Below are 115,343 nucleotides of genomic sequence, written 5' to 3'. Positions count from 1 at the left end.
CGAGGCGCCGGTGCGCAGCGACACCCGTGCGCGCCTGGTGCCGGCGGGCATCACCGGCATCTCGATCATCCGCCTCACCAGCGGCGACGAGCCGACGAGCACCAAGCTGCAGGGCAGCGACGACGTCGTGCCGCAGATCATCGCGACGCCCTCGCCGATGAGCCGCCTGCTCGCCGATGGCGAGGACGCCGTCTTCAACATCAACGAGCTGCTCATGCAGGCGCGCGCACTGTTGTCCGCTGACAACGTCGCGCTCATCGGCCGCATGCTGCAGCACATGGAGACCACGACCGCCAGCCTGGCCGAGCAGCGCGGCGATGTGGGCGAGGCGCTGCGCCAGCTCACCCTCGCCAGCCAGCAGGCCAATGCCGCGCTGGCCGAGGCGACGCGGGCGATGGGCGCCGCCAACCGCCTGATCGACGTGCAGGGCGCGCGCACCCTGGAGAGCGCCGAGCGCTCGATGATCGCCTTCGAACGCGCCATGGGTACGCTCGACAGCCTCGTCGCCGATAACCGTGATGCACTCGACGGCGGCGTGCGTGCGCTGGCCGAGCTTGGCCCGGCGATCGGCGAACTGCGCACCACGCTCGCTTCGCTGCGTGCGATTACCCGCCAGCTCGAGGACCGCCCTGCCGACTATCTGCTCGGGCTCGAACCGACCAAGGAATTCACGCCATGAAGCTCACCATGAAGCACACCGACCGCGCCCGGCGGGCGTTCGTGCGCCTGCGTGGGGCAACGGCTTCGGCCGCCGCCCTGGCGCTGCTCTCGGCCTGCACCATCCTGCCCAAGGCCGAGCCGCTCGACGTCTACTTGCTGCCTGCGGAGCAGGCGTCTGCACAAGGCACGGGTGCGCGCGCCGATGCCGCCTCCATGCCGGTGTCGCTGCGCATTGCGCGCCCTGCAGCGGGTGTGCATCTGGCCGGCCAGCGCATCGTCGTCCTGCCCGAGGACAACCGCGTCAGCATTTACAAGGGCGCGGGGTGGAGCGACCCCGCGCCCATCCTGGTGCGCAACCGCCTGCTCGACGCCTTCCGCGCCGACGGGCGCATCGCCGCACTGAGCACAGACGAGCGCCGCCTGCACGCCGACTTCGAGATCGACAGCGATCTGCGCGCCTTCCAGAGCGAATACCGCGACGGCAGGCCCGAGGTGGTCGTGCGCCTCGATGTGCGCCTGTATCGCCCGGACACCCAGCGCATCGTCGCCAGCCAGCGCTTCGAGTTCCGCCAGGCCGCGACCGACACCGCGGTGCCGGCTGTGGTGCAGGCCTTCGGCCAGGCGTCCGACGCCCTGGCGCTGGCCGTGGTCGAGTGGGCGGTCGCAGCGATGCGCTGACGGCAGCGGCGGCTGCCGTCTAGCGCGCGCCGCCTACCAGGGCCTTGATCCAGGCGCCGATATCGGCCACTTCTTGCAGGCACACCGAGTGGGGCATGTCGTAGGTGTGCCACTCGGGCTCGAGGCCAAGCGTCTGCAGCAGACCGAGGGCCTGGGTACCCAGTTCGAGCGCGACGACCTCATCCTGCGTCCCGTGCGCGGCGAAGACGGGGATCTGCCGGTTTGCCTCGGTCAGCTCATCGACGAGCAGGCGGGCGCTCGGGATGTAGGTCGATAGCGCGACGATGCCCGCCAGTGGCACCGGGTGGGTGAGCGCGCTCAGATAGGCGACCGCGCCGCCCTGCGAGAAGCCTGCGAGGATGATGCGGTCGCTCGTGATGCCGCGCCCGTTCTCGTGTTCGATGAGCTGGCGGACGTAGGCGCGCGATTCGAGCAGGCCGCCTTCGTCGATCTGCCGGCTGGCCGGCGCGAGCGAGATGATGTCGTACCAGGCGCGCATCACGTAGCCGCCATTGCAGGTCACCGGGCGCAAGGGCGCGTGCGGAAAGATGAAGCGCAGGGCCGGTGCGTCGGCAAGGCCGAGCTCGGGCACGACGGGTTCGAAGTCGCTGTCATCGGCGCCCAGGCCGTGCAGCCAGATCACCGACCACTGCGGGTTGGGGCCGGTCTCGACTTCGAGGGGTGTGGTGTCCGGGGTGAAGCGCATGGTTCGATACTCCGGGTGGTGGGGGGGCGGCAACACGGGCGCGCGCCTGTTGCCGGGGTGTGTTCTCGACCATCGGCCGCCTGAGGTTCCGGTGGCGACGATTGGCTGCCAGCAAGCGGTGGAAGACGAGATAGCCCGCGAACTGGGGTAACTGCGCGGCTACGATAAGGCCTTCGCGCAGCTGGATCCAGAGTTCGATCGGCAGAGCAAGGCGCTGTAAGGAGCTGTCGGCTTTGATCTGCATGGCGCAGTCGAGCCAGGGGCGGCGCTCTGCGAGGCGGCGAGAGCCGTTTTCGATCTGACTGGCGAGATGCTGGACCTTGCTGAGGAAGGGGCGCGCGAGTCGTTTGGCCTCATCGCGGGGGAGGGGGCGGAGGCAGGGTAGGTTTGCGTGCTTGTCGACTCGAATGCTGCGAAAGCTCGATGCTGTGAGGACAGTTCGAGCGTTGGAGTGATTTTTTGAGTTCGGTGGGGGCGGCGTGTGGTGGGATACGAAGATCGGGTTGTCGGCCAATGCCACCGGCCAGCCCTCGCTAAATGAGCGGCCGCAGTATTGTGGAAAGCCGCCGCACGGCGCTCAAGACCGTCGAACTTTAGGTCTCCGGTTCATCGAATGGGTGGTACCGACCTTCAGCTGACCTTCAGCTCACTGAACTCGCGAGCGGAAAGTAGCCGTTCAACGTTCGAGATGAAGTTTACCCAACGGCATGCGGCTCCCCCATCGGTACGCGCTGCGTTCATCACTCACTTCTCATTGTTAACTTCGGCGGCAACATCGCGAAGCGCTAATTCGTCACCTGGGTCATCGTTGTCGTCGATTGCCATGTTCCAAGTGAATGAGTTGTATACGTAAAATTCTGGCAGCCAGCTTTTTATTTGCCCATCCAGGAACCAATGGTGAGCGATACCGGGAAACATATCGGGATCAACCGGATGCTTCGCATTGGGGTTGTGGAACATGGAGAGACCTTCGGCCCAGGTCTCGGTCACGACGCCCTGCTTTACTTCGTGAAAGAAGGGGACGGGCATCGCGGCGTTTGGATCGTGACGATGCTTTACGCCGGACCGAAAAATTCGCTGATTAGGGAGGCCAAAGCCTGCAAGGTGTCCCATGCGATTGAACTTCGAGATCGTCCCGGACGACGAGAACAACACTGCGCTCACGTTCTCCGCTCCCGGCTGCAGGAAGTAGCCCGATGGAATTACCTTGCCCTGGTACTCATGCGTTTCGATCTTCCGTGGCGTGATTATCAACTGGCCTGCATCGTCGAAGATAAACTCGTGAGTGACACCGTAGAGGTACTCAAGAAGCGCTGGCGAAGTCCAAGTCATGGACTGGTCCTCGTGGAAGTCAGCGACAGCAAAAACCAGCGGAAACCCCTTAACGTGCTCCAGATCCCAATACTTGGTCTTCCGGTTGAGCTTGGAGTACAGCGCGCTGCCGAACCGAATGGGCGCACGGGTCTTCAGTAGTTCCTTGATCTCTTCTGGCATGCGCCTCATGGGCATGCCGTTGCTTGGCGGATCGAGCGGGGGGTCATTCGGGGATGGACCGACGATGACAGCTTCGACGAACACCTTGCTTCGCCCATCGTTAACCTCGAAGTCAGGCGCCTCGTGCTCCTTTTTCACGAAGAGGCCAAGTTCCAGCAGCGCCGCATAGAGATACAATTCCCAAATCCGAGAGTCGAATGCGGTGGTCTGAAACTGCTCTACGAAGTTGCCGTCAACGTCAACGTAGTGGCGCATCATTTCAGACATGATCGCCCGCGCCGGCACCCAATGAGGGCGCTCGCACAGCATGTGGAAGGCGGGGTGCTGTTTGTTGACTGGTAGCTTCGTATTGAACAGATCGACACCTGCTTTGTCGGTCGTCTCGTCGCCTTGAGAGAAGACCGTTTCCCCGCTCGCGATGTGCCTCCTGAACGCTGCGAACAGCGCGTGACGCGCGTTCGTTCTGGTCATGCTGCAACTCACGTCGATGCAACGGAATCGACCCTTGAGGTCTCGACCAAGCATCACAAAGCCAAAGTCCCGATCGAATCGATCCTTTATCAGTACACCGATCAGCGTCTCAGCTTTGTCGGAGAAGAACTCTAGTGCAATGCCCACGGCATCAGCAATCGGCGAGCGTGTCCACGCGATGTACGCGTTGTATCGCTCGGCCGTCATCTGGACTACGCCGCTCTCATCTAATAGAGCGACTATCCGTTGTGCTTTCGTGCCCCTGCGTTTTGCCTCACCCATACGTCCCCTGCTTGTCGTTCGCGAGCGCGCTCAGCGCCGACTAGTTCAAGTGCTTTGATAGAGCTTTGTCGGTGCGCTGATCGATAATAATTAGTCCCCCTGATCAGTCTTGTCAGTACCTGTAGGCGCGGAACCGCAGGTCAAACTAACTATCCGAGAGGACGGGCAACGCGATTCTCACTTAGCGACGTAAATAGAACTGGTAATGGAAAACTTCTCGGTAGTTCCATCCGGACGATTCACCCAGAAACACCGACTACCAAAGTCAGCGGATCGAACGCTAAAGTGGGTGATGCCGCACCCAATTTTTTCTTTGGCATTCGGGTGATGCTCCAAGGCCGCTTGCAAAATCACTGTATCGGCGGCGCTCACTCTGTCGCCTACGTCGTAGCGATTGAGCATGTCCTTCAAATATGCAACGGCGTCCCCCCTCTTAGCAAAGTTCATGGGGCCTAGGCTAATGGGCTTGGCTGGCATGTATAACCTCCATTTCCGTAGTGATATTACGTGGCTACGTCGTTAGGCAGCGTGAGACATTCGCGTACCTCACGGACGATGATTGCGGGAATATCCATTGCTTGGAACTGACCTACACGCTCGGCGATCCACGCTGCGCATCCCTCTTTGCTGAGATCGTCCCGGGCAATCTTCTCGTACAAAGCGACAGCACTCATGCGGGAGAGGCCCAGTTCCATGAGCGAGAGAAGGGTCGTGGACGAAACGCCGAATTCTAGTTGCGTGCCGATATCCAACCCGTGGTCGATCAAATCCTCACGGCCTATCTCGCGAAGATGCAGGTTCAGCACATCCATATATGCGGAAAGGTACTTTGGGGCCTTGAACCGGGCGACCTGCTCCACCAACTCCATCGTGTCTCGGATCAGTTCTGGAAGGCTGAAGGGCCTGTCGGCGTCCTTGTGCCATTCGATGCTATCGCGGATGATCTTGGCCAGCGAATAGCCCTTTAGCCATTTGACGACGATCAACGCATATAGCCTGATGCGACTGTCGGGGGCGAAAGCGAGAATCAAGTGCTTGTTGATTCTCCCCATGATGGTAATAAAACGGTCGTAGCTGTCGTTGCTCGCCACTTCGGCCGGCAGCAGGTTTTCAACATCTCCAGCGTAAGTACGGAATGCTTCAAGAAGACGCTGAAGGCCGATCGCGCTAACCCCTGGATGTCGAGCGGCCAAATCGACGTCAATTTCGATCTGCTCTACCAGCGCGCCGAGGGCCTGGTCAAGCTTAGCAATCGATGACGCGTCATGGCGCTTCGCGAGGCCAGCTGCTGATATGGAGCCGAGCCGCATAAAGGTGGCTAGCAGATATGCGCCAACCTGCTCGAATTTCTCCGTATTCTCAAGGCTGGACAGGTCTGATAGGCCCCGCTTGGAGAGATAGTCCGCCATCCCGTCACCAAGCTCGAGAACAGCGTCGCTTTCGCGCTTAATAGGATAGCGTGCACGGCTTGGAACACCGGTGGGCCAAGCCCTCGTATCCTCGGGGTCTATGCATATGATATTCCCTTGGAACTCGTCACCCCATCGACCTGCCCGGCCTGCCAAGTTCCAGAAGTCATGGGGTTCCATGGGGTGGCCGATTCCTTTACGTGGCCCGCGCACCACGATCGTACGGCATGACAGGTTTACCCCCTCAACCAGAGTTGAAGTGCATACCAGGAAGCGAATCTTGCCCGACCGGAAGAGCCGCTCAATCTCGAGCCGGATCAGCGATGGCATATTGCCGTAGTGGAACGCCACTCCGCGCTCGACTATGGGTGCAAGTCGGAAATCCTGGTGGACGCCCTTCCGAGCAAGCTCGGCGAGCTGTGAGAGTTCGGGATCGATGGACTCAAACTTTGGCAAGAGCTGGCTGATCAGATCGGCGACCTCCTCCGACTCTCCAGCGCCGTTCGTGTAAACAAGCGTTCCGCCTCTCTCGCCGACAGCCGCGGCGATGAATGCGAGACGCTTCCTGAGTCCGGCCGGCGTGCTCGCGAGCTGAAGAATCCCTACGGGAAGCGTCGAACCATGCTGTCGAAGCGTAAGGTCCCAGAGTCTTGATTTTCGTGGTACCTGAGTCGCGACGATTAGATTCTGAAGGACGGTGGAGGCGTCGCTATCGACGGCGATGGTCTGCACACCGTCGGGTGCGTCCGTCAGTAGCTCTTCCGGATTTTGGGTAGCGGGGCTGATAAACACAGCCTTAAGCATCGGGTTAGTGCGAGTGACTCGCTCTATTGCATCCTGCAAGATCACGCCGCGCTGGTTGTCACCGATCTTGTGTGCCTCGTCCACGATGAGCAGGTCGATCGACAGCGCGTCGCCGAGCACGTTGGCGAGAAGATGTAGCCGCTCCTGCGTGAAGACGAGAATCACTCGCGCGCCGCCAGCGAGAGCAGCTTGGTACTTGTCCGGGAGAGGGAGGGATGACACCTCGACCAACTCGGTCTTACCGAGAAGGCCCTTGAGGTTGCTCTCGATCTCCGAAACCAGCGCACGGGTAGGGGCAAGATAGACTGCCACCCGAGTCTTACCCGCAAGCACTTGGTCGATCAGCCACTGAAGTACAAGAAACGTCTTACCAGACGCCGTAGGCGCGGATGCCGAGAGCCAGCGTTCCCCGGCCGCATTCGTCCAGAAGCGTTGCTGGAAATCATTTACTTGCAGCCACACGCCGCTCGATTGCACCAGGATGGAACGATCCATCTCGCGACGCTGACCCTCAAGGCGCAACGCGACACCCAGTCGCTCGTCGAGGTCAGCTGCCAGCAGGTCGCGATCGGTGGCCAATGCGATGGCCCGGAAATTCGATAGCTTCCCAAAAAGGACGGCACCAGCATCTTTGAGCGCTTGATCGTCCGTCAGGGAAATGGCAGCAGTTGCGATTCGGAGCGCAGCCTCTTGATCGGTCCGTTGTTCGGATCGTGCCAGAATGCTACCGGCGAGTAGCAATCTTGGCCAATCAATCGCCACTGAGGACTGGACGGAGGGTTCATCCGCCAAGTTATCGAGTTCCATTCGCACTGTGAGTCGGGTAATCGCAGCGAGGTCGTCCCGAATGCCCTCCTGGAGAAGCCACGATTGGAGTTCCGCAAGGCTCATTATTCCTTGATCCCCATCGCTTTGAGAAATGCGGCCCGGAAGCCTTCGGCTGACGGCAGCGGGATACAAAGCAACTCGATTTCCATCTGATCCAGCTTCTCCAGTTTGAGCCGCTCGCCGATGCTATTGCTCCACCCAGAGAGTTCTGTGCGGGACGCCTCGACGATCTCGTCAGCAATCGCCTTCGCATTGCCTTTGGGGTAAAACGCAGCGTCAAAGCCTACAAGGCCGACTCCGCAGTATTGGACTCGCGTAGACATTACGGACGACTTGTCAAAATACTTCTTGAGGGCGTTGGTTAGTGCTGGGTCGCTCAGATCGGCCTTGTCACTCAAGAGCACCAAGTCGCGTTCCCGCTCTGCCTCCTCGTGTTCGGCTTCGATCAGGAAGGGGGCAAGGGAATTAAGGCAGGCGCGAATCGCAGAACTAGCATCTCCGTAGATTTTTGATTCACCCCAATAGAGCTTAAGGATGCCTTCCGGTGTCACACCCGCATACACCCCATCCGCGCCGTGATAGTGCATGCGCGTATCGGTCTTGAGATCCATCTTGCAAAGGATCTGTGGCAGTTTGAGGAAACGCTCCGCCAGTAGGAACAACAGCATCTCTCCACCCTCACCGGATTTGGCAAGATCGGTAAACGAGCGCTTGGCTCGTTCAACGAGTTCCGCTACTGCCTCGGTACTGTTGAACATATTGTCGCGTGCCTTCGCTTCGGCGAGCTTCGAGCGGGGAATCGCATAGTCAACCGCGGCGTTCCGTATGAATTCCGCTAGCCGACGTGGTTGAACGCGACCATTTCCGTCAACCGTAAGACAGTGGCAGTGAATCTTCACCGACTGCCCTTCAATGAGCAGATCTCGCTCTACGAGTGTAAGGTGGACCTCCAGCGCGTCAGGATCTCCTGTCAGAGCAGACGCGAGATCGGTGGCAGTGATAGTCGTCAGACAGCCTCCACTTATCATTACCCATCTGTCCTCAGACAGGTCAACGGAAGTAAATGTAACCGCCTGCGCCTCAATAGTTCAAGGTGGTCAGCTCGCAAGATTCTCCACGCCGGCGCTGCGACCGTTCGAACTCCTGCGTAATTTCGCTGACGGTCGGGTTTGCCCCCTCACGAATGCTTGAGGAGTATCCGTGGACTCTTGCTAGTGCTCCGCCAGAGCACTTGACCGCAGGGTCAATCGCGGACGCTGAGCCAACTTCCAGCCCTGCGGCAGCTGACCGATGCATTGCAGTCGTTGGTAATGCGGCACCCCCAATGACCGCTCAGGCCGACAACCCGTCGCCCACCCCTTGTGGAATCTACTGCACGCTCCAGCTACAGTCTGGCGGCAGATGCGTCGAGGACGTGTTGCTATCGAACGGTAAAGGCTCGATGAAACCTGAGTTGCTTGAACTGCTACTTACCCGTGAGATGCCCTTTGGCAAGTACAAGGGCCGGATCATCGCTGACCTGCCCGGGGCCTATCTGGCGTGGTTCGCAAGGCAGGGCTTTCCGTCAGGGGAGCTTGGGCAGTTGCTGGCCTTGATGCATGAGCTCGACCATAACAATCTGGTCGGCCTGCTGGAGCCGCTGCGCAGGCGCGGTAAGGGCGCGAGTGACTAGGTGGGCTGCGCCGCCTGTGTGTTGTCCCCAGCAGTCGGGGATAGAGGTGTGGGCAGGCTTGTGGATAAGTGTCGCGATCCGGTGCCAGCCAAGGGAATGCGAACGCTGCCTATTGATGAGGCGGTGGGGCTTTGAGGGGGCAGTCTGGGGGCAATGAGATTGTCCCGACCCCGTCGCGTGGGCCTGTAGCCGTGCTTGGGAGAGGCCGCTTTGGAATGCAAAAAATCCCTGCAAGTCTATGATTTGCAGGGCTTTTTCTGTGTTCTGGCGGACAGGGCGGGATTCGAACCCGCGTTGGGATATTATCCCAAACACGCTTTCCAGGCGTGCGACTTAAACCACTCATCCACCTGTCCAGGAAGTCGGCCATTATAGCTGCAAGCTTGGCTCAGGGAAAGGGGTTTTGGCGGGGGCTTGTGCTGGCGCGTGTTGTCGCGCCGCTACAGCTCAGGTCTTGTGGTGCTCGACATAGGCCTCGATTTCGCTCTTGAGGGCTTCCAGTTCGATGATGAGCGCGTCGATCAATTCGGCGGTGCGTGCGGCGCCGGCCGGGTTGTCGCGGCAGTGCGATTCCAGCGCTCGACCGAGGGCGACGGCCTGGCGGGCATGGAATTGGGACAGTGCGCCACAGATGGTGTGGGCCAGGCGCCGGGTGGCATCGCTGTCCGTGCCGGCTGCGCTTGCCCGCAGGCGGCTGACGGTGTCCGCGTGCCATGGGCCATAGACCGCGAGGATGCTGGCGAGCACGCCGGCGTTGCCGCGCAGGTCGTCCAGCAGCGGTTCGGGGTCGAAGTGCGCGGGTTTGTCGTATGCCATTGCTCAGCTGTCGGTGCGGGTCGTGGGCGGGCCGATGCGGGCCTCGATGGCGGCGAGGCTGACTGGCTTGATCAGGATGTCGTTGAAGCCGCCCTCCAGATAGCGCTGGTGATCCCCCTCGAGGGCGTGCGCGGTGTAGGCGACGATGCGCGTGTCCTTGAACTCGGCACGCTGGCGGATGATCCTGCAGGCGTCTTCGCCGCCCATGTCGGGCATCGAGATGTCGAGCAGGATGATGCCCGGCTGCGCCGATTCGAGTCGGGCAAGCATGTCGATCGCGCTGGAGAATTCTTCGGTTTTCCATCCCAGCCGCTTGAGGAGCACACTGGCGATGGTGACGTTGACCGGGCTGTCATCGACGATGAAGGCGAGTGTTGTGCTCATGGCTGTTCGCCCTTTTCCATTTGTGGCTGGGCGCGCGGAATGTGGATCGAGAAGGTGGAGCCTGCGCCGGGGCTGGAGTCGAAGCTGATCCGCCCGCCCATGAGGTCGAGCAGCCGCTTTACCAGCGTGAGCCCGAGGCCTGTGCCGCCGTGGTTGCGGTTGAGGAAGGTCTGCCCCTGGTAGAAGGGCTCGAAGATGCGTTCGAGTTCTTCGTTGGTCATGCCGCAGCCGGTATCGGCAACGGTGACGGTAACCTCGCCGGGCTGCTGGGTGAGGCAGAGCTCGATCTGCCCGGACTGGGTGAACTTTACCGCGTTGGACAGCAGGTTTTCGATGAGCTGGCGGACACGCACTGGATCGGCATCGATGTAGCAGGGATGCACGGGCACCTCGGTGAGCAGGGCGACGCCCTTTGCTTCTGCGTTTACGCGGTGCAGCGCGCCGACCGAGGTGACGAGGGCGCCGAGTTCGAAGGTGCGGGGCGACAGGGTGAGGCGGTTCGCCTCCACCTTGGCGAGATCGAGGACGTCGTTGAGCACGGCGAGCAGGTGTTCGCTGCTGTGGTGAATGGTCTTGGCGTAGCTGCGGTGCGCCTCGTCCTCGACCTCGAGGCTGAGCAGTTCCGAGAAGCCGATGATGCCGTTGAGTGGTGTGCGCAGTTCGTGCGACATGTTGGCGAGGAACTCGCTCTTCATCCGGTTCGCTTGCTCGGCGGTGATCCGGGCCTCCTCGATACGCCGGATCGAGGCCTGCATGGCGTCAGCCAGGCTGTTGAAGGAGCGGCCGAGTTCAGCCATCTCGTCCTTGCCCTCGGCCTTGAGGCGATGGTCGAGGTCGCCTTGCTGGAAGCGGTGGATGCCACCGATGATGTCGGTGATGCGGCGCGAGAGCAGGTTTGCCATCCACACCGCGATCATCACCACGGCCAGCACCATGAGCAGGGTGGACACGGTAAGGCCGGTGGCGGTCTGGCGCAGGCTCTGGCGGATGCTGTTCACCAGCCCTTCGCGTTCGCGCACGTTCTGCAGGTCGGCCGTTGCGATGATCTCGCCGATCCGGCGCTCGGATTCGGTGGCGGCGCGGTGGAAGTCGTCGACGTTCGCGCCGATCGTCACGTAGCCGAAGCCGCGCGGGCTCAGGGCATACTGCCCGGTGTAGTAGGGGATGGCGGCGACCGTGGTGAGCTTCTTGATGCCGCTGAAGTGGATGGCGAAGGAGCCCGAGCCGCCGTGCTCGGTCATGTCGTGCCAGCCTTGGCACTGAGGCGAGAAGTTCAGGTAGCGGCAGTCGAGGCCGACGAGGCCCGAGGCGGTCGATTGCGGGTGGGGCTTGCGGGTCAGGCGCTGATCCCGGTGGCTGGGCACGGTGGCCGAGAACGCAGGCCAGGGCATGCCGCTGGACTGCCATTCGTCGTATAGCTCGGTGTCGATCCAGGGCGTGGCGGGGTTGCCGGTCGCGGGATCGTAGCCATGAATGAAATAGTCGCGTGCGTGCGAGATGTTGCGCCCTTCGAGGTCCCACATGAAGGCGTAGTTGCCCGAGCCGGGGTCCGCGATCGGCGCGTGGCGCTCGGGCGTGGGGCGCGGTGTGTCGGTGAAGGCCATGATGTGGGCATGGTCCAGCGCCAGCGTGACGTAGCCGATGACGCGGCCGTCACGCACGACGGGCGTGGCCCAGCGCACCAGGCCCTGGAAGCGCTTGCCGACCGGGTTCTCGAGACCTGCATAGCCCGATTCGGCCGGTGAGAAGGGCAGGCCGCGCTTGAGTGCCTCCGCGGGCGTGTATTCGCCGATCCAGTGTGTTGCGACCTGGGCGCCGATCACGCGCGAGACGTAGATCTCGCCGGGCTTGAGCGCTTGCAGGGCAGGCCAGTAGTCCTCTGCGCGCACGAAGGTGTTCTCGCGCCGGCTGATGTCGCGCAGGGCTGGATCGAGCAGCGTGGCGCCGGTGTCGCTGAGGACCTTGATGCGCTCCTGGCCGTTGGTGTCGACGAAGCTCGCTTCGAGGAAGAGCGGCCGTAGCGGGTAGCGGCTGTCCGAGTCCGGTGCGCGGTAGTGGAAGTTGGCGGCGTTGTCGGGCAGCGGTTCGCGCACGCGTGCCGTGTTGCGCGGCTGCGGTGCGCTCTCGACCCAGCGCATGCCGTCGGCGCTGGGTTCGTAAGGGCCATGCTCTTCGAGCCTGCGCAGGTGCGATTCGAGGAAATCGCGGTAGCCGTCGACCGTGGGCTCGAGTCGTGCCGCACGCAGCAGGTCCTGGTCGCGCTCGTAGAGGAAGTCGGCCACGGCGCGCGCCGTGCCGGTGGTGAGGGCTTCGATGGCTTCGCGCGAGCGGTCGTCGAGCGCGTCGATGGCGTCGTCGATTGCAGTGCGGCCGGTGCGCTGCTGGGTTTCGCGCATGACGTCGGACATGCTGACGGCGCGCGTGGTGACGATGTGGCCGAGTTCGTTGGCGGCGTTCCAGGCGAACAGCGCGAGCAGCACCAGGGGAATGACCTTGATCGCGACGAAGATGGCGATCAGCTTCGCGCGCAGGTTCATGTCGCGAAACCAGGTCGGCGTGGCCATGGGAGGCTCCCTCACGGTCGCATCGTGCGCTTCAGGGGCTGTTGCGGCTACGCCGGCGCTGGGCGATCAGGGCCTGCATGTAGCCATGCAGTTCGTGGAAGGGGATGGGTTTCCGATACACCGTGACGTCCTGCGGGAGGCCACCTTCGGCGGCGATCTCCTTGGCGTTGAGTGCGGACACCACGACGATGGCGACGTCGCTCGACAGCGGGTTCTCGCGCAGGCGGCGGATCATCTCGAAACCGTCGATGCCGGGAATGCGCAGGTCGGCAATCAGCAGATCGGGCGGCTCGCGGCCGACTTCGACAAGGGCGTCGAGGCCGTGGTCGATCACGTGCAGCTCGAGCGGCATCTCCCAGTTCGCGAAGGTCTCGCGGTAGATGCCCTGGAGCAGGCGGTCGTCCTCGACGACGAGGACGCGCAGCTTGTCGCTTGCTGCTCGCGCCACGGCCATGGGCGCTTTCGCGCGTGCGAGCAATGCGTCCACAGAGTCCTGGCGGATGCGGCGGTGGCCTCCGGCCGTCTTCCAGCCGGCAAGCGTGCCGCTTTCGACCATCTGCTGCACGGCGCCGAGAGAGAGACCCAGCTGGCGCGCCGCTTGGGCAGTGCTGATGAACTCTCGCCTGGACTCGGAATCATTCGGCATGGTTGTGCGCCAACGAATCGTTTAAAAGGCCAGAAAGTATCAGAAATGATCGCTTGTCGGTGAACTCCGTGATGGGAATGATTGCTCTTCTGTTCTTGGGCTGGAGGTGGCGGTGCGTCTGCTGAAGCCGGCCGCGAGGGCTACAATGTGAGTCCGGGGTTGTGACCAGGTCGGTATCGGCGCGAGCGTCCATTCGCCGCGCCGGATCCGGCCGCGCTGCTCCGTGGGTGATATATGGCAAGCACTCCACCTTGAAGGACCTGCATGAACGCTTCACGTAATGTTCTGGGCGGGCCGCTGCTCGCCTGCAGCTATGCGCCGCTGACGGGCTTTTATCGGACCGGTTGCTGCGAGACGGGGGCGGACGATCTCGGCCGCCACATCATCTGTGTACGCGTCACGGAAGCCTTCCTGGCGTTTTCGCGCAGGGTGGGCAACGACTTGTCGACGCCGCGCCCGGAGTATCGATTCGCCGGACTCAAGCCCGGCGACCGCTGGTGCCTGTGCGCCTTGCGCTGGAAGGAGGCGCTCGACGCCGGCATGGCGCCTCCGGTGGTACTGGAGGCGACCCACGAGGCGGCGCTGCGCATTGTCGACCTGGATACGCTCAAGGCGCATGCCTTTGGCACTGCCACCGGGCCGCAGGCCTGAGCACGCATGCACGCGACCACCCTCGACCGCGACGGGCTTGTCCGCTTGCTCGAAGTCCTCGAGGTCGGCCTCGTGGAGCGTACACGCGTACTGCGCCTGAGCCTGCTCGCCGCGCTGGCGGGCGAGCACACTTTGCTCATCGGCCCGCCGGGTACGGCCAAGAGCGCACTCGCACGTCGCATCCACCTGGCCTTTAGCGATGCGCGCTACTTCGAGCGCCTGCTCACGCGCTTCACCGTGCCCGAAGAGCTGTTCGGCCCGCTTTCCATCCGCGCGCTCGAAGAAGACCGCTACGAGCGCCACACCGCAGGCTTTCTGCCCGAGGCCGGGGTCGCATTCATCGACGAGGTGTTCAAGGCGAACAGCGCCATCCTCAACGCGCTGCTGACCCTGCTCAACGAGCGCGAGTTCGACAACGGTGCCGGGCGTGTGCGCTGCCCGCTGATCAGCGTGGTCGGCGCCACCAACCATGTGCCCGAAGACGAAGTGGGCGAAGCGTTTTTCGACCGCTTCCTGCTCCGCTTGGCGGTCGAGCCGGTGAGCGCGGAGGGCTTCGCGCGTCTGCTCGCCGGCAATGGCCGGAATGCGCTTGCGGCATGCGATGCCGGGGCACCGTCAGCGGTGCCCGAGGACTTGAGACTGCCGGCCGCCGTGTGCGATGCCCTGCGTGAGGCTGCCGCTGCGGTCCGCTTGCCCGCCGATGTGCTCGCCCGGCTTGCCGAACTGCGGGTCTGGCTGACCGGCCAGCAGTACTACGTGTCGGACCGGCGCTGGGTCAAGATCGCCCACCTGCTGCGCGTGGCGGCGGCGAGCGAGGGCAGGGCCGAAGTCGCGCCCTGGGACCTGGGCCTGCTGCCCAGCTGTATCGCCGCCGACGAGGCGGGACGGCAAGCGGTGGCCGACTGGCTTGCTTGCCGCCTTGGTGTGCGCGAGGCGCTGTCACCGCCGCGCCTGACAAGGGTGGTCGAGGCGTTCGAGGCTCAGCTCAAGGCCGAGCGCGAGGCCAACGACCTCGACTACGACGAGTCTGGGCGGTTGCGTTTTTCGGCCATTGCCCATGCCGAGACCCTGGCCGGAGCGTTCAGCAGTGGAATCGGTGGCGGCATGGGCAGCGAGCAGGCCAGCGCCCTTGCCGGGGAGATCGGCGATGCGAAGGGTGGGGCGGGCGCGTTGCGCATGACCTACGCGCGCAAGCGCCGCTACGGTGCATTGCACGTGACGGCGCGCACCACGCAGATCGACGCGCTGTTGCCGCGCATCGCCGCCTACCAGGGCGAGATCGACGCCCAGCGGGGCGCGCTGCGGGCGTGGGCTGCGCAGTCGTTGTGGGCCGACCCCGCTTTTGTCGACGCGGCACAGGTGCAGCTTGCGCACACGGCGGCGCAGATCGAGTCCCTGGCGTTGCGTGCGGGTATGGCGCGCGCAGGCTTCGAGGCCTTGCCGCGGCTCGATGAGGCCGGCGCGATGCCGGCGCCGGTCGAGCACGAGCCGCTGCCCGACTGAAGAGGCTTCGTGTCCGCGCCGGCAGCCGTTCCGCAGTTGTTCGAAGCGCTCGAGGCGCCGCTGGCAACGCTCGATCGCCTGCCGCGTGCGTTGTGGCTGGGCGGCATGACGCATGCGCAGGGTGAACTGGTCGGCCGCCTCGAGGCGCTCGAAGCCTGGCGGCAGGCGCTGTTGGCCGGCGATGTGCCGGCAGATGCGGGCGCGGCGGGCGGCTGGCCGGCCTCGGGCATGCGCGCCGCGTTGCTGGCGTGCGTGGACGGCCTCGGGCTGGCCGCTTACTGCCGGGCGCGCGAGGACGTCACCGATACGGTGTTGCAGAGCCTGTTGTTCCATCTCGACCTGGTTGTGGACTACCGCGACCGTGGCGCCAGCGCCGCGGACGCGCAGGCGATGGCGCTCGCGGCTTTCAGTGCGGACTGGGCCGAGCGCTGCGGCGACATGGACGAGCTCATCGCGGCATTCGGCGACCTGGGGGATCTGCTCAAGAACACGCGTTGGGACGCCTTGCGCGGCCTGCTGCGCAGCAGCGAGTGGCGCGAGGTGGTGCGCATCCGCCGGCTCATCGAGCGTTTGCCGGCGCTTGCACGCATCATCCGCAGCCTGGGCCGGGCGCGCCAGGTGGACGATGCGTTGGCCTCGAGCCGGGCTTTGCAGGAGGTGGTCGAGCCCGCCAGCGTGCTGTGCACCAGCGCGCGCCGGCTGCGCGTGCCCGAGCTGCCGGGCGAGACGCGCGGCGTGCATCGCGCGGGGCGCATCGCCCGCATGCTGCCGTCCGAGGCAATGCTGCTGGGCCACCCGCAGCTGCGCTTGATCTGGCATGCCCGCCATGCCGAGCGCAGCCTGCTGTGCTACGAGGATGACGACCACCTGCAGGAGGAATGCCAGCGCCCGGCGCCGGTGCTGCGCCCCAGCCTGCAGCCGGCGACAGCGCGCCGGCTGGAGATGGGGCCGATGCTGATCTGTGTCGATACCTCGGGTTCGATGCAGGGCGGTGCCGAGGCCGTCGCCAAGGCGGTGGTGCTGGAGGCGGTGCGCTGTGCCCATGCCCAGCGCCGCGCTTGCCATGTGTTTGCCTTCGGCGGCCCGGATGAGGTGGTGGAGATGGTGCTTGGCGTCGACGCCGCCGGTATTGCCAAGCTCGCGCGCTTCCTGGGCCAGAGCTTTGGCGGCGGGACAGACATCTGCGCGCCGCTCGAACGCGCGATTGCCCGCCTGGAGGAGGCCGAGTGGCAGCTTGCCGACCTGCTGATTGCATCCGATGGCGAATTCGGCGCCACGCCGGCGCTCGCCGACCGTCTGCATGCAGTGCGGCGCGACCAGGGCCTGCGCGTGCAAGGCATCCTCATCGGCGACCGCGAAACGATCGGCCTGCTCGAACTCGCCGACGACATCCACTGGGTGCGCGACTGGCGCCGCTACGGCCAGGCCGGTGAGGGCCAGCCGACGCGTGGCGAGGGTGCCGAGGCGGGTGGTTCGCCGGTGCACTCCAAGAGCCTGACCGCGAGCTACTTCCCAGGCGCCTTGCGCAACCCCGAGAACCGGAGCCGTACGGTCAGCCCGGAAGCCGCTGCGGCGGCCGTGCGCGCGGGGTGGTCGAGCGCTGCGGACGCGGCTGAGACCAACTCTGCACATCCAATGCCACCGACAAGGACCGACCCATGAGTTTCGCTGCCGACCTCATTGCCGATCTCGAACGCGCGACTGCCGGCAAGCCCGTGCCGCGGGTAAAGGCCCTGCATCTGCCGCCGGCGGCGGCCGCAGCGTCCAAGAATGGAGAGTTCTGCGCACTCGAACTCGACGACGGCGCGCTCGGCATCTCCTATGTGCTGCTCGATGGCGCCTTGACGCGGCTGGCTGCCGCTGACGATCCACACACCATCGTCGGCATGGATGCACTTGCGCTTGCGCGCGAGTACGCTGCTTCGGACGGTGCTGCCGGTCGCGCCGAGGCCGCACGCCGCCAGTTGCGCCGTACGCTGGGCTTTGCCGCGGCGAACGCGCTGTCGCGCACGGTGATGGCGCGGATGGGCTTTGCGCCGCCGCACGCAGCCGATTCGATCGGTGGCATTGCGCCGCAGCCAGGTGACCACGTCGGCATGGTCGGGCTGTTTTCGCCGCTGCTCAAGCAGGTCACCGCCGCCGGGGCACGGCTCACCGTCGTCGAACTCAACCCGGACTACGCCGGAAGCTACGACGCTTACCGCGTCACCCTGGATCCGGCCGCGCTCGCAAGCTGCAACAAGGTGCTGTCGACCAGTACCATCCTGCTCAACCACACGGTCGATGCCATGCTGGCCCACTGCCGCAAGGCCAGCCGCGTCGCCCTCATCGGGCCGAGCGCGGGCTGCCTGCCCGGCCCCTTGTTTGCGCGCGGGGTCGACGTGGTGGGTGGCAGCTGGGTGACCGACCGCGAGGGTTTCATCGACGCCTTGCGAAGGGGTGATTCCTGGAGCGCGTTCGCGTATAAGTTCGCCCTTGCATCGGCCGACTGGCCGGCCACGCCCGCATAGGGCAGGCAGGCAGGACGGCGGCAAGACCGTCCGCCCGCGCAGCGCACAACAATAATCGGACCTCTCCCCATGCAGCTCACCCCCAGACTCGTCGCCTTCCTGCTCCTGCCGCCCATCCTGTGGGCGACCAACGCCGTGGTCGGTCGCATTGCCATCGACAGCATCGCACCGCTGTGGCTCAACGCGCTGCGCTGGGTGGTGGCCTTCCTGATCCTGCTGCCACTGGGCTGGCGAGCGGTCGCCACCGCCGAGGCGCGCGCGCAGATCCGCGTCCGCTGGGCCCACCTCGCGGTGCTCGGGCTGATCGGGGTAGGGGCGTACAACGCGCTGCAGTACATGGCGCTACGGACCAGCACGCCGCTCAACGTCACGCTCATCGCCTCCAGCGCGCCGGTGTGGATGATGCTCATCGGCCTGGTGTTCTACCGTGTCGTCCCGCGCCCGGTGCAGGTGTTCGGCGCCATGATGTCGCTCGTCGGCGTCGCCCTGGTGCTGTCGCGCGGCGACCTTGGGGCGCTTGCGCGCATCGAGTTTGTCGAGGGCGACCTGCTGATGCTGCTCGCCATGATCGGGTGGACGGCCTACAGCTGGATGCTGGCCCGCCCGCCGGCGCACATGCGCGGCGACCAGCGCCCGGCCTGGAACTGGGCCGAATTTCTCGTCGCCCAATGCGTGTTCGGGGTGCTGTGGGCCGTTGCCGCGGCCGCCGCGGGCGATGTGCTGATCCCGGCCGGACCCACCCAGTGGTCCTGGGGCCTGGTGGCAGCCATCCTCTATGTCGCCATTGGCCCGTCCATCCTGGCCTATCGCTTTTGGGGTGCGGCGGTGGCAGAGGCCGGGCCGGCCACGGCTGCAATCTTCTACAACTTCACCCCACTCTTCGCCGCAATCCTGTCTGCTGCGGTCATTGGCGAATGGCCCAAGCTTTACCACGGCCTTGCTTTTGCGCTCATCCTGGGCGGCGTGCTGGTGTCGACCCGCGGCGGCAGGGGCTGATCGGTACGACGCATCCGACGCGACCCGCCATGGCTTCGCTCTTCGACATCCTCGCCGAGCAGCGCATCCTCGAAGCCGGGCGCAACGGCGCCTTCGACAACCTGCCCGGCGCGGGCAGGCCGCTGGTGTTCGACGACGAGCTCTTCGTCTCGCCCGAGCAGCGCATGGCCAACAAGGTGCTGCGCAATGCCGGCTTCGCCCCGCCTGAGCTTGCACTGCGCAAGGAGCTGGCCGACCTGCGTCGGCGTATCGCCGAACTGGACGAAGGCGCGGAGCGCAGCCGCCTGCGGCGCCGGCTGGCGGAGCTGATGGTGCAGTTGCAGGAGATGGGGCGCCGGTAAGCGCCCCGCGCCTGTGTGCCTCAGAAGCTCGACTCTAAGGTGCATCTCGATTCCAGCGGTCGGACCGCAACAGTCAAGCCACCGGCTCCGCGCTTCGCTTGCCGGCATTTGGGCTTGAGTGAACGGCGGTAGGCGCGGCGCGAGCTGTGGGGTGTGACTGCACGTGTGAGTCGCCTGGCCGCTCGCGTTGTTTGTGCGAAAGACGTGTGTCCAGGCGGCGCCGTCGGTGAACAGCATCAGCCGCGCGATAGGTGCTCGTCCGTGGGAGCGATTGTTCCGCGCGGAGGGGGCGGGAAAAGAACGTCGCTCAGTGAACGGTTACTGCAGGATGGTGTTGCTGTGTCATAATGCATATTCAAAAAACATATGCCGAAGACATTTTGCACGTCTCTGTTGCCGTTGGCGCCAACTTTTTTGGAAAGAAGATCATGCACCACGAAACCACCAACGCATCCTTCCATCCTCGCTCTGCCTTCCGCCTCAGGCCCCTCGCATTTGCCCTGGCCGCCCTGCCGCTGTTCTTTCCCGCTGTGGCGCAGGCACAGGGCGGTATCACCAACCTCGGCGCCCTGGGTGGGACGAATTCGGGCGCCACCAGCGTCAGTCTCGACGGCGCCGTGGTGGTGGGCGCAAGCACCATCATGGCCGGTGACCAGGCCGATCGGGCCTTCCTCTGGACGCAGGATAGCGGCATGATCAACCTCGGTACCTTGGGCGGGACGCATTCGGAAGCACACGGTGTCTCTGCCGACGGGGCGGTGGTTGTAGGCGGGTCGGATACGACCAACGATGAGGCTTGGCGCGCCTTCCGTTGGACACGGGGCTCGGGCATGGTGGATCTGGGCACCTTGGGTGGGCCGAATTCGTATGCCCATGCCATTAGTTCAGACGGAACGGTGGTGGTGGGTTGGGCCGATAAGAGCGACATGCAGTATCGCGCGTTTCGCTGGACGCAAGACGGTGGCATGGAAGATCTGGGCACACTGGGCGGGCTTTGGTCGGTTCCCGAAGGCGTCTCGGCCGACGGCGCGGTGGTGGTGGGTGCCTCCCTTACGGCCGGCAATGAGGCTTGGCACGCATTCCGCTGGACGCAGAACACGGGCATGGTAAATCTGGGGGGCATCACGGGCAGGACGAATTCGCAGGCCAACGGCGTCTCCGCCGATGGCGCTGTGGTCGTGGGTGGGGCCTTCGATGTAGGCAGAGTGATAGATGAGGGGGAGCTTGACTACGAGCTCGGCGTGAGAGAAAACGTGCATGCCTTCCGCTGGACGCAGGACATCGGGATGGTGGATCTCGGGACCCTGGGGGGAGCGGAGGCGAATGCCCATGGCGTCTCCGGCGACGGTGCCGTGGTGGTGGGCTGGGCCTTGACGCCCGGCGGGAGCCAGCGAGCCTTCCGCTGGACTCAGGACGCCAGCATGCAGTCGGTGGAAGACTGGCTGCGCGACGCCGGGGTGGCTGTGCCTGTGGATATCACTCGAGTGGCGAATGCGACGAACGTCGACGGCAGCGTGGTGGTCGGCACGCTTGCGAGCGGCCAAGCCTTCATCGCCCGCGTGGCCGACAGTGGCAGTGGTGGTAATGGTGGTAATGGTGGTAATGGTGGTAATGGTGGTAATGGCGGCAACGGTGGCGGCCTGATTACGCTGCAAGATCTGCAGCAAAGTCTCGCCGACACGTCGGTGGGCGGCGGGATGGCGCTTTCCGCCGCCGTCACGGTACTCAACGGTGCCCACAGCCGTCCGTTGTCGCGCCGCGTGGATGAGGGGCAGCGCGCCTTTTGGCTGGCTGGCGACTGGGGGCGGGACGGCCACGGCGCCCGTTCCGGAGATCTCGGCCTTGCTGAAGTCGGTTTCGGCAAGAATTTCGGCGCAGCGCAGGTCAATGTTTCGCTCGGCCAGACCTGGGCAAAGCAGGATCAGGCGCACAACGGCCGGACGAAGACCGCCGGTACCTATGTGCTGGCCCAGGCGCTGATCCCGGTCTCGGGCAATCTGTGGGGAGCCGTCGGCGCGTATGTGCATCGGGGTGAGGCGGACATGAGGCGCGGCTATCTCAACGCTGGGGCGCAGGATTACTCACGAGGCACGCCAAATGTGAACACCTGGGGCCTGCGCGCGCGCCTCGAATGGGACCAGGCCTGGCATGTCGCCAATGCCGATGTATTGCCCTACGTCGATCTGAGCCATGCCAAGGCAAGGCTCGCCGCCTACACCGAAACCAGCGGCGGCTTTCCAGCGCGCTTCGACAGCCGCAAGGAAAAGGCCACTGAACTGCGCCTCGGCGTGAATGCGGCCAAACTACTGGGGAACGGCTTGAATCTCATCGGGATGCTCGAAGCTGCGCACCGCTTCGAGAAAAGCGGCCCGCGCAGCTCGGGTCAGGTGATCGGTCTGTCGGACTTTGGCCTCGATGGACGGAGGAACGACCGGAACTGGCTGCGCCTTGGCGTGGGGGTGGAAGGTAAGCTGGCCGGTGGCCGCGCATCACTCATGCTCAACGCCACCACCAAGGGCGAAACGTCGAACGCATGGCTGGCGGCGAATTGGCAACACGCGTTCTGAGGAGCGTCGACGCTGATCGCGAAGCAGTTCATGCAGCCCGGGCGACCGAACCACCTGCGCCACCTAGGCCAGATTGCCGTCGGGGAAGCCGCCGCCGATGTCGCTGTGCGCGCCGATGAAGTCGCGCTCGATGCGTGTCTGTTCAGCAGTGATCGCGCTGCCCATGATGGACTCGAGCGGGAAGGCGACCAGATTGAAACGGTATTCGTTCAAGGCGATCGCCCGTGCGACGTAGGCGAACTCATCCGGGATGCCCAGGGCGTAGTTGCCGGTGTGGGTGCTCAGCACCGTGTCCCATAGGTGTAGGGAGCGCAGTCAAATGAACTCCCACGAGGGGTTGTACCAAGGGGCGTCTTTCAGGTAACCGGAAGTGCAACGAATCTTCTTGATCAGCCCGCCCGGGTCGTCGCACGAGAGGTCGCCGCCGTAGAGGCTGTAGACACGGCCGGTTCCTCCTGTCTTCGGGTCACGGACGGTTTCCTGCACGCTCCAGGACAGCAGCACTCCGTCGTCCTTGATGCGGAAGACGAGGTAGATTGCGCGGCCCCTGCCTCGGCTGGCGTAGCGTAAGACTTCAGCCGGAATGCGGCTGGCGATTTCAACCTTGTAGTCGCCGATGATTTCCCCAAAGTCCAATGTGTCGGTGACTCTGCCGGTGCTCGAGATTAGCTTCCCATAAATGGCTGTCCTCCACGTCACACGTACCCAGTTTGGGACGCTCGCTCCGGCAAAGGACAGGTTTCCCGAATTCCTCGAACTCAGGGTGGCGGAAGCAAAAAGCTGGCTCCCGGTGTCTGAAACTGCGAGCAGACCGGGTTTTTCCTCCGCGCCTTTTGCTAATTCATATCGTATAACCGCTCCGAAGCCGGGGCGAGCAAACGAGTTCGCGATGCTGCCGCAGGCGGCGCTCAAGCCGGATGCAAGCAGTGCGACAACGGCGGTTCGTCGTTTCATGCAAAATCTCCTCATTGCACGTTCAGGGTAACGCCATAGCCATTTTTATCGAGCCATTCCAGGTACCCGTGCATATCGACTGTTCCTGCGATGGAATCGAGTGTGTTCGGATCGGGCTTATAGGCGATGTATTCCAATGTGTCGCCCCAGTTCATTCCGAAGGTATTGGCCTGTCGCTGCTTCTCCGTGCTCCCGTCCAGATAGCGTACCGTGCGGTCTTCGCTCGTGGCGGTGGGGCCGCCTTGGAGCAGGTTGGTGCTTCGGTCATGGATGACGGGGTTGGCGATGATGGATTCCTGCTCTGCTGTGGGTGGTCTCATGTCAACTCCGGCCGCCTTGGCCTGCTCGACCATCCAGAGCAGAGCGACTTTCGCCAGATCGCCATCGGGGAAGCCGCCACCGATGTCGCTGTGCGCGCCGAGAAAGCCGCGCTCGATGCGCACCTGCCCAGGCGTGTAGCTGCTCGCGCCGATGGATTCCAGCGGGAAGCCGCCCTGGTGCATGCTGTGCGGCTTGGGGTTGCGCTGCCCGTATTCGTCGATGATCCCCGAACGGTGCTCGTTGAGCGCCACCGCTTGCGCGACGTAGGCGAACTCGCCTGGTATGCCGAGGTTGTAACCCGTGCCGCTGAAGTTGGTGGAGAGCACGGTGTCGAAGAGGCCCATGAAGCGGAAGTTGACTCGCTGGCAGAGCGCGACCGCCTCGCCGTTGACGACATCGCTGAATTGCCGAGCGATGACGCGAAGCGGTGCTTTTGGCGTAGCTGGCGGGACTGATGTCTTGAGTGTCCGCGCCAGGAGAAACGGCATCGGCATTGTTCAGTAGTCGGTCTCGATCTTCCTGCCGGTGCGCTTGTCGATGTACCAGCCTTTGTGATGGGTGCGGACGATCCGGCCGTCCACGATGTTGTCGGTATAGGTGGCCTCCCGGAAGTCACCGCCGATGAACGAGTACACGGGCCGTACATGCGGGTACGGCTTGAGCTCCATGACGGCCCGTTGGGCCGCTTTCGCGTCGTAGCCCGGCCTGCGCTCGATGTCCCAGCCGAGCAGCGTGCCCTGTTCGCTCATGCGGAACTTCAGGCGCAGGTTGCCGCGCGGGTCGCGCTTGAGGTCGTCGATCAGCGCCTGCGGGATGCGCGTTCCGACCTCGATGATCTCGTCGCCGATGATGTTGCCGGCGTAGAGCGCTCGACCGTCGGGTACGAACTTGCTGGAGTCGCGCCACACGACGCGCACCCGTTCGGGCACTGGCTGCGAGAGCACCATCTGGGTTTGTGTTTGTAACCGTTGCCCTCCCTTTTGGTAAAACGGGTACTTCGCATCCTCCGGAAAGAACTCGACGCCGAGAAACTCCTGCCCGTCCATTGCATCGACCACCAGTTCGAAGCCCGGGCGACCAAACCTCTTGAGCATGCGTTCGCGGCTCTCCAGGTAGCGCGCCTGCTCGGGGGTTGTCGGCTTGGGGGCCGGCGGTGGCGTGCTGCGGCAGCCGTTCAGCAGCACGTACGCTGCGGAAGTCAGCACAAGGCGTCGTCTCGTCAGGCTCATTTCGCTGTGTCTCCTTACAATCCATATCCGTTACTGGGATCACGCAGCCACTCCAGGTAGCCCTGCATGTCCACCGTGCCGGTGACGTTGCCGAGCTTGCGCGGGTCGAGCGCCGTGCCCTTGCCCAACTGTTCGACCTCGCGCGGCAGCCAGGTGATGTAACTCAGCGTGTCGGCATGGACCATGCCGCCGTTGTCGAAGCCCATGCTGCGCTGGCTGCCACCCGAGGTGGCACCACGGACCTCGCGGTCCTCAGCGAAGACGTAGTCGATCCAGGGGATGTCGCCGTGGGTTACCTCCTTGGGAACCAGGACCCGCGGGTCGCCCACACGGATGACGTTGCTTTGGTCGTGCAGCACGACGGCGTTCATCGGAATCGGTGGTACATCCTTCATGGTCACGCCTGCATTCTTTGCCTGCTGCACCATCCAGTTCAGCGCAACTCGCGACAGTCCCTGTTCGTCGTCCGGGTAGCCGCCGCCGATGTCCGCGTGCGCGCCGATGAAGCCCTTTTCGATGCGGATCTGTCCCGGAGTGCTGCGACTCGCCCCGATCGACTCCAGGGGAAAACCGCCCCAGTGCATGCTGTGCGGCTTGGGGTTGCGCTGCCCGTATTCGTCGATGATCCCCGAACGGTGCTCGTTGAGCGCCACCGCTTGCGCGACGTAGGCGAACTCGCCTGGTATGCCGAGGTTGTAACCTGTGCCGCTGAAGTTGGTGGAGAGCACGGTGTCGAAGAGGCCCATGAAGCGGAAGTTGACGCGCTGGCAGAGCGCGACCGCCTCGCCGTTTACGACATCGCTGTAATGAAAGTAGCCATTGCGCGTATTGGCTACGATGTAGTTCGCGAAATGTCGCGCCTGGGCCGCGCCACGACTGAAGCCTACGATATCGATGTCCATGATCTCGTCGGGATCGGTTATCAGATTGGCTTCGTCCTTGAGGTAGCGGATCATCCGATCGATGCGAGCCGGTCCCGAGTAGTTGCCGCCCATGTCGTTGACGTAGACGGGGTCCCCGGGCGTGAGCCACCAGAGCAGGGTGTGTGTCGCGTAATGTTCCGGTCGGATGTGGCCGTACTCGTCGTCTCGATGCACCGTGCCGACGCCGCTGACGTAGCGGGCTCTGCCGTTATCGTAGGCGTTCCGGAAATGGACCACATTCGTGAACCCGTCGCCCCCCATTGCCGGATCGTTGCGGTCGTCGCTGTTGCCCGTGCCATCGAACGCAAACAGGATCAGCCCGTCCGGATCGATGAACCTGAGCGGGTTGTACGCGACGTAGGCGTAGGGATTGGGGCCGTCCGGGGTGCCGAGCGGGTCGGGGCTGAGGTACTGGCCTTGTTCCGGGTCGTAGTAGCGTGCGCGGTTGTAGTGCAGCCCGGTCTCGGCATCAAGGTACTGGCCGGGTAGGCGCAGATTGAGGGTGAAGCCGCCCGAGTGGACGTTGGCCGCCCCGAAGGGCGCGTAGTGCGCACGCCACAGCACTTGGCCTTGAGTGTCGGTGGCGAGTTCCGGCGCGCCGAGGTGGTTGCCGTGCAGCCAGACGATGCCGTTGGAGCCGGCGAGCCAGCTTTGAGCGACGCGTATCAGGTCGCCGATGATGCGGGCGGCGGTGCCTTGCGCGGCCGGCGCCGGCGCGGCGCCTTGGGGCCGGTCGATGACGGCCACGGGCAGATCGGCCAGCCACACGTACTGGCGCAGGATGCGCCCGTGGGCGTCGAATTCGGCCAGCGGCTGGCGCGCTTCGTCGTAGAGGGTGTAGCGGGTCTGGCCGTTTGCATGCTTGACGTTGCGCAGGCCACGGTGGTCGTAACCGTAGCGTGCCAGCGTCTTGCCGTGCTCGCGTACCTCGACCAGGCGGCCGCGGGCGTCCCAGTCGTATTCGCGGCTGCCCAGTTGCTCGGGTTGGCCGCTGGCGCTGTAGCGGGCGGGGGGGCGGTCCGCATCGATGCGTCGGTGGCTGCCGAGATCGAAGGCGCTACGGCGCGTGCCTGCGCGCAGCTCGGCTTGCGAGCCGACGCCCTGCTGGCTGAGCACGCGGCGCTGGGCCGGGTCGTACGCATAGCGCCACACGGCCTGTTCGGCCAGCGCCTTGTCTTGCGCCTGCCATTCGACCGAGACCAACAGCTGGTTGTGCCGGTCGTAGGCGTGGCTATGCCAGGTGGGCTGCGCGCCGGCGTGGGCTGCCTGCTGGCGGCTATGCAGCAGGTTGCCGCGTGCGTCCCAGACGTAGCGGTGGTCCAGCAGTGCCGAGGGATCTTCGGGAAGGCCCAGGGCGCCCGGCAAGAGGGCCGCATCGGGGTTTGCCTTGGCGGAGGAGTTTGCCGCCATGGATGCGTGACTTTGCGTGCCGCTCGGGGATTGAGCGCGGGCGGGTGCAATGCCGAGCAGCCTTTCGATTACCTCCTGTCGGCTGAGCCCAAGCTGCACGGGATCTGACGGGTAACGGGCCAGGCGCACCCGCTCGGGTGTGCGGTGGCGATGCACCACCCGTGCCAGCACGCCTTCGCGGCTGCGCTGGTAGAGGGTCTGGATACCGTTGCCGGCGGTGTGAGCGCGCAGGCCCGCGAGGTCGCGCTCGAAGTCGCTCGCGATGAGTTGCTCGCGTTCGAGCTGGCGCAGCCACGGCGTCTGGACGCTGCCAAGCATGAGTGCGACGACCTGGCCCTGGCCGTTGCGCTCGTAGCGCAGGCGGCTGCCGTCGGGCAGGGTGGTGGCGACGAGCCGGCCGACCTCGTCGTGCTCGTAGCGGGTGACTGAGGTCAGCTCGCCCTGTTCGGTGGCGAGTCGCACGATCCGCGCGCTGTGCAGGCCGCGCGCGTCGTATTCGTAGCGTTCGCTCTGAGTGGGATGAACAAGCTCGATCAGACGCCTGCCGGCGTAGCGCCAGTGGGTCGTTTCCGCCTTGCTCGACGCCGCGTCGGTGATGACCTGGCGCAGGATGCGGCCTTGCGCGTCGTATTCGTAGCGGGCGAGGTTGCCGCGCGCATCACGCATCGCGGCGATGCGATCGGCGGCGTCGAGCTCGCGCAGCACGGTCCCGGTGTCGGGGCTGCGCCGCCATACCAGGCGGCCGAAGTCGTCGCGCAGCGCTTGCACCTGGGTGGCCTGGGCGAGCTCATGCGGAAGTGGGGATATGCGCGCCGGCACCGCGTGTTCGAACCCGAGGGCGTCGATCACGCGTTCGAGTTGTCCGTGCTCGTCGTAGCGCCATTTCAAGCTGCGCCCGGCGTTGTCCCAGGCGTGTGCGAGCCGGCCCCGGTCGTCGTAGCGACGGTGCCGTGACTGCGTGAGGCTCGCGCTCTGGAGCGTGTGCTCGGTCAGGCGGCTTTCGGTGTCGTAGGTGTAGCTGCTCAGCACTCCGAGGGCGCTGGCATGCCACAGCAGGCGGCCCTGGGTGTCCCACTGCCGGCGCCAGCTCGCGGCAGCTTGGCCGAGGTGCGCTTCCTCGGTCGGGTTGCCGAGTTCGTCGTAGTGGATTCGCTGCTCGAGGGGTATTGACCAGCCCGGCCCCCGGCTGCGTACGCTCGTGATTTGCTGGCGTGCGTTGTAGGTGAATGTGGTCTCGAAGCCCTCGTCATTGACCACACGTCGCAGCAATCCGGTCTGGGGGTGATGCTGCAGCGCGCTTTGCAGCCCGCCGGGCTGCGTGAGCCTGATCACGAAGCTACCGTGAGTATCCCAGTCGAAGCGTGTGACATCCGAATCACCTGGATCTCCATTGGGCCCATTGGGCAGCGGCCCGTCGATCTGGGCGAGCAGGCTGCGGCCGTTGATCGCGGTGTAGGCGTAGGTGGTGGTGCGGCTGATCGGCGTGGCCGCCTCGGCGGAGGCAGCGGGCTCGCCGGCGGCGTCCAGTGGGCTGAAGCCGGACTCGGTCACTTCGATCCGCTGGCCGCGATCGTTGTAGGAGAAGCGGATCTGGTGTTCCTTGCCAGGGATTACGCTGGGCCGGGCGACGAGGGCAGGGCGGGGGCTTGCGTCGGCGTACTCGTAGCGGGCGATGAGCCGTTCCGGCAGGGGGCGGCCATTGGCGTAATCGACGCGGCTCTCGCGCACCACGCGCCCTAGTGCATCGCGCTCGATCTTTGTGGCGGCAAGCGGGCGGGCGCCCGGATCGAGGCGGGTGATCTCGGTCAGGGCGCCGTAGCGGTCGTATGCGTAGCGTACGTTCGTCTCGCCACAGCGCGCGCAGCCTGGGCCGATGGCTTCGAGCAGGCGCGGTTCGCCGTTGATGCGCGTGTGGCGGTAGCGGGTGGTCTCGCCCAGGCTGTTGGTGAGCTCGGTGCGGTCCGGGGCGCTGAAGCGCAGGTCCACCTGTTCGATTCCGCTGCCACGCAGCAGTTGGCCTGATGCGTCGAACTGTCGCGGGGTACCGCGCACGCTCATTACCGCGCGGCCGGCGGCGTCGTAGGCATAGGTCGACAGGCGTTGGGCGTCGGCGGCGGTGCCATCGGGGCGCTTGCCGACGACGGTGATCCCCGTGAGATGGTGGGGCCACCCGAGTGCGGACTCGCCGATGTCGGCGCCGTAGTGATAGCGCCGGGTTGTGCCGTCGGGCAGCGTCGCGGCGACCAGATTGCTCAGGCCGGGCAGGGTGCGCTCGTTCTGGTGCGAATAGGTAAAGCGCCCGAGCGGGCTGGTGATGGCCACGACGCCACGGAAGCCGCGGCTCCTGCGTGGGGCGTACTCGAAGTTCAGGCTGCGTCCCTGCGGGTCGGTGACTTTCATCAGTTCGCCGTCGAGACCGCGTGTGAGACTGAGGAATTCGCCGCTTGGCAGACGGATCTGCACGAGCTTGCCGCGCGCATCGAAGTCGAGCTCGCGACCGTCTGGCCAGGTCCAGCGATGACCTCGCCTGCCCGGGGATTGGGGGGAGCGCAGGGCAATGACCGTCCCGCGCGCCGGGTCGGCGTGGGAGTACCGGCGCCCGCCCGCATCCGCTGCAGCAAAGCTCAGGTGCTTGCCGTCGGCCTGGATGATGAGCAACTGGTCGCCATTGGCGTGGAGGTCGGTCTCGTAAGACAGGCGCCAGCCGCGACCGAGCAGCCCGAGCTGCGAGTCTGTGCCGGCCTGAGCGCTGTTGTAGTGGCGCACGATCTCGAGACCGAGGGGGCCGGGTAGCGGGGGCAGGTCGGTCTCGTTCTGGTACTTGTTGCCGGTGATGACGTCGATCGGGTTGCCGGCAGCCCGTCCGACGCCGTCCGGTTCGTCCTGGCTGGCGGGGGCCGCTTCAGCGCATGCCTGCGCACCGCCTGGGTTTCCGCCATCGGAGGGGGCGCAGCTCGTATCGCTCGGGCGCGATTGGGGCAAGGACGAGCCACCACCGTCCGTAGACAGTTGCGCACCGCTGATCAGGGGCATCGCCAGCAGTAGCGCCAGCAGGGCACGGGCGACTGCGTTACGTACGGCGGCAGGGGAGGCGGGCTTGAGGGCGCGATTCATTCGTGTTGATGCGTCGTCATGGTGTCTGAGGGGATGCAGGCCTGCTTCGCAGCCAGTCCGAGGGGGCATCGCAAGAGGGAGGTGATCCACAGCCCGGGTCGGTCAGCGGGTTGCAGTCGTCCGGAAGCGGGTCCTCGTCGGGATCCTCATCCGGCTCGGCTTCAGGTGGCGGCACGCTGGTGCAGGCCGGGTCCGTCACCGGGCACAGGGGCAGCGTCGGTCCGTCTGGCGGTGGTCCGGGGTCGGAGGGTTTGCCGGCATTGCCCGGGCCGGGGATGGAGGCGTTGCCGGCCTCGATGGCGGGCGATTGCATGCGCATGACGGTGTGGGCAACGACCGGGATGCGGCCCTGGGCGAGGAGGCTGGTGCGGAAAGTGTCGCGGTCGGCGGGGTCGAGCAGTGCGCTGGCACGGGCCATGAACGGGCCGGCGAGCGGGATCTGCTTCTCGCGCGGGATGCCGTAGGTGATGCGCAGCTTGAGCAGGTTGGCGTCGTGCAGGCTCTGGCCGCTGGCGTTGGTGGCAGGGTTGCGGCTGCAACTGGGGCGGTCGGCCGGACACTCGAGGTGGGCGATGTAGGTGTTGGGGATGACGCGCGCGGACAGGCCCAGGCGCGTGGCCAGGGCGGGGCTGTGGTAGTCGTCGAAGCTCTCCTTGGTCGGCGAGAGGATCTCGATGCGGGCGAAGGGCGATTCGGCCAGCGCGCGGGCGCGCGACGCAGCGAGCTCGTCAGTAGTGGTGCCGCCGCCGTGGTAGCCCGTCATGGCACGATCGAAGGCGGTCCGTATGGCCGCGGGGCGGGCGCTGTCGACGGTGCCGGCGCGTGCGGCCTCGAAGGTGGCGTAGTTGAGCTGGCTCTTGGCATGAAAGAGCAGCGCGTATTGCATGAGCACGAGCAGGATGAAGAGCAGCAGCGGGCCGACGACGACGAACTCCACCAGGGTGGCGCCGCGTTCGCGCCTGCCGTGGGGCGCGGCGTGTCCAGGCCGTGCGCCAGCGGCGAGGTCGAGGCGCATGCCCGCGACGAGCCCCAGCCGGCGCGCCTCGCCCGCGCCCAGTTCGAGCGCGTGGCGGGCGCTGGCGCAGGCGGTGGCACGCCAAGGGGGGAGCGCCTCGACCACTTTGGCGATGCGCTCGTCGGCGTCGATGAAGACCACGTCGATCGGGTAGCGCATGAATGCGGTGTGGACCGCAGCGCAGGGGGTGATGAGCAAGGCATGGCCAGGCGCCAGGGCGGCGGTGCCGAGGAGGCCGCGCAGGCGCGAAAGGAAGTGCCCGGCGCGGCGGATGTTCAGCGGCTCGACGCTCAAAGCCCGGCCCCGATGAACTTCATCACGATCGGAAACATCAGGATCGCGAACACGCAGGGGAAGATGAAGAACAGCAGCGGGAAGAGCAGCTTCACGGGGGCCTGCATGGCCAATTTTTCGGCTTGCGCGAAGCGTTCGGTGCGGCGTTGTTCGGCCTGGGCGCGCAGGATGGGGCCCAGGCTCATGCCGGTGGCCTCGGCCTGGATCAAGGTGGTGACGAAGTTGGACACCGCGGGCAGGTCGAGGCGGCTGGCGAGCTCGCGCAAGGCTTCGCTGCGCGCCTTGCCGGCGCGCACGTCGCGCAGCAGGCGGGCAAACTCATCGCGCAGCGGCCCGGCAGGCCCCTTGGCGACGGCCTGAGCGATGGCACTATTGAGGTTGAGCCCGGACTCGACGCACAGCGTGATGAGATCGAGCATGAAGGGCAGACCCTTGAAGGTCTGCCGGCGGCGGCGCTGGATGCGGTCGCGCAGCCAGGCGAGTGGGAGGAAGGCGCCGAGCGCGAGCCCGGCCAGTGCCGGCCACTGCGGTGCGAGTGCAAAGCCGCCGGCGAGCCAGCCGCCGAACCCTGCGCACAGCAGCCCCCAGATGACGCGTCCGGCCATGAACTGCGCGGGGTCGAGCGCGTAGTCCAGGCCGGCCAGGCGCAGCTGGCCCAGGCAGGCCTGCTGCTGGCGCTCGGGCAGTAGCCCGCGCAGATAGTGCGCTACCCACTGGATCGGCCACCAGACGATGCGGTAGGCCGGCGGAGGCGCATCGAGCCACAGCCTGTCCTGGCGCGGCACGGCCGCGGCGGCGCGCGACAGCAGCCAGGCGACGAGCGCCACTGACAGGCCCATGGCGAATGCCAAGCCACCCACGACCCAGCGCGGCTCGAGCGCGGACAACAGGGGCGTTGCAGACGGACTCATATGTCGATGCTCACGATGCGACGGATGAGCAGCACGCCGGTGAGCTCCATGACCAGCACCACGGCCAGCACGGCCCAGCCCATGCGCGTTGTCCACAGCAAGGCCATGGCCTCCGGCTCCATGTGGGTGAGCACCCAGAGCAGGAACACCGGCAGCAGCCCCACGACCCAGGCCTGCAGCTTGCCCTGGGCCGTGAGGGCGCGGATCTTGAGCTCCATGGCATGCTGGCTGCGCAGCGTGGTGGCGGTACGTTCGAGTGTCTCGGCCAGGCCTCCGCCGGTCTCCGAGGCGATGCGCATGGCCGACACCATGAGCTTTACCGGCTGTGCAGGCACCCGCAGGGCGAGGTTCTCGAGTGCGTCGTCCAGGCTGACGCCCAAGCGTTGTTCGTGCTGCAGCAACAGCAGTTCCTGCTGCAGCGGTGGCGCCAGCTCGCTGCCGACCTGGCGGATCGCTGCCGGCAGCGACAGGCCCGCGCGTGCGGTGCCGGCCAGCATCTGCAGGGCATCGGGCAGTTGTTGCTCGATGCGTTCGAGACGGCGCGCGCGCAGCCAGCGAAAGATCGCGCCGGGCGAGATCGCGAGCAGCAGGGCGACGATGAAGGCCAGCGCGAGGCTGCCGCTGGCCAGCCAGGCCGCGCCTGCGGCGAGTACGGTGAGGGCCAGGTTGAGCGCATAGAGCCGGGCCGGATCGATGAACAGGAATAGCTCGCGCAGGTGAAAGCCGGTCTCGCGGGTGAAGCGGTTGCGCCAGGCATGCAGCAAGCGTGGGACCAGATCGGCCAGTGCCCACACGAGCAAGGCCACGGTAAGGGCGACAATGAGCAGGACGAGGTCGAGCTTCATGCGTCGCGCGGTCCGTCGAAGAGCGACAGGTCGAGTGCAGCCCCGGCGCCGGCCAGCGTCTCGTAGAAGGCCGGCACTGCATTGCAGGCGCAGAAGCGGCCCTGTACGCGCCCGTCGCCGTCGCGTCCAAGCTGGTCGTAGCGGAAGAGCTCCTGGATCTGGATGCGCCCCGATTCAGTGCCGGCGACTTCGACGATGCCGGTGACCACGCGCCGGCCGTCGGGCAGGCGCGCCTGCTGCACGACGATGTCGATCGCCGAGGCGATCTGTTCGCGGATGGCTGACAGCGGCAGATCCATGCCGGCCATCAGCACCAGGGTTTCGAGGCGGGCGAGGGCGTCGCGCGGGCTGTTGGCGTGCAGGGTGGTGAGCGAGCCGTCGTGCCCGGTGTTCATGGCTTGCAGCATGTCCAGCGCCTCGCCACCACGGCACTCGCCGACCACGATGCGGTCGGGACGCATGCGCAGCGCGTTCTTGACGAGGTCGCGGATGGCCACCTGGCCGCGGCCTTCGGCGTTGGGTGGGCGGGCCTCCAGGCTGATCAGGTTGGCGTGGGCGAGGCGCAACTCGGCGGCGTCCTCGATGGTGATGATGCGTTCGCCGTCGGGGATGAAGTTCGATAGCACGTTGAGCAGCGTGGTCTTGCCCGAGCCGGTGCCGCCCGAGATCAGCACGTTCCTGCGTTGTTGCACGCAGACGCGCAGGAACTCGGCCATCTGCGCGCTCATCGCACCGATCGCGACGAGGTCGGCGTGCGAGAAGAGCTTGCGGCCGAACTTGCGGATGGTGAGCGCCGGTCCCTTGATGGCAAGCGGCGGGATGATGGCGTTGACGCGCGAGCCGTCCTTGAGGCGGGCGTCGACCATCGGTGACGCCTCGTCGATGCGCCGGCCGATGGGGGTGACGATGCGCTCGATGATGCCCATTACCGCGCGCTCGCTGGTGAAGCTGCCGGGGTGGCGTTCGAGCCGGCCGTGGCGCTCGAGAAAGATCTCGTCGTGGCGGTTGACCATGATCTCGCTGATGGTTTCGTCGGCGAGCAGTTCATCCAGTGGTCCGAGGCCGACGGCCTCGTTGAGTACGTCGCGGCGCAGGCTGTCGCGGTCGATGCCGTCGGGCAGGGCGGTTTCCTTGTCGATCAGCTCGACGAGCAGGGACTCGGCTTCGGCGCGCAGTTCGTCGTCGCTCATGCGTACGAGGTCGCGGCGGCGCAGGTCGATGGCGTCGAGCAGGGCTTCGTGGATACGACGGCGCCAGTACTGTTCGGGCGTGGCGGCGGTACGTGTACCGGGGCCCGCGGCTGCGGCCATCGGCTGGGGCGCGTTTACTTGCGTTGTGTCCGCCGCATGCGCTGCGGGGGCGCCGGCGGGTGTGGGCTGTAGCTGGTCGGCGACGATGAGGGTGAAGGGGCCGACCACGATGCGGTCGTCGGCGGCGAGCGGGCCGTGCTGATGTACGCGCACGCCATTCACGCTGGTGCCGAAGAACTGGCCGAGATCCTGGATGAACAGCCCGGACTTGGTGCGGTATATGCGTGCATGCTCGCGCCCGACCTTCCAGCCGGGAAGCTGCAGCCGGCATTCGCGCCCCTTGCCGATGACCGCGGAGGTCTCGCTGATCGACTCGACGCGAGGGGCGCCTTCGGGCTGGAGAATGGTGACCTGGAACATGGCGTCGGCCCCGCTCAGTTGTGGAGCGGGTCGTGCGCGCCCGGAATCGGTCGGTCCTCGACCGGGGCGGCGGGCCACGGGGTGGCCGACAGGTCGGGTTCGGGTGCGCGCGGAGCGTCTTCCAGGCGCTGGCGCGCGCGCAGCATGCTCTCGGCCTGCTGCAGGGTGTGCCTATCCACGGCGTAGGGCGTGACGAAGACGACGAGCTCGGTCTCGTTGTTCTGGAAGCGGCGCGAACGGAACAGGGCGCCAAGCACCGGGATGTCGCCGAGCAGGGGCACCTTGTCGATGGAGGCATTGACGTCGCGGCTGAGCAGCCCGCTGAGCACGATGGTGCCGCCGTCCATGACGTTGAACTCGGTTTCGGTCTTGCGCGTGCGCAGCGCGGGGCCGGCAGCGCTCATGACGGAGGGGTCGAGGTCGCTGACCTCGCTCATGATGCGGGCGCGGATCACGCCGTTGTGATCGACGGTGGGCGAGATCTCGAGGCGGATGCCATAAGGCTTGAACTGGATGGTGGTGCCGTTGATGTTGCTGACGCTGTAGGGGAACTCGCCGCCAGCGAGGAAGCTCGCTTCGGCGCCGCTGCGGGTGGACAGGATGGGCTGGGCGAGGATGCTGGCCGAACCGTTCTGCTCCATGAGGCGCAACTGGGCGTTGAGTCCGGCATTGAGCGCGGACAGCACGTTGAGGCTCGAGCCCAGTGGCACCGGGTTGCCGCTGCCGTCGGGACTGACGATGGGCGGGGCGTTCTCGGCGCCGGTGCGAAGGTCGATCTGCAAGGGGGTGTTGCCGCGCCGGCCGGGCATCCAGATGCCGCCGATGGCTGCGCCGCCGGTGGCGGTCCAGGCCAGCCCGACCTCGCGCAGCATGTTGACCGGGAACTCGGCGATCTGCACTTCCATGACGATCATCTTTTCCCAGCCGACCGGGTTGGCGAAGTTGAGGATCTGCGGGTAGTGCTTGGCGAGCGCTTCGATGCGGGCCTGGTCGCGGTTGCTCAGGTTGTCGCCCTCGATGACGATCCGGTCGCCGATGACGGTGCTGCGTGCGTTTGGAATGTCGGCGAGGAAAGCCGCGATCTCGCGATTCACGCGTGGTGTCTCGGCGGCGACGACCGTGACCTTGAGCCGGCGGTTGCGCCCGTTGGCTGTCCAGATGTGCAGGGATGAGGTGCCGATCTCGTTGGCGATGAGCAGGATCTCGCGCTCGTCGAGCACCGCCGCCGACAAGGCCTTGCCGTTGCCTACGGCCAGGCGACCGACGTTGGGTTCGGTGATGACCCGCGTCTCGCCCTGGAAGAGGGTGAGCTCGGGCATTTCGGCGCTGCGGCTGGCCGATGCGTTAACCGGCGCGGCGCTTGCCGCCGCGGTGGTCAGGCAGCAGAGCGCGAACAGGCGAAGCAGGGTGTGGGTGAGGAAGTGCATCGGGTCGCTCGGCGCGTGGCGAAGGTGGAGGGGGATCGGTAGCGGACGGATCGCGGGGAGGCGTCAGTCGAGGGGGGCTTCCCGGTGTGGTGTGAGTTGCAGGCCGTTGGTGATCGGGCCGCCGCCATAGATGACGGGGACGCTGCTCACGCTCCGGCTGTCGCCCTTGGGGAGGCCAAGCAGGGCATGGGTGTCGGTGATGAGCGAGGACACCGGCGAGAGGTCGCCGGGCGCTCGCAGCAGCGCCGTGACACGGCCGATCTCGCGCGCAGCGATGACGCGTTTGGCGTCGTCGGGGTTGGTGTCGAGGGTGATTGTGGTATAGCCGCCGTGGCGTCCGTCGGTCCTGGCGCTCTCGGCGTCGGCCTGGCTGCCGGTGGCGAGCACCGCTACGCTCTGCAGCAGAGTGAAGGTGTAGTTGCGATGGGCGTCGCGTATCGAGACCACGATGTCGATACGGTCCCCCGGTTCGACCATGCCCGACAGTGAGCTGATCTCGTCGACCGGCACGGTGACCGCGCGTTGCCCGGTTTGCAGGCGGGCAGAGAAGCTGGGGGCACGGTTGCCCTCCAGTTGCGCCCACAGGATGGGTTCGCCGATCGCCGCGGGGTGGGCGAGTGCCGAGCCCTCTGCGCGACTGAACTGCTCGGGTGTGATCGCGCCGGAATGCGCCCAGGCGCGCGGGATCTCGCGCACGGCAACGGTTTCGGGCGTGATGAGCGCGCCGCCTGACAGGTTGGATTTGGCGACGATCAGGTGGACAGTGTCAGCGTCGCGATCGCGCGCTTCGATCTCGGCCATGCGGCTGGACAGGTAGTTGCTTGCGGCAAAGGCCGCGATACCGCCCAGTGCGAGGGCGAAGGCGAGCACCACCCAGTGCTTGCGGGCGCGCGGCGGCGTGTTGGTTGGCGTCATAGCGGCAGTGAGATGAAGGCGCTCAGGCGGTTGAAGGCGGTGTGGATGGCAGTGAGCAGGGTGTCGACCACCGAGCTGTCTCCCGCCCTGCCAAAGCCGATCAGCATCGCCAGTACGAGAAGCGCGACGAGGTACTCGGTAAGGGCCTGGCCGCGTGTGCAGGAAGCTGGGGGGCGAGTCATGGCTGGCGTGAGAGCAGGGTGAGGACGGCGTGGGTTTGGTTCTCGTGCCGCATCAGGACGAGCTGCGCCTGGCCGGAGGTGCCACCGAAGTGCTGCAGCAATGCGCCGTCCTTGCCCGTGACGGGCGGGCTCTCGGGATGGAGGCCGCGGCGGGCGAGTGTTGCGGACAGCCGATCGAGGTTGACCCGCAGGCTATGGGCATTGGCCAGCACGAACTGGCGCGAGGCGATCCCGCCGTCGGTTGATTCCATGTCCGAGAGCAGGGTCGTACCTGCCGGTATGTCGAGGCCGAGAGGCCTGCCCGCAGCCGCGCGTGCGCCGTGGCTGTCCGCCACGGCCACCAGCGCCTCGCTGCCGCCATCGGGCAACTGCTGCAACGTGACGGTGATGAAGAAGTTGCCGCGGCCTTGTGCCAGCACCTGGGCGCCACCAGCCTGCGATTCGGCATGCGGCTGGCCGAGCACCTGCCGGTAGTGGCTGGCGAGTGCGTCGACGGGGAGCGTGGCCTGTACGCGTACGATACGCATCGGCGTGCCATTGATGCGTATCTGCCCACCGACTTCGTCGATGCGTGACTCTCGCGGGTGTGCGAGCGTCGGCCAGGCTGCTGCCAGCTCGCCCGCCTGTGACGGGACTGGGCTGGCAAGGAAAAGGCAGACGGAAAGGAGGCAGGCGAGGAGCAGGCGTTTCACGCCCAGCGGCTGGATGCAGGCCCGGTCGGCCGGCATCTGCGCGGGTGATGCGACGGCAATGGACGTGACGGCTGCAGGCAGGGTGCGCAGGGTCTTCATCGGATGCGGTCTGCGGGGATGATGTCAGGGTTGATGCGGCCGATGTCGGGTAGCTGGCTACCCTCGAGCACGGCGGCGAAGGGACGAAGCGCCGAGACGAGCGTATCGAGTGGGCCGAACGGGAAGGGGCCGACGGGATTCCAGGGTTCCCGGCGCAGGGCGCTGCGCACGGCTGCCGGGCCAGCGGCCGACCATGGGTCGACCAGCACCGTGGCATGACGCTCGATCGACAGACCGAGTGCGTCGAAAGGCGCAAGGCCGGCAACGTTCGCGACACCCACCCGCAGCCTGGCTGTATGCAGGTTGCTCCTGTCCAGGCCCATGCCCGCCGCGAACACTGCACCCACCGGTTGTGAGAGTGCCTGGCGCCGGCTTTCTACGCCGACGTGGGTGGAGAACACAGGCAGCAGTGCGCCACCGCGGTGGTCGGACCACAGCGGATTGCGGTCGGCGCTGACGTCGCCAGCCACGTCGCCGGTCTTGATGGCAGCCGCACTGGTGCTGAAGAATCGCCGTCGCAGCTCGTCTGCCAGCACGGCGTCGGATTTCCATGGCTGGAGGCTGCCGCCGTGGCGGACCGTCCCCTCGAAGGCTGCATAGCGGGCGGCGGTCGCTGCCGCCTGTGCGATGTCGAGCTGTTTGCCGATCAAGGGCACGATCAGGAGCAGGGGCAGCAACACCAGCGCCAGTGCCAGGAACTCGACGCTGGACTGGCCGCGGATGCGGGTGCGATCAGCGGGTTTGGGCAGCATCGCCCGCATCCTCCTGTGGCTCGAACACGTTTACCGGCAGATCGAACGGTCCTTCGAAGCGCACCACCCGGACCTCCAGGACGCGCTCCGTGCCGTCGCTGCCGGTGCTGAGCACCTCGGTACTGAGGCTGTCGTCGATGGGCATGCCGATGCCCTCGGGGAGTACGCAGCTGCGCACCTCGACCGGCGGTGGGCTTTGCACCCAGCGGCACGATCGGCCGGCGATGCGATCCTCGCGCTGTCCGGCAGCGGGCTTCAGTGCCGCCTCGCCTGTGGTCGGCACGGCAGGTGCCAGGCTGTCGAGGGACAGGGCATCACGCAGCAGGGCGGCCGTGTCGTGCTCGAGATGCGGCATGGCTCTGCGGCGCCACGGCTGGGGTCCGCGTACGGGGTCGATCTCGCGGCTCAGCACCGTGCGCTGCCGGGGGCCGTAGTGGCTGATCCTGGTGGTTTCGCGCACGCGTACCTCGTAATGGCAGCGCGAGATTGCGACGAGTTCATGGTGGCGCTTGACGACCGAGGACTTGCGCATGCCCGGGTGGTGGTGCTCGATGACCTGATAGGTGCCGACCTTGTCGAGATCGCCGCCGAACCGGAACGCGGCACCTTCGCGTTCGCAGGCGGCGCGCAAGCCGGGGAGAACGGCCTGCGCGGCCTTGCGCGCAGGAGGAACGCTGGCCTCGCGATGAATCACGTAGCCCCCTGGAAGCGTGCCGATGGCCATGGCATTGCCTGCAAGAAGAATTGTCGCCGCGACGATGCTCGCCGCTGCGATCGGATGGTTCGGGACGGGAAGGCGGCAGGTTGCGGCCAGCAGCAGGTGGATCCAGGCCATCGAGGACAGTTGGGGCGAGAATGACATGGCGGTGGGGCTCACGGGAGCTGGACGCTGCCTTGGCGCAGTTGGGCCTGGGCGCGTTCGGCTGCGGACACGGGCGCAAGGCGAGCCTGCCAGTAGGGGTTGAACAGGCTGCCACGTTCGATGCGGCCGGGATGGCGGGGGTTGCCGGTGTCCGGACGCTCGAAGAAGACTTCCACGCTTGAGATTGCCGCGCTCGTGCCGGCAAGCATTGCGCCGTCGAAAAGCTGAAGCCGCCCAGCGGGCTTGACGCTGCTTGTGCCGCCGGAGAAGCGCTGGGTCGAGCCGGGCTTGGTGACGCGGATGCTGAGGCGGGTACGCGGACTGTCCGCAGCCAGGGCCCGGTCCGAGAGTTCGCGGAAGGTGGGGACGGCGCCGCCGCCCAAGGTGCTGGCGGGGAAGCCCCGGGCCACGCCTGAGGGTGAGTCGGCCTGCCTGCTCGCCCGGGGATTGGTGGGGCGCGACCCAGCATAGTCGTATGCGCGGTCTGCCAAGCTGTCGGCGGATGCGGCCGTGCCATAGCCGATCGGCTGTTCGCTGCGTCGGCAGCGCCAGCGGCGGATGCGATGGTGGTGAGCGGAGAAGGTGTCCATCGACTTCCAGCCGTCGACCAGGCCGATCAGTTCGGTGCTGCCGCGCTTGCGCAACTCGATGCCATGGCAGAGCACGACGACACCGAAGTTCCAGTTGCGAGTGCGCAGGAAGGCCTCCCGGTCGTCGTTGACCAGCCTGCCCATGCGCTGCCTTTCGGCGCGCGAGGCGTAGTTGCGGGTGAAGCCGAGAAAGTCGTCGGTGAGCGGGATCGGGTCGACGACGGCCTGCGGGTCGTTTTCCTGGGCGATGCGCCGCATCAGTACGAGGCGTCCGGCAAGGGCAAGGCTGTCGCCCGGGCCGTGCATGAGCTGCTGCGCCAGCGCCAGCGCCTGGATGGCTGCGTCATGGTTGGCGACGGTGACCGCAAGGGCGGGCGTCAGGGTGTCCATGATGTCCTCGAAACGCTCCATGGCGCGGGCGAGCGCAGTGCCGACGCCTGGGATGAGGTGCATGTAGGGGCCGATCGTGGCTGCTGATGTCCCCATGTACCTGGCCCACGACGCCACCGCGACGGCCTGCCCGACCGCGGCCTGGTTGGCGATGATGGCGCGGTTGGCGTAGGCGTCGTAGTTGAGCATGCGTGCCTCGAACACGCCGGCGCTGTAGGCAACCGCGTCGGCCGTATTGGTGAGGCGGAGCTTTTCCTGCACAAGCTGCCCGCTGTTGAAGAGGAAGAGTGCGGTGGCCGTGACGGCAAGGACCAGCAGCAGCCCGATCGGGAGTGCCTGTCCGCGCTGCCTGGGCGTCATGGGGGTATGCGGTTCTGTCCGTCTGCCCTTGTGCATGTCCGCTCGGCGTCCGCGCTGTGCGCCGGGTTACTTGCCGACCTGATTCACATACGTGTCCAGGGTGTGCTTCTGGTTGCCGACTGTCTGTGCCTGACCGGCCGCCGTCTGGGCCGCGCTCTTGGCGGTGCTGCCGTCCTTGCCGGACAGCTCCTGTGCGATGGCCGCCGTCTGGTTGCGCACCGTCTGGCCGAAGTACTGATACACGGCAATGGCGGCGATGGCGATCATGGCGACGATGATGATGTATTCGGTCATGCCCTGGCCGTGTTGAGCGGGTTTGCGCACGAGGCGGGGCGTGTTCTGGAGAGACTGATGCGCAGGTGCTGACATGAGTTTGCCGTCCGGTGATGATTCTGTAATGATGATGTCAAATGAGAAATGCATAGTCAATATGCAAATGCGATAAACATGGGGTTGCGCTGAAGTTCGTTGCCTTGTTCTGGACGGGTACGCAGGTCTTTGCAGCCTCAAAGCTCATTGACCTGACTAGCGGGGACAGGTAGAAGATGCCGAGAGACAACGGCGCTGATAGCATCCTGTCATGGCGTGCCGTGGGTGCCAGCCATGGGGGAGGAAAGATGAGTCAGGCGGTTCATTCGGTGGTGTTCCAGGATGCGGTGCTGGAAGGGCTAGCGCGCGAACAGGCTGCACGGCGGCGGGTGGCGTTCGAGTTTGCCGGCGAGGGCTTCGAGTTCTTCCGCATCTGGATCGTCAACCTTCTGCTCACCATCGTCACGCTGGGTATCTATTCGGCCTGGGCCAAGGTGCGCACGCAGCGCTACTTCTACGGCAGCACCCGTCTGGACGGCGCCAGTTTCGACTATCTCGCCAGCCCGCTGAGCATCCTCAAGGGGCGCCTGGTCGCCTTCGCCATGCTGCTGGTGTACGTACTCGCCAGCGAGTTCGTGCCCCTGCTCGGGGCGGTGTTGATGCTGTTCTTCATCGCGATCATGCCGTGGGTCATCGTCCGCGGCCTTGCCTTTCGCAACCATTACTCGGCCTGGCGTGGGCTGCGCTTCGGCTTTGATGGGCGCGTCGGCGAGGCCTACGTGGTATTCCTGCTGTGGCCGCTGCTGAGCGTGCTGACGCTGGGCCTGCTGTTCCCGTATGCCTTTTTCCGCCAGCAGCGCTTCATCATCGACAACACGCGCTATGGCGTCACGCACTTCAGTTTCGCTGCCGGCGCCGGCAAGTTCTATACGCTCTTCCTGATCGTTCTTGGTGTCTTCCTGGCCGGAGCGATCGTCGCCGGGGTGCTGGGCACGGTCTTCCCGCCGCTCTCCATCCTGCTCATGGTGGCCATGTACCTGCTGGCGATGGCATTGTTCGCGGTCAGGCTCACCAATCTGCGCTTCAACAACACCACCATCGATCGCCACGCGACCGCCGCCGATTACCGCCTCGGCTCCTACGCTGCGCTCATGTTCACCAACACGCTGGCGATCGTGCTCACCCTGGGTTTGTTCTACCCGTGGGCGAAGGTACGCAGCGCCCGTTACGCGGCTGCACACATCGCCCTCGATGCCGATGGCGACCTCGATCGCTTTGTCGCCGACCAGGGCGCTGCCTTGAGTGCCGTGGGCGGTGAGATCGGCGATGTCTTCGACGTCGACCTGGGCTTCTGATGCAGGTCGCCGGGCATTTTCAGGGTGGTAGCAGCTCTCGCCGCGTGGCGGCGACCTTGCGGTGCGAGCGCGGGCAGGTGAGGGTGGTGGCGGAGGGGGGCGATCTGCTCGCGGTGGCGGAACGCGACGAGGTCGAGGTGTCGTCGCGGCTGGGCAACACGCCGCGCTTCATCCGCTTCAAAGGGGGAGAGGCCTTCGAGACGGCGGACAACGACGGTGTCGATCGGTTGTTGCCGGCAGCAGGTGCGGGATTGCTCCATCACCTCGAGTCGCGCCTGCGCTATGTGCTGCTCGGCGTGTTGGTGACGGTGGCCTTTGTGTGGGCGAGCGTGCAGTGGGGTGTGCCGATGGCTGCGCGTGCCATTGCTGCATCATTACCGCAGAGCGTGCATGCGCACGCGGACAGCCTGGTGCTGGAGCTGATCGACCGCCAGATGATGGCGCCGAGCAGACTCGACGCCACAGAGCAGCAGCGTCTGCAGGCCTTGTTTGCGCCCCTTGCGGCAGAGCTTGGCGAGGACCCGCCGATCCGCGTGCTGTTCCGCCTTGCCAGCGACGAGATCGGCGCCAATGCGCTCGCCTTGCCGGGCGGCACCATCGTGTTTACCGATCAGCTGGTCGGGCTCGCACGCAGCGACGAAGAGCTGATCGGCGTGCTCGCTCACGAAATTGGCCATGTCGCACATCGGCATGCGATGCGGCGCTCGATCCAGGCCTCGATGATGGGTGTTCTGGCTGCGGTTGTGGTGGGCGACGTGTCTGCGGTGTCGTCTGCCGTCACCGCACTGCCGCTGATCCTCACCGAACTTGGCTACTCGCGCAGCTTCGAGCGCGAGGCCGACGACCACGCGGTGGACATGATGCGCCGCCATGGTGTCGACCCGCGCCATCTGGCCAACATGCTGCAGCGCCTCGATCCGGCGCAGGGCGGCGTGGGTAGCTACCTGTCCACCCATCCGCCAACGCCAGAACGCGTGCGCGCCATCCACGCGCGCGCCGCGCAGTAGGCACGCGTCAGCGCGCGATCGGCTTGTAGCGGATACGCTTCGGCTTCGCGCCTTCTTCGCCCAGGCGCTTCTTCTTGTCCTCTTCGTATTCCTGGTAGTTGCCGGCGAAGAAGGTCCATTGCGAATCGCCTTCGGCCGCCAGGATGTGCGTGCAGATGCGGTCGAGGAACCAGCGGTCGTGCGAGATCACCAGCGCGCAGCCGGCGAACTCCAGCAGCGCGTCTTCGAGCGCGCGCAGGGTCTCGACGTCGAGGTCGTTGGACGGTTCGTCCAGCAGCAGCACGTTGCCGCCCTGGATCAGGGTCTTGGCCAGGTGCAGGCGCCCGCGCTCGCCACCCGAGAGATTGCCGACGATCTTCTGCTGGTCGCCGCCTTTGAAGTTGAAGCGGCCGATGTAGGCGCGGCTGGGCATCTCGAAGCGGCCCACGGTAAGCACGTCGGCGCCATCGGAAATGGCATCGAACACCGTCTTGTCGTTGGCCAGGCCTTCGCGGGTCTGGTCGACGGCGGCGATCTTGACCGTGGTGCCGATCTCGACCGTGCCGGAATCGGGCGTGTCGCGGCCTTCGATCATCTTGAACAGCGTCGATTTACCGGCGCCGTTGGGGCCGATGATGCCGACGATGGCGCCCGGCGGGATGCTGAAGCTGACGTTGTCCATCAGCAGCTTGTCGCCGAAGGCCTTGCTGACGTTGTGGAACTCGATGACCTTGTCGCCCAGGCGCTCGCCGGGCGGGATGAAGATTTCCTGCGTCTCGTTGCGGCGCTGGTACTCGACGCTCGCCATTTCCTCGTAGCGGGCCAGGCGGGCTTTGGACTTGGCCTGGCGCGCCTTGGGGTTGGAGCGCGCCCATTCCAGCTCGGTCTTCATCGCCTTCTGGTGCGCAGCTTCCTGCTTGGCTTCCTGCGCCAGGCGGTCACCCTTCTGCTCGAGCCATGACGAGTAGTTGCCCTTCCACGGGATGCCGTGGCCGCGGTCGAGTTCGAGGATCCACTCGGCGGCGTTGTCGAGGAAGTAGCGGTCGTGGGTGACGGCGACCACAGTGCCGGGGAAGCGGGTGAGGAACTGCTCCAGCCAGTCGACCGATTCGGCGTCGAGGTGGTTGGTGGGCTCGTCGAGCAGCAACATGTCGGGCTTGGACAGCAGCAGCTTGCACAGCGCGACGCGGCGCTTCTCACCGCCGGACAGGTTGCCGATCACGGCGTCCCAGGGCGGCAGGCGCAGTGCGTCGGCGGCGATTTCCATCTGGGTCTCGACGTCGCTGCCGGCAGTCGACAGGATGTTCTCGTACTTGGCCTGTTCCTCGGCGAGCTTGTCGAAGTCGGCGTCGGGTTCGGCGTAGGCGGCGTAGACCTCCTCCAGCTTCTGGCGGGCTTCCATGATCTCGCCAAGCGCGGACTCGACCTCTTCCTTCACCGTCTTGGCGGGGTCGAGCTCGGGCTCCTGCGGCAGGTAGCCGATGCGCTGGCCGGCGAGCCACTGCACTTCGCCGTCGTATTCCTTGTCCACGCCGGCCATGATGCGCAGCACGGTGGACTTGCCCGAGCCGTTGAGGCCGAGCAGGCCGATCTTGGCGCCGGGGAAGAAGGAAAGGGAGATGTCCTTGATGATCTGACGCTTGGGCGGAACGATCTTGCTCACGCGCAGCATCGACATGACGTATTGGGCCATGGGGGAGGGTCCTGCTGAGTCGGAAAGGGCTGCAGTCTACAGCATCCCCTCGATGTCCTTCACCAGTTCCTCCGGCGTGGTCGTCGGTGCGTAGCGTTCGATGCGCTCGCCGTCACGGCTGACCAGGAACTTGGTGAAGTTCCACTTGATGGCCTCGGTGCCGAGGATGCCCTTGGCGTGCTGCTTGAGGTGCTTGTAGAGCGGATGCGCGCCATCACCGTTGACCTCGATCTTGGCGTACATCGGGAAGCTCACGCCGTAGTTCTTCTCGCAGAAGGCGCCGATCTCTTCCGCGCTGCCTGGCTCCTGGGCGCCGAACTGGTTGCACGGAAAACCGAGCACGACCAGGCCGCGGTCCTTGTAGGTCTGGTAGAGCTTCTCGAGGCCGGCGTAGTGCGGGGTGAGGCCGCACTGGCTGGCGGTGTTGACGACCAGCAACACCTTGCCGGCATGTTCGCCAAGGGTGGTGGTGCCGCCGCTGAGGCGCTCGACTTCGATCTCGTACAGATTGGAATTCATCGTGTCTCTCCGTATGGGTCCTTGTCCGCTTGTCGGCAATCGGGGTGAATGCCCCGTTCCGCAGCGGCTTCGACGCGTGCAGGGTGACACAAGTTCGGTGCTGCGGGGTGGTGCTCAGCGATGGCCGGGGCGCGGTCGCAGGCGGGGCGCCAGCTCACCCGCAGGCACTGGCCTGCCAATGAGATAGCCCTGCAGCTGGTGGCAGCCCTGTGCGACGAGGAAGCTGCGTTGCGCCTCGGTCTCCACGCCTTCGGCGATTGCCTCCAAACCCAGGCTGTGGGCCATGCCGATGATGGCCGAGGCAATCTTGCCCTCGTTGCCTTCTGCGCTGATGTCACTGACGAAGCTGCGGTCGATCTTGAGCGCATTGACCGGGAACTGGCGCAGGTAGTTGAGCGACGAGTAGCCGGTGCCGAAATCATCGATCGACAGACGCACGCCCATGTCGCGCAGCCGGATCAGGGTGTGGATGTTACGGTCGATGTCGCGCATCAGCATGGTTTCGGTGAGCTCGAGCTCGATCACCTCGGGTGCAAGGCCGGCATCGTTGATCGCGTTCGATATCTGGGAGACGATGTTCTGCTGGGCAAGCTGCTGTGCGGACAGATTCACTGCGACCGGCACGATGTCGAGGCCGGCATCGAGCCAGGCGCGTTGCTGGCGGCAGGCCTCGCCGAGCACCCACTCGCCGATCGTGCCAATGAGCCCGATCTCCTCGGCGAGCGGTATGAAGCGGCCGGGGGCGACCAAGCCCAGCTCCGGATGCTGCCAGCGCAGCAGCGCCTCCAGCCCGAGCAGCCGGCCGCTGATCGCGCACTCCTTGGGCTGGTAGTGCAGCAGCAGTTCGCCGCGGTCTGCCGCCCCGCGCAGCTGGTTCTCGAGCAGCAGCTGGCCGAGCGAGGAGGTGTTCATCTCGGCCGAGAAGAACTCGAAGCCATTGCGTCCGGCTTCCTTGGCGCGATGCATCGCGGCGTCGGCGTTGCGCAGCAGGGCCGAGGGCGTGCCGCCGTCCTGGTCGTAGAGCGCGATGCCGATGCTTGCGGTCACCGTGATCCGGTGCTCGCCCAGCTGGCATGGAAGCGCCACTTCGTCGAGGATCTTGCGCGCGATGAGTGCGGCATCGTGAGCGCCGTCGACCTCCTGCAGCACGATCACGAATTCGTCGCCGCTCAGGCGTGCCAGCGTGTCGGTGTCGCGGATCGTGCTGCGGCAGCGTTCGGTGATCTGCAGCAGCAGGCCGTCACCACTCTCGTGCCCGAGGATGTCGTTGATCGTCTTGAAGCGGTCGAGGTCGAGCAGCAGCACCGCTACGCCGCGTTTGTGCCGTCGCGCCTGAAGCAGCACCTGTTGCAGGCGGTCCTGGAGAAGGGCGCGGTTGGGCAGGTTGGTGAGCGGGTCATGATGGGCGAGATGCAGGATGCGCGCCTCGGCCTCCTTGCGTTCGGTGATGTCGGAGAAGATGCCGATGTAGTTCAGGACCTTGCCGTCCTCGCCATGTACTGCGCTGATCGACAACCACTCGGGATAGATCGAACCGTTGCGCCGACGATTCCAGATCTCGCCTTGCCACTGGCCACGGCTGTTGATGGCCGACCACATGCGGCGGTAGAAGCCCGCATCCTGGCGACCGGAGTTGAGCAGCCCGGGGGAGTGCCCGATCACCTCGTCCAGGGTGTAGCCGGTGATCCGGCTGAACGCCGGGTTGGCCGCGATGATGGTCCCCGCGGCATCGGTGATCAGCATGCCCTCGCTCGAGCTGGTGAATACGGTCGCATAGCGCGTCAGCTCAGCCTCTGCACTGCGGAGCGCTGCGACGGTGGCATTGAGCTCGACGTTGGTGTCCGCTACCGCCAGCGTCGTCTTGCGCAGCCGGATGGCAGTCAACAGCAGGAAGACTCCGAGCCCCAGGGCAACCGCGAGCAGCAGCACGAGGTGGGCCTGGGTGCGCGCTGCGGCCGACTTGTAGCCAGCCGCATAGCTTTCCACGAGGACCTCGCCCTGGCGCGCGCTGGCCAGCGCAAGCAGGGCGGATGAGAGCTCGTCCAGGCGCTGGTGCCTGGCCTGGGCGGGCTCCGTGATCCGCGCCAGTTCCTCCTGGAGGGCCGCGACCAGCTGTTGCTTGTGCTGCTGCATTCGGGCGTAGCTGTCGAGCTGATCGAGAACGCGCAGCCTCTCCTCGTGGGTCAGGAACGATGGCGTGTCGTGGAGCGCATCGATCAGCGTCCGCATGCGTGCGCTGTGTGCTTCGACCGCCTGCCAGCTGCCGATGTCCAGGCGGCTCGCGATGGTTGCGGTGTTGAGCTCGGCATCCACCTGACGGATCTCGCGCAGGTCGCGTGCATAGCGCAAGTGCTCGCCGGTGGTGACCGCGCCGGCCTGGACGAAGAGGCTGCCCACGACGGCGAGCACGACCAGCCCAAGCACCAGCAGCCTGATGTGGGTCGAGGTCCTCAGCAGCCTGGAGACGGCGGCACGCGTCATGCGCCGTACGCTCCGGGTGACCTACCGGCCAGGCAGCGCAGAGAAAGGAACAGGGAGGCGGGTATGAGTGTTTTCACGGGCCGCGATGCTAGCGGCCCAGGTGTGATCAAATTTGATAAATATCAAGAAAAAGGGGATAGCACGAGCGCATGTGCGCCTGTCATCGCCCGCTCACTTGTCGACGAAAGCACGTTCGATCACGTAGTCGCCGGGTACGCCGATGCGCGGCGACATGGAGAAACCACGCGCGTCGAGCAGGTCGCAGCAGTCCTTGTTCATCGCCTGGCTGCCGCAGATCATGACGCGGTCTGTGGCCGGGTCGAGCGCGGGCAGGCCGATGTCGGCGAACAGCCTGCCGGATTCGATCACATGCGTGATGCGGCCGGTATTGCGGAAGGCTTCGCGGGTGACCGTGGGGTAGTAGATGAGCTGTTCGCTGACCTGCTCGCCGAAGAACTCGTTCTGCGGCAGCACGCGGGTGATGAAGTCGGTGTAGGCGAGCTCGGCAACGAAGCGCACGCCGTGCACCAGCACCACCTTGTCGAAGCGCGCATAGGTCTCCGGATCCTGGATCACGCTCAGGAAAGGCGCCAGGCCGGTGCCGGTGGCGAGCAGGTAGAGGTGCTTGCCGGGGTTGAGGTCGTGCAGCACCAGGGTGCCGGTGGGCTTCTTGCTCACGACGATGGGGTCGCCCTCGCGCAGGTGCTGCAGGCGTGATGTCAGCGGGCCGTCAGGCACCTTGATGCTGAAGAACTCGAGATGCTCCTCGTAGTTGGGGCTGGCGATGCTGTAGGCGCGGGTCAGCGGCTTGCCATCGACGTCGAGCCCGATCATCACGAACTGGCCGTTCTCGAAGCGCAGGCCGGGATTGCGCGTGGTACGAAAGCTGAAGAGGGAGTCGTTCCAGTGATGGACGCTGAGGACACGTTCGGTGACGAGGTTGCTCATGACGGCTGCGGACCCTGTGGGGGTGATTCGGATGGCCTTGATTCTAGGCCCGCGTCGTTAGTGATCTGGTGGATAATAGTAATATCACTTACCTATTGAATCGATATGAGGTTCACGCTCCGTCAGATGCAGGTGTTCGTCGAGATCGCGCGCAGCGAGAACGTCTCGCGTGCGGCTGAAGCGCTCGCACTGTCGCAGTCGGCCGCCAGTGCGGCGTTGGCCGAACTCGAGAGCCAGTTCGATCAGCAGCTCTTCGACCGCGCCGGCAAGCGTCTGCGCCTGAACGAGCAGGGCAGCCTGTTGCTTGCTCATGCCGTAGAGCTGCTGGACCGCGCCGAGGAGATCGACGCCTTGCTGCGCGGCGAGCGTGGTCTGGGTAACCTGCGGGTGGGTGCCACCCTCACCATCGGCAACTACCTGCTGCCGCTCATTGTGTCGAATTTCCTGCAGGCGCATCCCGAGAGCAGGGTGCGCCTGCAGGTGCATAACACCGCCACCATCGCTGCCATGCTGCTGCGGCACGAGATCGATCTGGGGCTGGTCGAAGGCCAGGTCGTCGATGCGGCGCTCGAGGTCGAGCCCTGGGTGGAGGACGAACTGGTGGTGTTCTGTGCGCCGGGGCATGCGCTGGCCAAAGGGGGGCAAGTCGGGCTGGATGCGATCGCCCACCAGCCCTGGATTCTGCGCGAACGTGGTTCGGGTACGCGTGAGACTTTCGACCAGGCCTTGCGCCACTGGCCGGGCGGCATCGTGCCGCGGCTTGAACTCGAGCATACCGAGGCCGTCAAGCGTGCGGTCGAGAGCGGACTGGGACTGGGCTGCCTGTCCAGGCTCGCCCTTCGCGATGCCTTTCGCCGTGGCAGCCTGGTGCCGGTCGACACCCCGCAACTCGACCTGCGGCGGTATTTCTACTTCGTCTGGCACCGTGGCAAGTACCACAGCCGCGTCATCCGTCGATTCCTGGAGGACTGCCGCGCCTTCACTGGCGGCGCACGGCGCAGTGACCAGATTCCGCTGCCGCCGGTGCCCTGAGTCCCGACTGGCGCCTCGTTGGCGGTGAAATCGCGACTTGCGTTGCGCTTACGGGATGCCGACGCGCGCTAGGGGGCGCTGTAGGAGCGGCACGAGCCGCGAGGGGTTGAAGGCGACGAGGCGCGTCGAAGCCGCCCCTCAAAAGCTCGCGGCTGGCGCCGCTCCTACCGGGGGTGACGCGCGCTGTGAGGGGGCTGTAGGAGCGGCGCGAGCCGCGAGGGGTTGAAGGCGACGGGGCGCATAAAAGCTCGCGGCTGGCGCCGCTCCTACCGGGGGGGCGCGTTGGGGGGGGCTGCAGGAGCAGCGCCCGCCGCGAGCCTTTACCTTCAGGCTGCGCCGCGGCGGCGGAAGTCGCGCGGCCGGAAACCGAGCGCGAACAGCGTGGCGAAGTAGGCCGCAGCGCCCGCAACCACGACCACGCCAAGCCGCCCGGCACGCTCAAGGCCGCCGATCTCGAGCCACAGCGTCGCCGGACCGCCCGCAAACCACAGCACCCCTCCCATTACCGCCAGGGCCGCCAGCAGCTTCAGTGCGAATATCCCCCAGCCGGCTTGCGGCGTGTAGATGGCGCGCTTGCGCAGGCCGCGGTAAAGCAAAGCCGCGTTGAGGCAGGATGCCAGCCCGATCGCCAGCGCCAGCCCGGCATGGCGCAATGGGAAGACGAAGGCCAGGTTCATCAGCTGGGTGGCGCATAGCGTGATGAGGGCGATCTTCACCGGGGTGCGGATGTCCTGGCGGGCGTAGAAGCCCGGCGCCAGCACCTTCACCAGAATCAGGCCGGTCAAGCCGATGCTGTAGGCGACCAGCGCGCTGCGCGTCTGCATCACGTCGGTTGCCGAGAAGGCTCCGTAGTTGAACAGGGTCGCCACCAGCGGCACCGCCAGCAGCGCCAGGCCCAGGGCCGCGGGCAGAGTCAGCAACAGGGTCAGGCGCAGGCCCCAGTCGAGCAGCGAGGAGAACTCCTCGCCCTTGTCGTCGGCATGCAGCTTGGACAGGCTGGGCAGCAGGATCGTCCCCAGCGCCACGCCCAGCAGGCCGGCGGGAAACTCCATCAGGCGGTCGGCGTAGTACAGCCAGGACACGCTGCCGCTCTCCAGGAATGAGGCGAAGATGGTGTTGATCAGCAGGGAGATCTGGCTTACCGACACGCCCAGGATGGCGGGCGCCATCAGTTTCATGACGCGGCGCACGCCAGGGTCGGACATGTCCAGGTCGAAGCGTGGCAGCATGCCGATCTTCATCAGCGGACGGATCTGCAGGATCAGCTGCAACAGCCCGCCGATGAACACCGCCCACGCCAGCGCCAGCACCGGCGGGTCGAAGTAGGGCACGGCGAACAGAGCCATGCCGATGAAGGCGAGGTTGAGCAGGACCGGTGTGAATGCCGGGATGGAAAAGCGGCTCCAGGTGTTGAGGACGCCGCCCGCCAGCGCCACCAGGGACATGAAGAAGATGTAGGGGAAGGTGATGCGGGTGAGCTCGACTGTGAGCTCGAATTTGCCCGGGTCACCCGAGAAACCCGGTGCCGACACGTAGATGATGAGCGGTGCCGCCAGTGCGCCGAGTGCCGCCACGACCGCCACGATCAGCCCGAGCAGTGTTGCGACGCGGTTGACCAGGGTGTGGGTTGCCGCCTCGCCCTGGCGGTTCTTGTATTCAGCGAGGATCGGCACGAAGGCCTGGGAGAACGCCCCTTCGGCGAACATTCGCCGCAGCAGGTTGGGCAGGCGGAAGGCGACGAAGAAGGCGTCGGTGGCCATGCCGGCGCCGAAGGCGCGGGCGATGACGAGGTCGCGCACGAAGCCGAGGATGCGGGACAGCAGGGTCATGCCGCTGACGGTGGCGAGGGCGCGCAGGAGGTTCATGAGGTGCGGGGCAGTGCAGGTTGCAGTTCGGGAGGCGACGCAAGGCGCGCATCATAACCGGCTGTGCCGCCAATCCGTTGCCGTCATCGTGATTGCACGGCTGCCGATGCAGGCGAGGGGGCGAAGGCGGGTGCCCGGTTATGGCGGCGGACGAGCTTGCGCACGCGATGGATGCCTCGCCGCCTGAACAGCAGTTCTACATTAATGCGGTTGCCTATTGCATTAGTCCGCGTGGCTCAATATAATCGCGGACTTTTCTAGAACCACCAACACGGAATTCACATTTATGGCCAACTCGGCACAAGCTCGCAAGCGCGCCCGTCAGGCGACCAAGGCACGCGCCCATAACGGCAGCCTTCGTTCCCGCCTGCGTACCGCGATCAAGGCCGTGCGCAAGGCCATCGTGGGTGGCGACAAGGCGGCGGCTCAGTCGGTCTTTCGCACCTCGATGAGCACCATCGACAGCATCGCTGACAAGAACATCATTCACAAGAACAAGGCTGCTCGCCACAAGAGCCGTCTTTCGGCCGCCGTTAAGGCAATGGCTGTCTGATTCTTGAAGTATGCCGGCGCCTAGGTGCCGAGACTGAAAAAGCGACCTGCGGGTCGCTTTTTTGTTAGCTGCCTGGGTTGAAGATGCGGGCGTCTATGCAGAGCTGTGTCCCAACGTGGGCGGTGCTGATGTCGGAGCGGCGCCAGCCGCGAGGGTTTGAATGCGATAGCGCTGGGATGAGCCGACGAAAAGCTCGCGGCTGGCGCCGCTCCTACAGCGCGCCCATCGCATGGCGGCTCCCCGTAGGAGCGGCGCAAGCCGCGAGGTGTTGAAGGCGATGCCGCCCTGAGGCAGGAAGTTCGCGGCTGGCGCCGCTCCTACAGCGCGCCCATCGCATGGCGGCTCCCCGTAGGAGCGGCGCAAGCCGCGAGGTGTTGAAGGCGATGTCGCCCGAAGGCAAGAAGCTCGCGGCTGGCGCCGCTCCCGCAGTGAAAGTGAAGGCGTGCTCCGCGCTTGTTCCTGCGGTCCGCCTGTCTCTCTGGCGTGTGTTTACAGGGGCGTATCGCCCATCCACTCGATCTGCAGGTTGTTGTCGTTGGCGAAGTTAACCATGAACTTGTAGGCCAGCGGCTCGACGTCGTAGAGGCGAGCGTCGACAAGGACGGTCTTGTCACCCTTGAGTGTGCAACCGGGGCGCACATAAGGGGAGTAGGTCATGCGATGGTCGGCGCCAAAGGCCGACATCACGCCGCACAGGCGGTCTGCCCAGTCGCTCGGACGGAATTTCTTCCCCTCCCTCGTGACCCCGACAATGATGAAGTTTTCGATCTTCTGGTTCATGTGTGATGCCTTGGCGGCTTCGGGGGGCGTCGCTGTTGCGGTTCTTTGATGCCGGAATCAGGACGGGCGGCATTCTAGCAGAAAACCGCAGTTGCGCTTTTCGGCGTGTGCTGGCGCGCCATGGGGCTTATGTACAGCGTGCCGGGTTTTGGCTTAATATTCAGCGCTATTCCTGCACGGCGGCGTTGGCCGCCGTGTGCGTTTTCTGGCTTCGTCGAACTCGAGGTATCCCATGTCCCATGTCATGAACACCTACGCCCGCCTGCCGGTGGCCTTCTCCCACGGCGAGGGTGTTTGGCTCTACGACGAGACTGGCAAGCGCTATCTCGATGCCCTCTCCGGCATCGCCGTCAATACCCTCGGTCACAACCATCCGCGACTCGTCAAGGCCATTGCCGACCAGGCCGGGCGCGTGCTGCACACTTCCAACCTGTACGGCATCCCGCTGCAGGACGAACTCGCCGACCGCATTGCCGAGACGTCCGGCATGGACGAAGTCTTCTTCTGCAATTCGGGCTGCGAGGCCAATGAGGCTGCGATCAAGCTCGCGCGCATGTACGGGCACAACAAGGGTGTCGAGCTGCCGCACATCATCGTCATGGAGCAGGCCTTCCACGGCCGCACCATGGCCACGCTGTCGGCGACCGGCAACCGCAAGGCGCAGGCCGGTTTCGAGCCGCTGGTACAGGGCTTCATCCGTGTGCCCTACAAGGACATCGAGGCCATCCGCAAGGTTGGCGAGCACAACCATGCGGTTGTCGCCGTGATGCTCGAGATGATCCAGGGCGAGGGCGGCGTCAACGTGGCCGACGAGGCCTTCCAGCGCGAACTGCGCGCCCTGTGCGACGACATGGGCTGGTTGCTCATCTGCGACGAGGTCCAGTGCGGCATGGGCCGTACGGGCAAATGGTTCGGCTGGCAGCACGCCGGCACCATGCCCGACGTCATGACCCTGGCAAAGGGCCTGGCCTCCGGCGTGCCGATCGGCGCCTGCGTCACAGCGGGCAAGGCGAAGGGGCTGTTCGGGCCTGGCAACCACGGCTCCACCTTCGGCGGCAACCCGCTCGCCTGCGCGGCGGCTCTGGCGACCTTCGGCGCCATTGTCGACGACAAGCTAATGGACAACGCCGTTGCCGTGGGCGATGCGATCCGCAAGGGTATGGCCGAGGCGCTCGAGGGCGTGGCTGGCATCGTCGATATCCGCGGCCGCGGCCTGATGATCGGCATCGAACTCGACCGCCCCTGCGGCGCGCTCATGGCGCGTGCCGCCGAGCAGGGGCTGCTGCTGTCGGTCACCTCCGAACGCGTGGTGCGCCTGCTGCCCGCGCTCACCTTCACCGCTGCCGACGCCCAGACGCTGGTGGCCATGCTGGCGCCGATGATTCGCGACTTCCTCGCGAACGGCTGAGGATTGCCTATGACTTCAATCAAGCACTATCTGCAGTTCAAGGACTTCACCCGCGAAGAGTATGACTACGTGTTCGCGCGTGCCAAGTGGATCAAGGATAAGTTCAAGCGCTACGAGCCCTACCATCCGCTGTTCGACCGCACGCTGGTAATGATCTTCGAGAAGGCCAGCACCCGCACCCGGCTGTCGTTCGAGGCTGGCATGCACCAGCTCGGCGGCTCGGCCATCTATCTGAATACGCGTGACTCGCAGCTCGGCCGCGGTGAGCCGGTGGAGGATGCCGGCCAGGTCATCTCGCGCATGAGCGATATCGTGATGATCCGCACATTCGAGCAGGACATCGTCGAGCGCTTTGCCGCCAACTCGCGGGTGCCGGTCATCAACGGCCTCACCAACGAATACCACCCCTGCCAGATCCTCGCCGACATCTTCACCTTCATCGAGCATCGCGGCTCCATCCAGGGCAAGACGGTGGCCTGGATCGGTGACAGCAACAACATGTGCAATACCTGGCTGCAGGCGGCCGAGGTGCTGGATTTCAACGTGCATGTGTCGACGCCGCCGGGCTACGAGGTCGAGCCCGAGCGCGCGGGTCTCTACGGTACCGATCACTTCGAGCAGTTCGCCGACCCGATGGACGCCTGCCGCGGTGCCGACCTGGTGACCACCGACGTGTGGACCTCGATGGGCTTCGAGGCCGAGAACGAGGAGCGCATGAAGGCCTTTGCCGATTGGTGCGTCGATGCAGACATGATGGCCGTCGCCCACAAGGACGCCGTCTTCATGCACTGCCTGCCCGCGCACCGCGGCGAGGAAGTAACGGCCGAGGTCATCGATGGCCCGCAGTCGGTGGTGTGGGACGAAGCCGAGAACCGGCTGCACGCGCAGAAGGCGCTGATGGAATACCTGATGCTTGGCCGCATCGAGAACTGAGCTACGAGACAATCACGGCATGCACGGGCGTGTGTGCCGGCAACACAGCAGGAAACAGGAAAACAGCATGAGCGACGTCAACAAAGTAGTGCTCGCCTACTCGGGCGGGCTGGACACTTCGGTCATCCTGAAGTGGCTGCAGGACACCTACCAGTGCGAAGTGGTCACCTTCACCGCCGACCTCGGCCAGGGCGAAGAGCTCGAGCCCGCGCGCACCAAGGCGCTCAAGTTCGGCATCAAGCCCGAGAACATCTTCATCGACGACCTGCGCGAAGAGTTCGTGCGCGACTTCGTCTTCCCGATGTTCCGCGCCAACACCGTCTACGAAGGCGAGTACCTGCTCGGCACCTCGATCGCACGCCCGCTGATCGCCAAGCGCCAGATCGAGATTGCACGCGTCACCGGCGCCGATGCCGTCTCCCACGGCGCCACCGGCAAGGGCAACGACCAGGTCCGCTTCGAGCTCGGCTACTATGCGCTGATGCCGGGCGTGAAGGTCATCGCGCCATGGCGCGAATGGGATCTGCTGTCGCGCGAGAAGCTGCTGGCCTATGCCGAGAAGCACGGCATTCCCATCGAGATGAAGCACAAGCAGGGTGGCTCGCCCTACTCGATGGATGCCAACCTGCTGCATATCTCCTTCGAGGGTCGTCACCTCGAGAACCCGGCCGCCGAGGCCGAAGAGTCGATGTGGCGCTGGACGGTGTCGCCCGAGGCCGCACCGGACGCCGCCGAATACGTCGACCTGGAATTCGAGAAGGGCGACCTCGTTGCCATCAACGGCACGCGCATGAGGGCGCACGAGTTGCTCGCCAAGCTCAACGAGCTGGGCGGCAAGCACGGCATCGGCCGCCTCGACCTGGTGGAGAACCGCTACGTCGGCATGAAGAGCCGCGGCTGCTACGAGACCCCGGGCGGCACCATCCTGCTGCGTGCCCACCGCGCCATCGAATCGATCACGCTCGACCGCGAAGTCGCCCACCTCAAGGACGACCTCATGCCGCGCTACGCCAGCATGATCTACAACGGCTACTGGTGGAGCCCGGAGCGTCAGGCCATCCAGGCGCTGATCGACCACACCCAGCAGACCGTCAATGGCTGGGTGCGCCTCAAGCTCTACAAGGGCAACGTCATTGTTACCGGCCGCGACTCGAAGACCGATTCGCTGTTCGACCCGACGATCGCCACCTTCGAAGACGACGCCGGTGCCTACAACCAGAAGGACGCACACGGCTTCATCCGCCTCAACGCGCTGCGCATGCGTATCGCCGCCAACGCCAAGGCCAAGCGCAGCTGATCCCGAAGGGGGCGGCTTGATCCGCCCCCCTGTGCTGCGAAGCTCAATCCCCATACAACGCTGCGATGAATAACGACGATTTCATCCTCGGACTCAGCTTTACCGAGTTCGAGGATCTCGCCCTCCAGATCGGCCTGACCGGGTTGATCCTGTTCATGATGTTCATCATCTGGAACCTGGGCAAGGAGTCCAAGGCCGGCCGCTACGGCATGCTGTGGATGTTCCTTGGCCTGGGCGTGGGCTTCGTCGGCTTCGTCGCCAAGGGCATCATCCAGAAGTTGCTCGGCATCGAATAAGGAGTCCGTATCTCATGGTCATCACTGCCACCTTCGACGGCGTAACCGTCACCACCCAGGCCAACGTCTATTTCGATGGCAAGTGCGTCAGCCACGGCATCCAGCTCGCCGACGGCACGAAGAAGTCGGTCGGTGTCATCCTGCCGGCGACGCTCACCTTCAACACGGGCGCGCCCGAGATCATGGAAGGGGTCGCTGGCAGCTGCCGCGTGCGCCTGAAAGGCGAGGCGGACTGGAAGACCTACGGCGCCGGCGAGTCCTTCGACGTGCCGGGCAATTCCAGCTTCGACATCGAAGTCGCTGGCGAGCCCTACCACTACATCTGCCATTTCGGCTGATCGCGGAGGAGGGGAGTCATGCCGTCTTTCGACATCATGTCCGAGGTCGACCAGCCCTCGCTGCGCAACGCCGTAGAACAGGCCAACCGCAAGGTTGAGGGGCGCCACGACTTCAAGGGCACCAGCGCCAAGATCGAGCATGCCGACAAGCTGCTCACCATCCATGGCGACAGCGACTTCCAGCTCGACCAGATCAAGACCATCCTGCTGCCCGAGATGACCAAGAAGAACGTCGACGTCCGCTGCCTGGACTACGGCGACGTGCAGAAGGTCTCGGGTAACAAGGTCAAGCAGGAAGTAAAGGTGCGCGTGGGCGTCGACCAGGACCTCGCCAAGAAGATCGTCAAGCTGCTGAAAGACAGCAAGATGAAGGTCCAGGCCGCCATCCAGGGCGACGCCGTGCGCGTCTCCGGCGCCAAGCGCGACGTGCTGCAGGAGGCGATCGCGCTGGTCAAGAAACAGATCACCGACTTTCCGCTCCAGTACGGGAATTTTCGCGACTGAGATCACCTCGGGCTGATCGATTCCGCGGTGAAACGGCGCGTGATCGCGGGAACGTCAGAGCACCGTTCTCCTGCACGCAGCGGCCGGCGGGCGGCGGGTTCAAGTTTTGGCCGGCGTGGCCGTTATTCCTCACAAGCGCCGCCAATGGCGCAGCCCTATCGCAGTGAGAGGATATTGATCATGGACGCCAGCGCCATTGCCGCCGCAGCCACTGCTAACAGCCAGGCACAACTCCAGCAGGAGGTGTCCGTCGAGGTCTTGAAGAAGGCCATCGACATCCAGGCCAACAGCGCGATGCAGTTGATCCAGGCTATCCCCGCGCCTGCTGCGGCACCGGCGGTTGGGGGCACGGCGGGAGGGTATATCGATACGTGGGCATAACCGTCGACCGCAGGGACCGCTTTTAGCAGCGTGATGCAAAAGCCGGCGGTGCCGCGCCAGCACTGAGGTTCAGGTCGAATTTCATCGTGACATCGTTTTCCGGAATCGCCTTCGCACCGCGTTCGAATTGTCTTCGTGGCCGCAACGGCGACCACGAAGGTCCGTTTGCGCGCCTGTGCTCATGCCTTCACCTCCGAAACGCTCAATTTCGCGATTCGGAGCAGGTTGTATGCAGCACCAGAAATGAAGGCCGCCATCTGGGTCTTCGCCTAGCCGATGAAACGGGTCTTTCGCAATCCGCCGACCGTTTTCAACCAACCGAAGATCTCCTCGACGCGCTTTCGCTTTCGCTGGCTGACCTGGTAACCCTTGGTTCGGGTGGTTCGACCATCCAGGCCGGGCGTCTTCCGATCCTTGATGCGCGCGATGTGCGGTCGCACCGCGTGCTCGCGCAGGTGCCCGACAAATTCCTTCACGTGATAGCCCTTGTCGGCGCCGAGCGTCTTGGGGTGAATGTGCCGTCGACGTGCGCGAGTGAGCAGCTGCCGCGCGGCACGGTGCTCGGCCTGGGTCGATTCGGTGATGAGGATGTCGACGCACAGCCCATTGCGGTTCTCCATGAGCACATGCCCGCCATAGCTGAGCTTGGCCGGCTGGCCCTTGCCCTTGCGCATGAGCCGAGACTCGGGATCGGTCGTACTTTGATGCGTGGCGTTCGAGCGCTTCTCGCCCTTGAAGTCGACCATCCCGGTGCCGTCATCACTGTCCTTGGGCGGGGTGCCATCCTTGGGCTTGAAGCTCTTGAACGAAGCCCAGGCGTCGATCAGCGTCCCATCCACGGTGAAGTGGTCCGAGGACAGCAGCTTCTGCTTTCGGGCCAGATTGACGACCTCATCGAAGAAGCGTCGAGCCACGTCGGTGGCGACAAGGCGTTCGCGCAGGCGGCTGAAGTTCGACTGGTCCAGCGTCGGGCTCTCGAGATCCATGTCGAGAAACCAACGGAACAGGATGTTGTAGTCAAGTTGTTCGCAGAACTGCCGGTCCGAGCGAACCGAATACAGCGCAATCAGCAATTGCGCCTTGAGCAGTCGCTCTGGCGGAATCGATGGGCGACCGACCGAGGAGTACAGTGCGTCCAACTCCCCAGAAATTGCGCCCAGGGCACGGTCCGCCAAACGCTTCACCCGTCGCAGCGGATGATCCGCCGGCACACGCGACTCCGGCGAGAAGTAGTGGAACATCGAGGACTGGGGGTCGAGTTGGGCGCGCATCGTTGCAGGACAAGGAGTCTGGAGATAATCTATGACAATCGGCTTTTCGGATCGTTCACAGCCTTTTGCATCACGCTTTTAGCAGCGGTGTTCAAGTGGGCGGATCCAAACTCGCCCTGGTTACTTCGGCCAGCACTCTGATCCTGTCAAGCCACCGGAGTTTCCCCGTGTTCCGGTATTGTCTAGCGTCAGGGTGCCGCACTTGTCGCCAGCCATGATGCCCGCTGGAACGGCTTGAAGTCGATAGACGTTTGCGCCGGTAACGCCAGGCACAAAACTGATGTTGTAATAAGCAGTGCCGCCCGATTTCGGAACAGTGGAGAACGGCAACGCCGGCCTTGTGCCATCCTTGTCATAGCGGCCGTTGTTCGTATAGAAACGCTCCATCATCTGTGCAATCTCCAGCAGTGCCGTATTGGCATCCACTCTGCGTGCCTTGGCGACATATTCCTGATAGCCCGGGTACGCGATCGACATGATGATGCCGAGGATCGCTACGACCACCATGAGTTCGACGAGGCTGAAGCCTCTTGTCGACGATGCAATCGCACTCGTCTTCGGTGAGTTGTGCTTCATGGTGGTGATCATTCCGTCAGGACCTTGAATTCGATGACAGCCTGCACTTCCTGTTGCGAAGTGGGCTGTGACAGCCTGGCCTCGACGAGGACGCCGAGCCACAAGGCCTCCACCGGCGCAGGTTGGGGGCCAAGACCGAGTACGCGCGCGGTGCTGGTGTAGGGCATTCGTGTTTCGTCTATGCCCACCACACGCGAGATCGGCTCCAGATAGGTGACACGACCATGCAGCGCGGGGGCGGTTTGCGTCGTCGCAGGTGACTGGGCCGCGGCCAGCCCAGGGACAAGGGCCAGGCAGCCAGCCAAGGCGATCGTGCTTGCGAATCGGGACATGTTCGACTCCATTTGCATCGTGGGGCGTTCGCTGTTTTCAGCGACCAAGTTGGCGCCAGGATTGGCGGTCGGTGTCGTTCGTGCCGGGGTTCTCCTTGATTACCTCCACACCACCCGAGGTGGAGATGTACTTGAACTCATTCTGGCCTTCCGCGCCCATCACCGACGGTGTCGCGGCGGCTCCGCCCTCGAGCTTACGCCCGGACACCGGCACCGACACATCCTTGCCATCGACCTTGATCGTCACGAAATCCTTGGTCGAGAAGCTGCCGTCGTTGTTGAGGTCGAAAGGCGAGAACTGCAGCCGGGATCCGCTGACCGCATCGAACTCCATCAGCCAGCTGTCTCCACCTGCGCGGCAGGGGTCGTCGGTCGGAATCAGGGTGGTGAAGATCACCCGGTTGTTGCGAACGACTGCGTTGGTCACCTGACGCTCGCCGCTGTCGCCTGTCATGCCAGGGCTGAGCAGGTCGATGTACCAGCCGCCATGAGTGTTCCAGTCGGGTTTGTAGTTGGTCGTCACCCGCAGCGGGTGGGTTGTGCTGACTCCAGCCTCCACGAAGGTGAAGTTCTGCTCGACGATGATCTCCTGGCGTAGCAGCGAGGAACGGCTCACCAAGGCCTTGGTGGCGTCGGTCTCGGTGGGGACCTTGTCCCAGATGGCGTAGAACGACTGCAGGCCGCCGGTCTTGGGTAGACGATCGGAGGTCTCGAGGTACTTGCCGGTACCAAAGAACACCATGGTCCCATTGCCGTTGGGGTGGCGCACTACCGTGGGGCGAGTGGTGATCGGCTGGCGGTTGGTCGCCGAGCACGCATTTGCGCCGCAGGCGCTGAAGATACGAGTGGAGGTCGTGGTGAGCGCGCCTGACGTGCCCGCGTTGATATTGATTCGCCACAGGTTGCCGAAAAGATCGCCGGCGTAGATGAAATCGACCTTGAAGTCGCCATCCACGTCGACCGGGGCCAAGGTGGCAAGCCCGTTTGGACGGTTTCCACCTGTCGGGTCGGCAGTCAAGCCCGTATTCAGGTCTATTTTGGAAATCAGCGCGCCGGTAGCGAGATTCACGATGTACGCCGCCGCTGTCCCCGTCGTGCTCACCCGGCCGTCCGGAAAGGTGTTGTTGTAGCCGTTACCGAAGACAGCCGCCCACACACCGTTCGGCAGCTTCACTACGGCCGGCTGGCTGTAGGTGAATCCGAGGTCGGCATCGTTGGCGTCGGTGAACTCCCACATCGACAGTTTGGTCGCGTTGCCTGCGCTGACCGTGAAGTCGTTAGGATTGGTCACGTCGAGTGCGTAGATACCCTGACCCCCCTTGTTGAGACCGCCCACGAGCACGGTCCGCCAGCTTCCACCCGCAAACGCATCCACCACGGTTGGCGAGCCGTCAACGAAATAGCGGTGCGCGTCGTTGTAGCTGGGATCGGCGAGCAACTTCAGTCGAGGCAGCAACACCCCCGGGATGTAGGCCATCTGTTCAACGCCATTCGCGGCGCTGAAGCCGTGGAGCATCCCATCATTTGCGCCGACATAGATCATCGACGCGCGATCCTTGTACGTTGTCTTGAAAGCGGAGTAGGGGGCACTCTCGAGCGAGTCCGGATAGCGTGCATTGGGCGGGCCGACATAAACGGGGGCGGAACTCACGATATCGCCCAGTGGCGTACTGCGCTTGCGGAACGCGGCATTCTCTGTGCCGCGTAGGAAGTCGAACTTATCCCGGGAATTATCGAAATATAGCTCCTGTTCTCCACCCAAACCGGCGGAAAAGTTGGCCCAGTCGAATGGGATTCCAGCAGTCCCGCGGGTGAAGATCCGGCGGGAGGCCGGTCCCGGAATGAGCTCCGCCGCATCCCAGATCGCGCCGTCGGTATAGGCTCCGCTACGCACGATCTGGCCGTAAGTTGGGCTGGTCGGGCTGCCATCGACTGCAAAAGCAAGCAGCATGCCGGCCCACTGCTCAGGACGGAAGCGGGCTTGATAGATGCGGGTGCCCTCACTTACAAACCCGGCGTTTGCGGCGGCGCTGCTCGACGATGTCGTCCGGCTGTAGATGTCCTGCAGGGCGCGCTGCAGCGCTTCGTTGAGTTCTTCGGCGTTATTGGCCGTGTAGTATTTGCCCTGTCCGTACTCGGCGGCATCCTGCAGCATCTGGTTGGCCACCGTGAAGCCAACGGTGTAGGTGCTCAGGTTCTGTTCCGGAAAGCGGGGGTCATCGAAGCTGCCGCCTACGAGGTCCGTACCGCCTTTCCGCATGTCGATATCCGAGGCGAACTTGGCGATGTCGTCCAGGTAAAGGGAATAGCCCTCACTCGCCTGACTGCCCGTCTTGAATCCGTCCGAGTGTTTCGGGAAAGGCGGACTTGTACCTGTTGCTGGATCGAGGTTGTCCCAGTTCGGCAAACTGCGAGACGTATCGGCTACGTCGTCCGGGTCATCGGCCGGGAAGTTCATGTCATTGGTCGGGAGACCGTCAGTGATGACGATCGCAAAGTTCTTCTGGCAGCGATACTGGATCGGGCTCGTATAGGTGCCGGTGTTGTAGTAGCTCGACATGCCGCGGAAATAGCGTGTGACCTCGTACAGGGTTTCGGCAAGCGGGGTCCAGGTGCTGGCTACCAGTGCATCGATCTGCGCGTTCAAGGTGGTGGTGGTCGCACCGCAGTTTGCGACGACGGTACCTCCTTCACTGAAGTTGAAACGGGTCAAGCCAAAGCGAACCCCGGGGTTGGCGGTGACCAGATTGCGCGCAACGTCTCGGGCGACCGACATGCGAAAACCAGTGGGTAGTACGCTCGTCAGGTCGCCGCTTGCATGATTGGCGATGAGGTAGCGCAGATAGTTTCCGTTGTACCGCGTGTTGGAGGCGCCGTTGGGTACCGGCAGCTTGAAGCAGCGCACCGCACCCGAGTTGGTCCGAAACTCACGAAAACCGCTGCTGCAGCTTCCGCGTCCAAAGCTCTCGTAGAAATAGGTCGAGGTTGCACTGAGGGTGTAAGCTCGGCCATCGCCGGAGAATATGAAGCTTGCGGTTGGGTAAGTGACGTTTGGATCGTAGCCAGGCGCCCAGATCACTTCCTCCATACTCCCCGAATTGTCGACCACCAGCATGACGTTCGGGGGTACCGAGGTTGATACCACGAGCGGGGTGTCCGCGAGGGCGAGATTGCTCGGGGTGGCGTTGGCGCCAGCGGGCAGTAGGCCGCATGCAGCAACCGTAAGGGCAGATGCACGCATAAGGGAACGGGGCTTGCTCATGATGGCTCTCGTCCTCAGTTGAAGCGCTTGGAATAGGCGCTTTGCAGGATCACTTCGCTTTCGTCGGTCTGGCCAGTGCCACGAGCGGTGACCTGGTACTGGTCGCGTCCGGTCTCATGGCTGGTGCCGAAGCCGGTGACGAGGTGGTCACGAACGTAATCCCGGTGTTCGATCAGGTAGCGAGGGGGTGTAGCGACGCCGGGCAGGGTGCCTGCGTATACGGTTGAGGCATCCCGCCAGCGATTGCGGCTGGTTGCGCTGTTGGCGAGCAGGTCCGCCGTAGCGTCCGGAACGGTGGCATCACCCGCAAGCCGACGGTGCTTGAACACTTCGCAAGCGGTAGGGCTGCAGCCGCCCGGGTAGACCCCAGTAGCCGGGAGAAGCGTACGTGGCCTGAGGAAATTCTCGCCGGCCCGGAGGGCAGCTTCGGCGCTCTGCAATGCGTAATTCTGGTCACGCCAGTTGCCGGCCATACGCTCCTCCATTGTCGTTTCACGCATGCTGTTCAATCCGAACAAGGTGAGGACGAGCAGCAAGATCAGTGAGACAACGAGAACGGCACCCCGTTCACGGCCGCGCAATCTTTCATTCTTGATCATGGCAAGCGATTCCTAAGCGCGATCGTGGTCGAGAAGGTCTGCTCCAGGCGCTCGCGAGTTCCCTTGCCGTCCGCGGTGTCTATCGCGTCCGTGCTTTGGGCTATCAATTCGACTCTTACAGCAAGGACGGCATTCCAATTCGACACGGCGCTTGCCACAACGAAGTCGTCGATCGATCGGTCACCATCATTGTCGATGCCGTAGGTGATCTGCATGCTTCGGATCCCGCGTACGAGCTCTTCCTCAATGATTGCCGTGCCATCCACGTCATTCCCTTCATTGAACCGTATCATCCGCAGCCCAGGCTCGTTTGTGGTCGGGTCGCGCCCGATGTAGTAGGTTGCGCTCTGGAACAGAAGAATTTCCATGTCTGTGCCATATGGATGGCTGAAGCTGGCATTACCACCCTTGTTACCGGGGTTGAATCCCGCAGCTGAACCGCGCGCAAGCGACTTTGCGGAGTCGTTGCTCGTGGTCTGGAAGATGTCGCAGCCATGGGCGTCCGCCACCACGATGATCGAGCCCTGCTTGATCCCGCTGGTGCAGTCGATACTGATTGTGGCGGCAGTTTCCGGGGTGTTGCCAGTCGCCGTGACGGGCAGGCCCGTTGCAGGGCATCGGGGCGGAACCCCAGCATGCTTGATCTGGATGACGTCGGTCTCAGCCACGTACCCCTTCATCGAGGCTGACTCGCTGCCGCTGCTGTCGTCCCAGCCGCGCAGAGCATTGTCGAGGTCAAACCTGTCCGGGATGTAACTCGCCTTTGTCTCGTTCAGCAGGATATTCATCGGGCCTGTGCAGCTGCCCTTGTAGCCAACCTGCCTGAGATCTGCCGTGATGAAATCGAACGCGAATCGCCCTGCCTCCTGTACCTGAGACAGAGCATGCGTACTCCGCTGCGTTTCACGACTGCTGAGGAAGATCTGGCCCACGCCCGCCAGGACGATCAGACTTATGAGCATTGCGACCATCAGTTCGACGAGGCTGAGTCCTCGCTGGATTCTGAGCATCCCCATCACAACAGTTCCGTTGTAAACACAAAGCAATTCAACCCCGTGTGTTCTAAACAGAGGGGGTCTCGGGATGGGGCTTCACTCGGGCGGACATTGCCGCGCGAATCGTCCCAGTAGATAAAAATCGTGGCACGGTTGCCAGCGAAGGTGACATAGCCGCGCGCCTCTGCGCCGAGTTCCGCCTTGATTCGGTCATCCCACTTCGTGCGCTCGGTCTTGGTGCTGCCATTGGCGAGGATCGTTGCGGCACTGCGCGGGTAGGCCCGTGCGCGATCCGCAAGGTCGTAGGCCAGCAGCGTGGCCTGCGACCGGCTGTAGGCGCTGTAGTTACTCTTCACGCTCATGATCTGCATGCCTGCAAGCCCAAGCAGGCCGATGGCCAGTACGACGAGTGAGACAAGCACCTCAAGCAGTGAGAGCCCGTCTTGGCGGTGCTTGGGTGTGCGTGCCCTGCGATCGTGTGTGCTCATGTTCAACACGTCTCCGGCTTTTTCGATGTAACCCGTCCCGTCGCGCTGACTGTGACTTCGCGGCAACTGGCCTTGTCCCCGCTGCCTGCCTTGACGGTGTACGTAACGGCTGTACTGGCGCGCCCGCCGGCGTTGAAAGTGATCGTGGCCACCGTCGCCGTCAGCGACGCATTGCTCGCTCCCCACACTTGGAGGACTCGCTGGGGGCTGCGCACCAGCCAGCCCGCACCCCAAGCAGTGCCTGCGTCGCAGTCAGAGCCGGAAGCATTCCGACGGCAGACTGTTATCGTTTGGCGCTGCTTGATAGCTTCGGACCGTGCGAGCTGCAGTGCAGAGACTAGATCGTTGGTGGCCGTCGTGGCGCGACTGTCGTCCATCATGCCCAGGAAGGACGGTGCGGCAATCGAAAGCATGATCGCGAGCACCGCAAGGGTGACCATCAATTCGACGAGAGTGAATCCGGCTGGCTTTTTCATGTCCGTATCGTAGGTTGGCTCGCTTCAGGTGGGGAGCGGGGGGCGACGAACGGTCGCTGGTGGCGGTCTTTCGGTCATCCGCCGACGCGGTTACAGTGTGGGGCATCTTTCAAGGCCAAGGTGAGCGTGTGTCGAAGCGGCTGTTGGTTTTTTTGTGTGGTCTCGTTGCGCCCTGGTTCGCAGGTCTGGCGCTGGCCGCAGAGGTTGCGCTGGTCGGTGTGATCGGGGAGCGCGCGATTCTGGTGGTTAATGGCGGCCGTCCGCAAACGGTTGCGGTGGGGCGGCAAACGGCCGAGGGGGTCAAGGTGCTGGCTGTACGCGGCGACACGGCGCAGGTGGAGTTCGATGGCGTGCGCGAGCAGCTGCGTCTGGGTGAACGCGTGGTGCATCAGACACCCACAGTGCGTGAGGCCTTGCGTGTGCAGGCGGATGCGCAGGGGCATTTCTGGCTGTCGGTGCGTTTCAATGGCTCCCCGGTGCAGCGCAGCGTGGTGGATACCGGGGCGACGCTGGTTTCGATGGGACGATCGGCTGCGCGCCAGGCAGGCATCGATTACCTGCAGGGCGAGGAGGGCATGAGCCTGACCGCCAATGGCCCAGTCAAGGTGTGGCGAGTGCGGATCGATGCGCTAGACCTAGGCGGGATCGTGGTGCACAACGTCGAGGCCGCGGTACATGAGGGTGAACTGCCGGTGGTGCTCTTGGGCATGAGCTTGCTGAACCGCCTAAACTGGGAGCGCGATGCGGGTGTGCTCGTACTGAGCAAGCGTTATTGACGATCTATGACCTCTGCCATGAAAGTACGCGCTGACCGACTGAACCATGGGCTCTCGCCAAAGGTGTTGCGGGAGTTGCTCGTCCAGTTTCAGCATGGGGCTGCGGAGACAACCGGTGACTGGGCCGATCTGCAGGCACTGTCCAACCCAACGCCCGCCGCCGTGCTCGTACCCTTGGTCGTGCGTGAAGACCAACCCTCCGTGCTGCTGACCAAGCGTACCGAGCACCTTCACCACCATCCCGGGCAGATCAGCTTTCCCGGCGGCAGGGTGGAGGCAGGTGATGCGTCGGCGGTCGATACTGCCTTGCGCGAGACCGAAGAGGAAATCGGCTTGCACCGTCGCCATGTGGAGTTGCTCGGTGCGCTGCCCGACTACCTCACAGGCACCGGGTTCCGGGTGACGCCGGTGGTGGGGCTGGTGCATCCGCCCTTCGAGCTCAAGCTCGACGCCTTCGAGGTGGCGGAGGCCTTCGAGGTGCCGCTGGCGCATTTCCTCGACCCGGCCAACCACGAAGAGCACAGCATCGTGCATGAGGGGCGGGTGCGGCGTTTTCACGCCATGCCGTATCACGGCTACTTCATATGGGGTGCGACGGCGGGCATCATCATGTCGATGTACCGCTTGTTGCACATGCAGGTGGGTGCGCAGGACAGCTGATGCCCGCCCTGATGTGCCTGGCCTTTGTGTTATCTTCGATGGGTCGGCATGGTTGCAGCGCCATCATGTGGCGAGCGCACCCTCTGAACGATCCGACCTCATAACAGCCTGCTGGCCACCTCCGCATGACACTCATTGCGCTCCTTTTGGCCTTGTTGGCCGAGCAGCTTCGTCCCCTGGCTGCGCGCCCGCTGATTGTTCGGCTGCTGGATTCGGCGGCAGAGCGGGCGGTGGCGCGCTTCAATGACGGCAGTGCGGGCAACGGACGGTTCGCCTGGCTGCTGCTTGTGTTTGGCGGGACCTTGGGTACGGCGTTCGCCTACTGGCTGCTGTGGGAGCTGCATCCGCTGCTGGCCTTCGTTTTCAATGTTGCCGTGCTCTATCTGTGCATGGGCTTTGGGAACGACAGTCGCCTGTTCAGCGAGATTCACCTCGCCTTGCGCATGGGAGAGCTGGCGCGCGCGCGCGACCTGCTCGCCGAGTGGCGTGGCGGGCGTTACGACGCGGCGGGCGTGAACGAGGTCGCGCGCATGTCGATCGAAATGGCGCTGGTTGCCGCCCATCGGCGCGTGTTCGGCGTGGTGTTCTGGTTCGTGCTGCTGCCGGGGCCGAGCGGTGCGGTGATGTACCTCGCGGCGCGGGCACTGCATGCGCTTTGGGGCGCGCGTGCTGATGCGGACTTCGGCGATTTTGGCCGTTTTGCGCGCACAGCCTTCGAGGCGCTGGACTGGGTGCCGGTGCGGATCACTGCGACGGTGTTTTCCGTTATGGGTAATTTCGAGGATGCAATTTATTGCTGGCGGTCGCAGGCCGTGCTGTGGCCCGACAGGTCGTCGGCTATACTGATTGCAAGTGGCGGCGGTGCGCTGGGAGTCAGGCTCGGCATGCCGGTCCACGAGTCCGGCGTGATCGTCGATCGCCCCGAAATGGGGCTGGGTGGCGAGGCAGGCGTCGAACACATGCAAAGCACGGTAGGCCTGCTTTGGCGGGCACTGTTCGTGTGTCTGTTCCTGCTCGTCTTGCTCGGTGCAGCCGGGTGGGTCGGCAGGTAGTGGGTTTGAGTTCAAAAACAGGGAGTGTCGGATATGGCAAATCGTGAAGTCGTTGTTCTGAGTGCTGTTCGTTCTGCGGTGGGTGGCTTCGGTGGCTCGCTCAAGGACATGGAGCCGTCCGAGCTGGGCGCCGTCGTGGCCAAGGAGGCCTTTGTGCGCGCTGGCGTCGATCCCAAGGCGGTGCAGTTCGCGGCTGTCGGCAACTGCATTCCTACCGACTCCCGCTATGCGTACGTTGCCCGTGTGGCGACGGTCAACGCCGGCATGTCGACCGACTCGGTGGCTTTCGCGGTCAACCGCCTGTGCGGTTCGGCGCAGCAGGCCATCGTCAACGCGGCCCAGGCCATCATGCTGGGTGACGCCGACTACGCCATCGGTGGCGGTGTCGAGGTGATGTCGCGCGGTGCCTACCTGCTGCCGGCGCTGCGCAGCGGCGCGCGCATGGGCGACACCAAGGCGATCGATGCCATGGTCGCCGTGCTGACCGACCCCTTTGGCGTTGGCCACATGGGTATCACCGCCGAGAACCTGTGCACCAAGTGGGGCATCTCGCGCGAGGAGCAGGACGCGTTTGCGCTCGAGTCGCAGGTGCGCGCTGCCGCGGCGATCGCCGATGGCCGCTTCAAGAGCCAGATCGTGCCGATCACCTTCGAGACCCGCAAGGGCACCGTGGTGTTCGATACCGACGAGCATCCGCGCATGACCACCATGGAAGCGCTGGGCAAGATGAAGCCGGCCTTCAAGAAGGACGGTTCGGTTACTGCAGGTAACGCTTCGGGCATCAACGACGCCGCTGCCTTCCTGGTGATGGCCGATGCTGCCAAGGCTGCCGCCGCGGGCCAGAAGCCGATCGCCCGCCTGGTGTCCTACGCCATCTCGGGCGTGCCCAACGAGATCATGGGCGAAGGCCCGATCCCGGCCACCAAGCTCGCGCTGCAGCGCGCCGGCCTGACGCTGGACCAGATCGACGTGATCGAATCCAACGAGGCCTTCGCGGCACAGTCGATCGCAGTCAATCGTGGCCTCGAGCTCGACACCGCCAAGGTCAACCCCAATGGCGGCGCCATCTCGCTCGGCCATCCGGTGGGTGCGACCGGCTCGGTGATCATCACCAAGCTGCTGCATGAGCTGATCCGCGTGAACGGCCGTTACGGCGTTGCCACCATGTGTATCGGCGGCGGCCAGGGCATCACCACGGTGTGGGAACGCGTGTAAGCGCAGACCTTGCCTGATCAAGACCCGCGCGGCCCCTGTGGCTGGCGCGGGTTTTTTTCGTCCATGCGCTGCAAATCAAGACAAAAATCCAGACATTAAGCGCTCATTTTTTCGTTTGGCGCTATGCTTTATAAGCACTTCGTCCGAATGCTATCTCGACATTATGCGTACCAAGAACCCTGACATCAGGCAGCGCCTGCTGGCCGCCTTGCGACGTGGGCCCGTGCGGGCCACGGACTTGGCGCGGCAGGCCGAGGTGTCGCCACGGACGGTGTTGCGTCTGCTGGGAGAACTTGGCGCGGACGTGTGCCGTGGCGGTGCGGCAGGGCGAACCCGATATGCTGCCTGCCGCGCCTTGCGTGGATCCTCAGCACCGCTTCCGCTTTTTCACGTCGATGCAGATGGGCGGCTGCAGGAAGGCGGGGTCCTGCGCCTGCTACAGCCAGAGGGGGCGTGGTGTGCGCTGGACAGGCTCGGGTTTCCGGTCGATGACGAGGCGCGAGACGGGTGGTGGGCTGGGTTGCCCTATCCGCTGTACGACATGCAGCCGCAGGGCTACCTTGGGAGGCAGTTCGCGCGCCAGCTTCACCTGGACCTCGAGGTGCCCGACGACCCGCGCGACTGGGGCGATGACGAGATCGCCTGGATCCTGAGTCGCCGCGGCGCTGACCTGCCCGGTCACCTGATCCTTGGTGAGCAGGCGGCGCGGCTCTGGCAGGCTGAGGTGCTGGCGCCGACGCCGGTGCTCACCGAATCGAGGCTGCTTGGCGCGTATCACGAATCGGCCGAGCGCAGCGTGTCGCTGGGCGTGGCAGGTAGCAGCGCGGCGGGCGAGTTCCCGAAGTTCCTGTCGCTGCGAGAACTGCCGGGGCAGCAAACGCCGCATGTGCTGGTGAAGTTCTCTGGTGCGGGGGAGAGCGGGCAGCGCTGGGCCGACTTGCTGGTCTGCGAGCACCTCGCGCTCAGCGTGGCGCAGGGGCTGGGCGGCGTCGAGATTGCTCGAAGCCGTATCCTTTCCAGCAAGGGCCGTACTTTCCTCGAGTCGGAGCGTTTCGATCGGCTGGGTCGATTCGGGCGACTGCCGGTCGTCAGCCTGCAGGCGGTCAGTGCGCATCTGCTGGGTTTGGGCGCACGCGACTGGCGGGACCATGCCAACGCGCTGGTTGCTGCGGGTTTGCTGTCGCCCGAGGATGCGGTGAGCATCGGCCGGCTGTGGTGGTTCGGGCGCCTGATCGCCAACGGCGACATGCATCTGGGCAATTGTGCGTTTCGCGTTGTGGGTGGTCAGCTCACGCCGGCGCCGGCCTACGACATGGTGCCGATGGACTATGCCCCGCTGCCCGGCGGCGAGTTGCCTGCGAAGGTGTGGCAACCGCCCTTGCCGCTCCCCGGCGAGCGCGCCATCTGGCTGGAGGCCTGCAGGCAGGCGCTTGTGTTCTGGAACGCGGCTGCGAGCGATTGCCGGATCTCGGAACCCTTGCGCAAGGTGTTCCGTGATAACGCCAACCGGCTTGACGATACAGCGGGCCACGTGTGAGTTCGTGCAGCCCTCGTCGGTCACTCCCCGCTCTTCTCCAGCTTGATCGACGCCGAGTTGATGCAGTAGCGCAGGCCGGTGGGCTGGGGGCCGTCTTCGAAGACGTGGCCGAGGTGGGCGCCGCATTGGTGGCAGAGGACCTCGGTGCGAACCATGTAGTGGCTGCGGTCGACCGCGGTGTCGACGTTGTCGGGCTCGGCTACTGTCAAGAAGCTGGGCCAGCCGCAGCCCGCGTCGAACTTGTGCTCGGAACGGAAGAGCGGGGCGCCGCAGCATACGCAGTTGTACGCGCCCTTGTCCCACACGTTCCAGTACTCGCCGGTGAAGGCGCGTTCGGTGCCCTTTTCACGGGTGACGTGATACTGCATGTCGGTCAGCCGGGCACGCCATTCGGCCTCGGTCCGGGTGGGGTCGTCGCTCATTCCGTTCTCCGCAATGTGAGGGGCTCAGTGCAGATGACGCGGTGCCTGCCCTGATTGTTCCTCGGGCATCTCCGCATGAACCGTCTCGCCGTCAGCGGACGGATAGTACGGCGCGCCGCAGTCATCGCAGTACTCCAGCGGGAACTGGTGGTCGAGCAGGACGATATCGCTGACGCCCGATTCGCGCAGCACGGCCTCGATCTGTGCCGGACAGTCGGTGGTTTCGTCCTCGGCGCCCAGCAGCGGCCAGACCACGCCGTGGACGACGCCTTCGCGCTCGCGCAGCGCGAAGCCGATGCGGTATTCCTCCAGATTGCGTTCCCAGAACGGGGCGACGACTGCGCGCAGGTTTGCGGCGGGGATCTCCAGCGTAGTGGCGAGGAAGGCGACGGATGCGCGCACCGAGTACGGGCGGCTGTCCTTGTCGGCCGCTCTGCTGGCTGCGAAGTAGGTTTCGGGGAGCACAGGGTCCATTGCGCAGCCCGGCAAGAGCGGGCCGAGACAGGCGCCGCCCTGGGTGCGCCACTGATCGCGCGCGGTGTCGCGGCTGCCGTCAGCCTCCTGCCAGCGGAACACCGGGCCGCCACGTGGCACCGCGACGGCTGCGAGCAGGTAGCGCGTATCCGACAGGAACTGGGCAGTCTCCGGCATGCCTTCGGTGTCGATATGGAGGTCGCTGTTGTCGATGGCGGCACCGCCGATCACCTTGGCGAACTCTGCCGTGTTGCAGTAGCCCTGAGGCAGTTGGTCGGGGCTGAAGAGGAAATCGGCTACCGAGAGGCGGGCGTCCTTCGACAGGACGTGGGCCTGCAGGTGCACGCGCAGGTTGGCGACCATGGCGGCCGGCAGGCTCGTGGCGGGGATGCGGAAGCGCGACCAGGCGAGGATGGGGGCTGCGAGCAAGACGACGTCGTGACTGTCGAAGGCGCCGCCTGCGCACTCGGCACGCGACTCGAGATGATCGGCGAGCTCATCGTAAGCGCGCGAGTCGGCACTGTAGAGGTGGTCGAGCGCGGTGTTCAGACTGTCTTCGTCGTTGCTGGCGAGCAGTTCGTCGATGAGGTGCGCGAGTTGTGCTTCCCAGTAGCGGTCCTCGATGCGGCTGCCGGATTCGGCCAGCCCGCTGGCGAGCCAGACGAGTTGTTCTGCGGTGCGACCGAGGCCGCCACGGCGCTTGAGGCGCGTTCTTTTCATTGTTGGGGTTCCGTTGCTGTTCTGGCTATGGCTGCAGCGCATGCACGCCGCGCCGGAAAGCCCGCATTCTAGCCCATTGCGCCGCCCAGGCAGGCTATGGGTGAATGCTGTTGTCGTTGGTTCAGAAGCCGGGCCGGTCGACGCGCACGGTCTGCAGGATGGTGGCGGAGATCTCCTCGATGGATTTCGTCGTGGATTCGAGCCAGCGGATGTTCTCCCGGCGCATGAGCTTCTGTGCGGCGTCGATCTCGTAGCGGCAGTTCTCCAGTGAGGCGTAGCGGCTGTTGGGGCGTCGCTCCTGGCGGATCTGCGACAGTCGCTCGGGGGCGATGGTGAGGCCGAACAGCTTGGTTCGATACTTGTGCAGTTCGCCGGGGAGCTTGTTGCGTTCGAAGTCCTCGGGAATGAGGGGGTAGTTGGCCGCCTTGACGCCGAACTGCATGGCCAGGTAAAGGCTGGTGGGCGTCTTGCCTGAGCGTGATACCCCGACCAGGATCACGTCGGCCTCGGCGAGTTCGCCGTCGCTCGAAATGCCGTCGTCGTGGGCCATGGCGAAGTTGATGGCTTCGATGCGGTGCTTGTAGTTGGTGCTGTCGGCAATGCCATGGAAACGCCCTACCGCGTGGGTGGAGCGCTGCCCGAGTTCGGTCTCGAGCGGGCCGATGAAGCGTTCGAACAGGTCAAGGAAGAGGGCGTCGGCTTTGTGCAGTGCATCAACCGTCGCCTGATTGACGAGCGTGCTGAACACGATCGGGCGCACCCCATCCTCGAGTGCAGCGTCTCGGATCTGCGCCGCACATTCGATCGCCTTGTCGATGTCGTCGACGAAGGGCGCGCGCACCTGGCGGAATTTTGCCTCGGGAAACTGGGCCAGGAGGCTATGGCCAAGCGTTTCTGCGGTGATGCCGGTGCCGTCGGAGACGAAGAAGACGGTGCGGCGCGGGGTGTCGGTCATGATCGGAGCCTTGGGTGCCAGGACGGTGGGGGCGAGCAGGGGGGCCTGGCATTGGGGCAAACCCTGTCGTGCGGCACAGCACAAAAAATCGTAAACTGCTGACTTCGATATTTTGCTTTTTCTCCAACATTTGCGGAAGCCACACATGACACGCTACGTGATTCCTTTCAACGAACTGCGCATGACCGACGTCGACAAGGTCGGCGGCAAGAACGCCTCGCTCGGCGAGATGATCAGCCAGTTGCCCGCCAGCGTACGTGTGCCGGGTGGTTTTGCGACCACGGCCGAGGCTTACCGCGAGTTCCTCGCCCATGACGGCCTGGCCGATCGCATCAATGCAGCGCTCGATGCGCTGGACGTGGACGACGTCGATGCCTTGGTGAAGACGGGTGCGCAGATTCGCCAGTGGATCGTAGACATTCCCTTCCCGGCCAAGCTCGAGGCCGAGATCAAGACCGCCTACGAGCAGCTTACCGCCGAGGGTGAGGGCAGCTTCGCCGTGCGCTCGTCGGCCACTGCGGAAGATCTGCCGGATGCCTCCTTTGCCGGCCAGCAGGAGACCTTCCTCAACATCCACGGCTACGAGAACATCCTGCACGCCATGAAGGAGGTGTTTGCGTCGCTCTACAACGACCGCGCCATTGCCTACCGCGTACACAAGAACTTCGCCCACGCCGACGTCGCGCTGTCTGCCGGCGTGCAGCGCATGGTGCGTTCCGATTCCGGCGCTTCGGGCGTGATGTTCTCGATCGATACCGAGTCGGGCTTCGATCAGGTGGTCTTCATCACGGCGTCCTATGGCCTGGGCGAGACGGTGGTGCAGGGCGCGGTGAATCCGGACGAGTTCTATGTGCACAAGCCCACGCTGGCGCTGGGCAAGCCGGCAGTGATTCGCCGCAACCTGGGCTCCAAGCTGATCAAGATGGTTTTCGCCGACAAGGCGGTGGCCGGACGCTCTGTGCGCACGGTGGACGTGCCCGAGGCCGATCGCATGCGCTTCTCGCTCACCGACGAGGACGTGCTCGAGCTTGCCCGCTATGCGGTGATCATCGAGAAGCACTATGGCCGCCCGATGGACATCGAGTGGGGCAAGGACGGTGTCGATGGCAAGCTCTACATCCTGCAGGCCCGCCCGGAGACGGTGAAGAGCCAGGATTCCGGCCTGGTGATGGAGAAATACCGCCTCAAGCAGTACGGCAAGGCGCTTACCCACGGTCGCGCAATCGGTCAGAAGATCGGTGCCGGTGTGGTGCGCGTGGTTGGCGACGCCTCGGAGATGAACCGTGTCCAGGCCGGTGACATCCTCGTCACCGACATGACCGACCCCAACTGGGAGCCGGTGATGAAGCGCGCCAGCGCCATCGTCACCAACCGCGGCGGGCGTACCTGCCATGCTGCGATCATTGCGCGCGAACTGGGCATCCCTGCCATCGTGGGCTGCGGCAACGCCACCGAAGTGCTGCACGAGGGCGAATCGGTCACCGTGTCCTGCGCCGAGGGTGACACCGGCTACGTGTACCGCGGCAAGCTCGATTTCGAGATCATCACCACCGACATGGGCAACCTGCCCGAGATCCCGGTGAAGATCATGATGAACGTGGGTAACCCGGAACTCGCCTTCGAGTTCGCGCAGATCCCCAATGGCGGTGTCGGTCTCGCCCGCCTGGAGTTCGTCATCAACAACATGATCGGCATCCACCCCAAGGCGATCCTCGACATCGCCCAGGTGCCTGCCAACCTGCGCGACGAGATCAACCGTCGCTCGCGCGGCTACGCGACGCCCAAGCAGTTCTTCATCGAGAAGCTGGTCGAGGGTGTGGCGACCATCGCTGCGGCTTTCTATCCGAAGCCCGTGATCGTGCGCATGTCCGACTTCAAGTCGAACGAATACCGCAAGCTGCTCGGCGGTGAGATCTACGAGCCGGAAGAAGAGAACCCGATGCTCGGCTTCCGTGGCGCCTCGCGCTACATCGCGCACAGTTTCCGTGACTGCTTCGAGATGGAAGTTGCAGCCATGAAGAAGGTGCGCAACGAGCTCGGCCTGACCAACGTGCAGATCATGATCCCCTTCGTGCGCAACGTCGAAGAGGCCAAGGGCGTGGTCGATCTGCTCGCCGAGCATGGTCTCAAGCGTGGCGTGAACGACCTCAAGCTGATCATGATGTGCGAGATCCCGTCCAACGCGATCCTTGCCGAGCAGTTCCTCGAGCACTTCGATGGTTTCTCGATCGGCTCGAACGATCTGACCCAGCTCACCTTGGGCCTCGACCGCGATTCCGGACTGGTGGCGCACGCATTCGACGAGCGTGACCCGGCCGTCAAGCAGTTGTTGTCGATGTCGATCCGCGCAGCGAACAAGCTGGGCAAGTATGTCGGTATCTGCGGCCAGGGGCCGTCGGACCATCCGGATCTGGCCGAGTGGCTGATGGACGAGGGGATCCAGACCATTTCGCTCAACCCGGACACGGTGGTGGACACCTGGCTCAAGCTCTCCGAGCATCTGGCGAAATAAGCCCGCGCGGGCAGTGCCAGTAAGGGGTGGCGGTCATCTGGACTGCCGCCCCTTTTTGCATTCGGGCCGCGCTGCGGCTTCTTGGGTTCCCCTGGCGGCGTTATCATGCGCTGATGCGTCTGCCATCGAGTTCGTCATACCTATGCCCCGGCGCCCCCTTCCTTCAGCCCAGAGTGCGTCCGTAGATGCGGGGCCTGCGTTGACCTTGCCCGCCGCAGGCACGAGCGAGATGTCTTCGTATGCCGAACAGATTGGTCGCCGTGCCCGCCGGCAGGCGAGAATGCTGTCCGCCCTCGTCGCCGTGCAACGCGATTTTCTCGTCGATGGTGCTGCGCACGAGGTCTTCGAGCGCATGCTTCACGAGTTGATCGGGCTTAGCGACAGCGAATACGGGTTCATCGGTGAGGTCCTGCACGACGAGTTGGGCGAGCCCTTCGTGCGCATGCATGGGCTTACCGATGTGGCTTGGGATGCCCACACCCGAACACTGTATGAACGTGCGCGCGCCGGTGGTTTCGAGTTTCGCGAGCTGAACAGCCTTTACGGCGCTGTCCTGCGCACGGCGGCGCCGGTGATCTCGAATGCTCCCGCCACGGATACGCGCAGTTGCGGTCTTCCGCAAGGCCATCCGCCGCTCAGGGGTTTTCTTGGCCTGCCGCTCATCCAGGGCGCGCAGCTGGTCGGCATTGTTGGCCTGGCCAATGCCCCCGGGGGCTACGATCGGGTGCTCGTGGACGATCTTGCACCGATGCTGGCGACGTGCACCAGCATGATCGTGGCCTTGCGGCTCGAGCAGGAGCGCAATGCGGCCGAACAGGCCTTGCTCGAGAGCGAGACACACTTCCGCAACCTTGCCAACAGCGGGTCGGCCCTGATCTGGACGTCGGGTGCCGACGGGCGCTGCAGCTATTTCAACGAGCCCTGGTTGCGATTCACCGGCCGCAGTCTCGAGCAGGAGTTGGGCGAGGGCTGGGCCGAGGGTGTTCATCCCGACGACCGGGCGCAATGCCTGTCGGATTACGAACGTGCGTTCGCGGCGCAGGAGCCGTTTAGGCTGGAGTATCGCTTGCGTCATGTAGATGGCGGCTATCGCTGGGTATCGGACGAAGGCAGTCCGCGCTACGACAGCAGTGGGCGCTTTCTCGGCTACATCGGCTATTGCCTGGATGTCACCGACCGCAAGCGTGCTGGTCTGGCCCTGGATGCGCTGGCCGCACGCTACACCATGCTCTCGGGAGATGCGTTCTACGAGGCCGTATGTCGCCATGTGGGCGAGGCCCTGCATCTTGATCTGGTGTTCGTTGGGCAATGCCTGGAAGAGGGCGGCCGTATCAATGTGCGTGCCGGCTGGAAGGACGGCGCGGCAGTTCAGCCGTTCAGCTACGTGCTGGCTGGAACACCGTCGGAGCTGGCGCTTCAGGGCAGGAGCGTGGTCATCGGCAGCGGTGTTGCGGCGCGTTTTCCCGATGATCCCGGCTTGCGGGACGGTGCTTATGAGGCCTATTGCGGTGTGCCGCTCGCCGACAAGGAGGGGCAGGCACTGGGTTTGATGGTCGGAATGTCGAGACGGCCGCTGGATGACCAGCAGGGTGTGCGCGAGCTGCTTGAGATCTTCGACGGTCCGGTCAGTGCGGAGCTGATCCGCGAGCGTGGCGAGGCTGCACTGACGCGTCGTATCGCCTTCGGCCGGATGGTGGCGCGTATCTCATCGGAATTGATGCCCGCGCGGGCGGACGAGGTCGATGGCCTTGTTCTGCGTGCCCTGGCGCAGATCGGACGCTATGCGGATGCCGACCGCGCATTCGTGTTCGATATCACCGAGGACGGTCGCAGCGTCAGCAACACGCACGAATGGTGTGCGCCGGGCGTCTCGCCACAAGCGCACAACCTGCAGGGCGTGGGCTTCGAGGGCTCGCTGTTCTGCCAGATCATCAAGCGTCTCGAGATCGTGGATTTCCCCGATGTTTCCCTGTTGCCGGAGTGTGCGCGTCAGGATCGTGAGCTGCTCCAGTCGCAGGGCATCCAGTCAACGCTGGCGGCGCCAATGGTGGTTAACGGCCGGCTGCTGGGTTTCGTAGGCCTCGATTCGGTACGCTGCCGCCGGCAATGGTCGGGCGAGGAAAAGACCTTGATGAGCCTGGTCGGCAATGCCCTGGCCGGTGTGATCGAGCGCAAGCGGGTTGACGAGAGCCTGCGCGAGAGCGAGGCGCGTTACCGCTCCGTGGTCGAGAGCGTGCGCGAGGTCATCTTTCAGGTGGATGCAGATGGGCGCTGCGCGTTCCTGAACAGGGCCTGGCATGAGCTGACCGGTTTCACGGTCGAGGCGAGCATCGGCAGGCCGTTCGTCGATTATGTGCACCCGGATGACCGCCATCTCCATCAGGAGGTGTTCGAGTTGCTCATGCGGCGCGAGGAGGCCTCGTGCACGCAGGCACTGCGTTACCTGCGGGTCGGCGGAGGGTTTCGTTGGGTCGAGCTCCATGCCCGCCCGGTACTCGGTGCCGGGCGGGAGGTGCAGGGGATCTCCGGGACGCTCAACGACATCACCATCCAGAAAGAACACGAGGCGCAACTGAAGTACGTCGCCCACTATGATGCGCTGACCGGCCTGCCCAATCGCGTGCTGCTCCATGACCGCCTGAGTCGCAGCATGGCGCAGGCGCGGCGACGGGGCCAGTTGCTGGCGGTGGCCTACATCGATCTGGACGGCTTCAAGGAGGTCAACGACGGCCATGGGCACCACGTCGGCGACCAGTTGTTGACGACGGTGGCCGCGCGCATGAAGGGCACCTTGCGCGACGCTGACAGCGTGTCGCGGCTCGGTGGCGACGAGTTCGTCGCGGTGCTGGTGGATCTGCCGGACTTGCCTGCCTGCAAGCACCTCGTCCAGCGCCTGCTTCAGGCGGTCGCCCAGGTGGTGCAGGTGGGTGGCGCGGAGCTCCAGGTTTCGGCCAGCATCGGGCTGACGCTCTACCCTCAGGAGGAGGCGCTGGAGCCCGACCAACTGCTGCGCCAGGCCGATCTGGCCATGTACCAGGCCAAGCTTGCGGGCAAGAATCGCTATCATTTCTTCGACACCGACCAGGACCGCGATGTGCGCGGGCGGCACGAGGGCGTGGCGCGGATCCACGAAGCGCTTGCCAATGACGAGTTCGTCCTGTTCTACCAGCCCAAGGTCAATATGCGCAGCGGGGCGCTCACTGGCGTCGAGGCGCTCATCCGCTGGCAGCATCCCGAGCTGGGCCTGATCGAGCCGGCGGCCTTCCTGCCTATGGTCGAGGACCAGCCGGTGGCCGTGGCATTGGGTGATTGGGTGATCTCGGCAGCGCTCGAGCAGCTCGAGCGCTGGAAGAGCTTGGGTCTGACGGTGCCGGTGAGCGTCAATATCTCGGCGCGCCACCTTCAGGCCCCGGATTTCATGATGCGCCTTCAGGAGGCCTTGACCGGTCATCCGGGCTTGGCACCGGGCAGTCTCGAACTCGAGGTGCTCGAGAGCAGCGCGCTCGAGAGCATGACGCGGGTGACGCAGATCGTGGAGGCTTGTGCGCGCATCGGTGTCAGTTTCGCGCTTGACGACTTCGGAACCGGCTATTCGGGGCTGGCCTACCTCAAGCGCCTGCCCGCCGCACGTCTCAAGATCGACCAGCTGTTCGTGCGCGAGATGCTCGACGACCCTGAGGATCTGGCAATTCTCGAAGCGGTTATGGGGCTTGCACACGCCTTCCGCCGGGAGGTGGTGGCCGAGGGCGTCGAGTCGGAGGCCCATGGCAGGGTGCTGCTCCAGCTCGGGTGCGAGGTCGGGCAGGGCTATGTCATTGCACGGCCGATGGAGGGTGAGTCCCTGCCGCAGTGGGTTGCCACATGGGCGCCGCCGGCGAGCTGGCGACGACAGTCAGCGCTGTCACGCGAGGAGCTTGCCTTGGTGTATGCGCAGGTCGAGCACCGCGCCTTGGTACGCGCGCTTGCCGCCAAGATTGCCGATGGCACGCAGATCGACAACCGGCTTGTGGTTCATGGCTGCAGTCTCGGGCGCTGGATCGAGCTCGCGCTTGCCGAGCAGCGTCATGAAGAGGTCGTGCTGCGCGAGCTGGCGCAGGCGCACGACTTGCTCCATGAGACCATCGAGACGCTTGCGGCACACTACCGGGCGGCCGATGCAGCGGCCGTCGTCGAGGGGCTTGGCGCGGTGCGCAGGCGCCTGGACGTGATGCTCGGACAGATAAACAGGCTGCTCGCCTAGGATCGATGCGCGACTGCGATGCACACGGGCGCCTACAGAGGCTCGCGGCTGGCGCCGCTCCTACAGCAAGCCCAAGGCGCCTCGTTGCCCCGTGGGAGCTGCGCCAGCCGCGAGGTTTCCTGGCCACCGCCTGCCTCAACGTCCAGGCGGTGGCCCTTGCGATTACCCCGAGCAGGGTGTGAGGCGATCTCAGGCGACAGCGACCGGGATCTTGCCGATCCGGGCCTGCCATTCCTTCGGGCCGGTGTTATGCACACTGGTGCCATTGGCGTCGACCGCGACCGTCACTGGCATGTCCTGCACGGTGAATTCGTAGATCGCTTCCATGCCGAGGTCTTCGAAACCGACGACCTTCGCTTCCTTGATCGCCTTGGATACCAGGTAGGCCGCGCCGCCGACCGCCATCAGATAGGCCGACCTGTTGTCCTTGATGGCCTCGATGGCGACCGGGCCGCGCTCGGACTTGCCGATCATCGAGATGAGCCCGGTCTTCTCGAGCATCATGCGGGTGAACTTGTCCATGCGGGTGGCCGTGGTGGGGCCGGCGGGGCCGACGACTTCGTCGCGCACCGGGTCGACCGGGCCAACGTAGTAGATGACGCGGTTGGTGAAGTCGACCGGCAGCTTTTCGCCCTTTTCCAGCATGTCGGCGATGCGCTTGTGCGCAGCATCGCGGCCGGTGAGCATCTTGCCGTTGAGCAGCAGGATCTGGCCCGGCTTCCACGAGGCGACCTCTTCCTTGGTGAGGGTGTCGAGGTTCACGCGGGTGGCGACATTGGTGTCGGCCTTCCAGGTGACCTGGGGCCAGTCCTCCAGCCTGGGCGTCGGCAGGTGGGCCGGGCCGGAGCCGTCGAGATGGAAGTGCACGTGGCGGGTAGCGGCACAGTTGGGAATCATGGCAACCGGCAGCGACGCGGCGTGGGTCGGGTAGTCCATGATCTTGACGTCGAGCACGGTGGTCAGACCGCCCAGGCCCTGGGCGCCGATGCCGAGCGCGTTGACCTTGTCCATCAACTCGAGGCGCAGTTCCTCCACCCGGCTCAGCTTGGCGCCCGAGGCGGCCTTCTCGCGCAGTTCGTGGATGTTCACCGGCTCCATGAGCGATTCCTTGGCCAGCAGCATGGCCTTCTCGGGCGTGCCGCCGATGCCGATGCCAAGGATGCCCGGTGGACACCAGCCGGCGCCCATGGTCGGTACGGTCTTGATGACCCAGTCCACGATCGAATCCGACGGGTTGAGCATCACCATCTTCGACTTGTTCTCGGAGCCGCCGCCCTTGGCCGCACAGATGACCTCGACATCGTCGCCGGGGACGATCTCGTAGTGCACCACCGCCGGGGTGTTGTCCTTGCTGTTCTGGCGCTTGCCGGCCGGGTCGAGCAGCACCGACGCGCGCAGCATGTTGTCGGGGCTGTTATAGGCGCGGCGCACGCCCTCGTTGATCATCTCCTGGACGCTCATCCTTGCGTCCCACTGCACATTCATGCCGACCTTGAGAAAGACCACGGCAATGCCGGTATCCTGACAGATCGGGCGATGGCCTTCGGCAGCCATGCGAGAATTGGTGAGGATCTGTGCGATGGCGTCCTTCGCGGCCGGGCTTTCCTCGCGCTCGTAGGCTTCGCCGAGGGCCTGGATGTAGTCGAGCGGGTGGTAGTAGCTGATGTACTGGAACGCATCCGCAATCGACTGAATGAGGTCTTCTTCGCGAATAATCGTCATGACGCTTGGTCTCCGGATGGCATGGGGGCAGAATGGCGCAGTTGGATCGCAGTATTCGATCAACCGCGGGATTCTAGCACCGAGCGCGCGCAGCGTCGGTTCGGAGCCTTGTTGGCCCTGTGTAAGTCCTGTGTAAGATACAAGCTCTTAAATGCCTGCGATCCGGCAGCAGCCGAGTCAGCGGCTACAGCAACCGATTTCAAGACTGGAACCAACCAGTCGAGGACCCGCAAAGGGTCAGCTTCAACCATTTGAACAGTTGAGGAGAGGTGAGCATGTCCAATGAGCAGCAAGTCCGTATCTACAACCCCTCGGAAGAGATGGTCCGTAACGCAGCGGTGTCCGGCATGGACGGGTATCGTGCGCTGTGCAAGGAGGCCGAGGACGATTACGAAGGCTACTGGGGCCGTCGTGCGAAGGAGCTGCTCGACTGGAAGGAGCCCTTCACCCAGGTCCTCGACCAATCGAACGCGCCGTTCTTCAAGTGGTTTGCCGACGGCAAGCTGAACGTTTCGTACAACTGCCTTGATCGCAACGTCAATAATGGCCTGGGCGACAAGGTCGCGCTGATCTTCGAAGCCGACAGTGGCGAAGTCACCAAGGTGACCTACAAGGACCTGCTCGCGCGCGTCAGCAAGTTCGCCAACGCCCTGCGTGGCATGGGCGTCAAGAAGGGCGATCGCGTCATCATCTATCTGCCGATGTCGATCGAAGGCGTGGTGGCCATGCAGGCCTGCGCGCGCATCGGTGCGACGCACTCCATCGTTTTCGGCGGCTTCTCGGCACAAGCCCTGCGTGACCGCATCGAGGATGCGGCAGCGGTCGCCGTGATCACGTCCGACGGCCAGTTCCGCGGTGGCAAGGCGCTGCCGCTCAAGCCGATCGCCGACGAGGCGCTGTCCCTCGGCGGGTGTGATTCGGTCAAGAATGTCATCGTCGTCAAGCGCACCGGCGCCGACGTCAATATGGTCGCCGGACGTGACACCTGGTACCACGAGGCGGTGGCCAGCCAGTCCGAGACCTGCGAGCCCGAGTGGGTCGAGGCCGAACACCCGCTGTTCATCCTCTACACCTCCGGCTCCACCGGCAAGCCCAAGGGTGTTCAGCACTCGTCGGGCGGCTACCTGCTGCAGGCGGTGCTGTCGATGAAGTACACCTTCGACATCAAGCCCGAAGACGTCTATTGGTGCACCGCCGACATCGGCTGGGTCACCGGCCACACCTACATCACCTACGGCCCGCTCGCCTGCGGCGCGACCGAGATCGTGTTCGAAGGCGTGCCCACCTACCCGGATGCCGGTCGTTTCTGGAAGATGATCCAGGACCACAAGGTCAGCATCTTCTACACCGCGCCCACCGCGATTCGCTCGCTGATCAAGGCGGCCGACAACAACCCCGCCGTGCATCCGAAGCAGTACAACCTGTCCTCGCTGCGCATCCTGGGTTCGGTGGGCGAGCCGATCAACCCGGCGGCCTGGGAGTGGTACTACGAGAACGTCGGCGGCGGCCGTTGCCCGATCGTCGATACCTTCTGGCAGACCGAGACCGGCGCGCACATGATCACGCCGATGCCGGGCGCAACGCCGATGGTTCCGGGTTCCTGCACGCTGCCCTTCCCGGGCATCATGGCGGCAGTGGTGGACGAAACCGGTACCGAGGTGCCCTGGGGTCAGGGTGGCATCCTCGTGGTCACCAAGCCGTGGCCGTCGATGATCCGCAACGTCTGGGGCGACCCGGACCGCTTCAAGAAGACCTACTACCCCGAGGACTTCAAGGGCAAGCTCTACCTCGCGGGCGACGGTGCCATCCGTGACGCCGAGACGGGCTACTTCACCATCACCGGTCGTATCGACGACGTGCTGAACGTCTCCGGTCACCGCATGGGCACGATGGAGATCGAGTCCGCCCTGGTGGCACACGAGAAGGTGGCGGAAGCTGCCGTGGTCGGTCGTCCGGACGATGTGACCGGCGAAGCCATCGTGGCCTTCGTGGTGCTCAAGGGCGCACGCCCGACCGGCGATGAAGCGGCCAAGGTGATCAAGGAGCTGCAGGCCTGGGTCGGCCACGAGATCGGTCCGATCGCCAAGCCCAAGGACATCCGCTTCGGCGAGAACCTGCCCAAGACGCGCTCGGGCAAGATCATGCGCCGCCTGCTGCGCCAGTTGGCCAAGGGCGAGGATGTCACGCAGGACACCTCGACGCTGGAGAACCCGGCCATCCTGGAACAGCTCAAGGGCTGATCCGACACGGCCGGGCCTGCGGGTCCGGCCGCCAATGAACGACAGGGGGAGGCCCGGGCACGTATCCGGGCACATGGGGGGAGACCGGGCACGCGCAATGCGTGCTTCCTGATCGTGCGAAGCGCCGACCCCGCCTGCAAGAGCGGGGCGGCGCGTTCGCCATTGTGGCAGGGCCGACATCATGGGAGGTCATGATGCGCAAGGGACTGGCCGGGCAGCGCCTGGTGGCCGTGTTCATCGCCGGCATGCTGTTGCTCAATTATCCGATCCTGTCCTTGTTCGACCGGCAGTTGAGCCTGTTCGGACTGCCGTTGCTGCACGTCTACCTGTTCGGCACATGGCTTGCGCTGATCGTCGCGGTGGCCTGGATCGTCGAGCGGGGCGCGCGCTGATGGGGAGGGCGCGATGCTGCCGGGCTGGCTGATCGTCGGCGTCTCGTTCGCCTATCTGCTGTTGTTGTTCGCGGTTGCCTATTTTGGCGACCGCCGCGCCGACCAAGGGCGCTCGATCATTTCCAACCCCTGGGTCTACAGCCTGTCACTGGCGGTCTATTGCACCGCATGGACCTACTTCGGCAGCGTCGGCCGCGCCGCGTCGGGGGGCATTTCCTTCCTGCCCACCTATCTCGGTCCCACGCTGGGGCTGGCACTGGCCTGGCTGGTGCTGCTGAAGATGATCCGCATCGCGCGCAGCTACCGCATCACCTCGATCGCGGACTTCATCGCCTCGCGCTACGGCAAGAGCCATCTGCTCGGTGGCCTGGTCACTGTCATCGCGGTGGTCGGTATCGTTCCCTACATCGCACTCCAGCTCAAGGCAATATCGACGGGTTACGCGCTGCTGGTCGGCGGCTATGACCCGGCGTCCAAGGCCGTCGCTGCCACCGCCGCGGGCTGGTGGCGGGACAGCACGCTCTACATCGCCCTTACGCTTGCTGCGTTCACCGTGCTGTTCGGCACCCGCCACCTCGATACCACCGAGCGCCACGAAGGCATGGTGGCGGCGATTGCGTTCGAGTCGATGGTCAAGCTGCTCGCGTTCCTCGCCGTCGGCATCTACGTCACCTACTGGCTCTACGACGGTTTTGGAGACCTCTACGCACGGGCGATGGCGGCGCCCGACCTTGCAGGTGTGCTTGCCTTCGACAGCGCCGGACGGCTGGGCTACGGAGGCTGGTTCGCCCACGTGTTGCTGGCGATGCTGTCGATCATCTTCCTGCCGCGCCAGTTCCAGATCGCGGTGGTCGAGAACGTCAACGAGCAGCACCTGCGCCGTGCCACCTGGGCGTTCCCGGCCTACCTGCTGGCGATCAACATCTTCGTCATCCCGATTGCGCTCGGTGGTCTGCTGCATTTCGGCCAGGGTACGGTCGACCCGGATACCTTCGTGCTCTCGCTGCCGCTGGCGCACGACAACGCTGCACTTGCACTGTTCGTATTCATCGGCGGTCTGTCGGCGGCCACAGGCATGGTCATCGTGGAGGCCATCGCGCTGTCGACCATGGTCTGCAACGACCTGGTGATGCCGATGCTGCTGCGCAGTCGCAGGCTCAACCTCGCGGGCGAACGCGATCTCACCGGGCTGCTGCTCGGCATACGCCGTGGGGCGATCGTCGTCGTGCTCTTGCTGGGCTATGTGTACTTCCGCCTGGCCGGTGAGGCCTATGCGCTGGTGAGCATCGGCCTGATCAGCTTCGCCGCGGTCGCCCAGTTCGCGCCGGCAATGCTGGGCGGCATGTACTGGCGTGGCGGAACCCGGGAGGGGGCTCTGGCCGGTCTGTTGGCGGGCTTCCTGGTGTGGGGCTACACGCTGATGCTGCCCTCGTTCGCCAAGTCGGGCTGGTTGGACCCTGGCTTCATGGAGCAGGGCCTGTTCGGGCTCTCCCTGCTCAGGCCCGAGCAACTCTTTGGCCTGAGCGGCTGGGACAACATCAGCCATGCCTTGTTCTGGAGCCTGCTCGCCAACATCGGCTGCTATGTGCTGGTGTCGCTGCTACGGGTTCCGACCGGTGCGGAGGCGACCCAGGGGGCGCTGTTCGTCGACGTGTTCCGGCGCGGCGAGGCGGCGCCGACCAGTTTCTGGCGGACCGGGGCCGAAGTGCGCGAGTTGCTCCCGCTGGTGGCCCGCTTTCTCGGCCAGCGCCGCACCGAGGAGGCGTTTGGCGCGTACGCGCGATCACATGGCTACGAGCGCATCGACCAGCTCAAGGCCGACCCCGACCTGGCCCACTTCGCGGAGTCCCTGCTCGCCGGTGCCATCGGCAGTGCCTCGGCTAGGGTCATGGTGGCCACGGTGGTGCAGGAGGAACCGTTCGGCCTTGGCGAAGTGATGGATATCCTCGATGAGGCCTCGCAGGTGCGCGCTTACTCGCACAAGCTCGAGGAGAAGTCGCTGGCGCTGGAGGCGGCGACTGCCGAACTTCGCGCGGCCAACGAGCAGCTCAAGGAGCTCGATCGGCTCAAGGACGATTTCATGTCGTCTGTGACGCACGAGCTGCGCACGCCGCTCACCTCGATCCGCGCCTTCTCCGAGATGATGGTCGACGATCCGGACATTTCCGTCGACGACAGGCAGCGCTTCCTCGGCATCATCGTGTCCGAGACGGTGCGCCTCACGCGCCTGGTCAACCAGGTTCTGGACATGGCCAAGATCGAGTCGGGTCATGCCGAGTGGCATAACACCGACGTCGATATGCACGAACTGGTCCAGCATTCGGTGGACGCCACCATGCAACTCTTCCGTGACCGCGGCGCCGAGGTGCACCTCGATCTTGCAGAGGGGGTGCCGCTCATCCGGGCGGACCACGACCGCCTGCTGCAGGTCATGCTCAACCTGTTGTCGAATGCTGCCAAGTTCGTGCCGCAGCATGATGGTCGCGTCGACGTGAGCCTGCGCTGCGATGGCCGGCAGTTGCGCGTCGATGTGAAGGACAACGGCCCGGGTATCGATCCCGGGCTGTTCCCGGTGATCTTCCAGAAGTTCCGGCAGGGCGGCGACGAGCGCTCGCGCCCGCAAGGAACCGGGCTTGGGCTGCCGATCAGCCTGCAGATCGTGGAGCATTTCGGCGGCCGGCTGTGGCTCGAGTCGACGCCGGGCGAGGGGGCGACCTTCTCGTTCGAACTGCCGTTGGCTGCGGCGGCCGGGCCCAATGAATTAGAATAGTGGCGGGGAGGAGTCTGAATGAACAAGAAAATATTGATTGCCGACGATGAGCAGAACATCGTCATTTCGCTCGAGTTCCTCATGAAGCGCGAAGGCTTCGAGGTGGCGATCGCCAATGACGGTGAGGAAGCCGTGCAGCGCATCCGTGCCGACCAGCCTGATCTGGTCCTGCTCGATGTGATGATGCCCAAGAAGAGTGGTTTCGAGGTTTGCCAGGAAATCAAGGCTGATCCGGCGCTGGCGTCGGTGCGCATCCTGATGCTGACCGCGAAGGGGCGCGACACCGAAGTTGCCAAGGGCCTCGCCCTGGGGGCAGACGCCTACATGACCAAGCCCTTTTCCACCAAGGAGCTGGTGGAAAAGGTACGCAGCCTGCTGGAGGGCTGATCGATGCAGGCACGTACGCGTTTCATACTCGCGGTGATCGTGCTGTTCCTGCTCATGACCGGCCCTTTTCTGCTGACAGCGCTGATCATCTGGGTTGAGACACAGGACGAGGGGCGCCAGCAGCTGATCCAGGTGATCGCCCCCCACCTGACCCTGGGGACGATGCTTACGGCGCTGGGCTTTGCGGCCGGCGTGGGTGTGGTGCGCGCGCTGTTTCGGCAGTACGTGCAGGGCCTGCTGCGCATGTCGGAACACCTGCGCCTGATGCTGGGAGCCAATCGTGGCTTTCGAGTGCAGCCCGATGGGCCGCCCGAAGTGCAGGCGCTTGCAGTCGCCGCCAACGAGCTTGCCACCCAGCGTGACGAGTTGCTGACCGACGTCGAGGCGCAGATCACGCGCGCCAAGGAGTCCGTCGAGCTCGAGAAGAACCGCCTGGCGGCACTCATGTCCGAGCTCACGCAGAGCGTGGTCGTGTGCAATCTCGATGGCCGTATCCTGCTCTACAACAACCGTGCGCGCACGCAGTTCAGAGCGCTCTCGGATGCGCCGGCTGTTGCCGGTGGCGGTGAGCTGATCGGCCTTGGGCGATCGATCTACGGCGTATTCGAGCGCAACCTCATTGCACACGCGCTCGACACCATCCAGCAGCGCCTGCGCCGCGGTGTTGCGCAGCCGCAGGCCAATTTCGTCACCACCACCAAGGCGGGGCAACTGCTGCGCGTGCAGATGGCCCCGGTGCTGTCGGTGATCGCCCCCCCGCGCAGCGATGCCGCGGCCGATGCAGTGGCGGTGGTCGAGCCGACGCAAGGCAGTGCCGCAGCCGAAGCGGCGGACAGCGAGCCGGCCGTTGCGCCCGAACGCACACTGACCGGCTTCATCCTCATGCTCGACAACATCACGCGCAACTTCGAGACCGAGTCGCGTCGCGATCAGATGCTGCATTCGCTGACCGAAGGCAATCGCGCCTCGCTGGCGAACGTGCGCGCGGCGGCCGAGATGCTCGACTATGCCGATTTGCCCGACGAGATGCGCCAGCGCTTCCGTGGTGTGATCCGCGATGAGGTCGAGGCAATGGGAAGCCGTCTCAACCAGACCGCAAACGAGTTTGCCGACTCGCTCAAGGCGCGCTGGCCGTTGGAGGAGATGCTCGGCGCCGACCTGATCTCGGCGGTGCAGCGGCGCATCGAGAGCCGCATTTCGCTGCGCACCAAGCTCGAGGAGGTCGACGAGTCGCTGTGGATGAAGGTCGACAGCTTCTCGCTCATGCAGGCAATCACATATCTGGCGAGCCGCCTGTCCGACGAGTTCGAAGTGCGAGAAATCCGTTTCCGGCTCAGCGGCGCAGGGCGGCTGCTGCATCTCGACCTCATCTGGCAAGGCCAGGCCATGAGCACCGAGACGGTGATGAGCTGGGAACTCGAACCGATGCAGATCGAGGGCGAAAGCAGTCCGCTCACGGTGCGCGACGTCATCGACCGCCATGATGGCGAGATGTGGCTCGAGCGCGAGAAGGTGCGTCACCGCGCGTTCTTCCGCATTGTGCTGCCCGCGGCCACGCCGCAGGAAGCGGCAGTCGTCGACAACTACCTGCGTGGCGAGAGCCGGCCGGAGTACTACGATTTCGACCTCTTTGCGTGGTCTGACCGATCCCATGGCCTCGAGGACCGCCTGCTCTCTGAGTTGACCTACACCGTTTTCGACACCGAGACCACCGGCCTGAATCCGTCCCAGGGCGACGAGATCATCCAGATCGGCGCCACCCGCATCCTCAACGGCAAGCTGCTGCGCAGCGAATCGTTCGAGCAGCTCATCGACCCGCAGCGTCCGCTTGCGGCCGAATCGGCCAAGATCCACGGCATTACCTCGGACATGTTGCGTGGCCAGCCGACCGTCGACAAGGTACTGCCGGCCTTCCACGCGTTTGCTGCCGATACCGTGCTGATCGCGCACAACGCTGCGTTCGACATGCGTTTCCTGCAGCTCAAGGAGGCGCAGACGGGGCTGAAGTTCGACCAGCCGGTCATCGACACGCTGTTGCTGTCGGCGGTGATCCACCCCAATCAGGAGTCGCACAGGCTCGAGGCGATTGCCGAGCGCATGGGCCTGACCATCATCGGTCGTCATACTGCGCTGGGTGACGCGATCGTGACCGCAGAAGTGTTCCTCAAGCTCGTTCCGCTGCTGGCGGAGCGCGGCATACGAACCTTGCGCGAGGCACGCGAGGCCGCCGAGAAGACCTACTACGCGCGGATCAAGTACTGATGGCGTGTGCCGGCCTTGCCCGCGGAGGCCCGGATTGAGGCGCAACGCCGGCTTCAACCGCCAGCTCAGGCGTTACTACGGCTGGTATACGGGGACCTTCGCGCTGTTCGTGGTCCTGCTTGCGGTGGGCGAGTACCTTGGCCTGTCCGAGCGGGTCATCGGCCACGTCTTCCTGTTCGTCACCATTGCCGTCTATGCCGGCATTGGCGTCATGAGCCGGACCTCCGACGTGTCCGAGTACTACGTCGCCGGGCGGCGGGTGCCGGCCATGTTCAACGGCATGGCCACCGCTGCAGACTGGATGAGCGCGGCCTCGTTCATCGGCCTGGCCGGCACGCTCTATTTCAGCGGCTTCGAGGGTCTGGCCTTCGTGACCGGGTGGACGGGCGGTTTCGTGCTCGTGGCCTTGCTGCTCGCCCCCTATCTGCGCAAGTTCGGCCAGTACACGATCCCCGACTTCCTCGGCGCGCGTTACCAGGGCAACGTCGCTCGCCTGGTCGGGCTTGCCGCAGCGGTGCTCGCAAGCTTCGTCTATCTGGTCGCGCAGATCTATGGGGTGGGGCTGGTGACGAGCCGCTTCGTCAGCGTCGAGTTCGAGATCGGGCTCTTCATCGGACTGGCGGGGATCCTGGTGTGTTCCTTCCTGGGGGGGATGCGCGCGGTGACCTGGACCCAGGTTGCGCAGTACGTGATCCTGATCATCGCCTATCTGGTTCCGGTGGTGATCCTCTCCTACAAGCTGACCGGGATACCGATTCCGCAGGCAGTGTACGGGACGGTGCTGCAGCAGATCAGCGCACAGGAGGATCACCTGCTACAGGCGCCGGCCGAGGTCGAGGTGCGCGCCATGTACCGCCAGCGTGCGCAGAACTACAGCGCGATGCTGGAGGCGCTGCCGGAGTCGCTGGAGATCGAGCGCCGCGTACTCATCGAGCGTCTCAACGACATGCGCCTGAACGATGCCCCGGCGCGCGAGATTGCGCTCACCGAGCGGGCGCTGCGCGATCTGCCGCGCAGCCCCGCCGAGGCCCAGCAGGTGTGGGCTCGTGCGCGTGCCGAAGCGCTCGAGCGCTCGAAGCCGCCGCCTCGGCATGCCGAGGCTCACCCGGGGGAAGACGAGCACGAATCGCGCGTGGCGCGCAACAACTTCCTCGCCCTGATGTTCGTGCTGATGGTGGGCACTGCGGCGCTGCCGCACATCCTGATGCGCTACTACACGACGCCGGGGGTGATGGAGGCGCGGCGCTCGGTGATGTGGTCGCTGTTCTTCATCTTCCTGCTCTACGTGACCGCGCCGGCCTACGCCGTGTTCGCAAAGTGGGAGGTCTATCACAACGTGGTCGGCTCGAGCCTGAGCATCTTGCCCGACTGGGTGGCGTCCTGGGGCAAGGTCGGCCTGGTCAGGATCGAGGATCTCAACGGCGATGGCATCCTGCAGCTCGCAGAGTTGCGGATCAATACCGACGTGATCGTGCTCGCGACGCCCGAGATTGCCGGCTTGCCTTACGTGGTGTCGGGCCTGGTCGCCGCAGGGGGCCTGGCGGCGGCCTTGTCGACCGCCGACGGCCTGTTGCTGACGATATCGAATGCGCTCTCTCATGACCTGTACTACAAGGTGGTCAACCCGCAGGCGACTGCCCACCGCCGGCTGGTGATCTCGAAGTCACAGCTGCTGGTGGTGGCGGTGGTCGCTGCCTGGGTGGCCTCGTTGCGCCCGGACAATATCCTCTTCATGGTCGGGCTCGCGTTCTCGATCGGCGCCTCGGCCTTCTTCCCGGCGCTGGTGCTTGGCATTTTCTGGAAACGCGCAAACCGGCCGGGTGCGGTCGCAGGCATGCTCGTCGGCCTGTCGGTTACGCTCCTCTACGTCGTACGCACGCATGCGTTCTTCGGCGGCTCGATGGCCAACGCTTGGTTCGACATCAATCCGATCTCGGCCGGGGTGTTCGGCGTACCGCTGGGCTTCGTCACCATCGTGGTGGTGAGCCTGCTGACCAAGCCGCCGCCGCAGGAAATTCAGGACCTGGTGGACTACGTACGTTACCCCGAGATTGCGGGCGAACGCAGGATGGAGCCCTGAGTCGCCCCTTGAACCGCGGCCGATACGCCCCACATAGGGTTCAGTTCAACGAATCCCGAGGATGTCCGTCATGCGCTTCGACAAGCTCACCACCAAGTTCCAGCAGGCCCTCGCCGATGCGCAAAGCATCGCCGTCGGCAACGACCAGCAGTTCATCGAGCCCTTGCACGTGCTGCAGGCGCTGCTCGAGCAGGACGATGGCGGCAGCGTGTCGCTGCTGCAACGCGCCGGGGTCAATGTGCCGCCGCTCAAGAGCGCTGTCGGCAAGGCCATTGGCCGCCTGGCCAAGGTCGAAGGCCATGGCGGCGAGGTCAGCATCGGCCGCGACCTCAATAACCTGCTCAATATCACCGATCGGGAAGCCCAGAAGCGCGGCGACCAGTTCATCGCCAGCGAGATGTTCCTGCTCGCGCTCGCCGATGACAAGGGCGAAGCGGGCCGGCTGCTCAAGGAACATGGTCTCGCACGCAAGGCGCTCGAGGCCGCGATCGAGGCCGTGCGTGGCGGCGCCAGCGTAGGCAGCCAGGATGCCGAGGGCCAGCGTGAGTCGCTGTCGAAGTACTGCCTCGACCTCACCGAGCGTGCTCGCAGCGGCAAGCTCGACCCGGTGATAGGCCGCGACGACGAAATCCGCCGCGCGATCCAGATCCTGCAGCGCCGCACCAAGAACAATCCGGTGTTGATCGGCGAGCCGGGTGTGGGCAAGACCGCGATCGTCGAGGGCCTGGCGCAGCGCATCGTCAACGACGAGGTGCCCGAGACGCTCAAGGGCAAGAAGGTGCTGTCGCTCGACATGGCGGCGCTGCTGGCCGGTGCCAAGTACCGTGGCGAGTTCGAGGAGCGCCTGAAGGCGGTGTTGAAGGAGATCGCGCAGGACGAAGGCCGCATCATCCTCTTCATCGACGAGATCCACACCATGGTGGGCGCCGGCAAGGCCGAAGGCGCGATGGATGCGGGCAACATGCTCAAGCCCGCGCTCGCCCGTGGAGAACTGCACTGCATCGGCGCCACCACGCTGGACGAGTACCGCAAGTACATCGAAAAGGACGCTGCGCTCGAGCGTCGCTTCCAGAAGGTGCTGGTTGAAGAGCCGACCGTGGAGGCGACCATCGCCATCCTGCGTGGGCTGCAGGAGAAGTACGAGATTCACCACGGTGTCGACATCACCGACCCGGCCATCGTGGCTGCGGCCGAGCTGTCCAACCGCTACATCACCGACCGCTTCCTGCCCGACAAGGCGATCGACCTGATCGACGAGGCGGCCGCGCGGATCAAGATGGAGATCGACTCCAAGCCCGAGGTCATGGACAAGCTCGACCGCCGCATGATCCAGCTCAAGATCGAGCGCGAGGCGGTGAAGAAGGAGAAGGACGAGGCTTCGCAGAAGCGCCTGCAGTTGATCGAGGATGAGCTCGCCAAGCTGCAGCGCGAGTACAACGATCTGGAAGAGATCTGGAAGGCCGAGAAGGCCAAGGTCGCCGGCTCGGCCCATATCAAGGAAGAGATCGACGCCCTGCGCGCGCAGATGGCCGAGTTCCAGCGCAAGGGCCAGCTCGACAAGGTGGCCGAGCTGCAGTACGGCAAGCTGCCTCAGCTCGAGGGGCAATTGAAGATGGCCGAGCAGGCGGGCGAGAGCGCCACGCCCAACAAGCTCTTGCGCACCCAGGTCGGCACCGAGGAAATTGCCGAGGTGGTGTCGCGCGCCACGGGTATCCCGGTGAGCAAGATGATGCAGGGCGAGCGCGACAAGTTGCTGAAGATGGAGGACAAGCTGCACGAGCGGGTGGTGGGCCAGGACGAGGCCGTGCGCCTGGTGGCCGATGCCATCCGGCGTTCGCGAGCCGGCCTGTCGGACGAGAACCGCCCCTATGGCTCATTCCTCTTCCTTGGCCCGACGGGCGTGGGCAAGACCGAACTGTGCAAGACGCTGGCGAATTTCCTGTTCGATTCCGAGGAACACCTGATCCGCATCGACATGAGCGAGTTCATGGAGAAGCACTCGGTCGCACGCCTGATCGGTGCGCCGCCGGGCTACGTCGGCTACGAGGAGGGCGGCTACCTCACCGAGCAGGTGCGGCGCAAGCCCTACAGCGTGATCCTGTTCGACGAGGTCGAGAAGGCGCACCCGGATGTGTTCAACGTGCTGCTGCAGGTACTCGACGACGGCCGCATGACCGACGGGCAGGGGCGCACGGTGGACTTCAAGAACACCGTGATCGTGATGACGTCGAACCTCGGCAGCCAGATGATCCAGGCCATGGCGGGTGACGACTACGGCGTGATCAAGCTTGCCGTAATGGCCGAGGTGAAGACCTACTTCCGCCCCGAGTTCATCAATCGTATCGATGAAGTGGTCGTCTTCCACGCCCTCGACGAAAAGCACATCGCCGGCATTGCCCGCATCCAGTTGCAGTACCTGGAGAAGCGCCTGGCCAGGCTGGAGATGGGCCTGGAGGTGACCGATGCGGCGCTGGCCGAGCTGGCGAGCGCGGGTTTCGATCCGGTGTTCGGCGCACGTCCGCTCAAGCGTGCGATCCAGGAGTACATCGAGAATCCGCTCGCCAAGGCGATTCTCGAGGGCCGGTTTGCCGCCAAGGACACGGTGCGTGTCGATGCCCCTGCCGGGAGGCTGGAGTTCGAGCGCGTCCAGCGCTGAGGCGGGTCAGGCCGGCGGGTGCGCCTTCAGCCAGCCGGCAAAGTCGTCTGCCGCCAGGGGGCGCGAGAACAGGTAGCCCTGCATCAGTGTGCACTGTCGTTCGCACAGGAAGGCGCGCTGCTGCTGGGTTTCAACTCCCTCGGCGACGACCTCGAGACCCAGGTCGCGCGCCATCGACAAGGTGGCGGTGACGACGGCAGCGTCCTCCGGGTCGCCCGGCAGGTCGGCGACGAAGCTCTGGTCGACCTTCAGGCGGGCGATGGGGAGGCGTTTCAGGTAGGCGAGGGAAGAGTAACCGGTACCGAAATCGTCAAGGGCCAGGCTGAGGCCGTGGCCGACGAGTTGGTGCAGGCGCTCCAGCAGCTGCTCACCCGGCTGCATCAGCGCGCTTTCGGTGATCTCGAGCTCGATCGCGCTCGGCGAAGCGCCCGTTTCCTGCAGGATGGCGATCACACTATCGACGAATTCGGCACGCCGGAACTGCAGGGCCGAGATGTTGACGGCAATACAGACCTCGCCCAGCCCGGCCTGCGACCAGCGTACCTGTTGCCGACATGCCTCGCGCAAGACCCAGTCACCGAGTTGAATGATCAGGCCGGAGTCTTCCGCAACAGGGATGAAGCGGGCAGGAGATATCGGCCCCTGGGCAGGGTCGTTCCAGCGCACGAGCGCTTCGCAACCCATGGTGCGTCCGCTGCGCGCATCGATCTGGGGCTGGTAGTGCAAGCTAAGCTGGTCTGTGGCAATTGCGCGGCGCAGCGCGTTCTCGAGCAGGAGGCGCTCGGTGGCGCGTACGTTCATGTCCGCGGTGAAGAACTGGAAGTTGTTGCGACCAGCGGCCTTTGCGCCGTACATCGCCGTGTCGGCGTGCTTGAGCAGGATCTCGACGGTGTCGCCGTCTTCGGGAAAGAGGGCGATCCCGATGCTGACCGAGGGGCGAAGCTCATGATCATCGAGCTCGATCGCTGCGGCAAGGATGTCGAGCATCTTGCGTGCGACGGCGGCAGCATCGGTCGGTCCGGCGATGCGTGGCAGCAGGGCCACGAACTCGTCGCCACCGAGACGCGCGAGTTGATCCTCGGCGCGTACGCATGCGCTCAGGCGGCGCGCGACGGTTTCCAGCAGTCGATCGCCCATGGCGTGGCCGAGTGAGTCGTTGATGGTCTTGAAGTTGTCCAGATCGAGGAAGAGCACGGCGAAGCGGTCGTGGTGACGGGTCGCGCTGCGCAGCGCGACCGCACCGTGTTCGAGCCATGCGCTGCGGTTCGGCAGTCCGGTCAGGGTGTCGAAGCGCGCCAGGTAGTGGATGTGCGCCTCCGATTCTCGGGCTCGGGTAACGTCCTGCAGGATGCCGCGCAGGCGTCCCAGGCCATGCTCCGACCATTCACTCTCGATCTGCAGGTGGAGTACGCGTGGCGGTTCGCTCAGCGTACGGCAGTCGATGGTGCGCAGGCCCGCAGCCTGCGTAAGCTCGTCGATGATTTCGCGCAGCGCGCTCTGGTCGTCCTCACGGAAGCTGGTGACGATGTCGTCGATCGAGCTCAGCTCGGCCTGCTGGCGGCCGAGCAGGCCGTGCAGCCCATGCGAGCAGCGCAGGCCGCGCAGACCGTCGAAGCTCTCCCAGCTACCCATCTGTGCGATTCGCATGGCTTCGTTGAGTGCAGCCTGCTTGTCGTGGAGGTCGGCATGGGTGGCTTCGAGTTCCTGCGTGCGGCGTTCGACCAGCGCGGCAATGCGGCGCGTGTTGCCGGAGCTTATCAACAGGAAAGCGCCGAGCAGGGCGGTGGCAAGCAGAGCGACGACGACGGTGCCCAATGCGGCCCAACTGCGCAGGCTGAGCAGATAGGCGGGTGTTGCCCTCAACAGGACTTCGAGCGGACGCTCGCCGAACTCGAACGCGTGGGCATGACGCACTTTACGCTCCAGCCAGCCCGGACCTTCGCAGCCGGGCGTCCCGCTCAGGCGTGTGCCCGGGGCGCCACCCGAGCGGTCGATCAGGCACAGTTCGATGAGCGCAGCCAGTCTGGGGTCGAGTGCGCTCGCAATCGCGTCGTCCATGCGAAAGGCTGCCGACACAATCCCGCTGCGTCGTTCGCCAGTGCGCGCAGTGGCCTCGTTCCAGCCTGGTGCAAGTGTGGCGAGATAGACGACCATGCCGCGCTGGTCGTCACGCTCCTGTACCAGACGGAAGGGGTCGCTCGCCACCGGGCGACCGCTGCGCTGACTTGTCTCGATGGCCACTGCCGCTGCGGGTAGCGCGTAGGGGCTCATGCCGATCACGCTCAGGTTACTTTCTCTGGGCTCGACGAAGGCGATCGGGTAATAGCGCGCGGCTTGAGCGGCTGGAAAGGTCTGGCCCTGCAAGTTACGGTCTAGGATGCGGTAGCCGGGGGTGTCCTCCTGCATGACGGCCTCGAACGCTTCGCGCTCGTCGTTGCGTACGAGCGGGTTCCAGGCAAAGTTCTGGGTGCCGGGGTGGCGGTGCAGCCAGGGGCTGACGAAGGCCTTGAATTCATGGAGGGTGATCTGATCGCTGTTGCTGATCAGGCCGCTGATCGACAGCATCATGTCGATCTGGGCGTCGAACCTGCGCTGGACCTGGGTGGCAAGGAGGTGCGCGTCGCGCTCGAATTGCGCGTGGATGCGGTTCTCCTCCCATGAGATGACCTGCTTGAAGGCGATACTCAGCATCGCCAGGGCAACGAGCAGCGGAATGGCGACGGCATTGCGCCTGCTGCGCCAGTCCGCCGCCGGGCGACCGAACAGCACCAGCATCAAGGGCGTGGCGATGATCACGCCGAGCGTGTCGCCGAGCCACCAGTTCCACCAGTTGAAGAACAGGTCCTCGCGGGCGATCAGGCCTTCCTGCACCAGCAGCGGTGTGCTGACGGTTGCCGAGACGAGACAGCTCGCGGGGGCGATCAGGGCAAGCAGGCGCAGAATGCTCGCGGTGTCGTCGAAGGCACTCTTGCGGCCAATGAATCGGTCGATGAGCCAGGCGCCCAGCACCGCCTGAAACGCCGCAGCGACGGGCGCGAGCGCAAGCACCGAGACCAGGGGGCTGGTGGCTCCGGCCGCAGCGCCTGCCAGAGCCTGCACCGCGAGCGAACCGAGCAGCACGCCGGGCCACAGACGCCAGCCATAGATGTAAAGCGCAGCGATCGCGATGCCCGCGGCCGGAAACACCGGCACGGCGTATCCGGGCGGGATCGCCATGTTCAGGCTGAGCCAGCCCGCCACCGCGTATGCCAGCGCAAGGATGACGACAGAGAGGAGATAGGGCAGCGCCGGGGCCGGTTTCATCGCGCGCAGTATAAAGGGCAGTGATCCGCGCTTGTTGAGGCATCGTGCACGCCCGCGCCTGATTGAGCGGTGGATGCGTTAAACTCGCGGGCTTGATCCGGGCGCCCGGCGGTTCCGCCCGCGCAGTACATGCATGCCCGGGCCCTTTCCTGAGTCCCTCGCGGAAATCGAGATGTTCGAAACCATTCGCAGCAACAAGCGTGTCGCCCAGGTCATTCTGGCGATCCTCATCGTTCCTTTCGCCTTCTTTGGCATGGATGCCTATTTCAGCGACTCGCCCACCGGCAACGAAGTGGCCAAGGTCGCGGGTACGGGCATCAGTGCCTTCGAGTTCGACCAGGCCCTGCGCGAACAGCAGGACCGACTGCGCCAGAGTGCGGGTGGCCAGGTCGATCGCGCGCTGCTTGAATCGACCGAGCTCCGCAGAGTCGTGCTCGACAACCTCATCAACCAGCGTGTGCTCGCGCTCTACGCCGCGGAGAACCGGCTCGTCGTAACGCCGCAGCAACTGCAGGAGGCGATCGCCGCCGTGCCGGCCTTCCAGGAGGACGGTCGTTTCTCGCTGCAGCGATACGAGATGCTGGTGCGTGCTCAGGGCATGACGCCTGCCAGCTTCGAGGCCAGGGTGGCCCAGGATGTGCGCATCCAGCAGATCGTCGCCTCGGTCGGCGACGCCGGGATCGTGCCGCAGGCGTCGGCTCAGCGCTTCCTGGCGGCTCAGCTCGAGGAGCGCCGGATTCGCGAGCTGCGCTTCCCGGTCAGCCGCTTTGCCGCCGATGTGAGCATCACCGACGACGAAGTGAAGGCCTACTACGAGGCCAACGCCGCTCGTTTCGAGCAACCCGCGCGGGTGCAGGCCGAGTACCTGCTGTTCGACCGCGCTGCGGTCGAGCGCGGCATCGAGGTGGCCGACGACGAGGTCCAGGCCTTCTACGAAGGCAACCAGGGCCGTTTCGGCGTGGCCGAGGAACGCCAGGCCCGACACATCCTGCTCTCCCTTGACGCCGCTGCCGATGCAGCCGAGGTCGACAAGGTGATGGCCGAGGCGCGTGCGCTGGTTGATACCCTGCGCGCGCAGCCCGAGCGCTTTGCCGAGATCGCCCGCGCGCAGTCCCAGGATCCGGGTTCTGCAGGGCGGGGCGGCGACCTTGGCTTCTTTGGCCGGGGCATGATGGTGGGCGCCTTCGAAGACGCGGTCTTCGCCCAGAGCAAAGGCGAAATCGGCGACCCGGTGCGCAGCGAGTTTGGCGTCCATGTCATCGAGGTGACCGACATCAAGCCGGCCACGATCAAGGCGCTGGAAGAAGTGCGTGACGAGATCGTCGCCGAGCTGCGCGGCGCGGCCGCCGGCCGGCGTTTTGCAGAGCTTGCCGAGCAGTTCGCCAACACGGTGTACGAACAGTCCGACAGCCTGGCGCCGGCTGCAGAATTGCTTGGACTCGAGGTGCTGACCACCGACTGGATGTCGCGTGCGGAAGGTAGTGGCCCGTTCGCCAACGAACGTCTGCGGAGCGCGCTGTTCGGCGATGAGTCGCTGAACAAGGGCCGCAACACCGAAGCGATCGAGATCGGCAACGGCACGCTGGTGTCGGCACGGGTCAAGGCCTCCGAGCCTGCCAAGCGCTTGCCGCTGGAAGAGGTGCGCACGCGCATTGCCGACGAGCTGAGGCTGGAGCGCGCACGCGCACGCGCGGCCGAGTCTGGAGCCGAGATGCTCGCAGCGCTGCAGAAGGGCGGCGAGGCCGAGGGGGATTGGGCCGAGGCGCGTACGCTGCAGCGTGGCGCACCGGGCCTGCCTGCAGCGGCCATGCAGGCGGTGTTTTCCGCGCCTGCCGAGCCGCTTCCTGCCTTCGTCGGGGTGGCTTCGAGCGAAGGCGACTACGTGATCTACCGTGTCGATGTCGTCGAGCGACCGCAGATTGCCGGCGACGACGAGCGTATCGAGCTGGTCGCCGCGCAGTACTCGCAGTTGCTCGCGGGCCGTGATTTTGCCGGTTTCCTTGCCGATCTGCGCCAGCGCTACAAGGTCGAGATCAGCCCGGGCGCGCTGCAGGTGCAGTAAGGCCTTCAGGTAAGCGCTGCCGCAACGAAAAAAAGCCCGGTACTGTTGCCGGGCTTTTTTATAGGGTGCGGTCACGCCATCGCCGCGCGCAGGCGCGTCAGTCCATGGGCGCAGGATTGCCGAGCGCGGTGATGTTGAAGCCGGCGTCGACATACATGACTTCGCCGGTGATGCCGCTGGCGAGATCGGAGCACAGGAAGGCGGCTGTGTTGCCGACTTCGTCGATGGTCACGTTGCGGCGCAACGGCGCGTTGTGTTCGTTGAAGGCGAGCAGCTTGCCGAAGCTGCCGATGCCGGAGGCTGCGAGTGTCTTGATCGGACCGGCGGAGATGGCGTTTGCACGCGTGCCTTCGGGGCCGAGGGTGACGGCCAGGTAGCGCACCGAGGCTTCGAGGCTGGCCTTGGCCAGGCCCATCACGTTGTAGTTGGGCATGGTACGCACGGCACCCAGGTAGGACAGCGTGAGCAGTGCCCCCTTGCGTCCCTTCATCATCGGTCGCGCTGCCTTGGCCAGCGCGGGGAAGCTGTAGGCGCTGATCTCCTGCGCGACGCGAAAGGCGTCACGCGACAGGCCGTCGAGGAAGTCGCCCTCCAAGGCCTCGCCCGGGGCGTAGGCGATCGAATGCACCAGCCCGTCCAGGCCATCCCAGTGCTGCCCGAGCGCGGTAAACAGGCCGTCGATCTGGGCGTCGTCCTGGACGTCGAGCGGGAACACGAGCGCGCTGCCGAAGTCCGCGGCCATCTTCGCCACGCGCTCCTGGAAACGTTCGTTCTGGTACGTGAATGCGAGTTCCGCGCCCTCACGGTGCATCGCCTTCGCGATACCGTAGGCGATCGAGCGGTTGCTCAGCAGGCCGGTGATGAGGATGCGTTTGCCGGCAAGAAAACCCATGGACGATGACTCCCGATGACAAGGGCACGATTATAGCCGCAAGGCTGCAAGGGCTAACGGTCCGGCGCGCTTCAGCGGTCGCGCCGACACGGTAAACCTGCCAGAATCGGCCCTTCTTTTGATCCAGATCCTTGCACGTGTTCCGCTTTTCCGGCCTGCGTCGTAACCTGTGCGTGATGTGTGTGCCGCTGCTGGCAGGCCTTGTGGCGAGCGCCTGCGGCTCGGCATGGAACGACCCCTACCCGGGTGAGGAGCGCGGCGCCAACGTGCTCTATACCGCGTTCACCGAGCGCCCCAAGCATCTCGATCCGGTGCAGTCCTACAGCGAGGACGAGGCGACCTTCCTTTACCAGATCGTCGAGCCGCCGCTGCAGTATCACTACCTCAAGCGGCCCTACGTGCTCGAACCGGCGACCGCGGCGGCGATGCCGACGCTGCGCCGCTACGATGCCTCGGGTCGTGAGCTGGCAGTGTCGGCCGACGCCTCCAAGGTGGCCAGGACGGTGGTCGAGGTGCGCATCAAGCCCGGCATCCTTTACCAGCCACACCCGGCGTTTGCGCTCGATGAGGCGGGGGCGCCGCGCTACATGAACCTGCAGCCCGCGGACCTGCGCGCGGTGCGCGGCCTGGGTGACTTCGAGCACACCGGCACGCGCGAGCTCGAGGCAGGCGACTACGTGCATCAGATCAAGCGTCTCGCCAATCCGCGCCTGCACTCGCCGATCTTCGAACTGATGGCCGAGTACCTGCCGGGGCTCAAGACGCTGCAGGAAGCGCTCGCCGTCGCTGCCGCGAGCGATGGCGGCTGGCTGGACCTTGCCCGCTTCGAACTGCCCGGTGTCGAGGTGGTCGATCGCCATACCTACCGCATCACCCTGCAGGGCGCTTATCCGCAGTTCCTGTATTGGCTGGCGATGCCCTTTTTCAGTCCGGTTCCGCCCGAGGTGGACCGATTCTTCGCCCAGCCCGGCATGGCCGAGCGCAACCTGACCCTGGACTGGTGGCCGGTTGGAACCGGCCCCTACATGCTTGTTGAGAACAACCCGAATGCACGCATGGTGCTGGTACGCAACCCGAACTACCGTGGGACGCCCTATCCGTGCGAGGGCGAGGATAGCGATGCGGCGGCAGGGCGCCTGGCCGATTGCGGCAAGACCATGCCTTTCATCGACAAGGTGGTGTTTTCCCGCGAGCGCGAGGGCATCCCCTACTGGAACAAGTTCCTGCAAGGCTATTACGACGCCTCGGGTGTGTCTTCGGACAATTTCGACCAGGCGGTGACGCTGACCAGCCAAGGCGACGTGTCCTTGTCTCAGGAAATGGAGGCGCGCGGTATCCGCCTGCTGACCGCGGTATCGCCGTCGATCTTCTACCTGGGCTTCAACATGCTCGATCCCTTGCTGGGCGGCGGGCCGTCGAAGGCTGAGCAGGAGCGCGCGCGCAAACTGCGCCAGGCGATCTCGATCGCGCTCGACATGGAAGAGTTCGTATCGATTTTCCTCAATGGCCGGGGGGTGCCGGGCATGAGTCCGATTCCGCCGGGTATCTTCGGCGCCCGCGAGGGCAGGGCGGGCATCAATCCGGTGGTGTACGAGTGGCGCGGGGACGAGGTCGATGGGCGTCCGGTGCGTCGCAGCGTGGACGAGGCGCGCCGGCTGCTGGCCGAGGCGGGCTGGCCAAACGGGCGCAATGCGCGTACCGGTGAGCCGCTTATCATCAATCTCGACACCACCCCGGGCGCGTTGGGCGACAAGGCGCGCTCGGACTGGCTGGCCAAGCAGTTCCGCGAGCTTGGCGTGCAGTTCGTCGTCCGCCCGACCGACTTCAACCGCTTCCAGGACAAGATCCGTCAGGGCAATGCGCAGCTGTTCTTCTTCGGCTGGAATGCCGACTACCCCGATCCCGAGAACCTGCTCTTCCTGCTCCATGGTGCGCAAGGCAAGGTGCGCTTCAACGGCCAGAACGCCGCCAATTACGAGAACCCGGAGTACGACGCCTTGTTCGAGCGCATGAAGGCGATGCCCGACGGCCCGGCGCGCCAGCAGATCATCGACCGCATGGTGGCGATGCTTCAGCACGATGCGCCGTGGATCTTCGCCTTCCACCCCAAGGCCTATTCGTTGCAGCATGGCTGGGTGCTCAACCGCAAGCCGGGTGCGATGGTGCGCAACACGATGCAGTACCAGCGCCTCGATGTGGAACGCCGTGAGGCGGCGCGGGCCGAGTGGAACCGGCCGGTGCTGTGGCCGTTGGCGCTGGTGGCATGCTTGCTCGCTGCGGCGATCGCCCCTGCGCTGATCCATTGGCGACGGCGTGAGACTGCGACCGCAGCGCCGGTGTCGCCCTTGCCGGCGGCGGCGTCATCGTCCTCGGTTGAAGGAGGCGAGCGCTGATGCTGGCCTACCTTGTCCGGCGGTTGCTGTACGCGATCCCGATCCTGATCGGGGTTAACCTGCTCACTTTCCTGCTCTTCTTCGTCGTCAACTCGCCCGACGACATGGCGCGCATGCATATCGGCGTCAAGCGCGCCACACCCGAGGCGATCGAGCGCTGGAAGGTCGATCGCGGCTATGACAAGCCGCTGTTCGTCAATGCCGAGGCCGCGGGCAGTGCGCGCTTCACCGACACCATCTTTTTCGACAAGTCGCTGCGTATGTTCGCGCTCGAGTTCGGCCGCGCCGACGACGGGCGTGATATCGGCCAGGAGATCCGCGACCGCATGGGGCCCTCGCTGGCGATTGCGCTGCCGACCTTCGTACTGAGCCTGGTCGTGTCGATCAGCTTCGCTCTGTTGCTGGTGTTCTTCCGCGCCACCTACCTGGATTTCTGGGGTGTGGTGCTGTGCGTGGCGATGATGTCGATCTCGAGCCTGTTCTACATCATCGGCGGCCAGTGGCTGGTGTCCAAGATGTGGTCGCTGGTGCCGATCTCCGGCTACGCGCCCGGGCTCGATGCTGCGCGCTTCCTCGTGCTGCCCGTGCTTATCAGTGTGCTCGCGGGCATTGGCTCGAGCGCGCGCTGGTATCGCACCATCTTCCTCGAGGAGGTCTCGAAGGACTACGTGCGCACCGCGCGCGCCAAGGGGCTGTCCGAGCTCGCGGTGCTGTTCCGTCATGTGCTGCGCAATGCCCTGATCCCGATCCTGACCGGGGTGGTGGTGGTCATTCCGCTGCTGTTCATGGGCAGCCTGCTCGTGGAGTCCTTCTTCGCCATTCCCGGCCTGGGCAGCTACACGATCGATGCGATCAACGCACAGGACTTTGCGGTGGTGAGGGCGATGGTGTTCATCGGGTCGGTGCTTTACATCATCGGTCTGATCCTGACCGACATTTCCTACACGCTGGTCGATCCCAGGGTAAGGCTGCAATGAGCGCGCCGTGGGGAACACCGATGGGCTTCCAGCCGGTGCTGTTGTGGACCGATGCGCTGCTTTTCCTGCTCGTTGGCGTGGCCGTGCTCGCCGCGCTCTACGTGCGCGGGCAAGCGCCCTTGCGTGACGCATGGCGCCGGGTCGGCAAGCGACCGGCCGGCATGGCGGCGGCGACCGTGTTGCTCGCCTTCATTGCGGTCGGCCTGCTCGACAGCCTGCATTACCGGCCTTTGTTGCCGGCATTGGCGACCACGATCGCAGTGGCGGATCCTGAGGGCGCGCCGGCCCCGGTCGGCACCGACCAGACTGCGTCGGGAGAGGACGCGGGAAAGGACGCGGGAGAGGACGCCAGACAGGACAAGGGTGAGGGCACGCCGGTCGCGCAGTACTCGACCGAGGTGCTTTCCCTGCTCGATGCGCTGTTGATGCCGCTGCGCCTGCAGACCGAGAAGACCTATTCGGCGCCCTTTGCCTGGCGCCTGTACCAGCGCGAGACGATGGAGCTCGAGGATGGCCGGCAAGTGCGCGACTACCCGCGGCTGATCCATGGCGCTGCCCATCTGCAGGTCCCCGAGCATGAGCGCAGCGCGGACGTGGCGGCGCGGGTGCTGAGCGCAGTGGGGCAGGCCGCGCTGTGGTCGGTCCTTGCCTTCCTGCTCCTGGTAACGATGGTATGGCGTGGAAGCGGCCTGGGCTGGGGTACGGTGGCAGCGGCGGTGCTCGGCGGGCGCACGGTGCTGGCGTGGCGCGCGGCGCTGCTCACGCTTGCCGTCCTGCTCCTGATCGTCGCCCTCTGCCTGCAGCTTGCGCCGCTGTATCACGTGCTCGGTACCGACAAGGTCGGCCAGGACGTGCTGTATCTCGCGCTCAAGAGCGTGCGTACGGCACTGGTGATCGGCACCATCACCACGCTGGTGATGATGCCCTTTGCGGTTGCCCTCGGGATTGCAGCCGGATACCTGGGCGGTTGGGTGGATGATGTCGTGCAGTACCTGTACACGGTGCTCAACGCCATTCCCGGCGTGCTGCTGATCGCTGCTGCGGTGCTGATGATGCAGGTTGTCATCGACACCAACCCGCAGTGGTTCGATACCGCCGCCGAGCGGTCGGACGCGCGCCTGCTGGCGCTGTGCTTCATCCTCGGCATCACCAGCTGGACGGGGCTGGCCCGCTTGCTGCGCGGCGAGACGCTCAAGTTGCGCGAGCTGGAGTACGTCCAGGCGGCGCGCGCCTTCGGGGTGAGGACGCCGGCCATTCTGCGCCGTCACATCCTGCCCAACGTGATGCACATCGTGATGATCGCGCTGGTGATGGATTTCTCCGGGCTGGTGCTGGCCGAGGCGGTGCTGTCCTATGTCGGCATCGGCGTCGATCCGACCACGATCAGCTTCGGTACCATGATCAACATGGCGCGTGCCGAACTTGCCCGCGAGCCGATGGTCTGGTGGTCACTGGCGGCCGCCTTTGTGTTCATGTTCGTGCTCGTGCTTGCCGCCAACCTGTTCGCCGATGTCGTGCGTGACGCTTTCGATCCCCGCCGTGGATGAGCTTGCCGGATTCAGATGAAAGAGCTTCGATTCGATAACCTTTTCGTGCGTGAACTGCCTGCCGACCCGGTGCTGGGGCGTCATGTTCGCCAGGTGCATGGTGCCTGCTATTCGCGCGTCGAGCCGACACCGGTACGTGCCCCGGCGCTGCTGGCGTGGTCGCCGGAGGTGGCGGCGCTCCTCGGTCTTGATGAGGCGGATGTCCGCAGCCAGCAGTTTGCGGAGGTGTTCGGCGGCAACGCGCTGCTGCCGGGCATGGAGCCCTACGCCGCCTGCTATGGTGGCCATCAGTTCGGCAACTGGGCGGGGCAGCTCGGTGACGGGCGGGCGATCACCCTGGGCGAGGCGATCAACCTGCAAGGCCAGCGCTGGGAACTGCAGCTGAAGGGTGCGGGGCCGACGCCGTATTCGCGCCGGGCCGATGGGCGTGCGGTGCTGCGCTCGTCGATCCGCGAGTTCCTGTGCAGCGAAGCGATGCACCACCTTGGCGTGCCGACCACACGCGCGCTCAGCCTGGTGGCCACCGGCGAACAGGTGGTGCGCGACATGTTCTACGACGGCCATCCGCGGCCAGAGCCGGGGGCGGTGGTGTGCCGGGTGGCGCCGTCCTTCATCCGCTTCGGCAATTTCGAAATCTTTGCCTCGCGCGGCGAAGAGCCCTTGCTCGAGCGCCTGATCGACTTCACCATCGCCCGCGACTTTCCCGCCCTTGCTGCCGAGCGCGACCCGGTTGCGCGCCGCGTGGCGTGGTTCGAGGAGGTTTGCCGGCGAACGGCGGTGTTGCTCGCACACTGGATGAGGGTCGGCTTTGTGCATGGGGTGATGAACACCGACAACATGTCCATTCTGGGCCTGACGATCGACTATGGCCCTTATGGCTGGATCGATGACTTCGACCCCGAGTGGACGCCGAACACGACCGACGCCGCAGGCCGGCGCTATCGCTTCGGACATCAGCCACGCATCGCGCACTGGAACCTGTGGCAGCTGGCCAATGCGGTGTATCCGGTGCTGCAGCAGGTCGAGCCGCTCGAGCGTGCGCTGGTTGGCTATGCCGAGCTGCACGAGGCCGAATACCGGCGGATGATGGGCGCCAAGCTCGGCCTGGCATCGTGGCATGCCGGAGCGACGGACGATGACACACACGGCGACGGCTACCTGCTCGATGAACTGCACCGTATCCTGCAGGCGGGCGAGATGGACATGACGCTGTTTTTCCGCCGACTCGCCGACCTGGACGTGGCCGAACCCGACCCGGTCTTGTTCGAGACCGGGCTCGACGCTGGCGTGTTCTACGCCGAGGCGCGCCGCGCCGCAGTGGCGCGCGATTTTGCCGCCTGGCTGCGGCGCTACGCGGTGCGGGTGGCGGAGGAGGGCGTGCCGGTGGAGGCCCGGCGGGCTCGGATGAACGCGGTCAATCCGCTCTACGTGCCGCGCAACTATCTGGCGCAGCAAGCCATCGACGCCGCCGAGCAGGGTGATCTCGGGGAACTCGAGACCCTGTTCGACGTGCTGCGCAAGCCCTACGAGGCGCAGCCGGGGCGGGAGCGCTTTGCCGCCAAGCGCCCGGACTGGGCGCGCGACAAGGCCGGGTGTTCGATGCTGTCGTGCAGTTCGTGACGCGCCGCGTGCTTCAGACTTTCACCCGCATCAGGCGCTGCTTTTCGCGCTCCCAGTCCTTCTTCTTCTCGTCCTCGCGCTTGTCGTGCAGCTTCTTGCCCTTGGCAAGCCCGATCTCGAGCTTGATGCGGCCCTGCTTGAAGTGCATGTCGAGTGGCACCAGTGTATAGCCGGCGCGCTCGACCTTGCCGATCAGGCGGGCGATCTCCTTCTTGTGCAGCAGGAGCTTGCGCGTACGCGTGGGGTCGTGGTGGACGTGGCTCGAGGCCGTGGTGAGCGGCGTGATGTGCATGCCGAACAGGAAGATCTCCTCGCCGCGAATGACGACGTAGGACTCCTTGATGTTGGCGCGTCCAGCGCGGATGGCCTTCACTTCCCAGCCCTCGAGGACCATGCCGGCTTCGTGCCGTTCCTCGATGAAGTAGTCGTGAGTGGCCTTGCGGTTTTCGATGATGCTCATGGTGTGGTGATTCCCCGGATACCGCGCGCGGCTGCGAAACCGGGTGTCCGCATGCGGTAGAATCGCGCATCTTAACAGTTTGGCCGCGCCGCGTTTCCGACGCCGTGCCGGCAACGCAACCGCTCCTCCTTCATGGCCGACGTCAAGAAGCTCGTACTCATCGAATTCACTCCGGCGCAGATGTTCGACCTGGTCGATCGCTGCGAGGACTACCCCCAGTTCCTGCCCTGGTGCGGCGGCGCCGATGTGCATCAGCGCACCGACACCGTCACCTCGGCCACCCTCCACATCAATTACCACGGCATCAAGGCGCATTTCAGCACCGAGAACGCCAAGCGCTATCCTGCCGAGATGCGCCTGCGCTTGACCGACGGGCCCTTCACCCATCTCGATGGCCATTGGCTGTTCACTGCGCTCGGGGATACCGCGTGCAAGGTCGAGTTCAGCCTGCACTACGCGTTTTCCAGCAAGCTGCTGGAGAAGGTGCTGGGGCCGGTGTTCAACCACATTGCCAACACCTTCGTCGATTCGTTCGTGAAGCGTGCCGGGCAGGTCTACCCCAGGGTTTCGTGATGACCGCGATGATCAATGTCGAGGTGGTGTACGCACTGCCGCAGCGCCAGGAACTCGTCGAACTGAGCTTGCCCGAGGGGGCGACCGTACGCGAGGCCATCGAGGCCTCGGGACTGCTCGCCAAGTACCCTGACATCGAGCTCGACAAGAAGAACAAGCTTGGCGTGTTTGCCAAGCTGGTGAAGGCGGATACCGAACTGCGCGACCGTGACCGGGTGGAGATCTACCGTCCGCTCATCGCCGACCCGAAGGCCGTGCGCAAGAAGCGCGCCGACGAGGGCAAGGTGATGAAGAAAGGCGGCGGGCCGGCCGAAGAGCAGGCCTGAGGCGCTCAGCGGCAGTGTTCGGCGATCTGGCGCTCGAGGCGCTCGGTCTCGGCGGCGCGGGCTGAATCGTCGAGGAATTCGCGTTCGCCGCGCGCATTGAAGCGTGACACGCGTTGCCCTGACCTGAGGGCCGTGATTTGGTTTGCGGTGTCCTCGCAGAAGCGCTTGCGTTCCGCTTCCCGCGCCGCCTCATCCTGTTGTTTGGCCTCGGCCTCTTCCTTTTCCAGGCGGCGCTTGCGTAGCGCCTGCTCGCGTTCGGCCGTGGTCTGCGGGCCCGCTTGTGCTTCGGGTGTCTCGTCCTCGCTTTCCGGGGCGGGCTCTGGCGCCACCGCGGCAGGTGCCGGCGCTGCGGTCGTGCGCGGGCGCTGAATCACCGCGTAGTCTTCACTGGGCGGTGGGGTGTCGGTGAAATGCACCTGGCCGGCGCTGTCCGTCCAGCGGTAGATCTGCGCCGAGGCGGGAAGGGCAATGAACAGTGCGAGGAGGACTACCGCGGGGCGCGACATGGAAAATCTCCGGAAGGCGCGGCTTACATGGCGCTTGAGCGCTCTGTATAATACGGATTTGGTCGAAAGGAAAAAAGCCATGCGAGTGATTCAGAAGGCGCTGACCTTCGATGACGTCCTTCTCGTTCCCGCCCACTCCACGGTCCTCCCGCGCGACGTGAGCCTGCAGAGCCAGGTCACGCGCCGTATCCGCCTCAACATTCCGCTCGTGTCCGCAGCCATGGACACCGTCACCGAGAGTCGCCTGGCGATCGCGCTGGCGCAGGAAGGCGGCATCGGCGTGGTGCACAAGAACCTCACCCCTGCCGAGCAGGCAGCCGAGGTGCACAAGGTCAAGCGCCACGAGTCCGGCATCCTCAAGGATCCGATCACCATTGGGCCGACCATGACCGTCGGCGAGGTCATCGCGCTGCAACGCCAGCACCGTTTTTCGGGTGTGCCCGTCGTCCAGGCCGGTAAGGTGGTCGGTATCGTCACCAACCGCGATACCCGCTTCGAAACCAAGCTCGATGCGCTTGTCTCCGAGATCATGACCCCGCAGGACAGGCTTGTCACCGTCCGCGAGGGGGCCAGTCTCGAAGAGGCACGCGAACTGCTGCGCGTGCATCGCCTCGAGCGCGTGCTGGTGCTCAACGATGCCGGCGAGCTCAGCGGCCTCATCACGGTCAAGGATATGATGAAGTCCACCGAGCACCCGTTCGCAGCCAAGGACGAGCAAGGGCGCCTGCGCGTCGCTGCCGCCATCGGTGTGGGGGCAGGCACCGAGGAACGCGCCGAGCGCCTGGCCGAGGCCGGTGTGGACATGATCGTGGTCGATACTGCCCATGGCCATTCCCAAGGCGTGCTCGACCGCGTGAATTGGGTCAAGAAGCACTTCCCGCAGATCGAAGTCGTTGGTGGCAACATCGCCACGGCCGATGCCGCGCGTGCGCTCGTCGATGCCGGCGCCGACGGCGTCAAGGTGGGCATCGGCCCCGGCTCCATCTGCACTACGCGTATCGTCGCAGGGGTCGGCGTGCCGCAGATCACGGCGGTCGACAATGTCGCCAATGCGCTTGCCGGCACTGGCGTACCGATGATCGCAGATGGCGGCATCCGCTTTTCGGGCGACATCGCCAAGGCCATCGCTGCCGGCGCCAATGTCGTCATGCTGGGGGGGCTGTTCGCAGGTACCGAGGAGGCGCCGGGTGAGACGGTGCTGTTCCAGGGGCGTTCCTACAAATCCTATCGCGGCATGGGTTCGCTCGGGGCGATGGAGAAGGGGGCGGCGGATCGCTATTTCCAGGATGAGAACTCGGGCAACATCGACAAGCTCGTGCCTGAGGGCATCGAGGGTCGCGTGCCCTACAAGGGTGCCGTGGGAGCGGTGATCCACCAGCTCATCGGTGGCCTGCGTGCGTCCATGGGTTATCTGGGTTGCGCCGACATTGCCAGCATGCATGAGCGCGCGCAGTTCGTGCAGATCAGCTCGGCGGGTATGCGCGAATCGCATGTCCATGATGTCCAGATCACCAAGGAAGCGCCCAACTACCAGATCAGCTGATCTGGCGGTTGCGAAACCCCGGGCGGCTGCAAGGCCGCCTTTACTTTTTTCACGACGCTAGAGACGCTCGCGCCCATGGCTCACCAGAAAATCCTCATCCTCGACTTCGGTTCCCAGGTTTCCCAGCTCATCGCCCGCCGTGTGCGCGAGCAGCAGGTGTACTGCGAACTCCACCCCTTCGATGTATCGGACGAATTCGTGCGCAACTTCGGCGCCCAGGGCGTGATCCTGTCCGGCGGCCCGAACTCGGTGTACGAAGCCGAGGACTGGCGGGCGCCGCAGGCCGTGTTCGAGCTCGGCGTCCCGGTGCTCGGCATCTGCTACGGCATGCAGACCATGGCCAGCCAGCTCGGTGGCAAGGTCGAGAGCTCGAGCAAGCGCGAGTTCGGCTACGCCGAAATGCGCGCGCGCGGTCACTCGAAGCTGTTCGAGGGCATCGAGGACCGGACCAGTGCGGAGGGCCATGGCCTGCTCGACGTGTGGATGAGCCACGGCGACAAGGTCACCGAACTGCCGCCCGGGTTCAAGGTCATCGGCAGCAACGAATCGACCCCGATCGCGGCAATGGCGGACGAAGCGCGCGGCTTCTACGGCGTGCAGTTCCACCCCGAGGTCACGCACACGATCAAGGGCAAGGAGATGATCGCGCGCTTCGTGCACGACATCTGCGGTTGTGGTCACGACTGGAACATGCCCGACTACATCGCCGAGGCGGTGCAGAAAATCCGCGATCAGGTCGGCGACGAGGAGGTCATCCTTGGCCTGTCGGGTGGCGTTGATTCGTCCGTGGCGGCGGCGCTGATTCATCGCGCAATCGGCGACCAGCTCACCTGCGTGTTCGTCGACCACGGCCTGCTGCGCCTGAACGAAGGCAAGCTGGTCATGGAGATGTTCGCCGGCCGCCTGCACGCGAAGGTCGTGCATGTCGATGCCACCGAGCAGTTCATGGGCCACCTGAAGGGCGTCACCGACCCTGAGCAGAAGCGCAAGATCATCGGCCGCGAGTTCGTCGAAGTCTTCCAGGTCGAAGCCGGGAAGCTCCCCAACGCCAAGTGGCTTGCGCAAGGCACGATCTACCCCGACGTGATCGAGTCGGGTGGTGCCAAGAGCAAGAAGGCGCACACGATCAAGAGCCACCACAACGTCGGCGGCCTGCCCGAAACCCTCGGCCTGAAGCTGCTCGAGCCGCTGCGCGACCTGTTCAAGGACGAGGTGCGCGAGCTCGGCGTGGCGCTCGGCCTGCCGCACGACATGGTCTATCGCCACCCCTTCCCGGGACCGGGCCTGGGTGTGCGCATCCTCGGCGAGGTGAAGCAGGAGTATGCCGACCTGCTGCGCCGCGCCGATGCGATCTTCATCGACGAGCTGCGCGCCGCCGACTGGTACGACAAGACCAGCCAGGCCTTCGCGGTGTTCCTGCCGGTCAAGAGCGTGGGCGTGATGGGCGACGGCCGTACCTACGAGTACGTGGTGGCGCTGCGTGCCGTGCAGACCCAGGACTTCATGACCGCGCACTGGGCGGAGCTGCCGCACAGCCTGCTCGGCAAGGTCAGCAACCGTATCATCAATGAAGTGCGTGGCATCAACCGGGTGGTGTACGACATTTCCGGCAAGCCGCCGGCGACGATCGAGTGGGAGTGATCCTGGCCCTTACCCTAGCCGATCAGGCCTCTGCGCTTGTCGGCGTCGGGGCAAGAGGAAGCGCGAGGTAGAACGTGGCGCCTGCGCCCGGGCTGCTGTCGGCCCAGGCGCGGCCGTTCATGCGTTGCATGGCCTTGCGTACCAGGGCGAGGCCGATGCCGGTGCCGGGATAGTCTTCGACGCGGTGCAGGCGCTGGAAGATTTCGAAGATGCGGTCGTGGTACTTCATGTCGAAGCCGATACCGTTGTCGCGCACCCAGATGACGGCCATGCCGTCTTCGCTCCGGGCACCGATGTCGATGCGCGGTTCGGGCGCGTTGCGGCTGAACTTGACGGCGTTCTCCAGCAGGTTGCGCAGCGCCATGCCCAGACCGTTGGGGTCTGCAATGACCTCGAGCGCGGGCATTGCGGTGTGCACATGGATGCCCTTCGTGTCGAATTCGTCCCGGCGTGCTGCGAGCAGTTGGCGCACGAGCTCCGCTGGGTCGAGCGTACCGAGGCTCAAGCTGCGGCGCTCCATGCGCGAGTACTCGAGCAGGTCGTCGATGAGCTCGCCCATGCGGGTCACGCCGCTGCGGATGTTGGTGATGAAGAGTCGCCCCTCGTCATCGAGGCGCGCGGCGTAGTCTTCTTCGAGCAGTCTGCTGTAGCCCTCCACGCCGCGAAGCGGCGCCTTCAGGTCGTGCGAAACCGAATAGACGAAGCTCTCGAGCGACTGGTTGAGTGCCTGCAGTTCGGCCGTACGTTCGGCGACACGGGCTTCGAGCGAGGCATTGGCTTCGCGCAGTGCAGCCTCCGCCGCCTTGATTGCATCGATGTCGGTATGGGTGCCCAGCAGGCGCAGCGGCGTGCCGTCGGCCGACCATTGCTCGATACGGCCCAGCGAGAGGATCCACTTCCAGCGTCCGTCACGGGTGCGCTGGCGGAACTCGACGCGGTACTCGGGCAGGCGACCGGCGACGTAGTCCTCGAAAGTCCTGAACACCCTTTCCGCATCGTCCGGGTGGAGCCGCGCCCGCCAGGCGGCGTTGGTCTCGACGAAGGTAGCCGGATCGTAGCCCATCATCGTGGCGTACTCCGGGCTTACCTGGGCCTGGCCCGTACGCAGATCGAGGTCGTACAGCCCCTGGTTGGCGGCCGCGAGGGCCAGGCGCAGGCGCTGTTCGTTGTCATGCAGGGCCTCGGCAAGCGCTGCGCGTGCGCTGACGTCGAGCAACATGCCCTGGATGCGGACGACTTCGCCGTTGGCGTCGCGGGTAAGCCAGGTGTGGTCCTCGATGTGTATCCACTGGCCGTTGGCCATGCGCAGCCGGTAATTCTGGGTATAGGCGTCCGGGCCGTGTGCGAAGTGGCTGGCGACGTCGTCAGTGATCCTGGGTAGATCGTCGGCGTGAATCAGTGTGCTGTAGTGCAGTGTGCCGGCGGTGAAGTCTTCAGGCTTGTAGCCCCAGCGCCGAATGTTGCTGCTCACGAAGGTGGCGGGCCAGCCCGGCGCATTTGCCCATGAGATGGCAATGACCGGGGAGTGGTCGATGATCGTGCCGAGGCGGTGCAACTGGAGGTGCTGAGCCTCGAGCCGTTCGGCCATGGCGTCGAGCGCAGCACCGACGTTCGCGAGTTCGTCTGCGCCCTGCAGGCGGGTGCGCGCTGAGAGGTCGCCGGTGGCAAGCGTGGCTGCGGTGCGGGTGAGGAGGGCGGCACGACGGAACCAGAGCAGATGGGTGATCAGGCCGGCGAGCAGGGCGAAGGCGAGCCATGCCGCCGCACCGGCGATGAAATCGAGGCGGCTCGCTTCGAGACGGCTTGCCAGTGGC

General features: G+C 65.0%; 92 protein-coding genes, 1 tRNA gene and 1 pseudogene (2 of these 94 cut by a window edge). 44 read left to right on the top strand and 50 right to left on the bottom strand.

From position 1 onward, the window contains the following. A protein-coding gene (locus tag LQF09_RS12260) for an MlaD family protein (RefSeq protein ID WP_270068082.1) crosses the window boundary here: on the top strand, positions 1–679 show its 3' portion. It extends 263 nt beyond the left edge of the window; 679 of the gene's 942 nt are visible here — the last part of the coding sequence; its start codon lies off the left edge, out of view; the stop codon is at positions 677–679. Further along, positions 676–1,338, top strand: coding sequence for an ABC-type transport auxiliary lipoprotein family protein (locus tag LQF09_RS12255; protein WP_037982138.1), 663 nt, complete (start codon positions 676–678; stop codon positions 1,336–1,338). The genes LQF09_RS12260 and LQF09_RS12255 overlap by 4 nt, the downstream gene beginning before the upstream one ends. Before the next feature lie 19 nt (positions 1,339–1,357). On the opposite strand, the gene LQF09_RS12250 is transcribed toward LQF09_RS12255, so the two are convergent. From LQF09_RS12250 to LQF09_RS12230, 5 genes are all read right to left on the bottom strand, one after another. After that, entirely contained in the window at positions 1,358–2,044 is a 687-nt protein-coding gene (locus LQF09_RS12250; RefSeq protein ID WP_270068081.1) for an alpha/beta hydrolase, read from the bottom strand. Positions 2,045–2,788: 744 nt separating this feature from the next. Then, entirely contained in the window at positions 2,789–4,291 is a 1,503-nt protein-coding gene (locus LQF09_RS12245; RefSeq protein WP_270068080.1) for a hypothetical protein, read from the bottom strand. A gap of 177 nt (positions 4,292–4,468) precedes the next feature. Next, positions 4,469–4,768, bottom strand: a complete 300-nt coding sequence (locus LQF09_RS12240) for a DCL family protein (protein ID WP_270068079.1) — start codon at positions 4,766–4,768, stop codon at positions 4,469–4,471. A 26-nt stretch (positions 4,769–4,794) separates the two neighbouring features. Then, positions 4,795–7,311 (bottom strand): DEAD/DEAH box helicase, encoded by a 2,517-nt coding sequence (locus LQF09_RS12235; RefSeq protein ID WP_270068078.1) that lies wholly within the window; start codon positions 7,309–7,311, stop codon positions 4,795–4,797. An 83-nt stretch (positions 7,312–7,394) separates the two neighbouring features. Next, positions 7,395–8,360 carry a HamA C-terminal domain-containing protein gene (locus tag LQF09_RS12230; RefSeq protein WP_270068077.1) on the bottom strand — a complete coding sequence of 322 codons (966 nt, stop codon included), beginning with the start codon at positions 8,358–8,360 and terminating at the stop codon, positions 7,395–7,397. 413 nt (positions 8,361–8,773) lie between these two features. On the opposite strand from LQF09_RS12230, the gene LQF09_RS12225 reads away from it, so the two are divergent. Then, the gene (locus LQF09_RS12225; RefSeq protein WP_198291898.1) at positions 8,774–9,004 is read left to right on the top strand and encodes a DUF3820 family protein; all 231 of its coding nucleotides are present in this window, start codon (positions 8,774–8,776) and stop codon (positions 9,002–9,004) included. Positions 9,005–9,269: 265 nt separating this feature from the next. Here LQF09_RS12225 and LQF09_RS12220 read toward each other — a convergent pair. The 5 genes from LQF09_RS12220 to LQF09_RS12200 form a co-directional block, all read right to left on the bottom strand. Continuing rightward, positions 9,270–9,360, bottom strand: a tRNA-Ser gene (locus LQF09_RS12220). Positions 9,361–9,451: 91 nt separating this feature from the next. Continuing rightward, positions 9,452–9,820, bottom strand: coding sequence for an Hpt domain-containing protein (locus LQF09_RS12215; RefSeq protein ID WP_002935410.1), 369 nt, complete (start codon positions 9,818–9,820; stop codon positions 9,452–9,454). 3 nt (positions 9,821–9,823) lie between these two features. Beyond that, on the bottom strand, positions 9,824–10,204 hold the full coding sequence (locus LQF09_RS12210; RefSeq protein ID WP_002929210.1) for a response regulator: 381 nt from the start codon (positions 10,202–10,204) through the stop codon (positions 9,824–9,826). Next, positions 10,201–12,768 (bottom strand): sensor histidine kinase, encoded by a 2,568-nt coding sequence (locus LQF09_RS12205; protein WP_002935412.1) that lies wholly within the window; start codon positions 12,766–12,768, stop codon positions 10,201–10,203. The genes LQF09_RS12210 and LQF09_RS12205 overlap by 4 nt, the downstream gene beginning before the upstream one ends. Positions 12,769–12,799: 31 nt before the next feature. Next, the gene (locus tag LQF09_RS12200) at positions 12,800–13,414 is read right to left on the bottom strand and encodes a response regulator (protein ID WP_002929213.1); all 615 of its coding nucleotides are present in this window, start codon (positions 13,412–13,414) and stop codon (positions 12,800–12,802) included. 264 nt (positions 13,415–13,678) lie between these two features. Here LQF09_RS12200 and LQF09_RS12195 point away from each other — a divergent pair, with 264 nt between their 5' ends. The 7 genes from LQF09_RS12195 to LQF09_RS12165 all read left to right on the top strand — a co-directional run bounded on the left by LQF09_RS12195 (position 13,679) and on the right by LQF09_RS12165 (position 21,982). Continuing rightward, on the top strand, positions 13,679–14,065 hold the full coding sequence (locus tag LQF09_RS12195) for a DUF2237 family protein (protein WP_002929217.1): 387 nt from the start codon (positions 13,679–13,681) through the stop codon (positions 14,063–14,065). Between the two features lie 6 nt (positions 14,066–14,071). Then, a complete protein-coding gene (locus LQF09_RS12190; RefSeq protein ID WP_270068076.1) occupies positions 14,072–15,568 on the top strand; it encodes an AAA family ATPase in 1,497 nt (498 codons plus the stop codon). 9 nt (positions 15,569–15,577) lie between these two features. Then, positions 15,578–17,230, top strand: coding sequence for a VWA domain-containing protein (locus LQF09_RS12185; RefSeq protein ID WP_270068075.1), 1,653 nt, complete (start codon positions 15,578–15,580; stop codon positions 17,228–17,230). After that, on the top strand, positions 17,227–18,078 hold the full coding sequence (locus tag LQF09_RS12180) for a Rossmann-like domain-containing protein (protein ID WP_270068074.1): 852 nt from the start codon (positions 17,227–17,229) through the stop codon (positions 18,076–18,078). Before LQF09_RS12185 ends, LQF09_RS12180 begins: the two co-directional genes overlap by 4 nt. A gap of 69 nt (positions 18,079–18,147) precedes the next feature. Next, positions 18,148–19,074, top strand: coding sequence for a DMT family transporter (locus LQF09_RS12175; protein WP_002929225.1), 927 nt, complete (start codon positions 18,148–18,150; stop codon positions 19,072–19,074). A gap of 29 nt (positions 19,075–19,103) precedes the next feature. Further along, positions 19,104–19,415: a DnaJ family domain-containing protein gene (locus tag LQF09_RS12170; RefSeq protein ID WP_002929227.1), complete on the top strand. Its 312-nt coding sequence runs from the start codon at positions 19,104–19,106 to the stop codon at positions 19,413–19,415. Between the two features lie 347 nt (positions 19,416–19,762). Further along, positions 19,763–21,982 (top strand): autotransporter domain-containing protein, encoded by a 2,220-nt coding sequence (locus LQF09_RS12165; RefSeq protein WP_270068073.1) that lies wholly within the window; start codon positions 19,763–19,765, stop codon positions 21,980–21,982. Between the two features lie 63 nt (positions 21,983–22,045). Here the strand turns inward: LQF09_RS12165 and LQF09_RS12160 are convergent, their stop codons facing one another. The 17 genes from LQF09_RS12160 to LQF09_RS12080 all read right to left on the bottom strand — a co-directional run bounded on the left by LQF09_RS12160 (position 22,046) and on the right by LQF09_RS12080 (position 41,231). Further along, entirely contained in the window at positions 22,046–22,270 is a 225-nt protein-coding gene (locus LQF09_RS12160) for a hypothetical protein (RefSeq protein ID WP_270068072.1), read from the bottom strand. Positions 22,271–22,297: 27 nt separating this feature from the next. Further along, positions 22,298–22,936 (bottom strand): hypothetical protein, encoded by a 639-nt coding sequence (locus LQF09_RS12155; protein ID WP_270068071.1) that lies wholly within the window; start codon positions 22,934–22,936, stop codon positions 22,298–22,300. 11 nt (positions 22,937–22,947) lie between these two features. Beyond that, positions 22,948–23,745 (bottom strand): phospholipase effector Tle1 domain-containing protein, encoded by a 798-nt coding sequence (locus tag LQF09_RS12150; RefSeq protein WP_270068070.1) that lies wholly within the window; start codon positions 23,743–23,745, stop codon positions 22,948–22,950. 9 nt (positions 23,746–23,754) lie between these two features. Beyond that, on the bottom strand, positions 23,755–24,486 hold the full coding sequence (locus tag LQF09_RS12145; protein WP_270068069.1) for an energy transducer TonB: 732 nt from the start codon (positions 24,484–24,486) through the stop codon (positions 23,755–23,757). 14 nt (positions 24,487–24,500) lie between these two features. Further along, positions 24,501–29,933 carry an RHS repeat-associated core domain-containing protein gene (locus LQF09_RS12140; protein ID WP_270068068.1) on the bottom strand — a complete coding sequence of 1,811 codons (5,433 nt, stop codon included), beginning with the start codon at positions 29,931–29,933 and terminating at the stop codon, positions 24,501–24,503. A gap of 16 nt (positions 29,934–29,949) precedes the next feature. Beyond that, positions 29,950–31,242: a DUF192 domain-containing protein gene (locus LQF09_RS12135; protein WP_270068067.1), complete on the bottom strand. Its 1,293-nt coding sequence runs from the start codon at positions 31,240–31,242 to the stop codon at positions 29,950–29,952. After that, the gene (locus LQF09_RS12130) at positions 31,239–32,153 is read right to left on the bottom strand and encodes a type II secretion system F family protein (RefSeq protein WP_270068066.1); all 915 of its coding nucleotides are present in this window, start codon (positions 32,151–32,153) and stop codon (positions 31,239–31,241) included. The genes LQF09_RS12135 and LQF09_RS12130 overlap by 4 nt, the downstream gene beginning before the upstream one ends. Then, complete coding sequence (locus LQF09_RS12125) at positions 32,150–32,998, bottom strand: type II secretion system F family protein (protein ID WP_270068065.1); 849 nt, start codon at positions 32,996–32,998, stop codon at positions 32,150–32,152. The genes LQF09_RS12130 and LQF09_RS12125 overlap by 4 nt, the downstream gene beginning before the upstream one ends. Continuing rightward, positions 32,995–34,668 carry an ATPase, T2SS/T4P/T4SS family gene (locus LQF09_RS12120; protein WP_270068064.1) on the bottom strand — a complete coding sequence of 558 codons (1,674 nt, stop codon included), beginning with the start codon at positions 34,666–34,668 and terminating at the stop codon, positions 32,995–32,997. Before LQF09_RS12120 ends, LQF09_RS12125 begins: the two co-directional genes overlap by 4 nt. A gap of 14 nt (positions 34,669–34,682) precedes the next feature. Continuing rightward, complete coding sequence (locus tag LQF09_RS12115) at positions 34,683–36,095, bottom strand: type II and III secretion system protein family protein (RefSeq protein WP_270068063.1); 1,413 nt, start codon at positions 36,093–36,095, stop codon at positions 34,683–34,685. A 63-nt stretch (positions 36,096–36,158) separates the two neighbouring features. After that, a complete protein-coding gene (cpaB, locus tag LQF09_RS12110) occupies positions 36,159–37,010 on the bottom strand; it encodes a Flp pilus assembly protein CpaB (protein WP_270068062.1) in 852 nt (283 codons plus the stop codon). After that, a complete protein-coding gene (locus LQF09_RS12105) occupies positions 37,007–37,192 on the bottom strand; it encodes a hypothetical protein (protein ID WP_002929251.1) in 186 nt (61 codons plus the stop codon). The genes cpaB and LQF09_RS12105 overlap by 4 nt, the downstream gene beginning before the upstream one ends. Next, positions 37,189–37,983 carry a hypothetical protein gene (locus tag LQF09_RS12100; protein WP_270068061.1) on the bottom strand — a complete coding sequence of 265 codons (795 nt, stop codon included), beginning with the start codon at positions 37,981–37,983 and terminating at the stop codon, positions 37,189–37,191. Before LQF09_RS12100 ends, LQF09_RS12105 begins: the two co-directional genes overlap by 4 nt. Further along, positions 37,980–38,735, bottom strand: coding sequence for a hypothetical protein (locus LQF09_RS12095; RefSeq protein ID WP_270068060.1), 756 nt, complete (start codon positions 38,733–38,735; stop codon positions 37,980–37,982). The genes LQF09_RS12100 and LQF09_RS12095 overlap by 4 nt, the downstream gene beginning before the upstream one ends. Further along, positions 38,716–39,597 carry a hypothetical protein gene (locus tag LQF09_RS12090; RefSeq protein WP_270068059.1) on the bottom strand — a complete coding sequence of 294 codons (882 nt, stop codon included), beginning with the start codon at positions 39,595–39,597 and terminating at the stop codon, positions 38,716–38,718. The genes LQF09_RS12095 and LQF09_RS12090 overlap by 20 nt, the downstream gene beginning before the upstream one ends. An 11-nt stretch (positions 39,598–39,608) precedes the next feature. Then, positions 39,609–40,937, bottom strand: coding sequence for a pilus assembly protein TadG-related protein (locus LQF09_RS12085; RefSeq protein ID WP_270068058.1), 1,329 nt, complete (start codon positions 40,935–40,937; stop codon positions 39,609–39,611). 66 nt (positions 40,938–41,003) lie between these two features. After that, complete coding sequence (locus LQF09_RS12080) at positions 41,004–41,231, bottom strand: hypothetical protein (RefSeq protein ID WP_002929272.1); 228 nt, start codon at positions 41,229–41,231, stop codon at positions 41,004–41,006. Between the two features lie 323 nt (positions 41,232–41,554). Between LQF09_RS12080 and LQF09_RS12075 the strand changes: the two genes are divergently transcribed. Continuing rightward, positions 41,555–42,601 (top strand): YjgN family protein, encoded by a 1,047-nt coding sequence (locus tag LQF09_RS12075; RefSeq protein ID WP_270068057.1) that lies wholly within the window; start codon positions 41,555–41,557, stop codon positions 42,599–42,601. A 44-nt stretch (positions 42,602–42,645) separates the two neighbouring features. After that, positions 42,646–43,608: a M48 family metallopeptidase gene (locus tag LQF09_RS12070; RefSeq protein ID WP_270068056.1), complete on the top strand. Its 963-nt coding sequence runs from the start codon at positions 42,646–42,648 to the stop codon at positions 43,606–43,608. Positions 43,609–43,615: 7 nt separating this feature from the next. Here LQF09_RS12070 and ettA read toward each other — a convergent pair whose 3' ends face one another. The 4 genes from ettA to LQF09_RS12050 form a co-directional block, all read right to left on the bottom strand. Continuing rightward, positions 43,616–45,280 carry an energy-dependent translational throttle protein EttA gene (ettA, locus tag LQF09_RS12065; protein ID WP_002929301.1) on the bottom strand — a complete coding sequence of 555 codons (1,665 nt, stop codon included), beginning with the start codon at positions 45,278–45,280 and terminating at the stop codon, positions 43,616–43,618. Positions 45,281–45,316: 36 nt separating this feature from the next. Continuing rightward, complete coding sequence (locus LQF09_RS12060; RefSeq protein WP_002935502.1) at positions 45,317–45,799, bottom strand: glutathione peroxidase; 483 nt, start codon at positions 45,797–45,799, stop codon at positions 45,317–45,319. Positions 45,800–45,913: 114 nt separating this feature from the next. Then, positions 45,914–48,280, bottom strand: coding sequence for an EAL domain-containing protein (locus LQF09_RS12055; protein WP_002929303.1), 2,367 nt, complete (start codon positions 48,278–48,280; stop codon positions 45,914–45,916). Between the two features lie 171 nt (positions 48,281–48,451). After that, entirely contained in the window at positions 48,452–49,228 is a 777-nt protein-coding gene (locus tag LQF09_RS12050) for a ferredoxin--NADP reductase (protein WP_002929304.1), read from the bottom strand. A 105-nt stretch (positions 49,229–49,333) separates the two neighbouring features. On the opposite strand from LQF09_RS12050, the gene LQF09_RS12045 reads away from it, so the two are divergent. Then, on the top strand, positions 49,334–50,260 hold the full coding sequence (locus LQF09_RS12045; protein WP_002935504.1) for a LysR family transcriptional regulator: 927 nt from the start codon (positions 49,334–49,336) through the stop codon (positions 50,258–50,260). 326 nt (positions 50,261–50,586) lie between these two features. Here LQF09_RS12045 and murJ read toward each other — a convergent pair whose 3' ends face one another. After that, positions 50,587–52,125, bottom strand: coding sequence for a murein biosynthesis integral membrane protein MurJ (gene murJ, locus LQF09_RS12040; protein WP_270068055.1), 1,539 nt, complete (start codon positions 52,123–52,125; stop codon positions 50,587–50,589). Between the two features lie 286 nt (positions 52,126–52,411). Here murJ and rpsT point away from each other — a divergent pair, with 286 nt between their 5' ends. Next, entirely contained in the window at positions 52,412–52,678 is a 267-nt protein-coding gene (gene rpsT / locus LQF09_RS12035) for a 30S ribosomal protein S20 (RefSeq protein WP_002929309.1), read from the top strand. Positions 52,679–53,167: 489 nt separating this feature from the next. Here rpsT and LQF09_RS12030 read toward each other — a convergent pair whose 3' ends face one another. Continuing rightward, positions 53,168–53,458 carry a DUF3579 domain-containing protein gene (locus LQF09_RS12030; RefSeq protein ID WP_002927366.1) on the bottom strand — a complete coding sequence of 97 codons (291 nt, stop codon included), beginning with the start codon at positions 53,456–53,458 and terminating at the stop codon, positions 53,168–53,170. Positions 53,459–53,690: 232 nt separating this feature from the next. Between LQF09_RS12030 and LQF09_RS12025 the strand changes: the two genes are divergently transcribed. The 7 genes from LQF09_RS12025 (at position 53,691) to LQF09_RS11995 (ending at position 58,615) form a co-directional block, all read left to right on the top strand. Further along, positions 53,691–54,866, top strand: a complete 1,176-nt coding sequence (locus tag LQF09_RS12025; protein ID WP_270068054.1) for an aspartate aminotransferase family protein — start codon at positions 53,691–53,693, stop codon at positions 54,864–54,866. Between the two features lie 9 nt (positions 54,867–54,875). Continuing rightward, the gene (argF, locus tag LQF09_RS12020; RefSeq protein WP_002927364.1) at positions 54,876–55,799 is read left to right on the top strand and encodes an ornithine carbamoyltransferase; all 924 of its coding nucleotides are present in this window, start codon (positions 54,876–54,878) and stop codon (positions 55,797–55,799) included. A 67-nt stretch (positions 55,800–55,866) separates the two neighbouring features. After that, the gene (locus tag LQF09_RS12015) at positions 55,867–57,096 is read left to right on the top strand and encodes an argininosuccinate synthase (RefSeq protein WP_270068053.1); all 1,230 of its coding nucleotides are present in this window, start codon (positions 55,867–55,869) and stop codon (positions 57,094–57,096) included. A 65-nt stretch (positions 57,097–57,161) separates the two neighbouring features. Then, positions 57,162–57,392, top strand: coding sequence for a DUF2788 domain-containing protein (locus tag LQF09_RS12010; RefSeq protein WP_002935509.1), 231 nt, complete (start codon positions 57,162–57,164; stop codon positions 57,390–57,392). A 14-nt stretch (positions 57,393–57,406) separates the two neighbouring features. Further along, positions 57,407–57,730, top strand: a complete 324-nt coding sequence (gene ppnP / locus LQF09_RS12005) for a pyrimidine/purine nucleoside phosphorylase (RefSeq protein WP_270068052.1) — start codon at positions 57,407–57,409, stop codon at positions 57,728–57,730. Positions 57,731–57,748: 18 nt separating this feature from the next. Beyond that, positions 57,749–58,234 carry a YajQ family cyclic di-GMP-binding protein gene (locus LQF09_RS12000; protein ID WP_002927353.1) on the top strand — a complete coding sequence of 162 codons (486 nt, stop codon included), beginning with the start codon at positions 57,749–57,751 and terminating at the stop codon, positions 58,232–58,234. A 180-nt stretch (positions 58,235–58,414) separates the two neighbouring features. Beyond that, the gene (locus LQF09_RS11995) at positions 58,415–58,615 is read left to right on the top strand and encodes a YjfB family protein (RefSeq protein WP_270068051.1); all 201 of its coding nucleotides are present in this window, start codon (positions 58,415–58,417) and stop codon (positions 58,613–58,615) included. 179 nt (positions 58,616–58,794) lie between these two features. Here the strand turns inward: LQF09_RS11995 and LQF09_RS11990 are convergent. From LQF09_RS11990 to LQF09_RS11955, 8 genes and pseudogenes are all read right to left on the bottom strand, one after another. Then, a pseudogene (locus tag LQF09_RS11990) lies at positions 58,795–59,886 on the bottom strand (IS5 family transposase). A 120-nt stretch (positions 59,887–60,006) separates the two neighbouring features. After that, positions 60,007–60,474, bottom strand: a complete 468-nt coding sequence (locus tag LQF09_RS11985) for a type IV pilin protein (protein WP_270068050.1) — start codon at positions 60,472–60,474, stop codon at positions 60,007–60,009. Beyond that, the gene (locus LQF09_RS11980; protein ID WP_270068049.1) at positions 60,471–60,794 is read right to left on the bottom strand and encodes a hypothetical protein; all 324 of its coding nucleotides are present in this window, start codon (positions 60,792–60,794) and stop codon (positions 60,471–60,473) included. The genes LQF09_RS11985 and LQF09_RS11980 overlap by 4 nt, the downstream gene beginning before the upstream one ends. A gap of 37 nt (positions 60,795–60,831) precedes the next feature. Continuing rightward, positions 60,832–64,056 (bottom strand): pilus assembly protein, encoded by a 3,225-nt coding sequence (locus LQF09_RS11975; RefSeq protein ID WP_270068048.1) that lies wholly within the window; start codon positions 64,054–64,056, stop codon positions 60,832–60,834. Positions 64,057–64,070: 14 nt separating this feature from the next. Beyond that, positions 64,071–64,655 (bottom strand): pilus assembly PilX family protein, encoded by a 585-nt coding sequence (locus LQF09_RS11970; protein ID WP_270068047.1) that lies wholly within the window; start codon positions 64,653–64,655, stop codon positions 64,071–64,073. Then, complete coding sequence (locus LQF09_RS11965; RefSeq protein ID WP_270068046.1) at positions 64,652–65,671, bottom strand: PilW family protein; 1,020 nt, start codon at positions 65,669–65,671, stop codon at positions 64,652–64,654. Before LQF09_RS11965 ends, LQF09_RS11970 begins: the two co-directional genes overlap by 4 nt. Continuing rightward, positions 65,671–66,138, bottom strand: a complete 468-nt coding sequence (gene pilV / locus LQF09_RS11960; RefSeq protein ID WP_270068045.1) for a type IV pilus modification protein PilV — start codon at positions 66,136–66,138, stop codon at positions 65,671–65,673. Before pilV ends, LQF09_RS11965 begins: the two co-directional genes overlap by 1 nt. Positions 66,139–66,140: 2 nt before the next feature. Further along, complete coding sequence (locus LQF09_RS11955; protein ID WP_270068044.1) at positions 66,141–66,614, bottom strand: GspH/FimT family pseudopilin; 474 nt, start codon at positions 66,612–66,614, stop codon at positions 66,141–66,143. Between the two features lie 128 nt (positions 66,615–66,742). Here LQF09_RS11955 and LQF09_RS11950 point away from each other — a divergent pair, with 128 nt between their 5' ends. The 5 genes from LQF09_RS11950 to yjjJ all read left to right on the top strand — a co-directional run bounded on the left by LQF09_RS11950 (position 66,743) and on the right by yjjJ (position 71,854). Beyond that, on the top strand, positions 66,743–67,390 hold the full coding sequence (locus LQF09_RS11950) for a retropepsin-like aspartic protease family protein (protein WP_270068043.1): 648 nt from the start codon (positions 66,743–66,745) through the stop codon (positions 67,388–67,390). A gap of 18 nt (positions 67,391–67,408) precedes the next feature. Further along, positions 67,409–68,050, top strand: coding sequence for a CoA pyrophosphatase (locus LQF09_RS11945; RefSeq protein ID WP_270068042.1), 642 nt, complete (start codon positions 67,409–67,411; stop codon positions 68,048–68,050). Positions 68,051–68,175: 125 nt separating this feature from the next. Further along, positions 68,176–69,102, top strand: coding sequence for a CobD/CbiB family protein (locus LQF09_RS11940; RefSeq protein WP_002935523.1), 927 nt, complete (start codon positions 68,176–68,178; stop codon positions 69,100–69,102). Between the two features lie 33 nt (positions 69,103–69,135). Then, entirely contained in the window at positions 69,136–70,317 is a 1,182-nt protein-coding gene (locus LQF09_RS11935) for an acetyl-CoA C-acyltransferase family protein (RefSeq protein ID WP_002927331.1), read from the top strand. A 163-nt stretch (positions 70,318–70,480) separates the two neighbouring features. After that, a complete protein-coding gene (yjjJ, locus tag LQF09_RS11930) occupies positions 70,481–71,854 on the top strand; it encodes a type II toxin-antitoxin system HipA family toxin YjjJ (protein WP_270068041.1) in 1,374 nt (457 codons plus the stop codon). 20 nt (positions 71,855–71,874) lie between these two features. Here yjjJ and msrB read toward each other — a convergent pair whose 3' ends face one another. The 3 genes from msrB to ppsR all read right to left on the bottom strand — a co-directional run bounded on the left by msrB (position 71,875) and on the right by ppsR (position 74,425). Then, positions 71,875–72,276, bottom strand: a complete 402-nt coding sequence (msrB, locus tag LQF09_RS11925) for a peptide-methionine (R)-S-oxide reductase MsrB (RefSeq protein WP_270068040.1) — start codon at positions 72,274–72,276, stop codon at positions 71,875–71,877. A 24-nt stretch (positions 72,277–72,300) separates the two neighbouring features. Continuing rightward, entirely contained in the window at positions 72,301–73,470 is a 1,170-nt protein-coding gene (locus LQF09_RS11920; RefSeq protein WP_002935532.1) for a DUF2863 family protein, read from the bottom strand. A 121-nt stretch (positions 73,471–73,591) separates the two neighbouring features. Then, entirely contained in the window at positions 73,592–74,425 is an 834-nt protein-coding gene (ppsR, locus tag LQF09_RS11915) for a posphoenolpyruvate synthetase regulatory kinase/phosphorylase PpsR (protein ID WP_002927313.1), read from the bottom strand. 145 nt (positions 74,426–74,570) lie between these two features. On the opposite strand from ppsR, the gene ppsA reads away from it, so the two are divergent. Both ppsA and LQF09_RS11905 read left to right on the top strand, forming a co-directional pair. Beyond that, complete coding sequence (gene ppsA, locus LQF09_RS11910; RefSeq protein ID WP_002927282.1) at positions 74,571–76,937, top strand: phosphoenolpyruvate synthase; 2,367 nt, start codon at positions 74,571–74,573, stop codon at positions 76,935–76,937. A gap of 280 nt (positions 76,938–77,217) precedes the next feature. Beyond that, positions 77,218–81,177: an EAL domain-containing protein gene (locus tag LQF09_RS11905; protein ID WP_270068039.1), complete on the top strand. Its 3,960-nt coding sequence runs from the start codon at positions 77,218–77,220 to the stop codon at positions 81,175–81,177. 189 nt (positions 81,178–81,366) lie between these two features. Here LQF09_RS11905 and LQF09_RS11900 read toward each other — a convergent pair whose 3' ends face one another. Then, positions 81,367–82,899, bottom strand: a complete 1,533-nt coding sequence (locus LQF09_RS11900; protein ID WP_002935544.1) for a fumarate hydratase — start codon at positions 82,897–82,899, stop codon at positions 81,367–81,369. Positions 82,900–83,174: 275 nt separating this feature from the next. Between LQF09_RS11900 and acs the strand changes: the two genes are divergently transcribed. The 7 genes from acs to clpB all read left to right on the top strand — a co-directional run bounded on the left by acs (position 83,175) and on the right by clpB (position 95,686). Continuing rightward, positions 83,175–85,139, top strand: coding sequence for an acetate--CoA ligase (gene acs / locus LQF09_RS11895; RefSeq protein WP_002927278.1), 1,965 nt, complete (start codon positions 83,175–83,177; stop codon positions 85,137–85,139). A gap of 194 nt (positions 85,140–85,333) precedes the next feature. Continuing rightward, entirely contained in the window at positions 85,334–85,531 is a 198-nt protein-coding gene (locus tag LQF09_RS11890) for a hypothetical protein (RefSeq protein WP_198291886.1), read from the top strand. Positions 85,532–85,544: 13 nt separating this feature from the next. Continuing rightward, on the top strand, positions 85,545–88,301 hold the full coding sequence (locus LQF09_RS11885) for a sensor histidine kinase (protein ID WP_002927276.1): 2,757 nt from the start codon (positions 85,545–85,547) through the stop codon (positions 88,299–88,301). 18 nt (positions 88,302–88,319) lie between these two features. Then, on the top strand, positions 88,320–88,688 hold the full coding sequence (locus LQF09_RS11880) for a response regulator transcription factor (protein WP_002935554.1): 369 nt from the start codon (positions 88,320–88,322) through the stop codon (positions 88,686–88,688). A 3-nt stretch (positions 88,689–88,691) separates the two neighbouring features. Continuing rightward, the gene (locus LQF09_RS11875; RefSeq protein ID WP_002927273.1) at positions 88,692–90,950 is read left to right on the top strand and encodes an exonuclease domain-containing protein; all 2,259 of its coding nucleotides are present in this window, start codon (positions 88,692–88,694) and stop codon (positions 90,948–90,950) included. Between the two features lie 34 nt (positions 90,951–90,984). Continuing rightward, positions 90,985–93,030: a sodium:solute symporter family protein gene (locus tag LQF09_RS11870; RefSeq protein WP_270068038.1), complete on the top strand. Its 2,046-nt coding sequence runs from the start codon at positions 90,985–90,987 to the stop codon at positions 93,028–93,030. Between the two features lie 70 nt (positions 93,031–93,100). Then, the gene (gene clpB, locus LQF09_RS11865; protein WP_270069884.1) at positions 93,101–95,686 is read left to right on the top strand and encodes an ATP-dependent chaperone ClpB; all 2,586 of its coding nucleotides are present in this window, start codon (positions 93,101–93,103) and stop codon (positions 95,684–95,686) included. A 6-nt stretch (positions 95,687–95,692) separates the two neighbouring features. Here clpB and LQF09_RS11860 read toward each other — a convergent pair whose 3' ends face one another. Next, on the bottom strand, positions 95,693–98,989 hold the full coding sequence (locus LQF09_RS11860; RefSeq protein WP_270068037.1) for an EAL domain-containing protein: 3,297 nt from the start codon (positions 98,987–98,989) through the stop codon (positions 95,693–95,695). 172 nt (positions 98,990–99,161) lie between these two features. Here LQF09_RS11860 and LQF09_RS11855 point away from each other — a divergent pair, with 172 nt between their 5' ends. Then, on the top strand, positions 99,162–101,051 hold the full coding sequence (locus LQF09_RS11855; protein ID WP_002935560.1) for a SurA N-terminal domain-containing protein: 1,890 nt from the start codon (positions 99,162–99,164) through the stop codon (positions 101,049–101,051). Between the two features lie 97 nt (positions 101,052–101,148). On the opposite strand, the gene fabI is transcribed toward LQF09_RS11855, so the two are convergent. Next, positions 101,149–101,943 carry an enoyl-ACP reductase FabI gene (fabI, locus tag LQF09_RS11850; RefSeq protein ID WP_002927251.1) on the bottom strand — a complete coding sequence of 265 codons (795 nt, stop codon included), beginning with the start codon at positions 101,941–101,943 and terminating at the stop codon, positions 101,149–101,151. Between the two features lie 176 nt (positions 101,944–102,119). Here fabI and LQF09_RS11845 point away from each other — a divergent pair, with 176 nt between their 5' ends. The 4 genes from LQF09_RS11845 to LQF09_RS11830 are packed head-to-tail and all read left to right on the top strand — an operon-like array spanning position 102,120 to position 108,480. Then, positions 102,120–104,336: an ABC transporter substrate-binding protein gene (locus LQF09_RS11845; RefSeq protein ID WP_270069883.1), complete on the top strand. Its 2,217-nt coding sequence runs from the start codon at positions 102,120–102,122 to the stop codon at positions 104,334–104,336. Further along, the gene (locus LQF09_RS11840; RefSeq protein WP_002927249.1) at positions 104,336–105,313 is read left to right on the top strand and encodes an ABC transporter permease; all 978 of its coding nucleotides are present in this window, start codon (positions 104,336–104,338) and stop codon (positions 105,311–105,313) included. Before LQF09_RS11845 ends, LQF09_RS11840 begins: the two co-directional genes overlap by 1 nt. A gap of 20 nt (positions 105,314–105,333) precedes the next feature. Then, a complete protein-coding gene (locus LQF09_RS11835) occupies positions 105,334–106,860 on the top strand; it encodes an ABC transporter permease (RefSeq protein WP_270069882.1) in 1,527 nt (508 codons plus the stop codon). Positions 106,861–106,875: 15 nt separating this feature from the next. After that, entirely contained in the window at positions 106,876–108,480 is a 1,605-nt protein-coding gene (locus LQF09_RS11830) for a protein adenylyltransferase SelO (protein WP_270068036.1), read from the top strand. A 13-nt stretch (positions 108,481–108,493) separates the two neighbouring features. On the opposite strand, the gene smpB is transcribed toward LQF09_RS11830, so the two are convergent. After that, a complete protein-coding gene (gene smpB / locus LQF09_RS11825; RefSeq protein ID WP_270068035.1) occupies positions 108,494–108,940 on the bottom strand; it encodes an SsrA-binding protein SmpB in 447 nt (148 codons plus the stop codon). Between the two features lie 132 nt (positions 108,941–109,072). Here smpB and LQF09_RS11820 point away from each other — a divergent pair, with 132 nt between their 5' ends. Next, positions 109,073–109,513 carry a type II toxin-antitoxin system RatA family toxin gene (locus tag LQF09_RS11820; protein ID WP_002927243.1) on the top strand — a complete coding sequence of 147 codons (441 nt, stop codon included), beginning with the start codon at positions 109,073–109,075 and terminating at the stop codon, positions 109,511–109,513. After that, entirely contained in the window at positions 109,513–109,839 is a 327-nt protein-coding gene (locus LQF09_RS11815; RefSeq protein WP_270068034.1) for an RnfH family protein, read from the top strand. The genes LQF09_RS11820 and LQF09_RS11815 overlap by 1 nt, the downstream gene beginning before the upstream one ends. A gap of 5 nt (positions 109,840–109,844) precedes the next feature. On the opposite strand, the gene LQF09_RS11810 is transcribed toward LQF09_RS11815, so the two are convergent. Continuing rightward, positions 109,845–110,426 carry a DUF4124 domain-containing protein gene (locus LQF09_RS11810; protein ID WP_270068033.1) on the bottom strand — a complete coding sequence of 194 codons (582 nt, stop codon included), beginning with the start codon at positions 110,424–110,426 and terminating at the stop codon, positions 109,845–109,847. Between LQF09_RS11810 and guaB the strand changes: the two genes are divergently transcribed. Both guaB and guaA read left to right on the top strand, forming a co-directional pair. Next, positions 110,425–111,888, top strand: a complete 1,464-nt coding sequence (gene guaB / locus LQF09_RS11805) for an IMP dehydrogenase (protein ID WP_002927238.1) — start codon at positions 110,425–110,427, stop codon at positions 111,886–111,888. The genes LQF09_RS11810 and guaB overlap by 2 nt on opposite strands. Before the next feature lie 75 nt (positions 111,889–111,963). Further along, on the top strand, positions 111,964–113,529 hold the full coding sequence (gene guaA, locus LQF09_RS11800) for a glutamine-hydrolyzing GMP synthase (protein ID WP_270068032.1): 1,566 nt from the start codon (positions 111,964–111,966) through the stop codon (positions 113,527–113,529). Between the two features lie 22 nt (positions 113,530–113,551). On the opposite strand, the gene LQF09_RS11795 is transcribed toward guaA, so the two are convergent. Next, positions 113,552–115,343, bottom strand: the 3' portion of a protein-coding gene (locus LQF09_RS11795) for a PAS domain-containing protein (RefSeq protein WP_270068031.1). It continues 506 nt past the right edge of the window; the window shows 1,792 of its 2,298 coding nt (coding positions 507–2,298); its start codon lies off the right edge, out of view — the gene reads right to left on this strand; its stop codon occupies positions 113,552–113,554.

The sequence above is a fragment of the Thauera sp. WB-2 genome, from assembly GCF_027594845.1.
Taxonomy (GTDB): domain Bacteria; phylum Pseudomonadota; class Gammaproteobacteria; order Burkholderiales; family Rhodocyclaceae; genus Thauera; species Thauera mechernichensis.
This window is presented reverse-complemented; position numbering and strand designations above follow the sequence as displayed.

Excerpts from the sequence above, each read along its gene's own strand:
- LQF09_RS12255 (WP_037982138.1), top strand. The coding sequence starts at position 676 with ATGAAGCTCACCATGAAGCACACCGACCGCGCCCGGCGGGCGTTCGTG.
- LQF09_RS12250 (WP_270068081.1), bottom strand. The coding sequence starts at position 2,044 with ATGCGCTTCACCCCGGACACCACACCCCTCGAAGTCGAGACCGGCCCC.
- LQF09_RS12245 (WP_270068080.1), bottom strand. The coding sequence starts at position 4,291 with ATGGGTGAGGCAAAACGCAGGGGCACGAAAGCACAACGGATAGTCGCT.
- LQF09_RS12240 (WP_270068079.1), bottom strand. The coding sequence starts at position 4,768 with ATGCCAGCCAAGCCCATTAGCCTAGGCCCCATGAACTTTGCTAAGAGG.
- LQF09_RS12235 (WP_270068078.1), bottom strand. The coding sequence starts at position 7,311 with ATGGAACTCGATAACTTGGCGGATGAACCCTCCGTCCAGTCCTCAGTG.
- LQF09_RS12230 (WP_270068077.1), bottom strand. The coding sequence starts at position 8,360 with ATGATAAGTGGAGGCTGTCTGACGACTATCACTGCCACCGATCTCGCG.
- LQF09_RS12225 (WP_198291898.1), top strand. The coding sequence starts at position 8,774 with ATGAAACCTGAGTTGCTTGAACTGCTACTTACCCGTGAGATGCCCTTT.
- LQF09_RS12215 (WP_002935410.1), bottom strand. The coding sequence starts at position 9,820 with ATGGCATACGACAAACCCGCGCACTTCGACCCCGAACCGCTGCTGGAC.
- LQF09_RS12210 (WP_002929210.1), bottom strand. The coding sequence starts at position 10,204 with ATGAGCACAACACTCGCCTTCATCGTCGATGACAGCCCGGTCAACGTC.
- LQF09_RS12205 (WP_002935412.1), bottom strand. The coding sequence starts at position 12,768 with ATGGCCACGCCGACCTGGTTTCGCGACATGAACCTGCGCGCGAAGCTG.
- LQF09_RS12200 (WP_002929213.1), bottom strand. The coding sequence starts at position 13,414 with ATGCCGAATGATTCCGAGTCCAGGCGAGAGTTCATCAGCACTGCCCAA.
- LQF09_RS12195 (WP_002929217.1), top strand. The coding sequence starts at position 13,679 with ATGAACGCTTCACGTAATGTTCTGGGCGGGCCGCTGCTCGCCTGCAGC.
- LQF09_RS12190 (WP_270068076.1), top strand. The coding sequence starts at position 14,072 with ATGCACGCGACCACCCTCGACCGCGACGGGCTTGTCCGCTTGCTCGAA.
- LQF09_RS12180 (WP_270068074.1), top strand. The coding sequence starts at position 17,227 with ATGAGTTTCGCTGCCGACCTCATTGCCGATCTCGAACGCGCGACTGCC.
- LQF09_RS12175 (WP_002929225.1), top strand. The coding sequence starts at position 18,148 with ATGCAGCTCACCCCCAGACTCGTCGCCTTCCTGCTCCTGCCGCCCATC.
- LQF09_RS12170 (WP_002929227.1), top strand. The coding sequence starts at position 19,104 with ATGGCTTCGCTCTTCGACATCCTCGCCGAGCAGCGCATCCTCGAAGCC.
- LQF09_RS12165 (WP_270068073.1), top strand. The coding sequence starts at position 19,763 with ATGCATATTCAAAAAACATATGCCGAAGACATTTTGCACGTCTCTGTT.
- LQF09_RS12155 (WP_270068071.1), bottom strand. The coding sequence starts at position 22,936 with ATGAAACGACGAACCGCCGTTGTCGCACTGCTTGCATCCGGCTTGAGC.
- LQF09_RS12150 (WP_270068070.1), bottom strand. The coding sequence starts at position 23,745 with ATGCCGTTTCTCCTGGCGCGGACACTCAAGACATCAGTCCCGCCAGCT.
- LQF09_RS12145 (WP_270068069.1), bottom strand. The coding sequence starts at position 24,486 with ATGAGCCTGACGAGACGACGCCTTGTGCTGACTTCCGCAGCGTACGTG.
- LQF09_RS12140 (WP_270068068.1), bottom strand. The coding sequence starts at position 29,933 with ATGAATCGCGCCCTCAAGCCCGCCTCCCCTGCCGCCGTACGTAACGCA.
- LQF09_RS12130 (WP_270068066.1), bottom strand. The coding sequence starts at position 32,153 with ATGAGTCCGTCTGCAACGCCCCTGTTGTCCGCGCTCGAGCCGCGCTGG.
- LQF09_RS12125 (WP_270068065.1), bottom strand. The coding sequence starts at position 32,998 with ATGAAGCTCGACCTCGTCCTGCTCATTGTCGCCCTTACCGTGGCCTTG.
- LQF09_RS12120 (WP_270068064.1), bottom strand. The coding sequence starts at position 34,668 with ATGTTCCAGGTCACCATTCTCCAGCCCGAAGGCGCCCCTCGCGTCGAG.
- LQF09_RS12115 (WP_270068063.1), bottom strand. The coding sequence starts at position 36,095 with ATGCACTTCCTCACCCACACCCTGCTTCGCCTGTTCGCGCTCTGCTGC.
- cpaB (WP_270068062.1), bottom strand. The coding sequence starts at position 37,010 with ATGACGCCAACCAACACGCCGCCGCGCGCCCGCAAGCACTGGGTGGTG.
- LQF09_RS12105 (WP_002929251.1), bottom strand. The coding sequence starts at position 37,192 with ATGACTCGCCCCCCAGCTTCCTGCACACGCGGCCAGGCCCTTACCGAG.
- LQF09_RS12100 (WP_270068061.1), bottom strand. The coding sequence starts at position 37,983 with ATGAAGACCCTGCGCACCCTGCCTGCAGCCGTCACGTCCATTGCCGTC.
- LQF09_RS12095 (WP_270068060.1), bottom strand. The coding sequence starts at position 38,735 with ATGCTGCCCAAACCCGCTGATCGCACCCGCATCCGCGGCCAGTCCAGC.
- LQF09_RS12090 (WP_270068059.1), bottom strand. The coding sequence starts at position 39,597 with ATGTCATTCTCGCCCCAACTGTCCTCGATGGCCTGGATCCACCTGCTG.
- LQF09_RS12085 (WP_270068058.1), bottom strand. The coding sequence starts at position 40,937 with ATGACGCCCAGGCAGCGCGGACAGGCACTCCCGATCGGGCTGCTGCTG.
- LQF09_RS12080 (WP_002929272.1), bottom strand. The coding sequence starts at position 41,231 with ATGACCGAATACATCATCATCGTCGCCATGATCGCCATCGCCGCCATT.
- LQF09_RS12075 (WP_270068057.1), top strand. The coding sequence starts at position 41,555 with ATGAGTCAGGCGGTTCATTCGGTGGTGTTCCAGGATGCGGTGCTGGAA.
- ettA (WP_002929301.1), bottom strand. The coding sequence starts at position 45,280 with ATGGCCCAATACGTCATGTCGATGCTGCGCGTGAGCAAGATCGTTCCG.
- LQF09_RS12060 (WP_002935502.1), bottom strand. The coding sequence starts at position 45,799 with ATGAATTCCAATCTGTACGAGATCGAAGTCGAGCGCCTCAGCGGCGGC.
- LQF09_RS12055 (WP_002929303.1), bottom strand. The coding sequence starts at position 48,280 with ATGACGCGTGCCGCCGTCTCCAGGCTGCTGAGGACCTCGACCCACATC.
- LQF09_RS12050 (WP_002929304.1), bottom strand. The coding sequence starts at position 49,228 with ATGAGCAACCTCGTCACCGAACGTGTCCTCAGCGTCCATCACTGGAAC.
- LQF09_RS12045 (WP_002935504.1), top strand. The coding sequence starts at position 49,334 with ATGAGGTTCACGCTCCGTCAGATGCAGGTGTTCGTCGAGATCGCGCGC.
- murJ (WP_270068055.1), bottom strand. The coding sequence starts at position 52,125 with ATGAACCTCCTGCGCGCCCTCGCCACCGTCAGCGGCATGACCCTGCTG.
- rpsT (WP_002929309.1), top strand. The coding sequence starts at position 52,412 with ATGGCCAACTCGGCACAAGCTCGCAAGCGCGCCCGTCAGGCGACCAAG.
- LQF09_RS12030 (WP_002927366.1), bottom strand. The coding sequence starts at position 53,458 with ATGAACCAGAAGATCGAAAACTTCATCATTGTCGGGGTCACGAGGGAG.
- LQF09_RS12025 (WP_270068054.1), top strand. The coding sequence starts at position 53,691 with ATGTCCCATGTCATGAACACCTACGCCCGCCTGCCGGTGGCCTTCTCC.
- argF (WP_002927364.1), top strand. The coding sequence starts at position 54,876 with ATGACTTCAATCAAGCACTATCTGCAGTTCAAGGACTTCACCCGCGAA.
- LQF09_RS12015 (WP_270068053.1), top strand. The coding sequence starts at position 55,867 with ATGAGCGACGTCAACAAAGTAGTGCTCGCCTACTCGGGCGGGCTGGAC.
- LQF09_RS12010 (WP_002935509.1), top strand. The coding sequence starts at position 57,162 with ATGAATAACGACGATTTCATCCTCGGACTCAGCTTTACCGAGTTCGAG.
- ppnP (WP_270068052.1), top strand. The coding sequence starts at position 57,407 with ATGGTCATCACTGCCACCTTCGACGGCGTAACCGTCACCACCCAGGCC.
- LQF09_RS12000 (WP_002927353.1), top strand. The coding sequence starts at position 57,749 with ATGCCGTCTTTCGACATCATGTCCGAGGTCGACCAGCCCTCGCTGCGC.
- LQF09_RS11995 (WP_270068051.1), top strand. The coding sequence starts at position 58,415 with ATGGACGCCAGCGCCATTGCCGCCGCAGCCACTGCTAACAGCCAGGCA.
- LQF09_RS11985 (WP_270068050.1), bottom strand. The coding sequence starts at position 60,474 with ATGATCACCACCATGAAGCACAACTCACCGAAGACGAGTGCGATTGCA.
- LQF09_RS11980 (WP_270068049.1), bottom strand. The coding sequence starts at position 60,794 with ATGTCCCGATTCGCAAGCACGATCGCCTTGGCTGGCTGCCTGGCCCTT.
- LQF09_RS11975 (WP_270068048.1), bottom strand. The coding sequence starts at position 64,056 with ATGAGCAAGCCCCGTTCCCTTATGCGTGCATCTGCCCTTACGGTTGCT.
- LQF09_RS11970 (WP_270068047.1), bottom strand. The coding sequence starts at position 64,655 with ATGATCAAGAATGAAAGATTGCGCGGCCGTGAACGGGGTGCCGTTCTC.
- LQF09_RS11965 (WP_270068046.1), bottom strand. The coding sequence starts at position 65,671 with ATGGGGATGCTCAGAATCCAGCGAGGACTCAGCCTCGTCGAACTGATG.
- pilV (WP_270068045.1), bottom strand. The coding sequence starts at position 66,138 with ATGAGCACACACGATCGCAGGGCACGCACACCCAAGCACCGCCAAGAC.
- LQF09_RS11955 (WP_270068044.1), bottom strand. The coding sequence starts at position 66,614 with ATGAAAAAGCCAGCCGGATTCACTCTCGTCGAATTGATGGTCACCCTT.
- LQF09_RS11945 (WP_270068042.1), top strand. The coding sequence starts at position 67,409 with ATGAAAGTACGCGCTGACCGACTGAACCATGGGCTCTCGCCAAAGGTG.
- LQF09_RS11940 (WP_002935523.1), top strand. The coding sequence starts at position 68,176 with ATGACACTCATTGCGCTCCTTTTGGCCTTGTTGGCCGAGCAGCTTCGT.
- LQF09_RS11935 (WP_002927331.1), top strand. The coding sequence starts at position 69,136 with ATGGCAAATCGTGAAGTCGTTGTTCTGAGTGCTGTTCGTTCTGCGGTG.
- yjjJ (WP_270068041.1), top strand. The coding sequence starts at position 70,481 with ATGCGTACCAAGAACCCTGACATCAGGCAGCGCCTGCTGGCCGCCTTG.
- msrB (WP_270068040.1), bottom strand. The coding sequence starts at position 72,276 with ATGAGCGACGACCCCACCCGGACCGAGGCCGAATGGCGTGCCCGGCTG.
- LQF09_RS11920 (WP_002935532.1), bottom strand. The coding sequence starts at position 73,470 with ATGAAAAGAACGCGCCTCAAGCGCCGTGGCGGCCTCGGTCGCACCGCA.
- ppsR (WP_002927313.1), bottom strand. The coding sequence starts at position 74,425 with ATGACCGACACCCCGCGCCGCACCGTCTTCTTCGTCTCCGACGGCACC.
- ppsA (WP_002927282.1), top strand. The coding sequence starts at position 74,571 with ATGACACGCTACGTGATTCCTTTCAACGAACTGCGCATGACCGACGTC.
- LQF09_RS11905 (WP_270068039.1), top strand. The coding sequence starts at position 77,218 with ATGCTGTCCGCCCTCGTCGCCGTGCAACGCGATTTTCTCGTCGATGGT.
- LQF09_RS11900 (WP_002935544.1), bottom strand. The coding sequence starts at position 82,899 with ATGACGATTATTCGCGAAGAAGACCTCATTCAGTCGATTGCGGATGCG.
- acs (WP_002927278.1), top strand. The coding sequence starts at position 83,175 with ATGTCCAATGAGCAGCAAGTCCGTATCTACAACCCCTCGGAAGAGATG.
- LQF09_RS11890 (WP_198291886.1), top strand. The coding sequence starts at position 85,334 with ATGCGCAAGGGACTGGCCGGGCAGCGCCTGGTGGCCGTGTTCATCGCC.
- LQF09_RS11885 (WP_002927276.1), top strand. The coding sequence starts at position 85,545 with ATGCTGCCGGGCTGGCTGATCGTCGGCGTCTCGTTCGCCTATCTGCTG.
- LQF09_RS11880 (WP_002935554.1), top strand. The coding sequence starts at position 88,320 with ATGAACAAGAAAATATTGATTGCCGACGATGAGCAGAACATCGTCATT.
- LQF09_RS11875 (WP_002927273.1), top strand. The coding sequence starts at position 88,692 with ATGCAGGCACGTACGCGTTTCATACTCGCGGTGATCGTGCTGTTCCTG.
- clpB (WP_270069884.1), top strand. The coding sequence starts at position 93,101 with ATGCGCTTCGACAAGCTCACCACCAAGTTCCAGCAGGCCCTCGCCGAT.
- LQF09_RS11860 (WP_270068037.1), bottom strand. The coding sequence starts at position 98,989 with ATGAAACCGGCCCCGGCGCTGCCCTATCTCCTCTCTGTCGTCATCCTT.
- LQF09_RS11855 (WP_002935560.1), top strand. The coding sequence starts at position 99,162 with ATGTTCGAAACCATTCGCAGCAACAAGCGTGTCGCCCAGGTCATTCTG.
- fabI (WP_002927251.1), bottom strand. The coding sequence starts at position 101,943 with ATGGGTTTTCTTGCCGGCAAACGCATCCTCATCACCGGCCTGCTGAGC.
- LQF09_RS11845 (WP_270069883.1), top strand. The coding sequence starts at position 102,120 with ATGTGTGTGCCGCTGCTGGCAGGCCTTGTGGCGAGCGCCTGCGGCTCG.
- LQF09_RS11840 (WP_002927249.1), top strand. The coding sequence starts at position 104,336 with ATGCTGGCCTACCTTGTCCGGCGGTTGCTGTACGCGATCCCGATCCTG.
- LQF09_RS11835 (WP_270069882.1), top strand. The coding sequence starts at position 105,334 with ATGGGCTTCCAGCCGGTGCTGTTGTGGACCGATGCGCTGCTTTTCCTG.
- LQF09_RS11830 (WP_270068036.1), top strand. The coding sequence starts at position 106,876 with ATGAAAGAGCTTCGATTCGATAACCTTTTCGTGCGTGAACTGCCTGCC.
- smpB (WP_270068035.1), bottom strand. The coding sequence starts at position 108,940 with ATGAGCATCATCGAAAACCGCAAGGCCACTCACGACTACTTCATCGAG.
- LQF09_RS11820 (WP_002927243.1), top strand. The coding sequence starts at position 109,073 with ATGGCCGACGTCAAGAAGCTCGTACTCATCGAATTCACTCCGGCGCAG.
- LQF09_RS11815 (WP_270068034.1), top strand. The coding sequence starts at position 109,513 with ATGACCGCGATGATCAATGTCGAGGTGGTGTACGCACTGCCGCAGCGC.
- guaB (WP_002927238.1), top strand. The coding sequence starts at position 110,425 with ATGCGAGTGATTCAGAAGGCGCTGACCTTCGATGACGTCCTTCTCGTT.
- LQF09_RS11810 (WP_270068033.1), bottom strand. The coding sequence starts at position 110,426 with ATGGCTTTTTTCCTTTCGACCAAATCCGTATTATACAGAGCGCTCAAG.
- guaA (WP_270068032.1), top strand. The coding sequence starts at position 111,964 with ATGGCTCACCAGAAAATCCTCATCCTCGACTTCGGTTCCCAGGTTTCC.